The organism is Nonomuraea sp. B19D2 (assembly GCF_040137845.1).
GTDB lineage: Bacteria > Actinomycetota > Actinomycetes > Streptosporangiales > Streptosporangiaceae > Nonomuraea.
The window spans coordinates 112,426-226,798 of the sequence record NZ_JBEFAK010000010.1 but is presented as its reverse complement, the minus strand read 5'-3'; the positions used below and the strand labels follow the sequence as shown (position 1 = coordinate 226,798).

General features: G+C 69.8%; 102 protein-coding genes and 3 pseudogenes (2 of these 105 running past the window's edge). 64 read left to right on the top strand and 41 right to left on the bottom strand.

Annotation, left to right across the window (positions count from 1 at the left end):
* Positions 1-777, bottom strand: the 5' portion of a protein-coding gene (locus ABN273_RS20825) for an MFS transporter (RefSeq protein WP_349450592.1). It extends 420 nt beyond the left edge of the window; only the first 777 of its 1,197 coding nucleotides appear in the window; it begins with the start codon at positions 775-777; its stop codon lies off the left edge, out of view.
* A 99-nt stretch (positions 778-876) separates the two neighbouring features.
* Here ABN273_RS20825 and ABN273_RS20820 point away from each other — a divergent pair, with 99 nt between their 5' ends.
* The 3 genes from ABN273_RS20820 to ABN273_RS20810 all read left to right on the top strand — a co-directional run bounded on the left by ABN273_RS20820 (position 877) and on the right by ABN273_RS20810 (position 2,233).
* A complete protein-coding gene (locus tag ABN273_RS20820) occupies positions 877-1,638 on the top strand; it encodes an SDR family NAD(P)-dependent oxidoreductase (protein WP_349450591.1) in 762 nt (253 codons plus the stop codon).
* 28 nt (positions 1,639-1,666) lie between these two features.
* On the top strand, positions 1,667-1,912 hold the full coding sequence (locus ABN273_RS20815) for a type B 50S ribosomal protein L31 (protein WP_349450590.1): 246 nt from the start codon (positions 1,667-1,669) through the stop codon (positions 1,910-1,912).
* Positions 1,913-1,993: 81 nt separating this feature from the next.
* A complete protein-coding gene (locus tag ABN273_RS20810) occupies positions 1,994-2,233 on the top strand; it encodes a DUF3040 domain-containing protein (RefSeq protein WP_349450589.1) in 240 nt (79 codons plus the stop codon).
* Here the strand turns inward: ABN273_RS20810 and ABN273_RS20805 are convergent.
* From ABN273_RS20805 to ABN273_RS20790, 4 genes are all read right to left on the bottom strand, one after another.
* The gene (locus tag ABN273_RS20805) at positions 2,207-2,467 is read right to left on the bottom strand and encodes a DUF6343 family protein (protein WP_349450588.1); all 261 of its coding nucleotides are present in this window, start codon (positions 2,465-2,467) and stop codon (positions 2,207-2,209) included. The genes ABN273_RS20810 and ABN273_RS20805 overlap by 27 nt on opposite strands.
* A gap of 22 nt (positions 2,468-2,489) precedes the next feature.
* Positions 2,490-3,194: a maleylpyruvate isomerase family mycothiol-dependent enzyme gene (locus ABN273_RS20800; protein WP_349450587.1), complete on the bottom strand. Its 705-nt coding sequence runs from the start codon at positions 3,192-3,194 to the stop codon at positions 2,490-2,492.
* 16 nt (positions 3,195-3,210) lie between these two features.
* A complete protein-coding gene (locus ABN273_RS20795; RefSeq protein ID WP_349450586.1) occupies positions 3,211-3,915 on the bottom strand; it encodes a DUF4344 domain-containing metallopeptidase in 705 nt (234 codons plus the stop codon).
* Between the two features lie 144 nt (positions 3,916-4,059).
* Positions 4,060-4,794: a hypothetical protein gene (locus tag ABN273_RS20790; RefSeq protein ID WP_349450585.1), complete on the bottom strand. Its 735-nt coding sequence runs from the start codon at positions 4,792-4,794 to the stop codon at positions 4,060-4,062.
* Positions 4,795-4,981: 187 nt separating this feature from the next.
* Here ABN273_RS20790 and ABN273_RS20785 point away from each other — a divergent pair, with 187 nt between their 5' ends.
* Positions 4,982-5,854 (top strand): sugar kinase, encoded by an 873-nt coding sequence (locus tag ABN273_RS20785; protein WP_349450584.1) that lies wholly within the window; start codon positions 4,982-4,984, stop codon positions 5,852-5,854.
* Here the strand turns inward: ABN273_RS20785 and ABN273_RS20780 are convergent.
* Positions 5,851-9,105: a discoidin domain-containing protein gene (locus tag ABN273_RS20780; RefSeq protein WP_349450583.1), complete on the bottom strand. Its 3,255-nt coding sequence runs from the start codon at positions 9,103-9,105 to the stop codon at positions 5,851-5,853. The two genes, ABN273_RS20785 and ABN273_RS20780, sit on opposite strands and share 4 nt — an antisense overlap.
* Positions 9,106-9,316: 211 nt before the next feature.
* Between ABN273_RS20780 and ABN273_RS20775 the strand changes: the two genes are divergently transcribed.
* The 5 genes from ABN273_RS20775 (at position 9,317) to ABN273_RS20755 (ending at position 15,086) form a co-directional block, all read left to right on the top strand.
* Positions 9,317-10,333 (top strand): LacI family DNA-binding transcriptional regulator, encoded by a 1,017-nt coding sequence (locus tag ABN273_RS20775; protein ID WP_349450582.1) that lies wholly within the window; start codon positions 9,317-9,319, stop codon positions 10,331-10,333.
* A gap of 93 nt (positions 10,334-10,426) precedes the next feature.
* Positions 10,427-11,776 (top strand): ABC transporter substrate-binding protein, encoded by a 1,350-nt coding sequence (locus ABN273_RS20770; protein WP_349450581.1) that lies wholly within the window; start codon positions 10,427-10,429, stop codon positions 11,774-11,776.
* 4 nt (positions 11,777-11,780) lie between these two features.
* Positions 11,781-12,647, top strand: a complete 867-nt coding sequence (locus ABN273_RS20765) for a carbohydrate ABC transporter permease (RefSeq protein ID WP_349450580.1) — start codon at positions 11,781-11,783, stop codon at positions 12,645-12,647.
* Positions 12,644-13,567: a carbohydrate ABC transporter permease gene (locus tag ABN273_RS20760; RefSeq protein WP_349450579.1), complete on the top strand. Its 924-nt coding sequence runs from the start codon at positions 12,644-12,646 to the stop codon at positions 13,565-13,567. Before ABN273_RS20765 ends, ABN273_RS20760 begins: the two co-directional genes overlap by 4 nt.
* Before the next feature lie 4 nt (positions 13,568-13,571).
* Entirely contained in the window at positions 13,572-15,086 is a 1,515-nt protein-coding gene (locus ABN273_RS20755; protein WP_349450578.1) for a glycoside hydrolase family 13 protein, read from the top strand.
* Here ABN273_RS20755 and ABN273_RS20750 read toward each other — a convergent pair.
* Both ABN273_RS20750 and ABN273_RS20745 read right to left on the bottom strand, forming a co-directional pair.
* Positions 14,997-16,472, bottom strand: a complete 1,476-nt coding sequence (locus tag ABN273_RS20750; RefSeq protein WP_349450577.1) for a nitrilase-related carbon-nitrogen hydrolase — start codon at positions 16,470-16,472, stop codon at positions 14,997-14,999. The genes ABN273_RS20755 and ABN273_RS20750 overlap by 90 nt on opposite strands.
* A gap of 45 nt (positions 16,473-16,517) precedes the next feature.
* On the bottom strand, positions 16,518-17,390 hold the full coding sequence (locus ABN273_RS20745) for a LysR family transcriptional regulator (RefSeq protein ID WP_349450576.1): 873 nt from the start codon (positions 17,388-17,390) through the stop codon (positions 16,518-16,520).
* Between the two features lie 62 nt (positions 17,391-17,452).
* Between ABN273_RS20745 and ABN273_RS20740 the strand changes: the two genes are divergently transcribed.
* Positions 17,453-18,211, top strand: coding sequence for an SDR family NAD(P)-dependent oxidoreductase (locus ABN273_RS20740; protein WP_349450575.1), 759 nt, complete (start codon positions 17,453-17,455; stop codon positions 18,209-18,211).
* A 9-nt stretch (positions 18,212-18,220) separates the two neighbouring features.
* On the opposite strand, the gene ABN273_RS20735 is transcribed toward ABN273_RS20740, so the two are convergent.
* The 3 genes from ABN273_RS20735 to ABN273_RS20725 all read right to left on the bottom strand — a co-directional run bounded on the left by ABN273_RS20735 (position 18,221) and on the right by ABN273_RS20725 (position 22,131).
* Positions 18,221-19,216 carry a LacI family DNA-binding transcriptional regulator gene (locus tag ABN273_RS20735; protein WP_349450574.1) on the bottom strand — a complete coding sequence of 332 codons (996 nt, stop codon included), beginning with the start codon at positions 19,214-19,216 and terminating at the stop codon, positions 18,221-18,223.
* Positions 19,217-19,271: 55 nt separating this feature from the next.
* Complete coding sequence (locus ABN273_RS20730; protein ID WP_349450573.1) at positions 19,272-20,162, bottom strand: serine/threonine-protein kinase; 891 nt, start codon at positions 20,160-20,162, stop codon at positions 19,272-19,274.
* 73 nt (positions 20,163-20,235) lie between these two features.
* A complete protein-coding gene (locus ABN273_RS20725) occupies positions 20,236-22,131 on the bottom strand; it encodes an HsdM family class I SAM-dependent methyltransferase (RefSeq protein WP_349450572.1) in 1,896 nt (631 codons plus the stop codon).
* 76 nt (positions 22,132-22,207) lie between these two features.
* On the opposite strand from ABN273_RS20725, the gene ABN273_RS20720 reads away from it, so the two are divergent.
* Together ABN273_RS20720 and ABN273_RS20715 are read left to right on the top strand one after the other, a co-directional pair.
* The gene (locus ABN273_RS20720) at positions 22,208-22,978 is read left to right on the top strand and encodes a PP2C family protein-serine/threonine phosphatase (protein ID WP_349450571.1); all 771 of its coding nucleotides are present in this window, start codon (positions 22,208-22,210) and stop codon (positions 22,976-22,978) included.
* A gap of 181 nt (positions 22,979-23,159) precedes the next feature.
* Positions 23,160-24,044: a CHAP domain-containing protein gene (locus ABN273_RS20715; protein WP_349450570.1), complete on the top strand. Its 885-nt coding sequence runs from the start codon at positions 23,160-23,162 to the stop codon at positions 24,042-24,044.
* Between the two features lie 35 nt (positions 24,045-24,079).
* Here the strand turns inward: ABN273_RS20715 and ABN273_RS20710 are convergent, their stop codons facing one another.
* Entirely contained in the window at positions 24,080-25,129 is a 1,050-nt protein-coding gene (locus ABN273_RS20710; protein WP_349450569.1) for a glucose 1-dehydrogenase, read from the bottom strand.
* Between the two features lie 125 nt (positions 25,130-25,254).
* On the opposite strand from ABN273_RS20710, the gene icmF reads away from it, so the two are divergent.
* Both icmF and tpx read left to right on the top strand, forming a co-directional pair.
* Positions 25,255-28,446 (top strand): fused isobutyryl-CoA mutase/GTPase IcmF, encoded by a 3,192-nt coding sequence (gene icmF / locus ABN273_RS20705; RefSeq protein ID WP_349450568.1) that lies wholly within the window; start codon positions 25,255-25,257, stop codon positions 28,444-28,446.
* Positions 28,447-28,551: 105 nt separating this feature from the next.
* The gene (tpx, locus tag ABN273_RS20700; protein ID WP_349450567.1) at positions 28,552-29,052 is read left to right on the top strand and encodes a thiol peroxidase; all 501 of its coding nucleotides are present in this window, start codon (positions 28,552-28,554) and stop codon (positions 29,050-29,052) included.
* A gap of 1 nt (position 29,053) precedes the next feature.
* Here tpx and ABN273_RS20695 read toward each other — a convergent pair whose 3' ends face one another.
* Both ABN273_RS20695 and ABN273_RS20690 read right to left on the bottom strand, forming a co-directional pair.
* Complete coding sequence (locus ABN273_RS20695) at positions 29,054-29,950, bottom strand: TIGR03619 family F420-dependent LLM class oxidoreductase (RefSeq protein WP_349450566.1); 897 nt, start codon at positions 29,948-29,950, stop codon at positions 29,054-29,056.
* Between the two features lie 4 nt (positions 29,951-29,954).
* A complete protein-coding gene (locus ABN273_RS20690) occupies positions 29,955-30,758 on the bottom strand; it encodes an SAM-dependent methyltransferase (protein ID WP_349450565.1) in 804 nt (267 codons plus the stop codon).
* Between the two features lie 101 nt (positions 30,759-30,859).
* Here ABN273_RS20690 and ABN273_RS20685 point away from each other — a divergent pair, with 101 nt between their 5' ends.
* Complete coding sequence (locus ABN273_RS20685; protein ID WP_349450564.1) at positions 30,860-31,585, top strand: helical backbone metal receptor; 726 nt, start codon at positions 30,860-30,862, stop codon at positions 31,583-31,585.
* A gap of 4 nt (positions 31,586-31,589) precedes the next feature.
* On the opposite strand, the gene ABN273_RS20680 is transcribed toward ABN273_RS20685, so the two are convergent.
* Genes ABN273_RS20680 through ABN273_RS20665 form a run of 4 tightly spaced genes read right to left on the bottom strand, consistent with a single transcriptional unit; the run spans position 31,590 to position 35,858 of the window.
* Entirely contained in the window at positions 31,590-32,747 is a 1,158-nt protein-coding gene (locus ABN273_RS20680) for an ROK family transcriptional regulator (protein ID WP_349450563.1), read from the bottom strand.
* Positions 32,748-32,750: 3 nt separating this feature from the next.
* Positions 32,751-33,596, bottom strand: coding sequence for a carbohydrate ABC transporter permease (locus tag ABN273_RS20675; protein ID WP_349450562.1), 846 nt, complete (start codon positions 33,594-33,596; stop codon positions 32,751-32,753).
* On the bottom strand, positions 33,583-34,491 hold the full coding sequence (locus ABN273_RS20670; RefSeq protein ID WP_349450561.1) for a carbohydrate ABC transporter permease: 909 nt from the start codon (positions 34,489-34,491) through the stop codon (positions 33,583-33,585). The genes ABN273_RS20675 and ABN273_RS20670 overlap by 14 nt, the downstream gene beginning before the upstream one ends.
* Entirely contained in the window at positions 34,488-35,858 is a 1,371-nt protein-coding gene (locus ABN273_RS20665; RefSeq protein WP_349450560.1) for an ABC transporter substrate-binding protein, read from the bottom strand. The genes ABN273_RS20670 and ABN273_RS20665 overlap by 4 nt, the downstream gene beginning before the upstream one ends.
* 379 nt (positions 35,859-36,237) lie before the next feature.
* On the opposite strand from ABN273_RS20665, the gene ABN273_RS20660 reads away from it, so the two are divergent.
* The 3 genes and pseudogenes from ABN273_RS20660 to ABN273_RS59515 all read left to right on the top strand — a co-directional run.
* Positions 36,238-37,266: a zinc-dependent alcohol dehydrogenase gene (locus ABN273_RS20660; protein WP_349450559.1), complete on the top strand. Its 1,029-nt coding sequence runs from the start codon at positions 36,238-36,240 to the stop codon at positions 37,264-37,266.
* Positions 37,263-38,054, top strand: a complete 792-nt coding sequence (locus ABN273_RS20655) for a sugar phosphate isomerase/epimerase family protein (RefSeq protein WP_349450558.1) — start codon at positions 37,263-37,265, stop codon at positions 38,052-38,054. Before ABN273_RS20660 ends, ABN273_RS20655 begins: the two co-directional genes overlap by 4 nt.
* Positions 38,051-39,229: pseudogene (locus ABN273_RS59515) on the top strand (MGH1-like glycoside hydrolase domain-containing protein); the annotation flags it as partial. The gene ABN273_RS20655 and the pseudogene ABN273_RS59515, both read left to right, overlap by 4 nt.
* Positions 39,230-39,238: 9 nt before the next feature.
* Here the strand turns inward: ABN273_RS59515 and ABN273_RS20650 are convergent.
* Positions 39,239-40,342 (bottom strand): zinc-binding dehydrogenase, encoded by a 1,104-nt coding sequence (locus ABN273_RS20650; RefSeq protein ID WP_349450557.1) that lies wholly within the window; start codon positions 40,340-40,342, stop codon positions 39,239-39,241.
* Positions 40,335-41,276, bottom strand: a complete 942-nt coding sequence (locus tag ABN273_RS59510; RefSeq protein WP_502911088.1) for a Gfo/Idh/MocA family protein — start codon at positions 41,274-41,276, stop codon at positions 40,335-40,337. Before ABN273_RS59510 ends, ABN273_RS20650 begins: the two co-directional genes overlap by 8 nt.
* A 107-nt stretch (positions 41,277-41,383) precedes the next feature.
* Here ABN273_RS59510 and ABN273_RS20640 point away from each other — a divergent pair, with 107 nt between their 5' ends.
* Both ABN273_RS20640 and ABN273_RS20635 read left to right on the top strand, forming a co-directional pair.
* Positions 41,384-42,355 carry a glucosyl-3-phosphoglycerate synthase gene (locus ABN273_RS20640; RefSeq protein ID WP_349450555.1) on the top strand — a complete coding sequence of 324 codons (972 nt, stop codon included), beginning with the start codon at positions 41,384-41,386 and terminating at the stop codon, positions 42,353-42,355.
* Positions 42,352-43,467, top strand: a complete 1,116-nt coding sequence (locus ABN273_RS20635) for a glycosyltransferase (protein WP_349450554.1) — start codon at positions 42,352-42,354, stop codon at positions 43,465-43,467. The genes ABN273_RS20640 and ABN273_RS20635 overlap by 4 nt, the downstream gene beginning before the upstream one ends.
* A gap of 15 nt (positions 43,468-43,482) precedes the next feature.
* On the opposite strand, the gene ABN273_RS20630 is transcribed toward ABN273_RS20635, so the two are convergent.
* Entirely contained in the window at positions 43,483-44,277 is a 795-nt protein-coding gene (locus ABN273_RS20630) for a universal stress protein (RefSeq protein WP_349450553.1), read from the bottom strand.
* A gap of 78 nt (positions 44,278-44,355) precedes the next feature.
* Between ABN273_RS20630 and ABN273_RS20625 the strand changes: the two genes are divergently transcribed.
* Together ABN273_RS20625 and ABN273_RS20620 are read left to right on the top strand one after the other, a co-directional pair.
* Entirely contained in the window at positions 44,356-44,661 is a 306-nt protein-coding gene (locus ABN273_RS20625; RefSeq protein ID WP_349450552.1) for a hypothetical protein, read from the top strand.
* Between the two features lie 93 nt (positions 44,662-44,754).
* On the top strand, positions 44,755-45,303 hold the full coding sequence (locus tag ABN273_RS20620) for a phosphatase PAP2 family protein (RefSeq protein ID WP_349450551.1): 549 nt from the start codon (positions 44,755-44,757) through the stop codon (positions 45,301-45,303).
* Here the strand turns inward: ABN273_RS20620 and pip are convergent.
* Positions 45,257-46,228: a prolyl aminopeptidase gene (gene pip, locus ABN273_RS20615; protein ID WP_349450550.1), complete on the bottom strand. Its 972-nt coding sequence runs from the start codon at positions 46,226-46,228 to the stop codon at positions 45,257-45,259. The two genes, ABN273_RS20620 and pip, sit on opposite strands and share 47 nt — an antisense overlap.
* A gap of 43 nt (positions 46,229-46,271) precedes the next feature.
* Here pip and ABN273_RS20610 point away from each other — a divergent pair, with 43 nt between their 5' ends.
* Entirely contained in the window at positions 46,272-47,183 is a 912-nt protein-coding gene (locus tag ABN273_RS20610; protein WP_349450549.1) for a threonine ammonia-lyase, read from the top strand.
* On the opposite strand, the gene ABN273_RS20605 is transcribed toward ABN273_RS20610, so the two are convergent.
* Both ABN273_RS20605 and ABN273_RS20600 read right to left on the bottom strand, forming a co-directional pair.
* Positions 47,180-47,752, bottom strand: coding sequence for a hypothetical protein (locus tag ABN273_RS20605; protein WP_349450548.1), 573 nt, complete (start codon positions 47,750-47,752; stop codon positions 47,180-47,182). The two genes, ABN273_RS20610 and ABN273_RS20605, sit on opposite strands and share 4 nt — an antisense overlap.
* 88 nt (positions 47,753-47,840) lie before the next feature.
* Positions 47,841-48,044 carry a hypothetical protein gene (locus ABN273_RS20600; protein ID WP_349450547.1) on the bottom strand — a complete coding sequence of 68 codons (204 nt, stop codon included), beginning with the start codon at positions 48,042-48,044 and terminating at the stop codon, positions 47,841-47,843.
* A 184-nt stretch (positions 48,045-48,228) separates the two neighbouring features.
* Here ABN273_RS20600 and glgX point away from each other — a divergent pair, with 184 nt between their 5' ends.
* From glgX to ABN273_RS20575, 5 genes are all read left to right on the top strand, one after another.
* Complete coding sequence (gene glgX / locus ABN273_RS20595; RefSeq protein ID WP_349450546.1) at positions 48,229-50,322, top strand: glycogen debranching protein GlgX; 2,094 nt, start codon at positions 48,229-48,231, stop codon at positions 50,320-50,322.
* Positions 50,315-52,453: a malto-oligosyltrehalose synthase gene (treY, locus tag ABN273_RS20590; RefSeq protein WP_349450545.1), complete on the top strand. Its 2,139-nt coding sequence runs from the start codon at positions 50,315-50,317 to the stop codon at positions 52,451-52,453. The genes glgX and treY overlap by 8 nt, the downstream gene beginning before the upstream one ends.
* Complete coding sequence (gene treZ, locus ABN273_RS20585; protein ID WP_349450544.1) at positions 52,443-54,158, top strand: malto-oligosyltrehalose trehalohydrolase; 1,716 nt, start codon at positions 52,443-52,445, stop codon at positions 54,156-54,158. Before treY ends, treZ begins: the two co-directional genes overlap by 11 nt.
* Before the next feature lie 152 nt (positions 54,159-54,310).
* Complete coding sequence (locus ABN273_RS20580) at positions 54,311-55,297, top strand: hypothetical protein (protein ID WP_349450543.1); 987 nt, start codon at positions 54,311-54,313, stop codon at positions 55,295-55,297.
* Between the two features lie 334 nt (positions 55,298-55,631).
* Entirely contained in the window at positions 55,632-56,216 is a 585-nt protein-coding gene (locus ABN273_RS20575; protein WP_349450542.1) for a hypothetical protein, read from the top strand.
* 145 nt (positions 56,217-56,361) lie between these two features.
* On the opposite strand, the gene ABN273_RS20570 is transcribed toward ABN273_RS20575, so the two are convergent.
* From ABN273_RS20570 to ABN273_RS20530, 9 genes are all read right to left on the bottom strand, one after another.
* Positions 56,362-57,954: an FAD-dependent monooxygenase gene (locus ABN273_RS20570; RefSeq protein WP_349450541.1), complete on the bottom strand. Its 1,593-nt coding sequence runs from the start codon at positions 57,952-57,954 to the stop codon at positions 56,362-56,364.
* 335 nt (positions 57,955-58,289) lie between these two features.
* Positions 58,290-58,583 carry an MTH1187 family thiamine-binding protein gene (locus tag ABN273_RS20565; RefSeq protein WP_349450540.1) on the bottom strand — a complete coding sequence of 98 codons (294 nt, stop codon included), beginning with the start codon at positions 58,581-58,583 and terminating at the stop codon, positions 58,290-58,292.
* A gap of 166 nt (positions 58,584-58,749) precedes the next feature.
* The gene (locus ABN273_RS20560; RefSeq protein WP_349450539.1) at positions 58,750-59,070 is read right to left on the bottom strand and encodes a hypothetical protein; all 321 of its coding nucleotides are present in this window, start codon (positions 59,068-59,070) and stop codon (positions 58,750-58,752) included.
* Between the two features lie 10 nt (positions 59,071-59,080).
* Positions 59,081-59,758, bottom strand: a complete 678-nt coding sequence (locus tag ABN273_RS20555; protein WP_349450538.1) for a uracil-DNA glycosylase — start codon at positions 59,756-59,758, stop codon at positions 59,081-59,083.
* Positions 59,759-59,827: 69 nt separating this feature from the next.
* Positions 59,828-61,195 (bottom strand): M1 family metallopeptidase, encoded by a 1,368-nt coding sequence (locus tag ABN273_RS20550; RefSeq protein WP_349450537.1) that lies wholly within the window; start codon positions 61,193-61,195, stop codon positions 59,828-59,830.
* Positions 61,196-61,267: 72 nt separating this feature from the next.
* Positions 61,268-62,164 (bottom strand): carbohydrate ABC transporter permease, encoded by an 897-nt coding sequence (locus tag ABN273_RS20545; protein WP_349450536.1) that lies wholly within the window; start codon positions 62,162-62,164, stop codon positions 61,268-61,270.
* Positions 62,165-62,228: 64 nt separating this feature from the next.
* Positions 62,229-63,608 (bottom strand): ABC transporter permease, encoded by a 1,380-nt coding sequence (locus tag ABN273_RS20540; RefSeq protein WP_502911082.1) that lies wholly within the window; start codon positions 63,606-63,608, stop codon positions 62,229-62,231.
* Between the two features lie 12 nt (positions 63,609-63,620).
* Positions 63,621-64,946: an ABC transporter substrate-binding protein gene (locus ABN273_RS20535; protein ID WP_349450535.1), complete on the bottom strand. Its 1,326-nt coding sequence runs from the start codon at positions 64,944-64,946 to the stop codon at positions 63,621-63,623.
* A 7-nt stretch (positions 64,947-64,953) separates the two neighbouring features.
* The gene (locus ABN273_RS20530) at positions 64,954-66,216 is read right to left on the bottom strand and encodes an ABC transporter substrate-binding protein (protein ID WP_349450534.1); all 1,263 of its coding nucleotides are present in this window, start codon (positions 66,214-66,216) and stop codon (positions 64,954-64,956) included.
* Between the two features lie 115 nt (positions 66,217-66,331).
* On the opposite strand from ABN273_RS20530, the gene ABN273_RS20525 reads away from it, so the two are divergent.
* The 3 genes from ABN273_RS20525 to ABN273_RS20515 are packed head-to-tail and all read left to right on the top strand — an operon-like array spanning position 66,332 to position 69,836.
* Entirely contained in the window at positions 66,332-66,838 is a 507-nt protein-coding gene (locus tag ABN273_RS20525) for a PadR family transcriptional regulator (RefSeq protein ID WP_349450533.1), read from the top strand.
* Entirely contained in the window at positions 66,835-67,563 is a 729-nt protein-coding gene (locus ABN273_RS20520) for an ABC transporter ATP-binding protein (RefSeq protein WP_349450532.1), read from the top strand. The genes ABN273_RS20525 and ABN273_RS20520 overlap by 4 nt, the downstream gene beginning before the upstream one ends.
* Positions 67,560-69,836, top strand: a complete 2,277-nt coding sequence (locus ABN273_RS20515) for an FtsX-like permease family protein (RefSeq protein WP_349450531.1) — start codon at positions 67,560-67,562, stop codon at positions 69,834-69,836. Before ABN273_RS20520 ends, ABN273_RS20515 begins: the two co-directional genes overlap by 4 nt.
* Here ABN273_RS20515 and treS read toward each other — a convergent pair.
* Both treS and ABN273_RS20505 read right to left on the bottom strand, forming a co-directional pair.
* A complete protein-coding gene (gene treS / locus ABN273_RS20510) occupies positions 69,823-71,514 on the bottom strand; it encodes a maltose alpha-D-glucosyltransferase (protein ID WP_349450530.1) in 1,692 nt (563 codons plus the stop codon). The two genes, ABN273_RS20515 and treS, sit on opposite strands and share 14 nt — an antisense overlap.
* A 278-nt stretch (positions 71,515-71,792) precedes the next feature.
* Entirely contained in the window at positions 71,793-73,427 is a 1,635-nt protein-coding gene (locus tag ABN273_RS20505; protein WP_349450529.1) for an asparagine synthetase B family protein, read from the bottom strand.
* Between the two features lie 71 nt (positions 73,428-73,498).
* On the opposite strand from ABN273_RS20505, the gene ABN273_RS20500 reads away from it, so the two are divergent.
* The 4 genes from ABN273_RS20500 to ABN273_RS20485 all read left to right on the top strand — a co-directional run bounded on the left by ABN273_RS20500 (position 73,499) and on the right by ABN273_RS20485 (position 78,765).
* Positions 73,499-75,343, top strand: a complete 1,845-nt coding sequence (locus ABN273_RS20500) for a hypothetical protein (protein WP_349450528.1) — start codon at positions 73,499-73,501, stop codon at positions 75,341-75,343.
* 9 nt (positions 75,344-75,352) lie between these two features.
* Positions 75,353-75,976 carry an anticodon-binding protein gene (locus ABN273_RS20495; RefSeq protein WP_349450527.1) on the top strand — a complete coding sequence of 208 codons (624 nt, stop codon included), beginning with the start codon at positions 75,353-75,355 and terminating at the stop codon, positions 75,974-75,976.
* Positions 75,977-76,096: 120 nt separating this feature from the next.
* Positions 76,097-77,479 (top strand): diaminopimelate decarboxylase, encoded by a 1,383-nt coding sequence (gene lysA, locus ABN273_RS20490; RefSeq protein WP_349450526.1) that lies wholly within the window; start codon positions 76,097-76,099, stop codon positions 77,477-77,479.
* Positions 77,476-78,765: a homoserine dehydrogenase gene (locus ABN273_RS20485; RefSeq protein ID WP_349450525.1), complete on the top strand. Its 1,290-nt coding sequence runs from the start codon at positions 77,476-77,478 to the stop codon at positions 78,763-78,765. The genes lysA and ABN273_RS20485 overlap by 4 nt, the downstream gene beginning before the upstream one ends.
* Here ABN273_RS20485 and ABN273_RS20480 read toward each other — a convergent pair.
* Genes ABN273_RS20480 through ABN273_RS20465 form a run of 4 tightly spaced genes read right to left on the bottom strand, consistent with a single transcriptional unit; the run spans position 78,762 to position 84,338 of the window.
* Entirely contained in the window at positions 78,762-80,435 is a 1,674-nt protein-coding gene (locus ABN273_RS20480; protein WP_349450524.1) for a glycosyltransferase, read from the bottom strand. The two genes, ABN273_RS20485 and ABN273_RS20480, sit on opposite strands and share 4 nt — an antisense overlap.
* Positions 80,432-82,408, bottom strand: coding sequence for a glycosyltransferase (locus ABN273_RS20475; protein WP_349450523.1), 1,977 nt, complete (start codon positions 82,406-82,408; stop codon positions 80,432-80,434). Before ABN273_RS20475 ends, ABN273_RS20480 begins: the two co-directional genes overlap by 4 nt.
* The gene (locus tag ABN273_RS20470) at positions 82,405-83,904 is read right to left on the bottom strand and encodes a glycosyltransferase family 2 protein (RefSeq protein ID WP_349450522.1); all 1,500 of its coding nucleotides are present in this window, start codon (positions 83,902-83,904) and stop codon (positions 82,405-82,407) included. Before ABN273_RS20470 ends, ABN273_RS20475 begins: the two co-directional genes overlap by 4 nt.
* Positions 83,901-84,338: a hypothetical protein gene (locus ABN273_RS20465; RefSeq protein WP_349450521.1), complete on the bottom strand. Its 438-nt coding sequence runs from the start codon at positions 84,336-84,338 to the stop codon at positions 83,901-83,903. The genes ABN273_RS20470 and ABN273_RS20465 overlap by 4 nt, the downstream gene beginning before the upstream one ends.
* A 236-nt stretch (positions 84,339-84,574) precedes the next feature.
* Here ABN273_RS20465 and ABN273_RS20460 point away from each other — a divergent pair, with 236 nt between their 5' ends.
* Entirely contained in the window at positions 84,575-85,648 is a 1,074-nt protein-coding gene (locus tag ABN273_RS20460) for a glycosyltransferase family 2 protein (RefSeq protein ID WP_349450520.1), read from the top strand.
* Positions 85,645-87,291 (top strand): glycosyltransferase family 2 protein, encoded by a 1,647-nt coding sequence (locus ABN273_RS20455; RefSeq protein ID WP_349450519.1) that lies wholly within the window; start codon positions 85,645-85,647, stop codon positions 87,289-87,291. Before ABN273_RS20460 ends, ABN273_RS20455 begins: the two co-directional genes overlap by 4 nt.
* 229 nt (positions 87,292-87,520) lie before the next feature.
* Here ABN273_RS20455 and ABN273_RS20450 read toward each other — a convergent pair whose 3' ends face one another.
* On the bottom strand, positions 87,521-89,047 hold the full coding sequence (locus ABN273_RS20450; protein ID WP_349450518.1) for a glycosyltransferase family 2 protein: 1,527 nt from the start codon (positions 89,045-89,047) through the stop codon (positions 87,521-87,523).
* Positions 89,048-89,204: 157 nt separating this feature from the next.
* Between ABN273_RS20450 and thrC the strand changes: the two genes are divergently transcribed.
* From thrC to ABN273_RS20320, 25 genes and pseudogenes are all read left to right on the top strand, one after another.
* Complete coding sequence (gene thrC / locus ABN273_RS20445; RefSeq protein WP_349450517.1) at positions 89,205-90,263, top strand: threonine synthase; 1,059 nt, start codon at positions 89,205-89,207, stop codon at positions 90,261-90,263.
* Between the two features lie 21 nt (positions 90,264-90,284).
* Positions 90,285-91,193, top strand: a complete 909-nt coding sequence (thrB, locus tag ABN273_RS20440; protein WP_349450516.1) for a homoserine kinase — start codon at positions 90,285-90,287, stop codon at positions 91,191-91,193.
* Between the two features lie 457 nt (positions 91,194-91,650).
* Positions 91,651-93,648 carry a transcription termination factor Rho gene (gene rho / locus ABN273_RS20435; RefSeq protein WP_349450515.1) on the top strand — a complete coding sequence of 666 codons (1,998 nt, stop codon included), beginning with the start codon at positions 91,651-91,653 and terminating at the stop codon, positions 93,646-93,648.
* 162 nt (positions 93,649-93,810) lie between these two features.
* Positions 93,811-94,164, top strand: a pseudogene (locus ABN273_RS20430) (sensor domain-containing protein); the annotation flags it as partial.
* Positions 94,165-94,289: 125 nt separating this feature from the next.
* The gene (locus tag ABN273_RS20425; protein WP_349450514.1) at positions 94,290-94,808 is read left to right on the top strand and encodes a sensor histidine kinase; all 519 of its coding nucleotides are present in this window, start codon (positions 94,290-94,292) and stop codon (positions 94,806-94,808) included.
* Between the two features lie 10 nt (positions 94,809-94,818).
* Positions 94,819-95,441 (top strand): annotated as a pseudogene (locus ABN273_RS59505) (response regulator transcription factor).
* Positions 95,442-95,562: 121 nt separating this feature from the next.
* Positions 95,563-95,781: a 50S ribosomal protein L31 gene (gene rpmE / locus ABN273_RS20410; protein WP_225272110.1), complete on the top strand. Its 219-nt coding sequence runs from the start codon at positions 95,563-95,565 to the stop codon at positions 95,779-95,781.
* A gap of 87 nt (positions 95,782-95,868) precedes the next feature.
* Positions 95,869-96,921, top strand: coding sequence for a peptide chain release factor 1 (gene prfA, locus ABN273_RS20405; protein ID WP_349450513.1), 1,053 nt, complete (start codon positions 95,869-95,871; stop codon positions 96,919-96,921).
* A complete protein-coding gene (gene prmC, locus ABN273_RS20400) occupies positions 96,918-97,772 on the top strand; it encodes a peptide chain release factor N(5)-glutamine methyltransferase (RefSeq protein WP_349450512.1) in 855 nt (284 codons plus the stop codon). Before prfA ends, prmC begins: the two co-directional genes overlap by 4 nt.
* 28 nt (positions 97,773-97,800) lie before the next feature.
* Positions 97,801-98,448 (top strand): L-threonylcarbamoyladenylate synthase, encoded by a 648-nt coding sequence (locus ABN273_RS20395; RefSeq protein ID WP_349450511.1) that lies wholly within the window; start codon positions 97,801-97,803, stop codon positions 98,446-98,448.
* An 89-nt stretch (positions 98,449-98,537) separates the two neighbouring features.
* Complete coding sequence (locus tag ABN273_RS20390) at positions 98,538-100,319, top strand: hypothetical protein (protein WP_349450510.1); 1,782 nt, start codon at positions 98,538-98,540, stop codon at positions 100,317-100,319.
* Positions 100,319-100,693, top strand: coding sequence for a hypothetical protein (locus ABN273_RS20385; protein WP_349450509.1), 375 nt, complete (start codon positions 100,319-100,321; stop codon positions 100,691-100,693). Before ABN273_RS20390 ends, ABN273_RS20385 begins: the two co-directional genes overlap by 1 nt.
* Before the next feature lie 49 nt (positions 100,694-100,742).
* A complete protein-coding gene (gene glyA / locus ABN273_RS20380; RefSeq protein WP_349450508.1) occupies positions 100,743-102,008 on the top strand; it encodes a serine hydroxymethyltransferase in 1,266 nt (421 codons plus the stop codon).
* A gap of 57 nt (positions 102,009-102,065) precedes the next feature.
* The gene (locus ABN273_RS20375) at positions 102,066-103,355 is read left to right on the top strand and encodes a glycosyltransferase family 4 protein (RefSeq protein ID WP_349450507.1); all 1,290 of its coding nucleotides are present in this window, start codon (positions 102,066-102,068) and stop codon (positions 103,353-103,355) included.
* 130 nt (positions 103,356-103,485) lie between these two features.
* Positions 103,486-103,908 carry a Cg1360 family ATP-synthase-associated protein gene (locus tag ABN273_RS20370; RefSeq protein WP_349450506.1) on the top strand — a complete coding sequence of 141 codons (423 nt, stop codon included), beginning with the start codon at positions 103,486-103,488 and terminating at the stop codon, positions 103,906-103,908.
* A 67-nt stretch (positions 103,909-103,975) separates the two neighbouring features.
* Positions 103,976-104,191 (top strand): AtpZ/AtpI family protein, encoded by a 216-nt coding sequence (locus ABN273_RS20365; protein WP_349450505.1) that lies wholly within the window; start codon positions 103,976-103,978, stop codon positions 104,189-104,191.
* A 67-nt stretch (positions 104,192-104,258) separates the two neighbouring features.
* Positions 104,259-105,056, top strand: coding sequence for a F0F1 ATP synthase subunit A (gene atpB / locus ABN273_RS20360; RefSeq protein WP_349450504.1), 798 nt, complete (start codon positions 104,259-104,261; stop codon positions 105,054-105,056).
* A gap of 73 nt (positions 105,057-105,129) precedes the next feature.
* Complete coding sequence (gene atpE, locus ABN273_RS20355) at positions 105,130-105,363, top strand: ATP synthase F0 subunit C (RefSeq protein WP_036327412.1); 234 nt, start codon at positions 105,130-105,132, stop codon at positions 105,361-105,363.
* A 28-nt stretch (positions 105,364-105,391) separates the two neighbouring features.
* Entirely contained in the window at positions 105,392-105,943 is a 552-nt protein-coding gene (locus tag ABN273_RS20350; protein ID WP_349450503.1) for a F0F1 ATP synthase subunit B, read from the top strand.
* Positions 105,943-106,752: a F0F1 ATP synthase subunit delta gene (locus ABN273_RS20345; RefSeq protein ID WP_349450502.1), complete on the top strand. Its 810-nt coding sequence runs from the start codon at positions 105,943-105,945 to the stop codon at positions 106,750-106,752. Before ABN273_RS20350 ends, ABN273_RS20345 begins: the two co-directional genes overlap by 1 nt.
* A 23-nt stretch (positions 106,753-106,775) precedes the next feature.
* A complete protein-coding gene (gene atpA / locus ABN273_RS20340) occupies positions 106,776-108,425 on the top strand; it encodes a F0F1 ATP synthase subunit alpha (RefSeq protein WP_349450501.1) in 1,650 nt (549 codons plus the stop codon).
* Positions 108,426-108,428: 3 nt separating this feature from the next.
* A complete protein-coding gene (locus ABN273_RS20335; RefSeq protein WP_349450500.1) occupies positions 108,429-109,331 on the top strand; it encodes a F0F1 ATP synthase subunit gamma in 903 nt (300 codons plus the stop codon).
* A gap of 1 nt (position 109,332) precedes the next feature.
* Positions 109,333-110,781: a F0F1 ATP synthase subunit beta gene (gene atpD / locus ABN273_RS20330; RefSeq protein WP_349450499.1), complete on the top strand. Its 1,449-nt coding sequence runs from the start codon at positions 109,333-109,335 to the stop codon at positions 110,779-110,781.
* Between the two features lie 66 nt (positions 110,782-110,847).
* Positions 110,848-111,249, top strand: coding sequence for a F0F1 ATP synthase subunit epsilon (locus tag ABN273_RS20325; protein WP_043616272.1), 402 nt, complete (start codon positions 110,848-110,850; stop codon positions 111,247-111,249).
* A 108-nt stretch (positions 111,250-111,357) separates the two neighbouring features.
* Positions 111,358-111,735, top strand: a complete 378-nt coding sequence (locus tag ABN273_RS20320) for a DUF2550 domain-containing protein (protein ID WP_349450498.1) — start codon at positions 111,358-111,360, stop codon at positions 111,733-111,735.
* Positions 111,736-111,784: 49 nt separating this feature from the next.
* On the opposite strand, the gene ABN273_RS20315 is transcribed toward ABN273_RS20320, so the two are convergent.
* On the bottom strand, positions 111,785-112,375 hold the full coding sequence (locus tag ABN273_RS20315) for a cob(I)yrinic acid a,c-diamide adenosyltransferase (RefSeq protein ID WP_349450497.1): 591 nt from the start codon (positions 112,373-112,375) through the stop codon (positions 111,785-111,787).
* Positions 112,376-112,502: 127 nt separating this feature from the next.
* On the opposite strand from ABN273_RS20315, the gene ABN273_RS20310 reads away from it, so the two are divergent.
* Together ABN273_RS20310 and ABN273_RS20305 are read left to right on the top strand one after the other, a co-directional pair.
* Positions 112,503-113,399, top strand: coding sequence for an ABC transporter ATP-binding protein (locus ABN273_RS20310; protein ID WP_349450496.1), 897 nt, complete (start codon positions 112,503-112,505; stop codon positions 113,397-113,399).
* Positions 113,396-114,373 carry the 5' portion of an ABC transporter permease gene (locus tag ABN273_RS20305; protein WP_349450495.1) on the top strand. 132 nt of this gene lie beyond the right edge of the window, so the window shows 978 of its 1,110 coding nt (coding positions 1-978); its start codon is at positions 113,396-113,398; its stop codon lies off the right edge, out of view. Before ABN273_RS20310 ends, ABN273_RS20305 begins: the two co-directional genes overlap by 4 nt.

Sequence of the window (114,373 nt, the reverse complement as noted above, 5' to 3'; positions counted from 1 at the left end):
CAGCACCCCGAGCAGCCCCGCCACACTGGCCGCGAACACGGGTGGATGTCCGAGGGCGATCAGGTACGTGACCAGTAGCACCCCCATGACCGACACCGCGCCCGTCTGGGTCAGGAAGGCCGCCGCCAGCAACCAGAAGGGCCGCTCGCGCAGCGCCGCCCCGACGATCTCGCGCCGATCGGCGCGCGGCGGCGCACCCCGGCTCCGCACGGCCAGCGCGTGCAGCGGCACGGAGGTCAGCGCGTATCCGACGGCCAGGATGACCAGCGCCTGCCGCCACCCGTACAGATCGACGAGAAGGCCCGTCAGCGGCAGGAAGATGGTGGACGCGAACCCCGCCACGACGGTCACCGCCAGTAACGCTCGCGCCCGCCTGGTCGCGTCGAACCAGGCCACGATCACCGCGAACGCCGCCTCGTACAGCACCATCGCCGACGCCACGCCCAGCACCCCGCACACCAGGTACAACTGCGCCACTGACCGCACCTGAGACCAGGCCAGCACCGCCAGCCCGCCCAGCACCGAGCCCACCGTCATCAGCCCGCGCCCGCCGTGCCGGTCCAGCCAGCGCCCGATGACCGGAGCCACCACCCCCGAAACCAGAACGGCCAGCGTGATCGCCCCGGTGAGCTGTGCGACCCCGGCGTGCAGCTCCCGGGACATCGGCGGGATGAACACAGAGAACGCGTAATAAAGCACACCGTAACCGGCGGTCTGCGTGATGGAGAGCGCGCCGATCATCCATACCTGGGACTTCGATCCGGCGGCGTCGATCACGCCGAGAATAGTTCCCGTTCATCGAGGGGAAATACGGTGATAAAAGTCACTTCGCTCGGCAGAGAACGACAGAACGTGAAATAGGAATAACGTCGAGTCATGAGCTTTTCCTACGTGGTTACCGGCGGCGGACGTGGAATTGGAAAGGCCGTGGTAGAGCGGCTGCTCGGCGAGAAGGACACCGTGGTGGCCGTCGAACGCGACCCCGACGCGCTCTCCTGGGCCGGCCCCAGGGTCGTCCCCGTGATCGGCGACGCGGCCGACGAGGAGGTCGCCGCCTGGGCCGCCGACCTGGCCCAGGAGTCGGGCACCCTGCGCGGCTGGGTCAACAACGCGGCCGTGTTCCGGGACGCCTCCGTGCACTCCTCCCCGATCTCCGAGGTCAGGGCCCTGATCGCGGCGAACCTCGACCTCGCCGTCGTGGGCTGCGCCACCGCCGTGCGCCACTTCCTCGCGGGCGGTACGCCCGGCGCCATCGTCAACATCACCTCGCACCAGGCCACCAGGCCGGTGCCCGGCAGCCTCCCGTACACGACCGCCAAGGCCGCCACCGAGGGTCTGACGAGGTCGCTGGCCGTGGAGTACGGCAGGCATGGCATCAGGGTCAACGCCGTGGCCCCTGGTTCGGTGGCCACGGAGCGGTACGAGGCGTTCCTGGCCTCCCGGACCCCCGAAGGGCGGCAGGCCGTCGAGGAGCAGCTGGCCAGGCTGCACCCCCTGGGCCGGGTCGCGGCCCCTGCTGAGGTGGCCTCGGTCGTGGCGCACCTCCTCTCGGACGAGGCCGCGTTCGTCAACGGCGCCACCGTGCCTGTGGACGGCGGGCGTACGGTGCTCGGGCTCGACCCGGAAGCGCGGGAATGAAAACCGTTGTCATGCGGTTGGGCGGGGCATGAAGAAGAACCTGCACCCCGCGTACCGTCCCGTCGTCTTCCGCGACCCCAGCGTCGGGTTCGCCTTCCTCACCCGCTCGACACTGACCGGCAACCAGACCGTCGAGTGGGCGGACGGCCGGACGTACCCCGTCGTCGACGTGGACGTGTCGTCCGCCAGCCACCCCTTCTACACCGGGCGTGGCCGCATCCTCGACTCCGCGGGCCGCGTCGAGCGTTTCAACCAGCGGTATGGGAGGAAGTGAAGTCTGCCTGGAAGAGGCGGGCATGCCTGCGCTACTGGTGGGTAAAAGGGGGTCACCGGCGTCGGAGCAGTGGTGATGGCGATGAGTCTCTCTGGAAAGGAACGCCGCATTCTCGCTGAGATCGAGCAGGCCCTTGAGCGAGAGGACCCCGAGCTGGCCAAGCGCGTCGCGGCAATCAACAAGATCGAGTCCGACGGGAACATCTTCCCTCAGGCGTACGGTGATCGCCTGCGCATGTGGGCGTTGGCGCACGTCTGGATGATCTTCACGGTGGGCGCACTGCTGATCGTGCTGCTACTGCTGGCCGTGCTGACCACCTGAGCCGCGTTGCCGTCGTCGTAGCACCGCCAGGTCGATGGCGGCGACGACGGCCACCGCGGCGGCGATCGCGGCCTCCCAGCGCCAGACCTCCGCCCCCGTGCTCTGGGCGCGCAGGGCGAAGAACACCGCCGCCGCGACGCCCAGCACGAGCGCCACCAGCGACAGGATGCGCCGGGCGCCGATCGGGCTGCGCGCGGTCAGTGGCTCCGTGCCCGCCCGGTTACGCAGCCACATGGTCGATCTCCTCTCCGGGCCCTTACGCCAGGCATCTCAGGGCCGAGACGATGCGCGGGTCGATCCCGTGCGAGGCGGGCAGGCGCCCCACCGCGGCCGCCACGAATTCTGGGTACGACAGCGAGGCGGTGACCCCGTCCACGGCCGCCCAGATCTCGTCGGCCGTCTGCTCCACCTGCACCTTGGCCTCCTGCTCCCGCAGGACGAACCGCCCGACGGCCACCCGCCACAACGTCCTGTCGTCGGCCTCGGAGTCGGAGACGGGCGCGCCGACGTCGTCGGCGTGGGTGGCGTACTCGGAGTCGTAGTGGAAGGCCTGCCAGCCGCACGGATAAGGCCCGGCCATCGTGTCGAGCAGCGCGTCGGGGCCGAGCTCCCGCATGCGCCGCCGCGTCTCGCCGTTCTTGCTCCGCCACTCCTCCAGCACGTCCGCCACGGGCATGCCGCGCCGCTGCCGCACCGACCACTCGTTGAAGTCGTTGAACCCGGACACGCCGGCCTTGGAGAGCCGGGTCAGCAGGTCCTGCACGGTCCCGTCGAGGCAGGCGTGGTTGTAGAGCTCCTCGCCCGCCAGGTGCCCCAGCACATCACGTACCGACCAGCCCGCGCACCGGGACGGCCGCTGCCAGCCGGCCTCGTCGAGCCCGCTGAAGAACCGGTCGAGCCGCGCCGCCTCCGCGTCGAAGATGTCGAACGGGTTGAAGTCTTTGAGCAGGTCCTCGGCCATACCCGGACGCTACCCGCTATGTGTCTGCTTTCACGGCCATGGAGCCGATGGCGGACCTGACCCGGTTGTACTCGTCCGCGCACGAAGGCACCCGCTCGGGCGGAACCCAGCCGCCCTGGGCGATGCGGTGATACTTGCCGGGGTCGGCGCCGTACAGCAGGCAGGAGAACGTGGCGGACTCGGCCGGCCCGGACAGCCCGTCGATGCCGGTGTGGCCGGCGAGCAGATGGCGGGCCTCGGCAGCGGCCACCACACGCTTGGAGGCGTCCGCGGGAAGCGTCAGCGCCGCGAACTGGTCGGCCTGCCCGTCGCTGTCGGGCAGGCCGTTGAGCGTGCTCAGGGCGTGGCCGAGCTGCTGGTGGAAGAGCACGGACAGCGCGGCGTCCATGCGGGCGGACCTGGTGCCGGCGTCGGTCTCCTCGGTCTCGGAGATGCCGTCCAGCACTTGCCGCGCCTTGTCGACCAGCTGGTAGCAGATGGTGATCCGGCGCTCGTCGTGGTCCCAGGTGGCCTCCGCCGAGTCGCAGTCACGCGCGACCACCTTGATCGGCGCGGGCAGCCGGATCCCGGTCTCCAGCGCGCCGCTGTCCTTGAGGAGCTTCCTGGCCTGCTCGGCGCGGGGCGAGTCCGGCTGCTCATAGCGTACGGACAGCTCTGATGAGGGGGCCGCTCCCAGCGTGCTCGTCATGCTGAGGACGAGGGCGATGAGGGGATGCGGCATGCGAGGCTCCTTCGGGGGTCGGTCAACGCAATGCGACTGTCCATGCGCGGGATGGGAGATCGCTAAACCTGCGCGCCGGTAAAGGAGCCGGAAAAGCCGGAGGCCCGGCCCCCGTGAGAGGGCCGGGCCTGCGGTGCCATGGAACTAGCGACGCCACCAGGGGCCGTAGACCCGCACGTAGTCCGTGCGGCTCTTGGCGCCCTCGAGCTCGTCGGTGCCGTTGAACACGGCCCTGAACGTGCCGCTCTTGTAGGCGCGCGTCTCGGCGTAGAACTTGCCGCCCCACCGGGTCTTGGCGGAGGCGACCCACTTCCAGCCGTTGGAGCCGTTCGCGCGGTAGTAGATGTTCACCTTCTCGCCGCGGACGCCCTCCCAGCCCTCGTCATCCACCTGGAGACGGCCGGAGAACTCGATCGTCCTGCCCTTGCGGACCTTGTACGGGTCGGCGCTGAAGCGCGAGATGCGCGTCTCGGCCTTGCCCTCCTCGAGCTCGACCGAGAAGAACGCCGTGTCCTTGGCGATCTCCTTGCCGGCGCTGTCGAAGGCCACCGCGGTGGCGCTCCACTTGCCGGTGGCGTCGCCCTCGGAGAAGCCGACGGCGAAGCGCCAGCCCTCGAGGTCCTTGACGTCCTTGGCGCGCAGCGTGCGGACGCTCTCGGGCGCGACGCTGAGCTCGACCTTCTTGACGTCGGAGCTGGCCCCGATGTCGAAGTAGGCGGTCGTCTCGGCCCCGGCCTTGACCACGACCGGGTTCGGCGAGATGTCGCGGATCTTGAGCTGGGTGTCGGTCTTGGTGGCCGCCGAGGCAGCGCCCGCGCCCGACACCAACATGGCCCCGCCCACAAGAGCGGAGACGATACCAAGTGCGATCTTTCTCATGAGGGTGCTGATTCCTCTCCCCGTATTGACTCGGAGCCGGCTCGGGGCGGCCGACCCCTTTACTACTTTGAGCCATGAGATGGGGGAAAAGTTGGCTAAAGTTGGAGAAAAAATTTGATCAAGGCTTTATCCAGGGGCTATGCGTGAAAAATCGCTCAGATCTACGTGACCAAGTACAGTCTGGCGCATGACCGACGTCTACACGCTCGGCGAGCCCCTGGGCGTCGTCTCCAGCGGAAGGGTCCGCCACGAGAGCGAGGCCCGGATGGACGTGTGCGGACCGGAGTTCACGCTGGCCATCGCGCTGGCCAGACTCGGGCACCGGTGCGCGTACCTGGGCAAGGTGGGCGACGACGAGCTGGGCGCGAGAGTGCTCACCGCGCTCAAGGGCGAGGACGTGGACGTCGCGGACATGCGCGTCTCCGAAGGGCTGCGTACCGGGCTGATCCTCAGGGAGATCCGCGTCGGCCGTGAACAGAGAGTGACGCAGTACCGCACCGGCTCGGCGGGCTCGCGGCTCACGCCGGGCAACGTGCCCATCGACCGGATCGCCGCCTCGAAGATGCTGCATGTCACCGGCCTCACGGCCGGCCTCGGCAGGGACGCGCTCGAGGCGGTGCGCACCGCCGTGAGCGCCGCGCGGAACGCCGAGGTGATGATCTCCTTCTCCGTCGAGTACGTCCCCGAGCTGTGGCCGTCGGTACGCGAGGCCGAGGAGGTGCTCGGCGAACTGGCCTGCGCCGCGCACCTGCTCTTCCTCCGCCAGGACGAGCTCGACCTGGTCAAGCCCGCGCTCACGCCGGAGCGCGAGGTCGTGGTGGACCGCGGCGCGAAGGGCGCGAGCGTGCGCGCCGACAGGATGCGGTACGACGTGCCGGGCTGGCAGGTCCCCATCGTGGACACGGCGGGCGCGGGGGAGGCGTTCGCGGCCGGCTACATCAGCGCCGCCCTCGACGGCCTCACCCCCCAGGAACGCCTGCACCGCGGGGCGCAGTTGAGCGCCGCCGCGGTGACCAGCGTCAGTGACTGGCAGGGGTTGCCCACCAGGTCAGATCTCTAGCCGGTGGTCAGGGTGAAGGTCGAGGTCGTGTTCTTGATGTTCTGGTAGTTGTCGCTGAACCTCAGGTTGTTGATCGTGGCCGCCCCGACGGCCGGGCCCTGCCCCGGCTCGGGCATCTCGTTCACCCAGATGCCGAACCCGGACTTGGCGTCGAAGGCGTCGCCGCTCTTCTGCGCCCCGCTGATCGACACGTTCGTCAGGACCGTGTCCTTGACCGGGTTCAGTGGCGCGCCGCCGGAGTAGCCGGTCTGGAACATGATCCCGCTGTACGTCGGGTCCACGATGTCCAGGTTGCTGACGCGGATGCCCTGGAACACCTTGGACGAGGAGAACAGCCACATCGCCGGGAACGTCTGCTGTCCCCAGAAGTGCCCGCCGGCCCGGACCAGCGAGATGTTGTCGAAGGTGGTGGGCGGGCTCGCGCCGAACCCGTGCATCGGGTACCCGAAGTCCAGCGAGCTGATCGTGACGCCCGAGTAGGTCAGCGTGTCCGCGACGTAGATGTTCCTGAAGGTGTTGTCGTAGCCGCCGTATACGGCCACGCCCGCGGCCCGCCAGGTGAGCAGCGAGGTCAGGTTCTCGTAGACGTTGCCGGTCTGCTCGCCCGGGTTGTTGTCGGTGGCCGAGAACAGCGCGAAGCTGTCGTCGCCGGTGGATCTGGCCTCGACGTTGGTGACGTGGTTGCCGGTGCTGCCGTTGGTCATGTTCAGGCCGTCGGCGAACAGGTCACGGATCCGCGAGTTCTTGATCGTGATGTTGTCCGTGTTGGAGCCCCAGTACAGGCACATCTGGTGCTCGACCCAGATGTTGTCGATCGTCATGTTCGCCACGTTCGAGAAGTCGAACACCTTGCCGGGGCCGTCGATGCGCGAGGTGTAGTTGCCGAAGTAGGCGAAGTTCGCGAACGTCGAGCCGTTGGCCGAGGCCTCCGTGCGGAAGCCCACGTCGGTGTTCTCCTGCCCGCTGGGGGAGTGGAACCTGGTGAACCAGGGGCCGGCACCGACGATCTTGACGGACCTGCCGTACACCTGGAACTTGCCGGACGTCTGGTAGTCGCCCTGGGGCAGGTAGACGCCGGCCAGGCCGGCGTCCATCCGGGCCTTGTCGAGCGCGTTCTGCACGTCCTGGTGGGTGAAACCGGTCGGTACGGCGTACTTCGCCGGGTCCGGGTTGGGGACCGGGGCCACTTGCTCGAAGTCCACGAAGTCGATCGCGTACGTCTGGCCGTTGGCCGCGTCCTTCTGCAGCCTGATCTTGCTCCCCTTCGGCACGGTGGCGCCGAGCAGCAGGCTCGCCTCGTCGTAGATGTGCCTGGGCGGGCCCGAGCCGGGCGAGTTGTTCGGGCTGGCCTCGGCGCCGTAGAGCCAGGCGTAGCGGGAGGTCAGGTTGATCGCCTTGAGGAAGGCGCCGTCGACGTAGACGTTGAGCGTCGAGTCGAGGCCGCCGCCGCCCGGGGCGTCGGGCATCGAGAAGCGGGTGACCAGGGTGTTCGTGTCCGCCCTGGTGGTGAACTCGACGTACGCGCCGGTCTGGTTGAGCGTCACCGCGCGCCGCCCCGAGGCCTCGCCGGCGAGCGTGCCGATCTCCCTGCTCGGGCCGACGCGGGCCGCGCCGCCGCCGATCACGGCGTCCTCGGCCTCGTACGTGTCGTACGGCATGTTCGCGCCGCGGCCGACGAAGAGCGGCAACTCGCTGGTGTTGTTGGCGCGCTTGACCGGCAGCTCGTCGGGGTCGTCGGCGAGCACGGTCTTGACCGTGTACCTGCCGTTCGCGGCCGTCCAGGTGCCGAGACCGACCGGGCTCGTGGTGGCGCCCGGCGCGATGGCGCCGCCGGTCGAGCCGGTCAGGGTCTTGACGACGGTGCCAGAGTCGTTCGTGACGGTGAGCGTGATGCCGTGGGAGCCGCCGCTGGAGGCCACTGTGCCCTGGTTCTTGATCGCCACGGAGAACGTCACCGGGTTGCCCGCGGCGGGGTTGCCGGGCGTCCAGGCGACGGGGGAGGCGACGAGGTCGGCCGTGTCGACCGGCTTCACGGTCAGCGTGCCGGTGGCGGTGTTGTTGGCCTCGTTCAGCTCGATGACCTTGTTGTCCTCATCCACCTTGGCGGAGACCTGGTACGTCCCGGCATCCCTGGTCCCGATATTTGCGGACACGGTGGTCGACGCCCCTGCGGCCAGCGCGCCCACGCCGGCGCTGCCGACCTTGGTCGTGCCCGCGTAGAAGTTCACGGAAGTGGCGGCCGAGCTCGCGGTCCCGGCGTTCTTGACCGTGGCGGAGAGGGTGACCGCGTCGGTCTCGACCGGCGCGGCCGGGCTCGACGTGAGATTGCTCGCGGTCAGGTCGGGGTTGGCGGACGGGGTGCCGAAGATCTGGAACTCGGCCACCTGCCCGCCCGGCGCGCCGGAGTTGGTGGTGATCTGCAGCCGGACGTCGGCGACCTTGGCGGTCACCGGGATGGTCACCGAGTTCCCGGTGGCCGGGTCGAAGGTGTACGTGGCGGACGAGACGAGGTTGGTGAAGCCCGTGGCGCTCTGCTCGCGGCCGAGGACCTGGATGGCCTGGGTGCGCTTGGCCCAGGCGGGGTCGGGGTTGAGCCTGAGCGTGATCGAGGTCAGGTCGGCGTTGCCGCCGAGCTGCACGGTGAGGGTGTCGGGGTAGGCGGCGCCTTCCCAGTAGGTCTGTAGGTTGTCGTCGTTGGCGTTGGCGGCCACGTACGTGTGGGTGTGCGAGGACTCGGTGATCGGCTTGCCGAGGGCCAGGTTGGCGCCCGGATTCCCGGTCGTGCCGCCCCAGACCTCGAACTCGGAGATCTGGCCCGCCGGCCAGCCGGTGTTCGCGGTGATCTGCAGCCGGACGTAACGGGCGGTCGTGGCGGCGAAGGTGATCGTCGCGGTCGGGTTGAACGTGTAGGGCGCCGAGGCGGCGATCGTGCTGAAGCCGGAGCCGTTCGTGCTGCCCTGGACGGTCAGCGTCTGGGTGCGGCCGGGCCAGCCGGAGGGGAGCTTGAGCACGAGCTTGTTGACGCTCGCGGCTGCGCCGAGATCGACCTGGACCCATTGCGGGAGGGCGTTGTTGGCCGACTCCCAGTAGGTGGCCTGGTTGCCGTCGGTGACGTTGGCGGCGGTGTAGACGTCGGTGAAGCTGCTCGCGGTGGCGGGCTTGCCGGCCGCGAGGTTGGTGTCGGCCGCCGCGTACGCGGGTGCGGCCAGGAGTCCGATGAGTAACGCAAGGGCGGCTAATAGTGCTCTCATGGGGGTGGCCCTTCGGGTAAGGCGGATGGCCGAACCATAGGATGATGAGCAGATGGCCGCAATATTTCGACGATATTTCGCAAGCATTTGACTGATCGAGGATTGCAGAGCGCAGCATCTCTCCGCTGGTCAGGAAGCGGCTGTGGGCAGGAAGACCGCCGTGAAGACGCTGCAAGGCCTGACGTCCTGTCCCGTAAGCCGTTGCAAGCGTTTGCGTCAAAGGTCGTATAGTTTGCGCATGACGCGACGACTCGCAGAGGTGGCCAAGAAGGTCGGGGTGAGCGAGGCGACCGTGAGCCGCGTGCTCAACGGCAAGCCCGGGGTGTCCGACGCGACCCGCGAGGCCGTGCTGACCGCCCTCGACGTGCTCGGCTACGAACGCCCGACCCAGCTGCGCGGCGACCGGGCCCGGCTGGTCGGCCTCGTGCTCCCGGAGCTGCAGAATCCGATCTTCCCCGCCTTCGCGGAAGTGGTCGGCGGGGCGCTGGCCCAGCAGGGGTTCACCTCGGTGCTGTGCACCCGCACGGTCGGCGGCGTCTCCGAGGCGGACTACGTGGACCTGCTGCTCCAGCAGCAGGTCAGCGGCGTGGTCTTCGCCGGCGGCCTCTACGCCCAGGCCGACGCCTCGCACGGGCACTACGAGCTGCTGCACGAGCGCAAGCTGCCCACCGTGCTGGTGAACGCGGCCGTCCGGCACCTCGACTTCCCGCAGGTCTCGTGCGACGACGCGGTGGCCGCCGAGATCGCCCTGGCCCACCTGCGCGCGCTCGGCCACGAGCGGGTCGGCATGGTGCTCGGGCCTAAGGACCACATGCCGTCGCGGCGCAAGCTGGAGACGTTCCAGGCGGAGGGCGGAGATCCCACGCTGGTCGAGCACACGATGTTCTCGCTGGAGGGCGGGCACGCGGCCGCGGCGCGGCTGGTCAGGCGCGGCGTGACCGGCGTGATCTGCGCCAGTGACCTGCTCGCGCTCGGCACCGTGCGGGCGGCCCGCCGCGCGGGGCTCGCCGTGCCCGGGGACATCTCGGTCATCGGCTTCGACGACTCGGCCCTGATGAACTGCACCGAGCCCCCGCTGACCACCGTCCGCCAGCCCATCGACGCCATGGGCCGCGCCGCCGTGGACCTGCTGGTCGCGCAGATCGACAAGGCTGTGGTGCCGGCCGACGAGCTCCTGTTCGAGCCGGAACTCGTGGTCCGCGCCTCCACCGCCCGCGCGCGGACGTGATCCAGTCGTTATCTTGCAATAGCTAGTCAAAATATTGCGCGCTTTGGTCCGCGATCCTATGGTGTGGGCACCTCGCATCAGAAGGGTCAGACCATGCGGAGATCCACCGGACTCTTGCTCGTATCCGCGCTCGGCATCTCGGCCACAGCCTGTGGCTCCGGCGAGCCCGCCACCTCGTCGGCGGGTGGCGCCAAGGCCGTGACGATCACGGTGGCGTGCCAGCCCGCCAAGTCCGCGCCGAAGGAGCGGCAGGCCTGGGACGACGACGTGGCCACGTTCATGAAGGCGCACCCCGGCGTGACGGTCAAGAGCACGGACCAGCAGCCGTGCTTCGACCCCAAGACGTTCGGCCCCAAGCTGGCCGGCGGCCAGATGGAGACCGTCTTCGTGGTGCCCGTGACCAACTACGGCGACGTCATCGGCCAGGGCCAGGCGCTCGACGTCACGCAGTACACCGGCGCCGTCAAGAACTGGAACGACCTGCGCTCCGACGTCCGCGAGCTGGTCACCAGGGACGGCAAGGTGTACGGCGTGCCGAACGTCCACTACAGCGTCGGCCTGGTCTACAACCGCGCCCTGTTCACCAAGGCCGGCCTCGACCCGAACACGCCGCCCAAGACGTGGGCCGAGGTCCGCGAGGCGGCCAAGAAGATCGCCGCGCTCGGCCCCGGCTACGTCGGCTACGGCGAGTACTCCGGCGGCAACACCGGCGGCTGGCACTTCACCCAGGCCATCTACGGCCGCGGCGGCGCCATCCTGACCCCCGACAACAAGAAGGCCGCGTTCAATTCGCCCGAGGGCAAGGCCGTGCTGCAGAACCTGCACGACATGCGCTGGATGGACAACAGCATGGGCAGCAAGCTCCTGGTCGGCTGGGAGTCGCTGATGATGGCGATGGGCAGCGGCAAGGTCGGCATGATGCTGGGCGCGCCCGACGTGGTCACCGACGTGGTCAACAAGTTCAAGGGCAACGTCGCCGACTACGGCATCACCGGCTTCCCCGAGGCCAGGGCGTCGTTGAGCGGCGGCGAGGCGTTCATGATCAACCCCAAGGCCACTCCTGAGGAGGCCAGGGCGGGGCTGGAGTGGGTCGACTTCCGCTTCAACACCGTCGGCAAGGGCCGCTTCGACTTCGCCCGCGGCAAGGCCGACGGCAACCCGGTCGGCGTGCCCGACAACGACGTCTACGGCGACTCCGCCACCGGCAAGGCCATCCAGGCCGACCGCGTGCAGAACGCCTCGTTGCCGGTCCAGAACTACGAGCCGTACGTCCAGGCCGCCGCGGCCATCCCGCCGAAGGCCGAGCCGGTCCACGCGCAGGAGCTGTACGCCATCCTCGACGTGGTCATGTCGGGCGTGCTGAGCCGCAAGGACGCGAGCATCGACCAGCTCCTGGCCGACGCCGAGACCAAGGCCAACTCCATGCTGGCGGCCAAGGGCTGACCTTATGGGGATCTTGAGGCGCAATCTGACGGCCTACGGGTTCCTCTGCGCGGCGCTGTTCTGCTTCACGGTGTTCGCCTGGTATCCGATGGTCAGGGAGTTCATTCTGAGCTTCCAGAAGACCGACCTGATCAACCCGCCCACCTGGGTGGGGCTGGACAACTTCAAGGCGGCCGTCCAGGATCCGGCCTTCGGCGAGGCCTGGCTGAACACCGTGGAGTTCACGCTGCTCGCGCTGCTGTGCGGCTATGCCGTGCCGTTCGTCGTCGCGCTCGTGCTCAACGAGCTGCGTCACGCCCGGGCCTACCTGCGGTTCGTGGTCTACCTGCCGGTCATGCTGCCGCCGATCGTCGCGGTGCTGCTGTTCAGGTGGTTCTACGACCCGGGGCCAGGGCTGTTCAACCAGGTCCTGGACTTCCTCCACCTGCCGCCGCTGGCCTGGCTGGACTCGTCGTCGACTGCCCTGGTCTCCCTGGTCCTCGTCTCGACCTGGATGAACATGGGCAGCGCGACGCTCATCTACCTGGCGGCGCTGCAGAACATCCCGCCCGAGCTGTACGAGGCCGCCGAGCTCGACGGGGCCGGGATCCTCAAGCGGATCAGGCACGTCACGATCCCGCAGACCAGGCTGATCCTGCTGCTCATGCTGATGCTGCAGATCGTGGCGACCATGCAGGTGTTCATCGAGCCGTACATGCTGACCGGCGGCGGCCCGGAGAACGCCACGGTCTCTGTGGCGTACCTGATGTACCAGTTCGCCTTCTCGCAGATGAACTACGGCCAGGCGGGCGCGCTCGGCATGCTGCTCATGCTCACGCTCCTCGTCTTCGCGGCCTTCCAGCTCAGGACGACCCGTGAGGACAAGGCATGATCGCCCGCGCCGCCGCTGGGCGGCGGCCGGAGCGGAAGCGATCGCCGAAACCGATCCAGGTGCAGTTCCGTACGATCGTCTCGCCGCACCAGCTCAACAGCAGATGGGGCAGGCGGATCTACTGGCTCGTGCTCGTCGCGGTCATCGTGACCTTCACCCTGGCCTTCGTCTTCCCGCTCTACTGGATGGTCACCGGCGCCATGAAGACGCCGGACGAGATCGCCCAGATGCCGCCGACCCTCGTCCCGGCCGATCCCACGCTGGAGGCGTTCTTCGAGGCGTGGGACCTGTTCGACATCGGCACGCTGCTGGCGAACACCGCGTACTACGCGCTGGGCGCCTGGTTGTTCTCCATGGCGGTGGACGTCACGGCGGCGTACGCGCTGTCGAAGCTGCGCCCGATGTTCGGCAACGTGATCCTCGGCGCGATGCTGGCCACGCTGATGATCCCGCCGATGGTCATCCTCATCCCGCTCTACGTCACGATCGTGGACCTGGGGCTGCTCAACAACGCCTGGGGCCTGTGGTTCCCCGCGGCGGCGAACGGCTTCAACATCTTCCTGCTCAAGCGGTTCTTCGACTCCATACCGCGGGAGCTGATCGAGGCGGCGCAGATCGACGGCGCGGGCCCGCTGAGGGTGCTGTGGTCGGTCGTGCTGCCGGTCTCCAGGCCGATCCTGGGCGTGGTCTCCATCTTCACGATCGTCACCGCGTTCAAGGACTTCGTCCTGCCGCTGCTGGTCATGACCGACAGCGACAAGATGACGATCAGCGTGGGCCTGTCGCAGACGGCGGGAGCGGTGACCCAGAACCAGGTCATGGGCGGCCTGGTCATCGCCGGCATCCCCATGATCATCGTCTTCTTCATCTTCCAACGTCACATCATGGCGGGGCTCACCGCCGGGAGCATCAAGGGATAAGCGCATGTCGCAAACGTGGTGGCGGGGGGCCGCGATCTACCAGGTCTACCTGCGTAGCTTCGCCGACGGGAACGGTGACGGGGTGGGCGACCTCGCCGGCCTGCGCTCCCGCCTGCCGTACCTGAAGGATCTCGGGATCGACGCCGTCTGGCTGAACCCGTGGTATCCGTCGCCGATGGCCGACGGCGGCTACGACGTGGCCGACTACCGCGGCATCGAGCCGGTCTTCGGCACGCTCTCCGAGGCGGAGCGGTTCATTGAGGAGGCGCACGGGCTCGGCATCAGGGTCATCATCGACGTGGTGCCGAACCACAGCTCCACGCAGAGCGCCTGGTTCAAGGAGGCCCTGGCGAATCCCGCCGCCAGGGACCGCTTCTGGTTCGCCGACGAGCCGCTCAACGACTGGCAGTCGATCTTCGGCGGCCCCGCCTGGACCCAGGTGCCCGACGGGCAGTGGTACCTGCACCTGTTCGCTCCGGAGCAGCCGGATTTCAACTGGGGCAATCCGGAGGTGCACCAGGAGTTCGAGGACGTGCTGCGCTTCTGGTTCGACCGGGGCGTGGACGGCGTACGGGTCGACTCCGCGGCCCTGCTGATCAAGTCGGACACGAAGTACGAAGACCTCGACGAGGTCCACGACGTCTACCGCCGGTGGCGCGAGGTGGCCGACGAGTACGGCGAGCGCGTCCTGATCGGGGAGGTCTGGCTCCCCGACCAGGAGCGTTTCGCGCGTTACCTCCGCCCCGACGAGCTCCACACGGCCTTCAACTTCGACTTCCTGTCCTGCCCGTGGGACCCGGCCGAGCTGCGCAGGGTCATCGACCTGACCCTCGCCACCCACACCCCCATCGGCGCCCCGCCGACGTGGGTCCTGTCGAACCACGACGTGACGCGCCCGGTCACCCGGTACGGCCGCGCCGACACGACGTTCGCGCACGGAGGCCGCCTCCACGGCACGCCGTCCGACCTGGAGCTCGGCCACCGCCGGGCCAGGGCGGCGGCCCTGCTCGCCATGGCGCTCCCCGGCTCGGTGTACGTCTACCAGGGCGAGGAACTGGGCCTCCCCGAGGTGGAGGACCTCCCGGACGAGCTCCGCCAGGACCCGATGCACGCCAGATCGGGCGGCACGAACCCGGGCCGCGACGGCTGCCGCATCCCGCTGCCGTGGTCGGGCGACGAGCCCCCGTTCGGCTTCGGCGCCGGCACGCCGTGGCTGCCGCAGCCGGCGAGCTGGCGCAAGCTGACGGCCGACGCGCAGCGCACGGACCTGGGCTCGATGCTCAACCTCTACCGCGACGCTCTGGGCCTGCGCCGGGACCTGCTGGGGGACGGCACCCTGACCTGGCTCCCGCTGGGGGACGAGGTCCTGGCCTTCACCCGCGACTCGGGCCTGATCTGCGTCACCAACCTGAGTCCTGATCCGGTGCCGCTACCCGCGGGACGGCTCCTCCTGGCCAGCGGCCCGCTGGCGGACGGCACCCTCCCCGCCGACACCACGGCCTGGCTCACGCGGGGCTGACCGCAGCGCCACCAGCCCGGCGGCGGCCAGCGCGAGGCAGAGCCAGGCGAACCAGTCGCCGAAACGGGCGTAGAAGGTGGGTCCGGGACCCGAGGGCACGTCGGCGAAGGCCGCGACGAACGGCTGCCGCGCGCTCTCGGTGTCCCGCTCCGCGAGCACGCGGCCCCACGGATCCGAGATCATCGGCGTGCCCCACTGCGCCGCCCAGGCCACCGAGAGGCCGGTCTCCACCCCGCGCAGCAGCCCCATCCGGCTGTGCTGCCAGCCGTTGCCGAACTCGTCCGCGGCCGGCACGGCCATCAGGCTGGACCCGGCCCTGGCGTAGTCGCGGATCGGCGTAGGGAAGTTGAGGTCCATGCAGTTGGCCAGGCCGACGCGGTCGCGTGCGAAGACCAGCTTGTCGCCGCGCCGGAACGGCTCCCCGGGCGCGAAGTGCCACTTCGTGTAGTAGAGCGGCGCGGAAGCGTCGGCCGGGAGGTCCACCGAGTAGTTGTACTTGATCTCCGGGGTCCTGTGGACGACCCCGATCACCACGTCGACGCCCCGATCGCGGGCGACCTCGCGCAGCGGCGCGAGCGCCCGCTCCAGGCTCGCCTCGTCGGTGCCCAGCGTGCCCTCGGGCAGCACCACCGTGTCGATCCCGGCGGGCAGCCCGGCGATCTCCTTCACGTACTCCCGGACCAGCGCCTGCGTGTCCGGCTTCGCCGCGTCGGGCGCCCACTGGTAACGGCTGGCCGATATCACCGCCACTCCCCGCCAGCCGGTCGAGTCCGCGCCGGCCAGCCGCACGGCCCCGAAGGCGAGTGCGAGCAGGCACACGGCCGCCCCCGCCACGCCGGCACGCAGCCGCGCCCCCACGGCCGCCCCCGGCCACAGCACCGCCGCCAGCGCGGTCGGAGCCAGCAGCACCATGAACTCGACTCCCCAGGCGCCCGTCACCGAGGCGACCTGGGTGACGGCCGGCACGTCGGCCACCGATGTGGCGAGCGGCCAGATGATGCCGGTCGGGTTGGTCAGCACGGTCACGTACATGAGCGACACCCACAGCGCGGGGGGAGCGCAGGCGGCGAGGAGGAGCAGCCCGCGCCGGCCGAGCGCCCGGAAGAGCCAGACCACCAGCCCGAACAGCAGCGAGGAGCCGATGATGATGCCGATTCCGATCGGCAACGGGACCGAGGGGGTGCGCAGGAAGAAGTTCACCTGGTTCGTCAGCCCCAGCAGGTACGCCAGGAAGGCGACGGTGAAGGTCGCCTTCCCGCTCACCCGCGGCGCCAGCAGCAGCACCGGCAGCGGAGCCAACCAGGTCAACGCCGGAACCGGCGCGAAACCCGTACCGAAATAGAAGAGCACCGCCGATAAAACCAGCGCCCCCAGTTTGATCGCCATGTATACACCGTAAACAGTGAGGTATACGGTGTCAACATAGGCCGCTCAGGTGGCGCACATGCACTTGACGAACGCCTCCACCAGCGTCCGCACGGCCTGCCGCCGGTCGCTCCGCCGCCAGACGATGGCGAGCCTGCTCGGCGGCAACCCCGCGACCGGCCTGCTGACCACGTCGTCGCGCCGGTAGAGCTCGGCGTTCCCGGCCGAGACCAGCACCACGGCCCGCCCGGCCGCGACCAGCTCGAACGCCTCCTCGGCCGTCTCCGCCTCCGCCCCCACGACCGCCGGCTCCGACCGCTGGTCGCCGGCCAGCCAGAAGTCCCGCATGGGCCCGGCCGAGGCCGGCATCGCCACGAACGGCTCCTCGGCCAGGTCGGCGAGCGTGATCTCGGGGCGCGCGGCCAGCGGATGGCCCGCGGGCAGCGCCACCCAGCGCGCCTCCGTGCTCACCACCGTCCACTCGTACTCGCCGTGGCCGGGCATGGGCAGCCACGCGACGGACACGTCGACCTGCCCGTCACCCAGCCCGACGGTGGGATCGCTCCACGCCACCTGACGGAAGCGCAGATCCCAGCCGGGCAGCGCACGCGAGATGGACGGCACGAGCCCGCGCCCGATGCGCGTCTGGAACCCGACCACCAGCGTCCGGTCCTCGCGTGCCGCCGCCACCGCCCGCTGCGCGCCCTCCCACTGCTCGATGATGCGCCGCGCCTCCGGCAGCAGCGCCGCCCCCGCCGCCGTCAACGTCACGGTACGGCGGTCGCGCTCGAACAGCCTGGTCCGCATGGACACCTCCAGCTGCCTGATCTGCCTGCTCAGCGATGGCTGCGAGATGAACAGCCGCTCCGCCGCCCGGGTGAAGCTCAGTTCCTCGGCGACCGCCACGAAATACCTGAGATCCCGAATATGGGCATCCATAGCAAAAAGCTATAACAACCGGTCTTGGACGGGCGGGAGAGCCGGGATCCAGGATGAAACGCATGAGAGATTTGTCAGGCAAGACCGCATTGGTAACCGGAGCCTCGCGCGGCATCGGACGCGCCGTCGCCGAGCGGCTGGCCGCCGACGGCGCCCGGGTGATCGTCCACTACGCCAGCAACGACGACCTGGCCAAGGAGACGGTAGCCGCGATCGAGGGCGCGGGCGGGCAGGCGTACGCGGTCAAGGCCGCGTTCGAGGACGGCGTGGACGCGTTGTTCGAGGGCATCCAGGGGGAGCGGCTGGACATCCTGGTCAACAACGCCGCCATCCTGGGCGGGGTGCTGGGCACGGTGACCGAGGAGCAGTTCGACCGGGTCTTCGCGGTGAACGTGCGGGCGCCGTACTTCATCATCGAGCGCGCCCTTCCGCAGCTGAACGACGGCGGCCGGATCATCAACATCTCCTCCGCCGTCGTCCGCATCGCCCTCCCCGACCTCGTCTACTCGATGACCAAGGGGGCGCTCGACACGCTGAGTTTCAGCCTGGCGCCCATCCTCGGCGACCGGAACATCACCGTGAACACCGTCTCCCCGGGCGTCACGGAGACGGACATGAACGCCTGGCTCCGCGAGGACGACGGCACCGGCGAGCGCTCGGTCACCGAGGTCACCGCGCTCGGCCGCATCGGCCGCCCCCAGGACATCGCGGACGCCGTGGCACTGATCGCGCGCGAGGAGTCCCGGTGGATCACCGGTCACGTCCTGGACGTCACCGGCGGCTACTTCCTCGGCCCGCGCGGCGGCGTGGTCCCGGTCTGACGACCACCGTCAGGCCGACTCCCGGAGCACGAGCTCCGTCGGCATGATCACCGGATCCGCCGGCCCGCCCTCGAACAGGCTGAGCAGGAGCCGGACCATGGCCGCCGCCTGCTCGGCCACCGGGTGCCGGAGCGTCGTCAGCGGCGGCTCGGTGTATTTCGCCGCCTCGATGTTGTCGAAGCCCACCACGGCCACGTCGTCGGGCACCCGGCGCCCGGCCTGGCGGAGCGACTGCAGGGCACCGACCGCCATCAGGTCGTTGGCCACGAAGACGGCGTCCAGGCCGGGATCGTCGCGGAGGAGCTGCCGCATCGCGACCGCGCCCGACTCCCTCGTGAAGTCGCCGACCGCGACGCTCGAGCGGAGGTCGGAGTCGCGCAGCACGTTGCGGTAGCCGGCCAGCCGGTCCTGGCCGCCGATCATGTCCTGCGGGCCCGCGATCGTGGCGATCCTCCGGCGTCCCGACTCCACCAGGTGCCGGACCCCGGTCTCCGCCCCGCCCACGTTGTCGTTGTCGACGTACGGGATGTCCACCGGGACGGCCGGCCGGCCGTACGAGACCACGGGGACGCGCAGGCGCGAGAGCGCGGACGGCAGGGGGTCGGCGCCGTGCATGGAGATCAGCATGACCCCGTCGACGTGGCCGCCCGCGATGTAGCGCTCCACGCGGGCGTGGCTGTCGGCGGAGGAGGCCAGCATCAGCACGACCTGCTTGTTCACCGTTTCGAGCTCCATCGACGCCGACCTGATCGCCGTGGAGAACATCGGGTCCTCGGAGAAGACCCGGGTGCCCGGCTCGCTGACGACCAGGGCGATCGAGTCGGTGCGCTGGGTGACCAGGCTGCGCGCGGCCGAGTTGGGCACGTAGCCCAGTTCGTCGATCGCGCGCTGCACGGCGTCGCGAATGTGGGGCGCCACCGTCGTCTGGCCGTTGACGACCCGGGATGCGGTGGCCCGCGAGACACCCGCCCGGGCGGCGACCGCCTCGAGGGTCGGGCGCCTCATGACATCACCAAGGGGGAGAGCACGGCAAAAATCTACCGGGGTTCCCGAAGAAACCTCAGGCGTTGAGCGCGCGGCCCGCCATGCGGGCGTACATGCGGCCAGGGCTCGGGGCCTCGGTGAGGAAACCGGGCAGCACGGGCAGCTCCACCGCGAGCGGGTCGAGCCGCTCGTACAGCTCGTTCGCGTCGGCGGGTCGGTCGTCCGGCAGCTTCTCCAGCAACTGCGACAGCAGCGCGCTCAGCTCGTTCGGCAGCCCCGGGATGGCCGGCGGGCGCTCCTTGACCTGCTTCTCGAAGACCACGTAGTCGGTGGGGCCGGTGAACAGCTGGCGGCCGGTCAGCATCTCGTGCAGGACGCAGCCCAGCGAGTAGAGGTCGCTGCGCGGCTCGGCGACGCCGTGCTGGATCTGCTCCGGAGCCATGTACGCGGGAGTGCCCAGGATCTGCCCGATCCTGGTGAACGTGGTGACGTCCGCGTCACGCAGCATGGCCAGCCCGAAGTCGAGCACCTTCACGCTGCCGTCCGGGCAGAGCATGAGGTTCGTCGGCTTGAGGTCGCGGTGACAGATCGCCAGCGTGTGGGCCGCCGACAGCACGGCACACGCTTGGGCGGCGATCGCGGCGGCCCACGACACGGGCAGCGGGCCGTGCTCGCTGACGACGTCGGCCACCGTGACGCCCTCGATGAACTGCATCACCTGGTAGAGCCGCTGCTCGTGCGTGCCGAAGTCGTAGAGGACCGGGGCGCCCGGATGCTCCAGCCTGGCCAGGATGCGGGCCTCGCGGATGAACCTGCGCTCCAGCTCGTGATCCGGCCCGCTCGGCAGCCTGAGCAGCTTCACCGCGACCCGGCGGTCGAGGTGGCGGTCGTGGCCCGCGTAGACGGCGCCCATGCCACCTTGCCCGAGGGGGAGGTCGTCGAGCTCATAGCGGTCGCCGATGACCATTCCGCCCCTCCCAGCAGCCTTCGGGAAAAAACTACACCGTCAGGCGAGGGAGTGCCGTCGCCTGCTCATGGCCTCATGGAGCAAGGCCATGAGCAGGCGGGTGCAGGTGGCCGTCGGCGAGGCCGTCGAGGCCCAGCCGGATCAGCGTCTGCCCCAGCGTCGAGGTCTCGCGGATGGCGTCCTCCAGGACGGCGAGCTGCCGGAAGGCCTCGCCGTACGCCTTCTGCTCCGTCAGCGACAGGCGCGGCAGCCGGGTGCGGCGCACGTCGAACCTGCTGGAGCCGGTGGTCACCCGGCCGCCCGCGGCCCGCAGGAAGCCGGCCAGGAAGTCGGGATCCAGCCTGCGCGCGTCCACCCGGTAGAGGGTCAGGTGGGGGCCGAGCATCGCGCCCCCGTCGGCCATCACCCGCACGCTGGAGTAGGAGGCCACCACGTCGCCAGGGTGGATCGCGATCAGGCCCTGCTGCATGGTGGTGAAGCCGGACGGCGGGGTGCCGTTGAGCACGTCGTCGGAGGTGAGCACCGGCACGTCGCCGCCGTCGGCGGCCATCTTGGGCGGGGCCTGCGACGTGGTCACCAGGCCCTCCTTGATGAGGTCGCCCAGCGTGGTGGCGGGCTGGTCGAGCGGCTGCTCCAGGACCTTCAGGTCGGGCGGCGCCGCCGCGGCGGCCAGGAAGCGGTCGCGGGCCTCGGCGTACGCCTTGCCGACGTCGTCGCGCCGCTGGTGGCGGGCCGGGGTCATGTCGACCTCGTCTGCCAGCAGGTCGATGATGCGTACGGTCTGGTCGGAACGGTCCTCCAGGTATGCCTGCCAGGCCGGCTCGACGCTCCCGAGGTCGTCGGTGGCGTCGAGGATGAGCACGTCGGACGGCGGCCGCTCGCCGGCCGCCGGGCGGCGCAGCAGCCAGAGGTCCGACCCCGGCAGCGCGATGACGGCACGCAGGGCGCCCGCGCGCAGGAGGTTGGCGCGGATGCGGCGGCCCGCCTTGCGGCTGGCCGCGGCCGGCGGCATGAGGATGGCGACCAGGCCGCGCGGCTTGACGTGGGTGAGGCAGTGCTGGACCCAGGCCAGCTCCGGCTCGCCGCGCGGCGGCAGGCCGTACTCCCAGCGCGGGTCGCCGGTCAGCTCCTCGTAGCCCCAGGCCCGCTCGTTGAACGGCGGGTCGCACACCACGCCGTCGGCCTTCTCGCCGGCGAAGGCGTCATGGCGCATCGAGTCGCCGGCCACGACCGTGGCCTCGACGCCGCGGAGCCGGAGCCTGGAGGCGGTGATGGCCGCCGAGGTCTCGCTGAGCTCCTGCCCGAGCACCTTGACCGTGCCCGGCTCCGCCTGGGCGGGAGCGAGGAGCAGCGTGCCGACGCCGCAGGCCGGGTCGAGGATCGTGGCGGAGCCCGGGCGTACGAGCTTGACCATGAGCCCGGCCACGTCCTCACGGGTCACGGAGAGTTGCCGGGAGTGCGCCTCGAGGTAACGCTCGCACAGGAACTCGTACGCGGTCAGCGCGCCATGCTGCTCGGCCAGCTCCAGCACGAGCTCCGCCAACTCCGGATCGAGGTCCTGCCCGGCCGCCTGCGCGCCTTCGCCCGGCTCACCCTCGCCAACGGACCGCGCCACGCCCGGGGTGCCTCCGTCGCCCATCCGCGCATCGGCGCGGATCGGCCCGCTGTTCAGAGCGTCAGCCTGGCTGGTCAGCAGGGCGCCTGCCCGGGCCACCAGCTCGCCCAGGCGCAAATCGCCCGCGGCTTTCATGCGTTGCCACACCCGATCTCCCAGGGAGACCTGGTAGGACTTCCCATAGCGGCGCAGCCAGGACTCGACCTGTCGCAGCGAGAAGAGCGGCTGGTTGGCCGTGCCGCCGATGGGGTCGGGAAAGTCGTCGTGGCGACGGCGCCAGTTGCTCACCGCGGCACGCCCGACGCCTGCGAGCCGGGCGATGTCCCCGGCGTTGACGGTCGGGTCGTGGCTCATGGAGCCCACAGTAGTTCACAGGAGTCTTCAGCGCATCTGCTTGTGAAGTCTTTCAACCAATGATTTACTGCAAGGTATGAAGCACAACATCCGCTATGCCGCCGGATCAGACGTGGGCCGCCGCAGGGAGCAGAACGAGGATTCCGGCTATGCGAGTGGCCGGTTGCTCGTGGTGGCTGACGGGATGGGCGGACACGCCGCCGGCGAGCTGGCGAGCTCGGCGGCGATCGCCGTCATGCGAGAGCTGGATGCCACGCTTCCCGAGACGGGCGCGGACCTCGAGGCGGCGCTGGAGGGCGCCGTGCACGAGGCGGCGCGTCGGCTGGTCGAGCTGGCCGACATCGACCCCGCGCGCAGGGGGATGGGGACCACGGTGACCGCCATGTTGTGGGACGGCTACCGGTTCGCCCTGGCTCATCTGGGTGACTCCCGCGGATATTTGCTTCGCGATGGCGCTCTCTACCAGATGACCAAGGATCACACACTTGTGCAGTCGATGGTGGACGAAGGCCGGATAACGGAGGATCAAGCCGCCGTGCACCCCCGGCGTTCGATGGTGCTGCGTGTGCTGGGCAGCGAGGGCAGGGCCGAGCCTGACATGGCGCTGCGCGAAGCCGAGCCTGACGATCGCTATCTCCTCTGCTCCGACGGCCTCACGACCGTGCTCGGTCCCGAAGTTCTGCATGAGGTGCTGACCACGGTTGCAGACCCGGGCGCGGCCGTCCAGCGGTTGATCGATCTGGCCAACGAGGGCGGCTCGCCGGACAACGTGACCGTGATCGTTGCCGACGTCGTCGCGCCGGGCGCAGGTGAGGCGGCCGTCTACAGGGTGGGCGCCGGCTCCTAACAAGCTTAGTAGTCAGTCCCGCCAGTCTCACCAGTCACAAACCCGAAATTTCAGCTCATACCACGACACTTTCTGGGTGATTCGCGCAATCCCGCGATGGCACTACTACAGTCCATCGTGATTCGTCGGTTATCTGGGAGGAGTCACCCTGGACCCGATCGCGGACGAGCTGCTGAAGACGGTGCGGCAGGAACTCGGCTACAAGGAGAAGAGCGGCCAGTTCACCAAGTTCGGCCAGTGGTACGCGGATCGCGTCCAAGACACCCAGTACCGCGACGCGCCGTGGTGCGACATGTTCATCGCCTGGGCCGCGGACAAGGCCGGCATCAGCCAGTACGTGGGCGAGTTCGCCTGGACGCCCTCCCATGCCGCCTGGTTCATCCAGCAGGGGGCGTGGACCCAGAAACCCGAGCCGGGAGCGCTGGTCTTCTTCGACTGGCGGGGCGGCAAGAGCTACAAGGGCATCGACCACGTCGGGATCGTGGAGCGCGTCAGCGGCTCGAAGATCCACACGATCGAGGCGAACGTGGACCGGATCCATCTCAAGCGCAAGACCAGGGAGACCGACAAGGTCGTGGGGTACGGCATCCCGCGCCTGGTCAAGGCCGAGGCTGACAGGCCGGACGAGATCCGCTCGACCGAATGGCCCTTCGTGCCGGCGCCGCGCTCGGAGCCGGGGCACGGGTCGCCGCTGGACTTCTTGGGCACGCCGCCCGCGCTGCTGACCGCGATGGTGCTCATGACCGTCGTCCTCTCCTTCCGCATCTCCGGCCGCCGCCGCGGCACCCACCGCCGCCTTTCCTGGCTGCCCTGGAACGCGCCAACCCGCCCGCGAACGCCCTCCGGCAACGACCGGGCAGCCGCCCGCGGCAGGCCGTCGCCCTCCGCGAACACGCGGGCCAAACCGCGCGCCACCCCGCCGCCCTCCGTGAACGCGCAGGCCAAGTCGCCTGCCACCCCGCCGCCCTCGGCCCGCCCTGCCAGAACACGCGTGCCGGCGGGCTCGGCCACCGCGGCGACCAGGCGTCCGACCCCGACGAGACGCAAGCCCTACGAGCCCGGCTGACGCGGGACAACTCAACGCTCCCGCGGCGAAGGCGGTCAGCTCGTGAGGTCGATGACCACCTTGACGTCGTCGCCGGGCTCGAAGGCCTCAGGGGCGCGGGACAGCGGGACCCGCCGGGTGATGAGCCGCTCCAGCCACCCGGAATCGGCCTTGGCCAGGGCGACGGCGGCGTCCCGGTAGTGCCGCAGGTTCGCGTTCACGGTGCCGAAGACCACGTCGTTCTCCAGCACGATGTCCCGGTTGATCACCCCCGCGTCCACCCGGTGCGTACGCCCGCCGGGTGCGAGGCCGGCCAGGCAGACGATGCCCGCGGCGGTCGTGCCGATCATGGCGTCGATGACGAGCGCACCGGCCCCCGTGCACTCGATGATGATGTCCGGCTTGTCGGAGCCGAACGCCTTCAGCGACGTCGCGGAGTGGTAGGTCCCCCCAAGGTCCTCCACCAGCTGGGACTTGAGCCCTTCCGGGGCGCGGTCGATCACGTGCACCTCCAGTCCCCGCTGCCGCCCCATCAGCGCCGCCAGCAGCCCGACCGGCCCCGCGCCGGTGACCAGCAGCGTCCGGGGCTCGAACCAGGTCCGCGACCCGATCCGCTCGATCTGCTCCCACGCCTTGGCGACCACGGAGGCGGGCTCGACCAGCATGCCGACGCTCTCCAGCGCACGATCCAGCCGCACGGCGTACCCGGCCTCGACGGTCCAGCGCTGGGAGGCGTACCCGTCGAGCTGCTTGATGCCCCGCTCGGTGTAGCGGCCGTTGCGGCACATGTCGAACTCGCCCCGCAAGCACGCCCCGCACGGCACGGGGTCGGGCCGTCGCACCACGCCCACGACCAGGTCGCCCGGTGAGAACGCGGACCCCTCCGGCACCTCCAGCACCCGGCCGAGCGACTCGTGCCCGATGACCATCCGCTCCCTGCCGGGCGGCGGCCAGCCGTACTCGGCCGTCGCCAGCTCCCTGTCGGTCCCGCAGACGCCCAGGGCGAGCCCCTGGACGAGCAGCTGGCCCTTGCCCGGCACAGGGTCGGGCACCTCCTCGACGGCGAGCGTCCCTTTCCTGCCCGGCGCGAACGTCAGCGCACGCATTCGGCCTCACCCCCTGGAGCTCCCTACCCCAGACGGACACGGCAAATAGTAGGACGTCATACTATCGAAATAGTTGGACGTCCTAGTATCTTCGAGGGAGAGCCCTCACGAAGGAGTGAAAAGGCGTGCACGTCCCGGAACACCCAGTGCGCTTCGTGACCGCCGCGGCCCTGTTCGACGGCCACGACGCGGCGATCAACATCATGCGGCGCATCCTCCAGTCGCAGGGCGCCGAGGTCATCCATCTCGGGCACAACCGCTCGGTCGACGAGATCGTCACCGCCGCCATCCAGGAGGACGTCCAGGGCGTGGCGATCAGCTCCTACCAGGGCGGGCACGTGGAGTTCTTCACGTATCTGGTGGAGCTGCTGCGCGAGCGCGGGGCCGGGCACGTCAAGGTGTACGGCGGCGGCGGGGGAGTGATCGTCCCCGAGGAGATCGAGCTGCTGCACTCTCGCGGCGTCACCCGCATCTTCTCGCCCGAGGACGGCCAGAAGTACGGGCTCCCCGGCATGATCAACCAGCTGATCGAGGACTGCGACATCGAGCTGGACGGCCCGCCGTCGGTCGAGGCCGTGGTCTCGGGTGACCAGACGGCGCTGGCCCGGGCGATCACCCTCATCGAGTCGGGCCGCGCGCCCGCCGAGCTGGTCGAGGGCCTCAGAGCCGCCGCCACCGAGAAGCGCGCCCCCGTGCTCGGCGTCACGGGCACCGGCGGCTCGGGCAAGTCCTCGCTGACCGACGAGCTCGTACGCAGGTTCCGCGTCGACAACGACGACAAGCTGCGCATCGCGATCATCGCGATCGACCCCACCCGCAGGCGCGGCGGCGGCGCGCTGCTCGGCGACCGCATCAGGATGAACAGCCTGGGCCCCCAGACCTACTTCCGCTCCCTGGCCACCAGGGGCGCCGCCAGCGAGGTGCCCGCCTGCCTCGACGACGTGATCATCGCCTGCCGGGCCGCGGGCCACGACCTGCTGATCGTCGAGACGCCCGGCATCGGCCAGGGCGACGCCGGGATCGTCCCCCACGTGGACGTGCCGGTATACGTGATGACGCCCGAGTTCGGCGCGGCCTCGCAGCTCGAGAAGATCGACATGCTCGACTTCGCCGAGGCCGTGGTGATCAACAAGTACGAGCGGCGCGGCGCGGAGGACGCCCTGCGTGACGTGCGCCGCCAGCTCGTACGCAACCGCGAGGCCTTCGGCGCCAGGCCGGAGGACATGCCGGTCTTCGGCACCATCGCCGCCCGCTACAACGACGCCGGGGTCACCGCCCTCTACCAGCACATCAAGCCCCTCCTGCTGGCCGACTCGGGGCCCGGCCTGCTGCCCAAGGTGTCCGGGCGCACCTCGCAGGCCTCGGCCGCCATCGTCCCGCCGGCCAGGGTCCGCTACCTGGCCGACATCGCCGAGACCGTGCGCGCGTATCACGCGGAGACGCTCGCCCAGGCCGAGATCGCCCGCCGCCGCCAGCAGCTCGCCGCCGTGCGCGCCCTCCTGGACGACGCACGGCTGGAGGAGCTGGAGTCACAGGCGGACCGGGAGCTCACCGACGAGAGCCGGGCCCTGCTCGACACCTGGCCGGCCGTCAAGGAGCGCTACACCGCCGACGAACTGGTGGTGAAGGTCCGCGACCGCGAGATCCACACCCCGCTCTGGCGCGAGACCCTGTCGGGGAACCGCATCCCGCGCGTGGCCCTGCCCCGCTACAGCGACCACGGCGACCTGCTGCGGTTCCTGCGCGGTGAGAACCTCCCGGGCACGTTCCCGTTCACCGCCGGGGTGTTCCCGTTCAAGCGTGAGGACGAGGACCCGACCAGGATGTTCGCGGGGGAGGGCGACCCGTTCCGCACCAACAGGCGCTTCAAGCTGCTGTCCGAGGGCCAGCCGGCGACCAGGCTGTCCACGGCGTTCGACTCGGTGACGCTGTACGGCCACGACCCGGACCTCCGGCCCGACATTTACGGAAAGGTCGGCACCTCAGGGGTCTCCATCGCGACGCTCGACGACATGAAGGTGCTCTATGACGGGTTCGACCTGTCGGCGCCCAACACGTCCGTGTCCATGACCATCAACGGCCCCGCGCCCACGATCCTGGCCTACTACCTCAACACCGCCGTCGACCAGGCCCTCGACCGCTTCCAGGCGGAGCAGGGGCGCGCGCCGTCGGCCGGGGAGGCCGCCGAGCTGCGCGCGAGGACGCTGGCCACGGTCAGGGGCACCGTCCAGGCCGACATCCTCAAGGAGGACCAGGGCCAGAACACCTGCATCTTCTCCACCGAGTTCTCGCTCAGGATGATGGCCGACATCCAGGAGTGGTTCATCAAGAACGGCGTGCGCAACTTCTACTCGGTCTCGATCTCCGGCTACCACATCGCCGAGGCGGGGGCCAACCCGATCAGCCAGCTCGCCTTCACCCTGGCCAACGGCTTCACGTACGTGGAGGCGTACCTGGCCAGGGGCATGAAGATCGACGACTTCGCCCCGAACCTGTCGTTCTTCTTCTCCAACGGCATGGACCCCGAGTACAGCGTGCTCGGGCGGGTGGCCCGCCGCATCTGGGCGGTGGCCATGAGGGAGCGGTACGGCGCCGGCGAGCGCTCGCAGAAGCTGAAGTACCACATCCAGACCTCGGGCAGGTCCCTGCACGCCCAGGAGATGAACTTCAACGACATCCGCACCACCCTCCAGGCCCTGATCGCCATCTACGACAACTGCAACAGCCTGCACACCAACGCCTTCGACGAGGCCGTGACCACTCCGTCGGCCGAGTCGGTGCGCAGGGCGATGGCGATCCAGCTCATCATCAACCGGGAATGGGGCCTGGCGAAGAACGAGAACCCGCTGCAGGGCTCGTTCATCGTCGAGGAGCTGACGGACCTGGTGGAGGAGGCGGTGCTCGGCGAGTTCGAACGGCTGTCGGACCGGGGCGGCGTGCTGGGCGCGATGGAGACCGGCTACCAGCGCGGCAAGATCCAGGACGAGTCCATGCTGTACGAGATGCGCAAGCACGACGGCTCGCTGCCCATCATCGGGGTCAACTCGTTCCGCAACGGGGACGAGCAGCAACCCGAGCGCAAGCTGGAGCTGGCCAGGGGCACCGAGGAGGAGAAGCGCTCCCAGCTGGACCGCCTGCAGGCCTTCCACGAGCGCAACCGCTCCGAGGCCCCCGCCCAGCTCGCCCGGCTGCGCGAGGTGGCGATGTCGGACGGGAACGCGTTCGAGGTGCTGATGGAGGCGGCCCGCCACTGCTCGCTCGGCCAGATCACCGAGGCGCTGTTCGAGGCGGGCGGCCAGTACCGCCGTAACGTCTGACGAGTCCCCCGCCAGGGCGTGCCGGGACACGCGGGCGGGCCGTGGGGTGGACGGGCGGCGCGGATAGGATCACGGGGCGGGAACATCGCTAACCAGGAGGCTTTCATGTCCGACGTCACTTTCAAGGGCAACCCCATCACCGTAGGCGGCACCTTCCCGAAGGCCGGCGACAGCGCGCCCGCGTTCAAGCTGGTGGGCGGCGACCTCGCCGAGCGGTCGCTGGCGGACTTCGGCCAGCAGACCAAGGTGCTCAACATCTTCCCGAGCGTCGACACCGGCGTCTGCGCCGCCTCCGTGCGCCGCTTCAACCAGGTGGCCGCCGAGCACCCCGACGTGGCCGTGCTCTGCGTCTCCGCCGACCTGCCGTTCGCGCAGAAGCGGTTCTGCGGCGCCGAGGGGCTCGACAACGTGACCATGCTCTCGCTCATGCGGGGCCGCGAGTTCCTGGCCGACTACGGTGTGGCGCAGGAGTCGGGGCCGCTGGCGGGGCTGGCCGCGCGTGCCGTGGTCGTGCTCGACGGTGACAACAACGTGGTCTACTCCGAGCTGGTGCCGGAGATCACGCAGGAGCCCGACTACGAGGCCGCGCTGGCCGCGCTCAAGTAGGTCACGGCGCGGCGCTCAAGCGAGTCTTGAAGTCGCCGGCCAGGTCCAGCAGGTGCTGGTCGCTCATGGCGGTGTGCTGGAGGTCCAGGATGATCTCGTGGACCCCGGCCTCCGCCGCGGCGGCGAGGTACGCGCTGATCTGGGCGACCGTGCCGCTCCTCGGCGGAGACCCCTGATCGGTGATGACCGGGTTGGCACGCAGCACCATGCGCAACCCGGCGGGATCGCGCCCGGCCTCCTCGGCGCTCCGGCAGACCGTCCGCCACATCGAGGTGAGCAGGGATAGCGGGAGCGTCGCCGTAAGCCAGCCGTCGGCCCGGCGGCCGATGCGGCGCAGCGCGGGCTCGGTGAACCCGGCCAGATAGAGCGGCGGCCGGCGGGCGGGCTTGGGCTCGATGTGGCTGGGCGCGATCGTCCACAACTCGTGCTCGAACGACACAGGGTCGGTGCCCCAGATCGCCTCCAGCGCGTCCAGGGTGGCGTCATAGCGTGCCCCCCGACCCCGCCACGGCACTCCTGCGGCGGCGTACTCGTCGGACGACCAGCCCAGCCCGAGGCCGGCGACGAGCCGCCCGCCGCTGAGGTGGTCGATCGTGCTGAGCGAGCGGGCCAGGACCACGGGGGGATACCAGCAGGCGTTCAGCGCGCTCGTGCCCAGCCGTACGGACGAGGTCGCCGAGGCGGCCACCGACAACACCGCGAACGGATCCAGGAACACCCGGTACGCCTCCGGGAATTCGCCCCCCGGATAACGGTCCTTCGGCCGCAGCGGCGTCATCAGCCGGTCGCCCGCCCACAGACCGGCGAACCCCATGGAGTCGGCCTCCCGCGCCACCCGCAACACGCTCGGCAGCGCGGCGAACCTGCCGAACTGGGGGACGGCCAGCCCGATGTCCATGAGCTCAGCCCTTCCTGCCGACGCCGCAGAAGATCAGCGACGACTCGGGGCCGTCCACGAAGTCGATCGTGTCGGCCTGGTCAGGACGCCATTCGGGCAGCCAGACGAGGCCCGGATCGACCAGCTCGAACCCTTCGAGCAGCCCCGCGATCCGCTCGCGGCTCCGGAACGTGAGCGGGATGTTGGTGCTCTCGTAGACCTCGGCGATCGTCTCCATCGCCTGGGCGCGGGCGTCGCTGGTGGCGTGGGACATGATGAGGTGGCTGCCGGGGGCCAGGGCGTCGCGCAGGCTCGCGACGATCTCGTGGGGCCGGTCGGAGTCGCTGACGTAATGCATGACCGCCGTCAGCAGCACGCCCACGGGGCGGTCGAAGTCGATCGCCTCCGTCACGTCATGATTTTTCAGGATCCTGTCGGGCTCGCGGAGATCGCCGTCCACCGCCGCCGTGCCGGACCGCCCGGCCAGCAGCGCCCTGGCGTGCACGAGCACCACGGGATCACGATCGACGTAGACCACCCTGGCCTCGGGGGCGATCTTCCTGGCCACCGCGTGCACGTTGTCCTGGGTCGGCAGCCCCGTGCCGATGTCGAGGAACTGCGTGATGCCGGACTCGGCGAGGAAACGCACCGCCCGCCGCACGAACGCCCGGTTGGCCCTGACCGCCGCTCGTAACTCGGGAGCCACCTCGAGGATCTTCGCCCCCACCGCCCGGTCGGCCGGGAAGTGGTTCTTGCCGCCCAGGAAGTAGTCGTAGAGCCGGGCAACGTTCGGCGTGCGCGGATCGAAGGCTGGTGACTCGCTCTCCAACCGTCATTCCCCCGATCAAGAGTTAACGATCTTCGACCTGGATTCTACGGATACCGGCCGACATTCGGTTGAATCTAGCTGTGGACGATACCGGTGTGCCTGTGAAGATTCCCGATACCGTGCGGCGGATCGTGTCTCTGGTGCCCTCGCTGACCGAGTCGGTGGCGGCGACCGTGCCGGAGGCGCTGGTGGGAGCGACCGACTGGTGCTCGCACCCCGCCGGACTCGACGTGGCCAGGGTCAAGGGCACCAAGAACCCGGACCTGGCCGCGATCAGGCGGCTCAGGCCCGACGTGGTCCTGGCCAACGCCGAGGAGAACCGGGCGCCCGACATCGAGGCCCTGCGCGAGTCGGGCATCGCGGTCTGGGTGACGAGGATCGAGACCCTCGAGGAGGCGTTCGCCTCGCTGGATCGCATGTTCCGGCTGGCGTGCCGTACCGGACGTCCTGGGTGGCTGGACGCGGCGGAGCAGGCGTGGCGCGCGCCTGTGGAAGGGCCGAGGAGGACGGCGATCGTCCCGATCTGGCGGCGGCCGTGGATGGTGGTGGGGCGCGACACGTTCACCGGCGACGTGCTCAGGAACCTCGGCGTGGACAACCTCTACGCCGGCCACGGGGAGCGCTACCCCAAGATCCCGCTGCCCGAGCTGGTCGAGCGGCGGCCCGACCTGGTGGTGCTGCCCGACGAGCCCTACGCGTTCTCGGAGACCGACGGCCCTGAGTGCTTCCCCGGGCTCGCCTGCGCGCTGGTCAGCGGGCGCCTGCTCACCTGGTACGGCCCCTCGCTCGTGCAGGCGCCGGAGATCCTGCGACGCGCACTCGGCTGACCGGTCAGCTCGCCGCGTCCGTACGGGCGGCCAGGGCGGCGTCCACGGAGGCGGGGGAGAGCACGTGCTCCATGACGATCACCGCCATCCCCACGATCCCCGCCCGGTCCCCCAGCGAGGTGGTGACGATCTCCAGATTCCTGGTCGTGTACGGCAGGCTGCGGCGGTAGACGATCTCCCTGATGCCCGTCAGGTAGTGCTCCCTGGTCTCCGCCATGTCCCCGGCCAGCACCAGCACGCCGGGGTTGAGCAGGCTGACCGCGGTGGCCAGCACGATGCCCAGCGTGCGGCCCGCTTCCTGGGTGCGCGCGATGGCCTCGGGGTCGCCCGCCTGCACGAGGCGCACCAGGTCGCGGCTGGACTCCTGGCCCAGGTCGACGGCGAGGGCGTGGCCGCTGGCCAGCGAGGCCACGCAACCGCGGGAACCGCACGTGCACACCCGGTCGTCGGTCTCGCGCAGCCGCACGTGCCCGATGTTTCCGGCGGCGTCCTCCACTCCCCGATAAATCTGCCCGTCGAGAACGATGCCGGTGCCGATGCCGGTCGACACCTTGATGAGGATCAGCGAGTCCGTGTCCCGCCACGACGACCACCACTCGCCCAGCGCCATCGCGTTGGCGTCGTTCTCGACCAGGATGGGCACGTCGTACGTCTCTCCGATCGCCCCGCCCAGCGGATAGTCGTCCCACCCCGGCATGAGGAACGACCTGATCACCCGCCCGGTGGCGTGGTCCACCGAGCCGGGCACGTCGAGCCCGATGCCGCACACCTCGCTCGCCGGCCGCCCGGTCCTGTCGAGCATCCGCTGGAACGCCTGCCGCACCCACGACAGGACGGCCTCGGGCCCGAGCTCGATGCGCATCTCGGTGCTCTCCTCGGCGATGGGCCGGGCGGCGAGGTCGGTGAGCGCGACCCTGGCGTGGGTGGCGCCCAGGTCGGCCACCAGCATCAGGCGCCTGGTGGCGTCCACGTCGAGCACCGAGGGCGGTCGCCCGCCCCCGGAGGTGCCGACGCCGGACTCGTGGATGTATCCGGCGTCGATGAGCCGGTCGACCCGATCGGTGATCGTCGATCGGGACAGCCCGGTGTACTCGATGAGCTCCTTGCGGGTACGGCAGGTGCCATTGCGGATGAGCTGGAGGATCTGCCCTGCCGTCAGCATGATCTATCCCTTCTCTGCTCCTGCCGTGAGGCCCTCCGTCAGCAGTCGCTCGCTGGCGAAGAACACGATCACGATGGGCAGCGTCAGCACCACCGATCCTGCCATCAGGACCGTTGTGGGGATCTCTATGCTGCCCGCCAGCTGAGAGAGCCCCAGGGAAACCGTCCAGCTCTCCCGCCTCTCCACGAGGAAGAGCAGGGCGAACAGGAACTCGTTCCACGCGATCATGAAGGCGTACAGACCGGTGGCCATCAGCGCGGGCTTGGACAGCGGCAGCACCACGCGCCAGATGGTCGACAGCCTCGTGCACCCGTCGATCGCGGCCGCTTCTTCCACGCTCTGCGGCACGGTCTCGAAGTAGTTGCGGAGCATGTATACCGTGACTGGCACGGTTTGCGCGATATACACGGCGATCAGCCCGAAAAGCGACCCTCGCAGTCCCAGCATCGTGAACAACACGAACAGCGGGATGGCCAGCACGATCGCCGGGAACAGGTACACCGCCAGGAATAGGAAGTGCACCTGCCGCCGCCCGAAGAACCGCAGCCGGGCGACCGCGTACGCGCCCGGGATCGAGATCAGCAGCGTGACCGCCACCGAGCCGACCGCCACGATCGCGCTGTTCCTGAGGAAGGTCAGGAAGCCCTGCCTGGTCAGCACGTCCACGTACGTGTCCAGGGTGAAGCTGCGCGGCCAGAGCGAGCCGGGGTCCAGGATGAGCTCCTGGATGTCGCGTACGGACAGCATCACCATGTAGCAGAAGGGGAACGCGGTCAGCAGGAAGAGCACCACGATGACCAGCGGCTTCAGCACCCGGAACAAGCCGCGCTCGAACCTATCTCTGCTCACCTTCACCCCCGCCGAAGAACCGCAGGTAGATGGCCAGGAACACGACCAGGAAGACCGCCAGCACGATCGCCTGCGCGGCCGAGGCGCCGATGTCGTCGCGCGCGGTGAGGAAGTTGTAGACCCGCACGCTGACCACCTCGGTGCCGGCCCCGCCGCCGGTCAGCAGGTAGACGTCGTCGAATTTGGTGAACGTGAACACGAACCGCAGCACCGACAGCAGCGCGATGATCCGCCAGAGCTGCGGCATGATCACGTACCGGAACCGCTGGGTCGGCGTGGCCCCGTCCACCACCGCCGCCTCGTCCAGCTCGGCGGGCAGCGCCTGCAGCCTGGCCAGGATGAACAGGAACGCGAACGGGAAATACCGCCACGCCTCGAACGCGATCACCGTGAACAGCGCGACCGGCACCTGCACGCCGAGGAGCTCGCCCTTCGCCTGGGTGAGGAACGCGATCGGCTCGCTGAGCCAGGTGTTGACGATGCCGTACTGGGGGTTGAGCATCGTCTCCCACAGGAACGCCACGGCCACGACCGGCGCCACGTACGGGATCAGGATCGAGGCCCTGACCAGGGTCCGCCCCTTGAACCTGTCCCGGAGGGCCAGCGCCGCCACCAGCCCGATCGCGATCGACAACGCGGTCCCCGCGACGGTGTAGACGAGCGTGTTGACCAGGGACGACCAGAAGCCCGGCTCGGAGACGACGTACGAGAAGTTCTCCAGCGTGTAGTGCCCGAAGATGCCCGCCCGCCTGATGTTGATCAGCCGCACGTCCTGGAACGCCAGAATGATCGCCCACAGCAGCGGCAGCACCACCACGACCAGCGTGATGACGAGCGTGGGCGAGATGAGCGCCAGCCCGGCCCGCCCCTCCTGCTGCCGAAGGGTGGGGGTCACTGGCGGATCCCGCGCTTGATCGTCTCGACGTCGGTCTTGGCCTGCGTGGCGGCGGCCTGCGGGGTCTGCGAGCCGTCCACGACCGCGCTCAGCGCCTTGGGCACGGGCAGCTCGCCCATGATGGCGCCGACCAGCTTGCCCTGGCCCTGCGGGATGCCCCAGCGGGCGAACGTGTCGGGGCTCTTGCGCAGGGCGTCGAGCACGTCGGCGGGGTAGATGTCGGCCAGCGGCTTCTTGGAGTCGACCCCGGCGGGCAGCTTGTTCCATTTGTCCTCGAAGCCCTTGCGGGTCGGGAACTTGCCCTCCGGCGCCATGCCGATCCAGCGCTCGTAACCCTCGTTCATCATGAAGGCCACGAACTTGGCCGCGGAGTCCTTGGCGGCGTCACGGGTGACCGCCCACGAGACGATCTCGCCGTACTGCGCGGGCGCGCTCCCGTCGGGCCCCTTCAGCGCCGTGACCACCCCGGTGTGCTCGGCCAGCCACTGCGGATCGGCGCGGCACTCCTGGCAGCTCGGCAGCGCGTCCTTACGCAGGCCGGCCATCTCGTCCAGGATGAACGACGACCAGATCGTCATGGCCGCCTTGCCGGAGAAGTAGGTGGCCCTGGTGGAGTCGACGTCCTGCTTGCCCTTGACGGAGTAGTCCTTCGCCAGCTTCGCGTAGAACTCGAACGCCCTCACGCACTGCGGGGAGTCGAGGGTGACATTTCCGGAATTGTCGACCAGCTGGCAGCCGTTCGCCAGCGCGACGTGCTCGAAGCTCTGCGCGGTGAACGAGTCCTTGGGGGCGATGGCCAGCGTGATGCCCGCGATCCCGCCCGTGTTGAGCTTGGCGGCCGCCGCCTCCAGCCGCACGTACGTGTCGGGCGGCTGCAGCCCGGCCTTCTCGAACAGGTCCTTGCGGTAGAGGATGAGCTGCGCCCACCCGTCACTGGGCACTGCGAGCAGCTTGCCCCCCGAGCTGTCGAGTTCCAGGGCCCGCGGCGAGAACGAGTCCCTGCCGAGCTGATCGACGACCTTGCCCGGCGTCTCGGTGTCGAGCAGGTCGTTGGCCTCCAGCTCGCGCACGGCCGACAGCGGCAGCGCGCCGATCACGTCCGGCAGGTCCCCGGCCGCGGCGGCGGCCGTCACGGTCTGGCTGAACTGGTCCTCGGCCACGCCGACCAGCTTGACCTTGATCCCGGTCTTCCTGGTGAACTCGGCGACGATCTGGTTCTGCACGGCCATCCGGTCATTGAGGTTCTCCTCGGTCCAGACGGTGATCTGGTTGCTCGCGGACGACTCGCGACCGCCGTCGCCGCACGCCGCCAGCGAAGCGGCTACCAGCAGTGCGACAGAGAGGACGGCGGTTACCTTCTTCGGCATGGCACGCTCCTCCGGTAGGGGATATGCCGCCCTTACCCTCGCCGAGATCCCGGCAACGTGCGGTAGTCGATAACGAGACCGGTCTGTACCCAGTCCGTGCCTACGCTCACAGATCAGGATCTTCTACTGCAAAAAGATCTACTTCGTGTGATTTCGGTCATCCGAAGGTCGCCTCACGCCCTAGAAAGCCCAGGTGTACGGCTAAGTCCGCTTTGCCGATAAGGTCGCTTTCCGGAAGACACGCTGGCAGAAACCCCAATTGCAGCAGCGCTTACCGGCTGAAGTCGTAGACTTATGAGTGTTACGAGCGCAACTATCGTATGCAAACAGGTACTAAAGCTTTGACTTTTGTTTGATCAATAAGCGTAAGTGTTGGGGAATGCGCGTCATCACCTTTGAAGAGCCAGGCCGTGTCCGCGTCAGCCTGGAGTCGCCCGCCGACCTGGTGCCGGGCACCGTACGAGTCCGTACGATCTATTCCGGCGTCTCGGCAGGCACCGAGCTCACCGCCTATCGCGGCACAAATCCATATCTCAACCGGCACTGGGACACCGAGCGCCGGCTCTTCGTCGACGGCCAGACGCACGCCTATCCGCTGACCGGCTGGGGCTACCAGGAGGTCGGCGAGGTGGTCGAGGCCGCGCCCGACGTCGCGGATCCCCCTGTCGGCAGCATCGTGTGGGGCATCTGGGGCCACCGCGCCGAGGCCGTCGTCCCGGCGGAGAAGCTCGTCGGCCACGTGATGCCGCCCGGCGCCGACCCGCTGACCGGGGTGTTCGCCCGTGTGGGCGCCATCGCGCTCAACGCCGTACACGCCGCCGACGTGCATCTGGGCGACCAGATCGCGATCTTCGGCCAGGGCGTCATCGGGCTGCTGGCCACCCGCCTGGCCGTGCTGAGCGGCGCCAGGGTGCTCGCGGCCGACGCCATTCCCGACCGGCTGGAGCTGGCCAGGAAGTTCGGCGCGGCCGAGGTGATCGACGTGCGCTCGGGCTCCGTGGCCGAGTACACGCGCAAGCGCATCGAGGGCGCCGACACCGTCATCGAGCTGAGCGGCACCCACCAGGGCCTGCACGAGGCCATCAGGACCGTGCGCAAGGGCGGCCGGGTCGTCGCCGCCGGGTTCTACCAGGGCGACGGCGTCGGGCTGCGGCTGGGCGAGGAGTTCCACCACAACCAGGTCCAGCTCGTCTCCTCCCAGATCGGCGGCGTGGCCTCGTGGCTGGCGCACCGGTGGGACGTCGAGCGCCTGCAGCGCACGTTCATGGCTCTCGTGCACGAGGGCCAGGTCGAGGTCGGCGAGCTGATCAGCCACGTCGTCCCCGTCGAGAGGGCCGCGGAGGCCTTCGACCTGATCGACAAGCACCAGTCCGAGGTGCTCCAGCTCGTCTTCACCTTCGAGGAGTGACAGTGAAGCTCGCCGTACAGGAGCAGCTTCTGCCCGGCCGCACGTTGCAGGAGAAGTTCGCGTTCGCGGTCGATGCCGGGTTCGACGCGATCGAGCTGCGCGGCAAGGGCGATTTCCACTTCGCGGGCCGCCTGACCGAGCTCAAGCGGGCCAAGGCCGACGGCGTCGTCATGCCGACGGTCTGCGTGGACATGCCGCACTTCATCGGCGACTTCGACCCGGCCAAGCGCAAGGACGCCATCCAGCAGCTCAGGTCGCAGCTCTCGGTGATCGGTGAGCTGGGCGGCATCGGCGTCATGACGCCCGCCTCCTGGGGGCAGTTCTCGCGCCGGCTGCCGCCGTTCGAGCCGCCGCGCAGCCCCGAGGAGGACCGCGAGGTGCTGACCGAGGCGCTGGGCGTGCTCGGCGAGCACGCGCAGCGCAACGGCGTGCTGATCATGCTGGAGCCGCTCAACCGGTACGAGAACCACATGGTCAACACGCTGGCCGAGGCCGTCTCGTACTGCTCCATGGACTCGATCAGGGTCGTCGGCGACACGTACCACATGAACATCGAGGAGGACGACCCCTGCCGCTCCCTGGCCGAGGCCGCCCCTTACCTCGCCCACATGCAGATCAGCGAGTCCAACAGGAACCAGCCCGGCACCGGCCACCTCGACTGGGGCGCGCAGCTGGCCACGCTGGACGCCGTCGGCTACGACGGCTACCTCGCCCTGGAGTGCCGTCTGCGGGGCGAGCCCGAGATCGTCCTTCCCCAGACCGCAGCCTTCGTCAGGAAATACCTATGATCCTTCGCGACGCCGTGCGTGTCCTGGTGGCGAACTGGGACGGCAGCTACACGGTTCCCTCCCGTCGGCTGTACCCGCATCAGTGGAGCTGGGACTCGGCCTTCATCGCGATCGGAAACGCGCAGTGGTCGCCGCGAAGGGCCAGGGTGGAGCTGCTCTCCCTGTTCGGCGCGCAGTGGCGCGACGGCAGGGTGCCGCACATCGTGTTCAACCCGGAGGTGCCGGAGGGCGCCTACTTCCCCGGGCCGGAGTTCTGGGAGTCACGTGCTCCCTCCGGCTGCGCGACCTCCGGCATCATCCAGCCGCCGGTCCACGCGCTGGCCGCGTGGAAGACGCACCTGGCCGAGCCGGACACCGCGTTCCTGCGCCGGATCTACCCGAGGCTCGTGGCGCAGCAGGAGTTCCTGCGCGCGGCCAGGCGTTCGCCTGAGGGGCTGATCTCGATCGTGCACCCCTGGGAGTCGGGCATGGACAACAGCCCGGCCTGGGACCTGCCGCTGCAGGCCGTGCGGCGCGCCACCACGGGCTTCGTCCGCAGGGACCTCGCCACCGTCAGCGCCGACGAGCGGCCCACCGACCGCGACTACGAGCGCTACGTCTCGCTCGCCCGCGCCTACCGCGACTCCGGCTACCGCAGTCCTGGGGAGTTCCAGGTCGAGTGCCCGCTGTTCAACACGGCGTACGGGGTGGCGGAGGCGACGCTGGCCAAGATCGCGGACGTGCTCGGCCTCGACCCCGAGCCGCACGAGCGCGAGGCGGCCGCGATGACCGCCGCCATGGTCGAGCACCTCTTCGACGGCGCCCTCTTCCAGGCCCGCGACGTGCGCACCGGCGAGCTGATCCGCTCGAGCAGCACTGCCGGGCTGACCCCGCTCATGCTCCCCGGCCTGCCCGGCGAGGTCGCCGACGCGCTGATCGCGACCGCGCTCGACCGGTTCGCGCTCAAGGACGGGGCGCTGCCCAGCTACTCGCCGGCGGCGCCCGAGTTCAACTCCGCCCGCTACTGGCGGGGCCCGAGCTGGATCAACCTCACCTGGCTCGTCTGGCAGGGGCTGAAGGAGCGCCGCCCCGACCTGGCCGGCCTGGTCGGCGACGGGATGATCAACGCGGTCTCGCACGCCGGTTTCCGGGAGTACTTCGACCCGTTCGCGCTGGACGGCCATGGTTGCCGCGACTTCAGCTGGTCAGCCGCCCTCATCCTCGACGTGGTCGCAGAGCACGGCCTGAACGGTCTGGCGGCGTCCGGAGGCGAGCTCGGAAAGGAACTGGGGGGCCTCGGCGAAGCCGACGAGGTCAGTGATCACGTGCTCGCGTAGCCGCGGGCCGTGCCGCCTGAGCAGGGCGATCGTCTCGTGCGAGAGCCGCTCCCTGTCCCAGGCGTGGGACAGGCCGCGCGGCACCCGGCCGATCTGGGCGCAGCGCACCGTCAGCCCGTTGTGGTGGAACTCCTCGCCCAGGCGCACCTCATCCGCGCCCTGCGTGTAGAAGGCGAGGTCCACAAGGGTGCCCTGGGGCCGGAGCAGCCTGAGCCCGAGCGCCAGCGCTCGGGGCTGGCCGCGGCACTGGAACACCAGGTCGGCGCCCCGGTCGTCGCGGCCGTGGCGCCAGCGGCGCTTCAGGTCCACCGCCGGATCGTGGTCGGCGGTCAGGACGTTCGCGCCGAGCGCCTCGGCGACCGCCAGCCTGGCCGGGGTCTCGTCCACGACCACGACCTCGGCCGCGTCGCAGGACATGGCGAAGCAGGCCGTCAGCAGTCCGACCACGCCGGCGCCCACGACCGCGACCCGCCGCCCGCGCACGCCGTCGCCCAGCTGCTGCACGGCCGGGCCGTGCAGGTCGTGGGCGGCGTGCAGGAGGCCGTTGGCGCAGATCGGGCCCATGTGCGCGACGTAGACGCCGAGTATCGGGTCGAGGTCGTCCGGCAGCGCCACGAACCTGTCGTTCATCGGGTCCGCCACGTACGCCGTGCGGTGCCCGTAGCACATGGCGACCAGCGCGCCCTCGCTCACCGCCCGCGTACGCGTCTCCACCACCAGGCCGACCTGCATGTAGCCGATGCCGCGCACGGGATAGCTCACCGACGGCGCGCCCTCCGTGAACAGCCCGAGCGCCGGGTCCCAGCTCGAGGACAGGTACGGGTTGGTGCCCTTCACATAGGTCAGTTCGGTGCCGGCCGATACCCCGCTGTGGGTGGTCGCCACCATGAACCCGCCCTCGGGGATCTCGGGCAGCTTCTCCTGCACCAGGCAGACTTCACCGGGCGCTTCGATACTTAGGACGTCAGTCACCGAGCACCACCGGCCTCCGTTCCGCCGCGGACCGGGCGAGCGCCAGCGCCAGGCGGTGCGTCCGCAGAGCCTCACCGTACGGCACGCGCACGTCGGCGTCTTTACCCTGCACGGCGTTGATGAACTCCCGGTCCACCCGCGTCTTCGCCAGGCCGTCGTCCTCGATCACCCGTTCGCCGTCCACGAGCAGCCGGGTTTCGCTGAGCTCCAGCGCGAGGCCCTCGGCGCACACCTCCAGCCCCACCCGGTGCTTCTGGGAGAGCAGACAGGAGGTGGCCAGCAGACCGGCTGCCCCGTCGGCGAAGCGCAGGACCGCCGCCGTCGCCCGGTCCACCTCGCCGTCGCTCTTGTTGTCGGCCGGTACGGCGTGCACCATCGTCACCTCGCCCACCAGGACCCGTGCCAGGTCCAGTACGTGGACCGCCTGCTCCACGATCTGGCCGCCGGACATGGCCGGGTCCAGCCACCAGGCGACCGGGGGCACCTTGTCCAGCCAGTGGCCCAGGGCGAGCCGTACCGGGCGCTCGGCGAGCAGATCGCGGGCCTGCTGGACGATGTCCAGATAGCGCCAGTGATGGCCGACCGCGGAGGGCAAACATCTCCGCTCGATTTCGGACGCGATGATTTCTGCGGTTTGGAGGTCGAGAGAAAGGGGTTTTTCCACAAAAATCGGCAGATTGCACGACAGAACATCGTGTTCCGGGTTACCGTGCGCAAAAGGAGGCACACACACGTAGACGGCGTCAAGACCGCCGGCACTGAGCAGGTCGGCATGGCCGCCATAGGCGGTTGCGCCATGCCTTGAGGCCAGAGCCTCGGCCCTGTGGGGATCTGTGTCGGCGATCCCAGCGATCGTGACATCGGGGAAGTCGGACAGTACATCGGCGTGGCGAGCGGCGACATTTCCGGCACCTATGATGCCGACGCGAGTCATTGGGGACACAATCCGGCATATGCCACGTCTACTCGCGGCCAAACAAAGAGGTTCGAAGGCGTATAGATCGGGCAGAAGTCGTGACCTCATGAGATCGGGGCTGATGCATGGAGACAGATCTGCGAGCCTTGGCCAGGGTCCAGGAATGGTACGGCCCGCACTCGAGCAGAGCAGCCGAGTGGCCGGTCGAAGCCTTAATTCTGGCCAAGGGATCCACGACGGTAAGCGTCGTACTCCCCGCGCGTGACGAGGAGCGTACCGTGGGCGACATCGTCCGCGTGATCCGTCGCGAACTCGTCGAGCGCCTGCCGCTCGTCGACGAGATCCTGGTCGTCGACTCCAACTCCACCGACGCCACCGCCGAGCGGGCCCGCGAGGCGGGCGCCCGCGTGGTGGCACAGAACCAGGTGCTCTCACATCTGCCGCCACTGACCGGCAAGGGCGAGGCGCTGTGGAAGGGGCTGGCCGCCTCCAGCGGCGACATCGTCGTGTTCGTGGACGCGGACCTGCGCGACTTCCCCGCGCACTTCGTGTCCGGCCTGGTGGGGCCGCTGCTGGTGAACGGCGACACCCACTTCGTCAAGGCGGCGTACGAGCGGCCGTTCACGGGCGACGACGGGGTCGTGCGCCGCGGCGCGGGCGGGCGCGTGACGGAGCTGGTGGCCAGGCCGCTGCTCAACATGTTCTGGCCGGAGCTGGCCGGGTTCGCCCAGCCGCTCGGCGGCGAGTACGCCGCCCGGCGCGAGGTGCTGGAACAGGTCCCGTTCGTCACCGAGTACGGCGTGGAGTTCGGGCTCCTCGTCGACCTGCTCCAGCTCGTCGGGCTGGACGGGATGGCCCAGGTGGACCTGGGCACGCGTACGCACACGCACCAGTCGATGGCCGCCCTCGGCCGGATGGCTGGGCAGATCATGCTCACCGCCTGGTCCCGCCTGGAGCGGCAGGGCCGGGTGCAGCCGGACGACCCTCCCGCGCAGACGATGCTGCAGTTCGGGCTCGACGGGGTCGACCTGGTGGACATGGCCGTGGCGGAGCGACCTCCGCTCGCCTCTCTCGTACTTGAGGAGGATGTGGCATGAAAGTCCTGGTGAACGCGGGGCCGTGGCTCTCGGTCCCGCCCCCTGGCTATGGGGGGATCGAGAACGTGGTGGCCACGCTGGTGCCCGCGCTGCGCGAGCGCGGCGTGCGCGTCGTCCTGGCCTCCGTCGGGTCCAGCACGCTCGAAGTGGACGAGCTGATCAGCGTCTTCGACGACGGCCAGTTCACGGAGCTGCAGAAGCCGTACAACCAGGTCATGGGGATCGCGCACGCGCACCAGGCCAGGGTGGTGGCCGAGCTGCGCGCCCGCGACGACATCGACCTCGTGCACGACCACGTGGAGGTCGTCGGGCCGGCGGTGTTGTCCGCGCTCGGCGGGCCGCCCGTCCTGCACACCCTTCACTGGGACCTGCACAAGCATCCGGCCTTCTACGGCGCGTTCCCGCCGGGGATCGCGGTGAACGGCGTCTCGGAGTCGCAGGTCGCCCGCGCCCCCGACGCCCTGCGCGCGGCCTCGCTCGGCGCCGTCTACCTGGCCAGCCCGCTCGCCGACCGTGACCTGCGGGTCGACCGGGGCGAGCACCTGGTGGTCATGGGCCGGATCTGCACGCTCAAGGGCCAGCACGTGGCGGCCAGGATCTGCCAGAAGCTCGGCCTGCCGCTGGTGCTCGCGGGGCCGGTCAGCGGCCGGAACACCCCCGCCGAGCTGGACGTCGTCGTCCAGAACCCGTACCACCCGCTGCACAGCCACCCGGACGTCCGCTACCACCTCGACCAGGTGTCCCGCTACCTCGACGGGAAGCTGGTCAGGTGGGTCGGCGCGGTGGGCGGCCAGGACAGGGACCAGCTCTACGCCTCGGCCAGGGCCGCGCTCTTCCCGATCCAGTGGGACGAGCCCGGCGGCACGGCCGTCGTCGAGGCGCTCGCGCTCGGAGTGCCTCCGGTCGGCCTGCGCCGCGGCTGCCTGCCCGAGATCATCGATCACGGCCGCACCGGGTTCCTGGCCGACTCCGAGGAGGAGCTGGCGGAGTGGGTGTTGCGGGTGGACGAGCTGGACCCCGAGGAGTGCCGCAGGGAGGCCCGCCGCCGCTTCTCGCCAGCCGTCATGGCGGAGCGCTACCTGGAGCTGTACGAGCTCGTCGCGGCCCGCTGACGGCGCACCGAGGGGTCAGGCGAAGCCGCGGGGAAGCACGATGACCGGGCAGGGCGAGGCCCGTAGTGCCTTCATGGCCAGCTCGCCCAGGAACACCCGGTGTGGTTGCGCGTCCTCGCTCGCCGCGCAGACCAGCAGCTCACCCGGGAGCCACTCGACGTCGGCCAGCGCGGTGGCCACGTCGTGCCCCTCCGCCACCTCCGACTCCGCCTCGATCCCCGTGGTCTCCCACGCCAGCCGCACGGCCAGGGCGAGGTCGTCCCGCAGCTTGCCCTGGTCCTCCGTGCGCAGGTCGAGAGTGATCAGCCGGAGCGGGATCCCGAGCCGCAGTGCCGCCTGCGCGACGCGTTCGACCGCCTCGTCGCACTGCGGCCGGTGCACGTAGGCCAGGGTGAAGCGCCCCGGCCCGTCGACGGGGACGTACTGGGCGGGCACCAGCATGACCGCCTCCGACGACAGGTGGAGCAGGTGGTCGGCGGTGGCGCCGATCGCGATGCGGCCGTGCTGGCCGCCTTCCTCCGAGCCGACCACGATCAGGTCCGCCCTGATCCGGCTGGCCAGCACCGACAGCCCGCGCCCCGTGCCCCTGCTCTCGTACGAGAGGTACTCGGCGGGGACCGTCCCCAGCTCCTCGGCCGCGTGCGCCAGGTTGGCCTGCGCCTCCACCGCGAGCCCCGGGCTGCCCGGCGGGTAGATCGTGGCCACCGTGAGCTCGCCGCCCGTGACACGCGTGATCGCCGCGCCGAGGGCCAGCGCGTCCCGCCCGCCCTGGTCGGTGGTGTAGCCGACGATCACGTGCTCTCCGATCACGAATGCCCTCCTACCCGCTCTGAGCTGGGAATACGCGGCCTTGATCGGAACGTTGTAAACCTGTGGAGGCGTAAAGAAGTGAAGATCACCCTTGACACCCGCTTCAACTTCAACGGGTCCCATGTGGTCACGCTCCGTGAGGCGGTTCAGCAGCTCAGAGAGCGCGATCTGGCCTGCACGGTGGCCGCGGAAACCGTGGAGCGGAAGGTCGTCGTCTTCTCCGACTGCGTGGAGCGCGGGTTCACGCCGCTCCGCAGCGAGATCATGGCCGCCTACTACGCCGCCTCCCGCGAGGCCACCGCCGAGGCGTTCGAGCAGGGCCTCATCACCAGAGGCGAGCTGGAGGCCCAGCAGGCAGCGCTCGCCCGGCAGTTCCTTTCCTAGACTTATCCCCGATATTTCGGCCTAATGGTCGAGGCATCTGACGGCGGGAGTCCGTAAGGTCGTGTCCACTCCTCATTAACGGATTGGACATACGTGTACCGCGACATCGTCGACTTCGCCATGACCACGCCCGAGTGGCTGCACACGCTCGCAGAAGTCGGGACGGACGCCGGATTATTCCTGTTCGTGGCGCTGTTCGCGGTCGCCGCCTTCCGGGCGTGGCGGGGTCCGGCACGCGATCTGGCGCTGGTGATCGCGGGTCCGGCCGGCGTGGTGTTCGCGTACGTCGTGAGCGAGGTCCTCAAGACCATCGTCAGGGAGGACCGGCCGTGCCGGGGCGGGATCACGACGCTCGCCACCTGCCCGCCCACCGACGACTGGTCCTTCCCCAGCAACCACTCGGTGATCGCGGCCGGCGCCGCGGCCACGCTCGTGCTGGTCTGGCGCGCCCTCGCCTGGGTGGTGCTGCCGCTGGCCGCGGTCATGGCGTTCTCGCGGGTCTTCGTGGGCGTGCACTATCCGCACGACGTGGCCGCGGGCTTCCTCATCGGGCTGACGCTGGCGCCGTTGTTCGCGCTGCTGGTGGTGGGGGCCGTCACACCTGCCGTACGGCTCGCGAGAACCCGTCTGTCGCCTCGATGAGCCGGTCCGTGATGCCCGGCTCGGTGAAGGCGTGCCCGGCGTCGTCGACGACCTTGAAGTCCGCCTCCGGCCACGCCTTGTGCAGGTCCCAGGCGGTGGCCATGGGCGTGCAGGCGTCGTAGCGGCCCTGGACGATCACGGCGGGGATGTGCCGGATCTTGTGTACGTCCCTGAGGAGCTGGTCGGGCTCGAACCAGCCGTTGTGGTGGAAGTAGTGGTTCTCGATGCGGGCGAAGCAGACGGCGTGTCTGTCCTCGCCGTACTCCTCGACCCGGTCCGGGTCGGGCAGCAGCGAGATCGTGCCCCCCTCCCACTGCGTCCACGCCTTGGCCGCGGCCAGCCTGGCGCCTTCGTCCCGCCCCTCGAGCCGCCTGCGGAAGGCGGCCATGAGATCGCCGCGCTCTTCGGCCGGAATGGGCGCCACATAGGACTCCCACAGGTCGGGGAACAGGTAGGAGGCGCCCTCCTGGTAGAACCAGCGCAGCTCATGGGGCCGCAGCATGAAGATCCCCCGCAGGACCAGCTCGGTCGTGCGGTCGGGATGCGTCTGGGCGTACGCGAGCGCCAGCGCGCTTCCCCACGAGCCGCCGAACACCTGCCACCGGTCGATGCCGAGGTGCTCGCGCAGCTTCTCCATGTCGGCCACCAGGTGCCAGGTGGTGTTGGCGGTGAGGTCGGTGGCCGGGTCGCTGGCGTGGGGCCGGCTGCGGCCGCAGTTTCGCTGGTCGAACAGGACGATCCGGTACCGCTCCGGGTCCCACTGGCGCCGGTGCTTGGCCGTGCACCCGCCGCCGGGGCCGCCGTGCAGCATCACGGCGGGCTTGCCGGCGGGATTGCCGCAGACCTCCCAGTAGATCTGGTTGCCGTCGCCCACATCCAGCAGGCCCGACTCGTACGGTTCGATGGGCGGGTACAGCGTTCTCATGGTCCCCGATCCTGCCTCATTTGCCGGTCCGTAGGATGCTCGCATGAAGCTCGTGACCATTGACGACATCCGCGCCGCGGCCGACCGAATCAAGGGAGTGGCGGTGCGGACGCCGCTCGTGCGGATGGGCGAGTCATGGGTGAAGCCGGAGAGCCTGCAACCCATCGGGGCCTTCAAGATCCGGGGCGCCTACAACGCCGTGGCGTCGTTGCGGCCCGACGGCGTGGTCACCCACTCCTCCGGCAACCACGGGCAGGCCCTGGCCTACGCGGCCAAGGAGTTCGGGGTGCCCTGTGTGGTGGTCGTGCCCGAGGGGGCGCCCAAGGTGAAGCTGGCGGCCATCGAAGGATGGGGCGCCGAGACGATGATCGTGCCGCCGGAGGAGCGGGAGATCGTCGCCGGCAAGCTGGCGCGGGAGCGGGGGCTGACGCTGGTGCCGCCCTACGACCATCCGATGGTGATCGCGGGGCAGGGGACCGTCGGGCTGGAGATCGTCGAGGACCTGCCCGACGTCGAGGTGGTGCTCGTGCCGGTGGGCGGGGGCGGGCTGGCCTCCGGGGTCGGCACGGCGATCAAGGCGCTGCGGCCCGAGGCCAAGGTGATCGGGGTCGAGCCGGAGCTGGCCGCCGACGCCGCGGAGAGCCTGGCCGCCGGGCACCCGGTGGAGTGGGGGTCGGCCCGGACGTTCAGGACGATCGCCGACGGGCTGCGGACAGGGCTGTCCGAGCTGACCTACGCGCACCTCAGCCGGCGGCTCGACGGGATCGTCACCGTGTCGGAGGACGAGATCAAGGCCGCCATGGGCCACCTGGCGCGGTCGGCGCGGCTCGTGGCCGAGCCCAGCGGGGCGGTCACCACGGCGGCGCTCCTGTCCGGCCGGGTGCCGGCCGGGCGCACGGTGGTCGTGCTGTCCGGGGGGAACGTCGATCCCGAGCTGCTCAGGCAGGTGATCTAGCTCCACTCGTGGCGGCTCAGGAACGAGCGGTCGCCCGTGGCGTACTCGTTGAAGGCCGCCTGCACCTCCTCCAGCTCGGGCACCATGGTCCTGATCAGGGTGCCCTCCTTGTACTCCAGCTCGTAGCCGGGGGAGACCTGCAGGAAGTGGCGTCCGAAGTTCACCAGGGCCACGAAGGGGTTCTGCGCCGACAACGTGACCAGCACGTCGTGGACGAGGCCGAGGTCCGGGTCGTTGACGACCATGCCGTCGCCCGTGTGGAGCTGCATGCCCTCGTACACGCCGAGCGGCGCCACGTTGTGCACCAGGTCGCGCTGCGGGTCGTAGCAGACCAGCCCGTGCGCCCGCGCGACCGTGAAGACCTGGGCGGACGTCTCGTCCATCGTGTCCAGGTCCATCGACACGAGCACGTGGCCCGGATAGAGCGTGACCTCCCCGGGCAGCTCCTTGGCGACGTCGGGAACGTCCCCGTCCACGGGGGACGTGCGCTTCACCGCCAGATAGGTGGCGCGGGCCTGGTCCCGGCTGATCGGCACCGGCTCGTCCCACACCATCAACTCAACGCTCATCGGTCCATCTTGTCGGACCGGCACCCCGCCCGCGCACCACTGCGCCCAAGTGCCGGAAACCGGCATCGCATCATCTTGGCAAACCTATCTACCTGGGCTTCTCCGAATCCGGCACCAGCTCGGCCGTGCAGGCGGCGCACCGCCGGGCTTCTGCGGGGATGTCGGTGAGGCATTCGGGGCACTGCTTGGTCACGGCCTTGTTGTCCAGGTGGTTGAGGAAGTCGCCGCCACGGCGAGCTCGACGATGTTGCCGCGTAATAAGAAGCTTTTGAAGCCGCTCATGGCCCAGCACGTAGCCAGGATCGGCGGCGGCAAACCATGCTGGGGAGCGTGGGCCGCCTCCGACACCGCGCCGTCCGGGGCGGCTCACCCTGTTCAGCTGGAGTAACGACGTGGCGACGGTGGAAGGAACAAAGCGGCTTGTCGGGTCGAGCGGGGGAACGGAACATGGGGAGAGACACCGCAAGGGAGCCTCGATGATCGAGATCTGGCCGGGTGACCCCTATCCCCTCGGGGCGACCTATGACGGCGCGGGCACGAACTTCTCGCTTTACACCGAGGTCGCGGACGCGGTCGAGCTGTGCCTGTTCGACGAGGACAACGTCGAGTCGAGGGTGCCGCTCACGGAGGTCGACGGGTTCATCTGGCACGGCTACCTGCCGGGGATCGGGCCGGGCCAGCGGTACGGCTACCGGATCCACGGGCCCTACGACCCGGCCGGCGGCCTGCGGTGCAACGCGAGCAAGCTGCTGCTCGACCCGTACGCCATGGCCATCGAGGGCGGCGTGACCTGGAACGAGGCGGTCTACGGCTACCGGTTCGGCCAGCCCGACACGCGCAACGACATGGACTCGGCCCCGTACGTGCCGCGCTCCATCGTGATCAACCCGTTCTTCGGCTGGGGGCACGACCGGCCGCCCGCGACGCCGTACCACGACACCGTGATCTATGAGGCCCACGTGCGGGGCCTGACGATCAGCCATCCCAAGATCCCCAAGCACCTGCGCGGCACGTACGCGGCGCTCGGCCACCCCGAGATCCTCGACCACCTCACCAAGCTCGGGGTGACGGCGCTGGAGCTCATGCCGGTGCACCAGTTCGTCACCGACCACATCCTGGAGCAGCGCGGGCTGTCCAACTACTGGGGCTACAACTCGATCGGGTTCTTCGCGCCGCACAACCGCTACTCCAGCCAGGGGCAGCGCGGCGGGCAGGTGCTCGAGTTCAAGGCCATGGTCAGGGCGCTGCACGAGGCCGGCATCGAGGTGATCCTCGACGTGGTCTACAACCACACCGCCGAGGGCAACCACCTCGGGCCGACGCTGGGGTTCAGGGGGATCGACAACCTCAACTACTACCGGCTGCTCGAGAACGACAAGCGGTACTACGTGGACACCACGGGCACCGGCAACAGCCTGCTCATGCGCTCGCCGCACGTCCTGCAGATGATCATGGACTCGCTCCGCTACTGGGTCATCGAGATGCACGTCGACGGGTTCCGCTTCGACCTGGCCTCGACCCTGGCCAGGGAGCTGCACGAGGTCGACCGGCTGAGCTCGTTCTTCGACCTGGTGCAGCAGGACCCCGTGCTGTCGCAGGTCAAGCTGATCGCCGAGCCGTGGGACGTGGGGCCGGGCGGATACCAGGTCGGGAACTTCCCGTCCCGGTGGACGGAGTGGAACGGGCGCTACCGCGACACGATCCGCGACCTGTGGCGCGGGCAGGCGGCCACGCTGCCGGAGTTCGGCTCCAGGTTCACCGGGTCGAGCGACCTCTACCAGGACGACAGCCGCCGCCCCGCCGCCTCGATCAACTTCGTCACCTGCCACGACGGCTTCACCCTGCAGGACCTCGTGTCGTACAACGTCAAGCACAACGAGGCGAACAAAGAGGGCAACCGCGACGGCACCGACGACAACAGGTCCTGGAACTGCGGCGAGGAGGGCCCGGCGGGCGACGCGGTGGAGTCGCTGCGCGAGCAGCAGAAACGCAACTTCCTCACCACGCTCTTCCTGTCGCAGGGCGTGCCGATGCTCTCGCACGGCGACGAGCTGGGCCGCACGCAGAAGGGCAACAACAACGGCTACTGCCAGGACAACGAGCTGACCTGGGTCGACTGGTCCGACGTCCGGGAGAACTGGCTGCTGCTGGAGTTCACCCAGAGCCTGGCCGCGCTGCGCAAGAAACATCCGGTCTTCCGCCGCAGGCGCTTCTTCTACGGCAAGCCGGTACGCGGCCTGAACGACATCGCGTGGCTCACCCCGTCCGGGGAGGAGATGACCGACAGCGACTGGACCGTCGGATACGCCAAGTCGCTGGCCGTGTTCCTCAACGGCGACGCCATCACCGAGCCGGACCGCCGCGGCCGCCCGATCAGGGACGACTCGTTCCTGCTGCTGTTCAACGCCCACTACGACACCATCAAGTTCACGATCCCCAAGGATTACGGCGAGATGTGGCAGACCGAGATCGACACCGCCATGCCGATCAAACTCGACGCGCGGACGTGCCGCGGCGGCGAGGCCATCGCGGTGCCCGGGCGGAGCGTGCAGGTGCTGCGCCGTGTCTAGGCCCTCCTCCACCTACCGGGTCCAGCTGACCCCCGACTTCGGCTTCGCCCAGGTGGCCGAGATCGCCGGCTACCTGCGCGACCTCGGCGCCAGCCACGTCTACCTGTCGCCGATCCTGCAGTCCACGCCCGAGTCGCGGCACGGCTACGACGTCACCGACCACTTCAGGATCAGGGAGGAGTTCGGCGGGGCGACGGGGTTCAGGGAGATGGCGCAGCAACTCGCCGCGCACGACCTCGGCATCGTGGTGGACATCGTGCCGAACCACATGAACACGGTCAACGCGCAGTTCTGGTCGGTCCTCAAGGACGGGGCCGCCTCGCCGTACGCGAACTGGTTCGACATCGACTGGGCCGAGGGGAAGGTGGCCCTGCCCGTGCTCTGGGACGACACGGAGCCGTACGTGGACGGCGACGTGCTGCGTTACCACGAGCACGCCTACCCCTATCCCGGCCACTACCGGCTGGCCGACTGGCGCGAGGGGCCCGGTTACCGGCGCTTCTTCGACGTGTCGTCGTTAATCGGGCTGCGGGTCGAGGATCCGTCCGTGCTGTTCGCCACGCACGAGGTGATCTTCTGGCTGCTCGACGAGGGGTTGGTGGACGGCCTGCGCGTCGATCACCCCGACGGGCTGGCCGACCCACGGGGCTACCTCGAACGGCTGCGGGCCAGGGCGGGCGAGACCTGGACCGTGGTCGAGAAGATCCTCATCGGGCCTGAGCGGTTGCCGGGTGACTGGGCCTGCGACGGCACCACCGGCTACGACGTGCTCAACCGCGTCAACGGCCTCTTCGTGGATCCGGCCGGGAAGCCTCCCCTTGTCCAGCTTTTTGCGGACATGACCGGGCAACCTTCCGAGTACCGGCCCGTGATGGCGCAGGCCAAGCGGGAGGTGCTCGACCTGTTCTTCGGCGCCGAGGTCGCGCGCCTCGCCGACGCCGCCTGCCAGGACCCCGCCGCCGTGCGCGAGTTGCTCGCCGCGATGCCGGTCTATCGCGCGTACGTGGTGCCGGGCGAGCCGCCGCCGCCCGAGTCCGTCGAGATCGTCGAGCTGGCCGCCGAGGCCTGCTCGCCCGCCGTGCTGCCGCTCGCCCGCGAGGTCCTGTACGGCTCCGCCGAGGCGATCGTGCGTTTCCAGCAGGCGTGCGGCCCGGTCATGGCCAAGGGCGTGGAGGACACGGCGCTCTACCGGTGGTATCCGCTGGCGTGCCTCAACGAGGTGGGCGGGGAGCCGGACGCGTTCGGGGTGTCGGTGGAGGAGTTCCACGACTTCTGCGCGGAGATGCGGCCGTACACGATGACCACGCTGTCCACGCACGACACGAAGCGTTCGGAGGACGTGCGCGCCCGGCTGTCGGTGTTGCCGGAGATGCCCGAGGAGTGGGCCGCCGCGGTGTCGTCGTGGTCGTCCTCGGTGCGCTTCGATCCCCATCTCGACTACCTGGCCTGGCAGAACCTCATGGCGGCCTGGCCGATCTCGGTCGAGCGGTTCACCGACTACCTGCTCAAGGCGGCACGGGAGGCCAAGACCGCCATTTCCTGGATAAATCCGGATCCGTCCTATGAGCGAGGCCTGCGGGAGTTCGCGGAGGCGGCCGTGCGGCTGCCGGTGGGTGAGTTCGCCGCGCGTATCGAGCCCTTCGCGATGTCGAACTCGCTCGGAGCCAAGCTCGTGCAGCTCATGATGCCCGGAGTGCCCGATGTGTACCAAGGCAATGAGACCACCGACTTCTCGCTGGTCGATCCCGACAACCGGCGGCCCGTGACGTACCCCCGTAAACCGGAGAGCTCGTGGGACGCCGCCAAACTGCTGGTGACGACGCAGGCGCTGCGGCTGCGGCGGCGCCTCGCAGGCGCGGCGCCGTACCTGCCGCTGTGGGCGGACGGGCCCTCCGCGGAACACGCGATCGCCTTCGCCCGGGGCGACCGGCTCGACCGGCCGCAGGCCGTCGCGGTCGCCACCCGGCTCCCGGTGCGCCTTGCCCGGTCGGGATGGGGCTCCACGTCTCTGACGCTTCCCGCCGGGACCTGGCGTGACCTGCTCACCGGCGGCCTCCACACGGGGCGGATCCCGCTCGCGCACCTGCTCGGTCAGTATCCGGTCGCACTCCTGGAGAGACATGATCTTTGAGGTCTGGGCACCGAAGGCCACAGTCGTCGAACTGTCCGCCGGGGACGTCCGCCACGCGATGTCGCCGGGGGCGGGGGGCTGGTGGTCGGTCGAGGTGGCGGGGGCCTCGCACGGCACGCGGTACGCGTACCTGGTGGACGGCGACGGGCCGTACCCGGATCCCCGGTCACGGCGGCAGCCGGAGGGGATCTTCGGGCCCAGCGCGGTGTACGACCACGCTCGCTTCACCTGGTCCGACTACGACTGGAAGGGCTGTGACCTGCGGGGGGCCGTGATCTACGAGCTGCACGTGGGGACGTTCACGCCGGAAGGGACGTTCTCGGCGGCCATCGAGAAGCTGCCGCACCTCGTGGAGCTCGGTGTCGACTTCGTGGAGGTCATGCCGGTCGCGCCCGTGCCCGGGGGGCGTAACTGGGGGTACGACGGCGTGGATCTGTACGCGGTGAACGAGACGTACGGGGGGCCTGACGGGCTCAAGTCGTTCGTGGACGCGTGCCATCGGGCCGGGATCGGGGTCATCCTGGACGTCGTCTACAACCATCTCGGGCCGTCGGGGAACTTCCTGCATCCATTCGGCCCCTATTTTTCCGGATTTAAGGGCAGTTATTGGGGCGATGCGGTCAATCTGGACGGGCCGGACTCCGACGAGGTGCGGCGGTACTTCGTCGGCAACGCCGTTCAGTGGCTGCGCGACTACCACATCGACGGTCTGCGACTGGACGCCGTGCACGCGCTGCACGACCGCCGCGCCGGGCACCTGCTGGCGGAGCTGTCGGCGGAGATCGACGCGCTGGCCTGCTCGGTCGGCCGCCCCCTGTCGCTGATCGCCGAGTCCGACCTGAACGACCCGCGCATGGTGCGCTCCCTCGACGCCGGTGGCCTGGGCATGACCGCTCAGTGGGACGACGACGTACACCATGCCCTGCACTGCGCGGTGAGCGAAGAGTCGCACGGCTACTACTCGGACTTCGCCTCGCTGCCGGCGCTGGCCAAGGTGCTGACCTCGGGCGTGTTGCACGACGGGAGCTATTCGACCTTCCGCGGCCGCAGCCACGGCCGCTCGTTCGCGGGCGTGCCCGGGCACCGGCTGGTGGCCTGCGTCCAGAACCACGACCAGATCGGCAACCGGCCCAAGGGCGATCGGCTGTCTGTCACCGCGCTCAAGCTGGGGGCGGGCCTGCTGCTGAGCTCGCCGTTCACGCCGATGCTCTTCATGGGGGAGGAGTGGGGGGCGCGTACGCCGTTCCTGTTCTTCTCCGATCACGTGGAGCCCGCGCTCCGCGACAGCGAGGGCGCGCGGAGGGAGCGCGAGTTCGAGGGGTTCGGGTACGCGTGGGACGCGCCCGACCCCTCGGACGAGGAGACGTTCCTGCGGTCGAAACTGGACTGGAGCGAGGCCAAGGAGGAGGCGCACTGGTCGCTGCTGTGCTGGTACCGCGACCTGATCGCGCTGCGCAAGGCGCTGCCCGAGCTGTCGGATCCGCGGCTGGACCGGGTCCGGGTGGAGGTGGATCCGCTGGAGAAGTGGCTGCTGATGTGGCGGGGCTCGGTGGCCGTGGCCGTGAACTTCGCGCAGGAGTCGGTCACGGTGCCGGTGTCGCCGGGGACGGTGCTGCTGGCGTCGGACGACCCGGTGGTGGCGGACGGTGCGAAGCTGCGCCTCCCGGCCCAGTCCATGGCCATCTTGCACCCTGCCCTCCCCTGAGGGGCCATTGGAGAGCCGTTGTCCACAGGCAGGATCGCACCTCGGGGCACCGTCCACAGAACCCCGCTCCACTCCACCCCAGCGATGCCCGATCTCCGATGATCCTGAGTGCCTCACCGACTTCTCTTCGGCGCATGGAGTTGCACTCAGCTATGAAGATCATCCTCCCTTTGCCCGGCACGCTCACGTCCCTCTTCATCGTGGCCATGGAGCAGTTGCTGTTCGATGTGGAGTCGTTCGTGCCCTGGCGCGTCAGCGGCCCGTACAGGAGAGCCGCGATCAGCGCCATGGGCAGCGGAGCCCTGGCGGTGACCCATCACCGGACCCCGTGGAAACCGACCGCGGTCAACCTCACAGACGACCAAAGACGACGCCTACGACGCACCGGACAACACGTGGTGGTCTCCACGACCGCGCCCCCGCACAAGCTCCCTGCCGGCGTCCAGGCCGCGAGGGCGGCCGCCCGCGCCCTGGCCCGCGAATGCGACGGCCTGCTGCTCGACCCTCTGACGGGCGCCACCATCCTCACGTGCGGCAGATGTGCGGGCGAGCCCACGGACTTCCGCCTCAACGACGACTGGCTGTCCTGGGACGTCCAGGTTCACGACGCCGCGACCTGCCCACCCTGGGACCCGGCGGACACGGGCGTGTGTGACTGCCTCCGCGTCACGTCCCGGGGCCTGCGCCGCTTCGCCCTCCCGGAGATCACCCTCGACGGCGCCGCCTGCGCCCACAACCTCTGCGCGACCAACCTCCTGCGCGCAGTGGCCCATCGCCTGGTCACAGACCACCTGGCCTATCTCGCCGCCCACCCGGAGGCCACCGAACGCGAGATCGACGACTTCCTCCGCATCCACCCCTCGGACCAGCCGGACGGCGGCCTGCCGTTCGGCGTTCAGCTGACGCCGTACGACGCGGATCTGGGCGAACTCGGCCGCACGGGCACCATCCGGCGCCTGAGGATCGGCCCGCCTCCGGGCACAGGTCAGATCACCTGCCTCAAGGTCGGCCCGCCTTCGGGTTTCCCCGGCTCCCTGAACGACTGGCTGTGCGCCACCCAGACAACCGTCCACCCCCCTCTCACGCTGATCGGCTGCCACCCCGCAACCCCGCCACGGACCCCTGCTGTCGCAGCCTGACGCCGACGTAGGGAAAGTGTCCTTTCGAGGGCTTGCCCGCACTGGGGCGGTGTCTCATCGGACGCCCCTCCGCGCCGCACGCATGCCGGCTCAGCCGTGGCCATTGCTTGAGCGGCCGTTGGGCGTCGGCGAGCCGGCGTGGGTGCTGGTGGCTGCGGCGTACCGCCGGTGTTGGGCGGGTCGCTGGTCGTCGACGTCGTCTCGTTCGGGCGGAAGGTGCTGCAACGGATGGGGCAGGTGAGACAGCTATGTCGTGATTTGTTGAGAAAAATGCCTGATTGTCCTGAACCAAAATGGGGCGTTTGTCCGTCCAAGTGACGTGATCCCGTTTGAGATGATCGACGAAGATCTGCATACGGCCCGCCAGCGGGCCCACAGGTGGGAGCTGCTGCACGAGCGTCGCGCGGTCACGGCCAGTCTGATGCGCGAGGCCCAGCAGGAGCTCGATGCGGCCGAGGTGTGGGGTCAGGAGCAGGTGGCCCTCGGGGAGGCGAGGCTGGGGGCGTACCGGATCGTGCTCGAGGAGGTGGATCAGGAGCTGGCCGAAGTGGGGCCGGCACGGGATCTCTACCAGGAGCTGCTGGCACGTGAGGAGCGGCGGCTGGCCCTGTCGGCCGATCCCCGGGGTGCTGAGCTGCTGGAGATCGGGCGGTTACTGGCCGAGCTGGACGTTGAGCTGCCTGCCTGGGAGTGTGCCAGGGCGGCCGGGTTCGCGGTCCTGCGCGGTGAGGGGGCGATGAGCGAGTTCGTCCGGAAGGTGGCGGCGCTCGGCATCGGGATGGAGGCCGGCGTGGAGGGGATGAGCGCCGTCCATGACCTGGTCGAACGGCTGGGGGAGCGTTGCCGCGAGCTGGAGCGGCTACGTGACCAGCTGCGGGCTCGCCGCGAGGAAGTGCTTCTCGGCTGTGCCGGGCGCTGAGTCTGGGGGTCAGGTCACGTTCGTATCCGGTTGCGGCCGGGTGGAGATGCTGTGGCGAGCCCGGAACCGGAGGCCGGCGGGCGAGCCGGAGCGAGCCCGGCACCGGAGGCGGAAGCGGTGCCGGGCCGTTCCCGTGGTGGGGTCGTCAACGGCTGAGGACCTGCCTCAGGACGTGCTCCAGGGTCGCTGCCGGGTCCGCGACGGGGCCGGCGGAGCGCCAGGCCACATAGCCGTCCGGCCGGACCAGTACGGCGCCGCCCCCGCTGACTCCGTACCGCTCCCGGAAGCGCTTCTCCACGTCCATCAGCTCCTCATCCACCACCACCCGCGTGAGCTGGATCCCCAGCCGTTCCTTGATCCCGCGCCCGGCGTCCATCCAGAACTGGCCCCCCTCCCTGTCGGCCAGCAGCACGAAACCGGAGCCGAACAGGTCGATGGTCGAGATGCGCTGTCCCTCCCAGTCGAGGGCCACGTGCGGGGCGCGGCTGCCGGGGCGTCCATTCGGTAAGCGGGGGTCCTCCAGGATCGAGCCGTCGTCGCCGGGTTCGTCCAGGATCGCCGTCGAGTGATAGCGGAATCCGATGATGGCGCCCAGAGGGTCCTCGAGGGGTTCCGGGTAACCGGCGCGGGCCGCGGGAGGCATGCGCACGCCGAGGTTGGCGAGCTGGGCGTCGGCTGTCAGGGTGCTGATCGGGCGGCGTTCGGCGTCGTACGTGTCGAGGAAGGCGGGCCCAGCCTGGCCCGTGACGACCAGCCAGAGACGCCAGGCGAGGTCGCAGCCGTCCTGGAGTGCCGTGCTGCCGCCCTGCCCGCCGGTGGGCGGCATGGTGTGGGCTGCGTCCCCGGCGAAGAAGACCCGGCCCACGCGGTATGTGTCGGCCAGCACATGCGCCATGGCGAACGACGTCTTGTCCAGCACCCGGACGTTCAGATCCGGCCGGCCGGTCGCGATCCGTACCAGGTCTGTGCAGCGTTCCTCGGTGAAGTCCGCCTCGCTCTCGCCCTCGGAGCAGTTGACGCCCAGCACGTGCGCTCCCACCCCGGTGCCGGTCACGATCACGCCGGTGAAGACGTCGTTCTGCAGGTACCAGAGCGTGACCTCGCGCTCGCGCACCAGCCCGGTCAGGTCGGCGTCGAACATGATCGAGCACATTTGGCCCAGCTCGCCCTTGCCTGAAACGGGCACGTTGAGGCGGCCGCGAAGCGGGCTCCGGTACCCGTCGGCGGCCACCACGTAGTCGGCCCGCACGAGGTGGTCCCCGCTCTCGTCGCGGATGACCGCCGTCACGCCGTCGTCCTGCTCCAGCGAGACCAGCTCGGTTGAGAACCGCAGGTCGGCGCCCAGTTCCTCGGCCTTGAACCGCAGCAGCCGCTCGATCTCGGCCTGCGGCGCCCCCACCTGCGCGACGGGCGTGATGTCGGCCAGGAAGGCCAGGTCCGCACGCTCGTCATTCATGATCATGTGGGGATTCGGGTCGGCGAGGCTCTTGGCGATGGCGATGCGCATGCTCTCGCCGATGCCCGCCCAGATTTCGCTGAGCTCCTGCTCTACGCCGGGTACCGGACGCAGCAGCTCGACGGCTCGCGGGCCGACGCCGAACGCCTTCGGCTGGACCGAGGTGCTCGGATGCTTCTCCACCAGCATGACGGGTACGTCGCGCCATGCCAGGAGCATCGCCGTGCTCAGACCCGCGTACCCACCGCCCACCACGAGGACGGGGACCCGCTCTTGTTCCATGCTTCTCCACCTCCAGGAACGCGTAGTATCGCGTTTGCGGCCGAGCGACACGATATGTCGCGTCTGGAGGTCCGGTCAAGACATATCTCGATTTGGGGTAGGGGATGGGGATGCGAACCGGTTCGGAGGGTGTGGCGCGGGCTGGGCTGAGCTGGGCTGGTGTCCGACGGACGGCTCATCGTGGGTGCCCAGGGCGGCGCATCGTGGGTGCCCAAGTGGTGACGATCGCACACCGAAGCGGCACCTCGGGGCCGGAAAGGGAGGTGCGGTCCGCGTCTATGGGCGGATGAACGGCTCCTGGACGACGATCAACCCCGGAGCCAGGGGCGTGGAGGTCAGGAGGAGAGGTGGCGTTCCAGGGACTCGAGCTTGCTGGTCATCCCGTCTGTGACCCCTTCACGGACGTCGGCCTTGAGCACCAGGCTCACCCGGGGTGCGACCTCCGCCACCGCGTCCACCGCCCGCTTGACGACGTCCATGACCTCGTCCCACTCGCCCTCGATCGTGGTGAACATCGCGTCCGTCCGGTTGGGCAGCCCGCTGTCGCGGACCACCTTGACGGCGCGGGCGACGGGCTCGGCGACCCCTTCGCCGACGCCCAGCGGGGTGATGGAGAATGCGACGATCACTGCTGCCCCCTTGCGGTCTGCCGGAGGGTATCGATCTTAGCGAGGTCCCGAGTCGGCGCGGCACGCGGAACGACCCCGACGCGCCGGCGAAAGGCCCCGTGCACCCGCCGTGACGAAGCCTCGCGAAAGCCACGACGTTTTCGAACGCCGTGGCCGCCGCGGTACATCACGCGTGGTCGTGCTCGTCTTCCTCTTCCTCGCTCGGCCCCTCCGACGGCTCCACCCCGAGCACGGCCTCGCGCGGCTCGATCTCGGTGATGTGGTCGACGAGCTGCAGCACGTGGTCGGGCTCGATCAGCCACTGCAGCGCCGAGGCGCCGGTCTCGTCGGAGGCGACCAGCTCGGCCTGCTCGGTGCGCTCCTCTTCGGTGAGATCGGCGTCGGGGTGCCTGATCTCGGCCAGCGCCGCCGCCTGCAGCGCGTCAACGTCGAGCACCTCGACGGTCAGCTCGACCGTGAGGCGCAGGAACTTCGGTTCATCACTCATGGCGACGACTTTAGGGCAGCTTCCACTCGACAGGGGTGGCGCCCTGCTGAATGAGCAGCTCATTGGCCCGGCTGAACGGGCGCGAGCCGAAGAAGCCGCTGCGGGCCGAGAGCGGAGAGGGGTGGGCGGACTCGATGCGGGGGACGTCGCCCAGCATGGGCGCCAGGTTGCGTGCGTCGCGGCCCCAGAGGATGGCGACCATCGGCTTGTTGCGGGCCACGAGCGCGTGGATGGCCTGCTCGGTGACCTGCTCCCAGCCCTTCCCCCGGTGCGAGGCGGGCTTGCCGGGCATCACGGTGAGGACCCTGTTGAGCAGCAGGACGCCCTGCTCGGCCCATGGCGTCAGGTCGCCGTTGGCGGGGCGGGGGAGGCCGAGGTCGGTCTCCATCTCCTTGTAGATGTTGACCAGGCTGCCCGGCAGCGGCCGCACCTCGGGGGCCACCGAGAACGACAGGCCGACCGGGTGACCGGGTGTGGGGTAGGGGTCCTGGCCCACGATCAGCACCTTGACCTCGTCGAAGGGCTGGTTGAAAGCGCGCAGCACGTGCGCGCCCGCGGGCAGGTACTGCCTGCCTTCGGCGATTTCCTTACGCAGGAACTCGCCCATCTGGGAGATCTGCTCGCCGACAGGCTCAAGGGCGTGGGCCCATCCGGCTTCGACGACTTCGTTCAAGGGACGACCGGCCATGGCCGTTGAGCTTATCTAGGTCTGGTACGGCTTGCTGCCGAAACATCGGCTCAAGCCGTACCAGAATGATCACAGCGAGGGCTTGCCCGGTTTGAAGAGCCAGGCGTCGAAGAGGGCGTCGAGCTGCTTGCCGGACACCCGCTCCGACAGGGCGATGAAGGCGGCCGTGTCGGCATTGCCGTACTTGTGGTCAGCGGCCCACGTGCGCAGGATCGTGAAGAAGGCGTCGTCTCCCACCGTGCGGCGCAGGACGTGCAGCGTCATCGCGCCGCGGTCGTAGACCGGGTCGTGGAAGAGGTTGGCCGGGCCGCCCGGGTCGGCAGGGGGCGTCTGCCAGAACTCGTCGTCGGCCGCCCGCGCGTAGGCCGTGTCGAACGAGCTCTGCAGGGGGCGGGTGCCCTGCTTGTCCGCCCAGAGCCACTGCGCGTACGTGGCGAAGCCCTCGTTGAGCCAGATGTCGCGCCAGCGCGTCGGCGTCACAGAGTCGCCGAACCACTGGTGCGCCAGCTCGTGGGCGAGCAACGACTCGCTCGGCACGCGGGGGTAGACGGGGCGCGTCTGGGTCTCCAGGGCGTAGCCGACCTCCGGCGCGTGGTCGGCGATCCCGCCGGTGGAAGAGAACGGGTACGGGCCGAAGAGCGAGCTGAAGTAGTCGAGCACGGGAGCGTGCCGTTCGGCGAAGCCCTGGGCGCCGTCGGCGAGCTTGGGGTCCACGGCGGTGATCACACGGTAGCGGCCGACCCGGGTGTCGGAGAGCTGGAATTTCCCGATCGACACCGTGGCCAGGTAACTCGCCATCGGCTCGCGGGAGTCCCAGATGTAGGTGGTGCGCTCGCCCTTCGACTCCTTCGCCACCAGATCGCCATTGGCGACGGCCACCCGGGTGCTGGGCACGGTCACGGCGAACCGGTAGGTGGCCTTGTCTGTCATGTGGTGGTTGCCGGGGTACCAGGTCATCGCGCCCTGAGGCTCGTTGGCGTTGAACACGCCGTCACTCGTCCGGATCCATCCGTCCCGGGAACCGTCCGGGTCGACGACGTGCGCGGGCCTGCCGTCGTACCGGACTTCGACGGAGAAATCCCGTCCGGAGGACATCGCGGCGGTGATCACCAGCTCCGAGCCGCTCTGGGAGAACGTGGCGGCCCGGCCGTCAACCGTCACGGAGCGCACCGAGAGCGTGCTGACGAGGTCCAGGTCGAAACGGCTCAGCGCCTGCGTGGCGCGCGCCGAGATCCGCGCCACCCCGGCCAGGCGGTTGGAGCTCGGGTCGTAGTCGAGCGTGAGGTCGTAGTGTCCGGCGTCGTAGCCGCCGTTCCCCTGCTCGGGGAAATAGGGGTCCCCCGCGCCCGGTGCGCCGGGCTGGGCGTCGTGCGCGAGGGCCGGCGCGAGGGGGAGGGTGATGAAGGCTGCTGCGGCGAGGGCGAGAAGACGCTTCATGAAGGACCATCTAAACCGCGCCAGCCGGCGTTACGGGTGCCCGCCACGCCGACGGGCGGGCACCCGCAACAGTTACTTGACGGATCCGGCCATCATGCCCTGGACGAAGTACCGCTGGAACGCGAAGAACAGGACCAGCGGAATGATCAGCGACAGGAACGCACCGGACGAGAGGATGTCGACGTTCGACCCGAACTGCCGCATCTGCGACTGCAGGGCCTTGGTCATCGGCTGGTTGTCGGTGTTGGCGAAGACCAGCGCGATGAGCATGTCGTTCCACACCCACAGGAACTGGAAGATGCCCAGCGAGGCGATGGCGGGCTTGCCCAGCGGGAACACCACCGACACGAAGATCTTCCACTCCGGCGCCCCGTCCATCCGGGCCGCCTCCAGCAACGAGGAGGGGATGCCGACGAAGAAGTTGCGGAGCAGGAAGATCGCGAACGGCAGGCCGAACGCGGTGTGGAACAGCACCACGCCCGGGATCGAGCCGAAGATCCCGATACCTCCGTAGAAGGACGCGACGGGGATCAGCGCGATCTGGATGGGCACGATCAGCAGCCCGACCACGACGAGGAACGCGGCGTCACGCCCGGGGAACTCCATCCACGCGAACGCGTAGGCGGCCATGGCCGCGATGCCGATCACCAGGATCGTGGTCGGCACCGTGATCGCCACGGTGTTCCAGAAGGACGCGGTGAAGCCGCTGGCCAGCAGGTCCTTGTAGCTGGCGAGGGTCAGCTCGGCCGGCTTGGTGAAGACCGTCCACCAGCCCTCGGCGTTGTTGACATCCGTCGTGCGCATCGAGACGACCAGCAGGCCGAGCGTGGGCACCAGCCAGAACAGGCCGAGCACCACCATGACCACCTGCACGGCGCCGCCGCCGATCCGGTCCACGATCTTGCTCAGCACGCCCCTGCGCGGCGCCCCCGTCTCGAGCCCGGTCGGCACGGTAGCGGTGGCGGTCATGAGCCCTCCTTCGCCGGTCTCATGACCAAGGTGACGTGCTGATTGGATCGCTCACTACGTTCGCTCATGATTCGTCCCTCCTGAACCGGCGGATGTTCATGATCATGAAGGGGAGGACCAGAATGAGCAGGAAGACCGCCAGCGCGCTGCCCAGTCCCTGGTTGTTCCCGCCGCCGAACGACACGCGCCACATCTCCAGCGCGATCACGTTCGCCTGCGGCTGGACCGAGGCCGGCGCGATGATGAAGACCAGGTCGAACACCTTCAGCGTATTGATGATCATCGTCACGAAGACGACGAGCAGCACCGGCGACAGCAGCGGCACAGTGATCTTGCGGAACACCTGCCACTCCGTGGCGCCGTCGATGCGGGCCGCCTCCAGCGCGTCACGCGGGATCGCCGCGAGGCCGGCCGCGATCAGCACCATGGCGAACCCGGCCCACACCCAGACGAACGCGCCGATGATCGCCGGAGTGATGAGCGTCGGGCCGAGCCAGCTCAGGCCGCCGTAGGCAGCCTGGAAGTTCGACTGCGGGAGCTGTACGACATAGGAGCCGGCGGGCAGGCCCTCGAAGCGGAACGAGCCGTCCTCGGCCGTCGTGGCGGTCCCGGCGACCTTGCCGTTCTGCACCGCTTCGACGGTCATGCCCGGCAGGCCCTTCTCCGAGCCGTCCACCGCCCCGTTCTTGCCGCCGCCTCCCGGGGTGAAGTCGAACCACACGGTCCCCGAGAGGCCGCCGCCGGCCGCGGGGGCCTTGGCGGCCTGGGCGTTGGCCGGCATGATGTCCGGCTTGACGCCCACGATGGGGATCAGCACCGGCTGGCCGGCCTGGACGGGCTGCTTGGTGACGACCGCGCCGCCGTCGGCGGCGACGGGCGACTGGTCGCCCTCGCGCGGGCGCGCCTCCGGGTAGCCCTGGGCGGAGGAGAACGTGTCATGCACGGTGGTGAGCACGGCGTTGGCCAGGCCCTTGTCGGGGTCCTGCTCGTAGACCAGGCGGAAGATCACGCCGGCCGCCATCAGGGAGACCGCCATGGGCATGAACACGATCAGCTTGAACGCCGTCGCCCATCTGATCCGCTCGGTCAGCACCGCGAAGATCAGGCCCAGCGTGGTGACCACGATCGGCGCGACGACGACCCAGATGAGGTTGTTGCGGATCGTGGTAAGCGTGCCCGAGTCGCTGAAGATGGTGCCGTAGTTGCCCAGCCCCACGAATCCGGTGCCCGCCGAGTCGAACAGGCTCCGGAAGATGGAGTAGACGATCGGATAGACCACCCAGATGCCCAGCAGCAGCGCCGCCGGGAGGAGGAAGGCGATGGCGACCGCCGGCGAGGGGCCGAGGCGTCTGTTTGTACGGGGGGTTTCAGCCGGTCCGGTGGCGGGCCCGCCCGCGGTATCCACGGGCGGGACCTGCTGCGGGCCGTCCAACCGTTCGGTCACGGCCTTACCTCTTTACTTCTTCCAGGCCTTCTTGGCCTCGGCTTCGAGTGTGGTCTGTGCGCCCTTGATGTCGGTCGGGTTGCGGAGGAAGTCCTGCAGCGCCTTCCACTCGCCCTTGCCGTCGGTGCCGCCGAACGCGCTCGGCGCCAGGTCCGACATGTCGTAGCGGACGGTGTCGCCGGCCGAGACGATCGTCTGGCCGAGCTGCTTGGTCAGCTCGTCGGGGTAGTTGTCGGGGGAGACGTTCTTGTTGGGCGACAGGTAGCCGGGCAGCTTGGCCCAGATCTCGCCGCCCTCCTTGGAGGCCAGGAACTGCAGCAGCGCCATCGCGCCGGGGGAGTCCTTCATCGCGACCGCGACGTCGCCGCCCAGGACGACGGGCGCCGTGTCACCGGCCTTGGGGAACGGGAAGTACTTGGCGTCCTCGCCCACCTTGGCCTTCGACTGCGTGGCGGGGACGGCCACGAAGTCGGCCTCGATCACCATGGCCGCCTTCTTGGTGCCGAAGACCTTGGTCGCGCAGGTGGGGAAGTCGGTCTGCAGCGCGCCGGAGTTGCCGTCGACCAGGAACTCCTTCTTGCCGATGATCTGCTGGATCTTCTCCAGCGCGGTGGTCACGGTCGGGTCCGTCCACGGGATCTCGTGCTTGGAGAGCTTGTCGTAGTTCTCGGGCCCGGCCGTGGACAGGTAGATGTTCTCGAAGAGGTCGGTCAGCGTCCAGCCGGACGCGCCGCAGAACGAGAACGGCGCGGTGCCGGAGTCGGCGATGGTCTGCGCGTTCTTGATCAGCTCGTCCCAGGTGGTCGCCGGCTGCACGCCCGCGTCGTCGTACGCCTGCGCGCGGTACCAGACCAGCGACTTGTGCGCCGCCTTGATCAGCACGCCGTACACCTTGCTGTTGTAGGAGCCGAGCTCCTTCCAGTACGGGGTGTAGTTGGTGTCGAGCTCCTTGATGATGTCGTCGGTCAGCGGCTTGAGCGCGTTCTGCTCGGCGTACTGCTGCACCAGACCCGGCTGCGGGAGGATGGCCACGTCCGGCGGGTTCTTGCCCTGGATGCGCGGGCCGAGGTAGGCGCCGGTGTCCTCACCGGTGGAGGCGTAGGTGACCTCGGCGCCGGTCTTGTCGGTGAAGGCCTTGAGCACCTGCTGGAAGTTCTTCTGCTCGTCGCCGGTCCACTTGGCGGCGACCTCGAGCTTCACGCCCTGGAGCGGCTTGGCGCCGCCGGCGGGGGCCGACGCGGAGCCCGATTCGGTGGGGGTGGTCGTGGGGGCGTTGCCGCAGGCGGCGACGGCTACCGCGAGCCCGGCCAGGATGACTGCTGCTCTGGCTTTTCGCATTGCTGCCTCACTGGGTTCTGATGATCTCTTCGAGTTCTGACTTCATGGAGGCCGCGACGTCGTCAGCGGACTCGGTGGAGGGGTCGCCGAGCGCCTTGGCGACCGAACTGGCGATCACCAGGCTCAGCTGGTTGTAGTTGGCGCTCACCGGCCGTGTCTTGGCCGCGAGAATGCTCTCCTTGAGCACGGGCAGGTACGGGAAGCGCCTGATCAGGGCGGGATCGTCGTAGAGCTCGGTCCACACGGGCGGGAACGAGCCCTCGGTGAGCACGCGGCGCTCGTTCTCCAGGCTCGTGAAGTAGCGGATGAACTCCTGCGCCGTGTGCTGATGCTTGGAGTACGCGCTGATCGCCAGGTTGGCGCCGCCCAGCGTGCTGGACCCGGGGCCGTTGAGCCCGGGCAGCCGGGTCACGCCCAGCTTCTTGCCCAGCTTCGCCCTGGCGGGGCCGTACGCGTGCGGCCAGTTGCGGGCGAAGGCCAGCCGGCCCTCCTGGAAGGCCAGGCGCGACTCCTCTTCCTTGTAGTTCAACGATTCCTTGGGGATCCAGCCCTCGCGCAGCCCCTGGAGCAGGAAGTCGAGCGCGATCTGAGCCTTGGCCGGATCGAGGGTCACCTCCGTGCCGTCCCGGCTGACGATCTGCCCGCCGGCGGACTGCAGGGCCTCGGAGAAGTTGACGGTGAGCCCTTCGTACGCCAGAAACTGCCCGGCATAGCCTCCAATATCGTGCTTTTTCGTGATCTGTCGTGCCTGGTCGCGAAGCTCCGCCCACGTCCGCGGCGGCTTCTTGACCAGGTCGGTCCGGTAGTAGAGCAGCCCCGCGTTGCTCGTGTACGGGACGGCCCAGAGCTTGTTCTTGTAGACCGCCGTTTCCACGACGGGCGGCAGGAACCTGTCGAGCGGGAACAACCCGCGCTCCAGGGGGATGATCCAGCCGTTCTCCGCGAATTCGGCGGTCCAGACCACGTCGAGCCCCAGTACGTCGTACCGGCTGCTCTTGGCCTGGAGGTTGGCCACCATCTGAGCGCGCTGCTCGTCGGCGGCCTCGGGCAGTTCCAGCAGCGTCACCTTCTCCGCAGGGTGGGCTTGGTTCCAGCGGTCCAGCAGCGGTTGCAGGTATGCCGTGGTGTCGCGTCCGGTGGCGAACGTGATGGGGCCTGTGCCGCCCGTACCCGTGTCGCCGCCGTCCTCGTCGCTCGCAGAGGCGCATCCGGCCGCGACGAGGAGCACGGCCAGGGCGAGCGTCAGCGAGCGCACCTCTGTTTCCTCCATGGTCAGAGGGGTTACATACGTGTTAGGTAGATGCATTCATGTTATGCACAGCGGTAATCTGTAGGTCAACGGATACCTACGTAACGCATTCGTAACACGGCGGGGAGGTGCGGCAGTGCGGCTTCACCTGCTGGCGCTCCTGGCCAAGGAGCCGGCTCACGGCTACGAGCTCAAGCAGGCGCTGGAGCAGACGTTCGGCAGCGCCTACCCCTCTCCCAACATCGGCCAGATCTACGTCACGCTCGGCAGGCTGGAGAAGGACGGCCTGATCAGGGCGGTGGACGTCGAGCAGTCCAACCGGCCCAACAAGAAGGTCTACTACCTCACGGCCAAGGGCCGCGACGTGCTCACCACCTGGGTGGACGAGCCCACGGAAGGCCCCAGGGTGCGCGACGAGTTCTTCATGAAGCTCGTGCTCGCCCCACTCACCGGCATCGCCGACCGGATGGCGCTGATCAGCCGGCAGCGCCGCCACTACCTGTCGCTCATGAGCGATCTCAATGACCTCCTCGCCCGCACACCGCCGACCGACCGGGTGGCGACGCTCCTCATCGAGGGCGCCATGCTGCACCTGCAGGCGGATCTTGACTGGCTGGAGCGTTGTCAGGAGGATCTGGCATGAGCGCGGTTGTGAAAACGGTCAATCTGGTCAAAATCTACCAGGATGGCGCGGTGCCCGTGCCTGCCGTGCGCGGTGTGGACCTGCAGGTCGAGCCGGGTGAGTTCGTGGCCGTCATGGGTCCTTCCGGCTCGGGGAAGTCCACGCTCGTCCACATGCTGGGCGGGCTCGACACCAGGACCAGCGGCGAGATCTGGCTCGACGGCAAGCGGGTCGACACGCTCTCCGAGAGCGCGTGGGCGCTGCTGCGGCGCAAGAAGGTCGGGTTCGTCTTCCAGTTCTTCAACCTCGTCGCCAACATGACCGTCGGCGACAACGTCGAGCTGCCCGCGCTGCTGGCCGGGGCCTCGCCCAAGGTGGCCCGCGAGCGCAGGGAGAGCCTGCTCGGCGCGCTCAACCTCACCGACCGCGCCGACGCCTCGCCCGCCCAGCTGTCCGGCGGCGAGCAGCAGCGGGTCGCGCTGGCCAGGGCCCTGGCCAACCAGCCCAGCGTGCTGCTGGCCGACGAGCCGACCGGCAACCTCGACAGCCGCAACACCCGTGACGTGCTCCGCCTGCTCGGCGACGTCCACAAGGAGGGGCAGACGATCGTCATGGTCACCCACGACGCCCGCGTGGCCAGCCTGGCCGACCGGCTGGTGTCCCTGTTCGACGGGGAGATCGTGGACGACGGCCGCATCTCGCGCAGGCGCACGGGGACGGCCGGCGAGGTGATCGATCTTCGATGACTGCCACTCTGGCGGGGAGCCGGTGGATCAGGGCCGACCTGCGGGCCAGGAAGGCCCAGGCGGTGCTGACCGTGCTGACCGTGGCCGGGATCGTGGCCGCGCTGATCACCGCGGCGACCCTGCTCGAGGACGGCACGAACCCGTGGCGGAGCCTGTTCGCCCAGACCGACGGCGCCCACGTCTGGCTCTACACCGACGACAGCCCCCAGGTGGCCCTGGGCGGCATCGACGGCGTGACGCAGGTCGCGGGCCCGTACCGGTCGGCGCCCGTGACCGTGGCGCAGGAGGGCAAGAAGGATCCCGCGGCGCTGCGCGCGATGCCCGCCACGCCGCCGCAGGTGGCGCACCCGGTGGTGGCCGAGGGCAGGTGGCTGGACCCCGCGCAGCCCGACGGGGTGGTCGTAGAGCGCTCTTTCGCCACCTCGCTGCGGCTCAGGATCGGCGCCCCCTTCACGATCATCGCGCTTAGCGGCGAGCGCCACACCCTGTACGTACGCGGCATCGCCGACTCCGCCGAGCAGGGCTTCTACCCCCAGTGGACACCCGGCCTGGCCTACGTGCTGCCCGCCATGCTCGACCGCATCGAGCCCATGCTGGGCCGCAGCGAATGGGTGACGGGGCTGCGCCTGGCCGACCCCGACGCCACGCAGGTGGTCTCGCAGCGGGTGGTCGTCATGCTGGAGGACAAGCTCCAGCGCGTCTACACCTGGCGCGAGGTCAGGGCGGCCATGGAGCTGGACAACCGGCTGCTGGGCACGCTGCTGGCGCTGTTCGGGGTGGTCGGGCTCGTGGCCGCGGCGCTGGCGGTGGCCAACGCCGCCGGCGGCCGGGTGCTGGGCCAGCTCCGCGACCTGGCCACGCTCAAGTCGATGGGCTTCACCAGGGGCCAGATCGCGCTGCTGCTCCTGGTCGAGCACGGCGCGCTGGGGCTGCTCGGCGTCGCGCTCGGCGCCGTGGCGGGCTGGGGCGTGACGGCGGTGGTGCTCGGCGCGACGTCCGTGGCGCCCATCCCCGTGCTGGCCATCGTCGCGGGCACGGCACTGGTGGTGCTGGCCGCGGTGGGGGTGCCCGCGTGGCGCGGCGGCCGCACGCCGCCGATCCCCGCCGCGCCCGCCCTGCCGCCGCGCGGCCACCTGTCCAGGCTGGCCCGGCTGGCCCTGCTGGTACGCCTGCCACCGGCGCTCGTCCTCGGCACCAGGGACGCCTTCACCCGGCGGGTGCCCGCGTTCCTGACGGCGTTCGGGGTGGCCGTGCCGATGATGATGATCACGATCGGGCTCGGCGTATGGGCCACGCTGGACAACTTCGCCGACCACCCCGAGCAGGTCGGCCAGCACGCCAGCCTGTACGTCAGGCCCGGCAGGCTGGCGCAGCTGGAGCCGGCCGAGGCCAAGCGCATCGCCGAGCAGGACAGGGACGTGGCCCAGGTCTACCCGGGCGCCGACGTGAACGCCCTGGCCCCGGGCGAGGCCCGCTCGGTCCGCGTGCGGGCCATCGGCAGCTCGACGGAGCCCTACCCGTTCCCCGTGGTCGAGGGCCGCATGTACGACCGCCAGGGCGAGGCCGTGGCCGGTCAGGGCCTGCTCGACCTGCTCGGCGTCAAGATCGGCGACCGGGTGCGGCTGACCGTGGGCGGCACGCCGCTGATCGTCAGGATCGTCGGCAGGACCGTCGAGCCCGACCTGGACGGCGAAGTGATCTCGGTGGGGCTCGACAGCCTGGCGGCCAAGGACTCGGTGCCGCCCGAGTTCTACGCGCTGGCCCTGAAACCGGGCGTGGATCAGGCCGAGGTGCGCGGGCGGCTGCTGGCCGAGTCGGGCGAGAGCCTGGACATCCAGAGCGCGGTCAACCCGGCGGACCGGCTGTCGATCATCCGGGTGGTGATCGTGGCGCTGATCGCCGTGCTCCTGCTGATCAGCCTGGCCAACCTGCTCACCGCCAGCGCGCTCGGCCTGCGTGACCACGCCTTCGACCTGGCCGTGCTGAAGGCCATGGGACTGACGCCGCGCCAGGTCATGGCCACGCTCGTGACGGGCACGGGGCTGCTGGTCGTGCTCGGGGTCGGCGCGGGCGCCGCGGCGGGCATGTCCGTCGTGACCGGGCTGATCGACCTGCAGGGCCACACGAGCGGCGTCGGCGCGGGCATCGGGCGGGCGCCCTCGGCCCTGACATTGGCCGTCGCCGTCGTGGTCGCCGTGGGCACGGCCCTCGCGGTGGCGCTCATTCCCGCCCGCCGCGCGGCCCGTGCCCAGGTGCCGGTCACTTCCCGCTGACAGCCGCCTCGCTCTTCAGCGCGAACCAGTAGAAGCCGTGTCCCGGCAGGGTGAGCAGGTACGGCAGCTCGCCGATCGGCGGGAACTGCACCCCGCCCCGCGCCTCGACCGGGATCATCCCCTCGAACCTGCGCAGGTCCAGCTCGACCGGCTGCGGGAACTTCGACAGGTTGTTCACGCACAGCATGATGTCGTCGCGGTCCTCGCGGACGTAGGTGAGCACGGCGGGGTTCGAGGACCACATTTCCGTGTACGCCCCCACGCCGAACACCGGGTGCTTGCGCCGGATCTCCAGCATCTTGCGGGTGAAGTGGAGCAGCGAGCCCTCGTGGCGCTGCTGCGCCTCCACGTTGACCGCCTGGTAGCCGTAGATCGGGTCCATGACCGCGGGCAGGTAGAGCCGCCCCGGGTCGGCCGAGGAGAAGCCGGCGTTGCGGTCGGGGCTCCACTGCATCGGCGTGCGGACCGCGTCGCGGTCCTCCAGCCAGATGTTGTCGCCCATGCCGATCTCGTCGCCGTAGTACATGATCGGCGAGCCCGGCAGGCTCAGCAGCAGCGCCGTGAACAGCTCGATCCGGTCGCGGTCGTTGTCGAGCAGCGGGGCGAGCCGCCGGCGGATGCCCAGGTAGGCCCGCATGCGCGGGTCCTTGGCGTACTCGTTGTGCATGTAGTCGCGCTCTTCCTCGGTCACCGTCTCGAGCGTGAGCTCGTCGTGGTTACGCAGGAAGATGCCCCACTGCGCCTTCTCCGGCAGCTTGGGGGTGCGCGACATGATCTCGGAGATCGGCTCGCGGGTCTCCTTCTTGACCGCCATGTAGATGCGCGGCATGAGCGGGAAGTGGAAGGCCATGTGGCATTCGTCGCCCCCCGTGGTGGGGTCGCCGAAGTACTCCACCACGTCCTCGGGCCAGCCGTTGGCCTCGGCCAGCAGCACCCGGTCTGGATAGAGCCGGTCCACCTCGGTCCTGATCTTCTTCAGGTACGCGTGCGTCTCAGGCAGCCCGGCGCACGCCGTGCCCTCGCGCTCGAACAGGTAGGGCACCGCGTCCAGCCGGAACCCGTCGATGCCCAGGTCCAGCCAGAACCGCAGGACCTCCAGCATGGCCTCCTGCACAGCCGGGTTGTCATAGTTCAGGTCCGGCTGGTGGTGGAAGAAGCGGTGCCAGTAGTACTGCTTGCGCACCGGGTCGTAGGTCCAGTTGGACTCCTCGGCGCCAATGAAGATCACCGGCGCGTCGGGGTAGGCCGCGGGATGGTCGGCCCACACGTAGAAGTCGCCGTACGGACCCTCGGGGTCGTGCCGGGACGCCTGGAACCAGGGGTGGCGATCGCTGGTGTGGTTCATCACCAGGTCGGTGACGATCCGCAGGCCACGCTCGTGAGCCTTCTCGATCAGCTGCACGAAATCCCCCAGGTCACCGAAGTCAGGGAGAATCTTCATGTAGTCCGAGATGTCGTAACCGCCGTCGCGCAGCGGCGACTCGTACAGCGGCAACAGCCACAGGCAGTCCACGCCGAGCCACTCGAGGTAGCCCAGCTTCTCGATGAGACCGCGCAGGTCACCGGTGCCGTCGCCGTTGGAGTCCTTGAACCCCCGGACGAGAACCTCGTAGAACACCGCCCGCTTGTACCAGGCTGGATCCTCCGAGACGAACGCCTCGGAGATCGGCTCCGGCATTGGGGATGCGTTGATCATATGTCGCTCACAGGAAGAGATGTGGGCAGGACGAAGTCACCGGTTGCCCCGGCGTTTATCTGGTGACCGCGCCGCGTGGAGTCGTCATCCCTGCGAACCCCACTGCCCTTGACGAGACCTGATTTGTGATCTGGTGCCCGTTTGTGCGGCGCTTACGGGCCGAACACTATCAGCCCGGTGGCTTTCCGGAACCCGCTTCTGCTGTGCCGGGGTTAGTACCCAGGAGATCCGTATGTAATCACCCCGTTACCTAGAGTTCACTAAAAAGGTGGCGCGACGTCCGAGAGGTCGTTCTCGAAGTCGCTCAGCCACAGCCCGAAAAGCACCAATCCCCGCACCCAGAAGCGATCGTTCCAGCCGTTGAACCTGGTCAGAGCGTCGGGCCCGCCGGCGATCACCTCGTGCAGCTCGTCCGACAGCAGCCCCGGCACCCGTCTCACCACAGTCTCCAGCATGCGGTGCGAATAATTTCGGGCGGGAGCGGCCGTGGACCGCAGCGGCACCCTCTGGAGGGGCTGCTTGACCACATTGGTCGAGGGCAGTGCGGCCACCCGTGGGTTGGCCGCGTGGAGCACCTCGCGGTAGAACCGGCCCTTGTCCTTGCGGGCCACGCCGACCGAGAGGGCGGCGTCGAAGAACCGCGGGTCGATGAACGGCGCCGCGAACGACGCCTCCGGCCCCACCAGGTTGACCGCCGAGCGCGCGATGCCCCGCACGGTCCTGGTGTGCAGCACCGAGAGCGGCAGCTCGGCCCGGTGTCCGTGGAGCATGGAGGTGGCGGCCGCGAACTGCTCGCGTACGGTCTCCGCCATCCACTCGGCGGCGGCCGCGGACAGGAACGGCTGCGAGGGCGCTCCCAGCGACAGTGAGCCGAGGACGGCGGCGGAGCGCTCCGCCTGCGTCCTGGCCTCCAGTGCGGCCCCGCTGACCATGAAGTTCTTCAGCAGCGGCCCGCCCGCCAGGCCGTCGATGAGGATCCGGCCCGCGCCGTGCACCTCCTTGGCGAAGGGCGCGTACCAGGCGTGATGAGGCGTGAGGTACTCGAGCCTGCGGGCCACCTCGACCGCGTCATCGGGGTAGTCGGCGGCGTCCTGGGTGATCACCCGGTGCGGGATGCCCAGCTCCCTGGTGATCGATCTGGCGAACGCGATGTCGGTGTCGGTGCCGTCGTCGGGGCTGGTCGTCCACGACTCGACGTCCATCCCGCGGGCCTTGGCCACGCTGGCCAGCAGCCGCGAGTCGTAGCCGCCGCTGACCGGGACCAGCAGCTTGCGGCCGTCGTAGTCCTCGTAGACCTCGTGCAGCAGGTCCACGATCTCGCGAGGGCTGACCCACGACTCGTACGGCTCCGTGCGCAGCCAGCGGGGCAGCCTGCGCTCGGTCGCGAGCAGGCCGTGCCGCCACACCAGCGCGCTCGACCCCGGCAGCCGCTTGACGTCGGCGTACGGCGTCGCCTCGCCCAGCGGGAAGGTCACCTGGATGATCGAGGCCCACGCCGACCAGTCGATCTCGATCGGCACGAGGCTGAGCAGCGGCTGGATCAGGGACGAGAAGTAGACCGCGTCGCCGTGGCGCACGTAGTAGACGTCCACGAGCCCCAGGGCGCCCGTGTGCAGCGTGACACGCTCGCCGTCGCCGATCAGCCCGGGCGTCTCGTACGTCTCCGCCACCGCCATCCAGTCGTCGGCGACGGCCGGCTTGCGCTCCCCCCAGGCGAACGCGAACGTGTTTCCCGCGCGCTGGTAGGGCGGCAGCGGCGTGGAGCTGAACAGCGCCGCCTCGGGCGACTGGAGCGCCGGGAGGACCCGCGGGCCGGCGGCGGTCAGCTTGCCGAGCATGGCGGTGTCGATCCGGCCCAGGGCGCCGCAGACGTAGGGCCGCACATTGAACTGCACCGGATCTCATCCCTTCGAGACGCTTGCGGCAAAAGAGTATCCTTTGCCGGGCTGAGGGAGCGGAGGCCCATTTGACTACTGAGCTAGAGAGCACGCGTAAAGCCCTGCGGGATGCCGTCGCGCAGGCCGAGCGCGCGGCCGAGCTGGCCAGGCTGCTGGACGCCGCCCAGGCCAAGCTGGCCGCCGCCGAGCAGAGCGTCGAGGAGGCCAAGGCGCTGGCCGAGCGGCTGAGCGAGGCCGAGGAGCAGCTCGCGGCCGAGGAGGCCACCGCGGAGAAGCTGCGCAAGGACCTGGCCGAGCAGCGCTTCCAGGCCGAGGTCGCCAACTGGAAGCTGTCCTCGATCAAGGTCGCCCGCTGGAACCGCCTCGGCGACGCTCTCAAGAGCGGCAAGAGCAACCCGGTGCGGCTGGCCAAGGGCCTCAGAGGCGCCGCCAAGCCCGTCAAGCGGCCCACCGCGCCCAAGCGCAAGCCACCCGCGGCCGTCAAGCCCAAGGACGAGCGCCCAGGGGCCGCGTTCCAGGCCACCAGCACGACCAGGACGCTCGGGGGCGCCTCGTTCAGGCTCAAGCCCTTCCGGGTGCCGACGGGGCCCAACACCCGGCCGCACCTGACGGCCGCGGTGATCGCCGACCCGCACGTCGAGGCGCTGCTGCGCTACGAGTGGCGGCAGACGACCGGCTTCACGCCCCGTGACTTCGCCAGGGTGCTCCCGCTGGAGGTGCCCCACCTGCTGGTGGTCGAGTCCGTCATGCAGGGGCCGTGGGCCGAGGAGATCACCGGCGAGCCGGGCGAGGGGCTCAAGGCGCTGCTCGCCTGGTGCGCCGAGCGCGGCATCCGCACCGTCTTCTGGCACACGCAGGGCGACGTGGCCGCGTACGCCGCGGCGGCCGAGCTGTTCGAGCACCGGTTCACGACCGATCTCACGGTGGCCTGGCCGCGGCTGCAGTTCGGGGTGCAGCCCAGGGTGCACAACCCGCTGCCGCTGTCCGGCGGGCGCATCGACCGGGTGCTCACGCTCGACCAGCTCCTGCCAGACCACCTGATGTACCCCGACGTGCTGACCTCCTACCGGTGGCCGGCCGGCGTGGAGTGCCCGCCGGGGACTCCCCAGTGGCGGCTGGCCGAGCTCGCCGCCTGCGGCACGCCCATCGGTTCCGAGCCCGACACCCGGCGGGCGCACGTGGCGCTGCGGCGGGCGTACCAGATGGGCACGATGACCGAGCGCATCGACGAGCTGCTCGACGCGATCGGCCTGCCCAGCGCCCGCGCCACCCTCAACACCTCGGTCCTGCTGCCGATCGTGGACCCGTACCTGATGGAGCACGCGCTGGCGCAGGTCGCCAAGCAGTCGGGGATCGACCAGCTCATCGTCATCGGGCCGCCGGAGTCGGAGCAGCGGGCCCGCGACGTGCTGCCGGACGTGGAGATCGTCCATCGTCGCACGCAGCCGGCGATGACCGTGGGCGCGATGCTCGGCGCCGGCATCGACCTGTGCGAGGCCGACCTGGTGGCGGTCATGGACCCGCGCGACGTGTACGGCGCGCACTACCTGTCGGACCTGCGGCGGGCCTTCCTCTTCAGCACCGCCGACATCGTGGGCAAGGCCGCCTTCTACGCCCACCTGCGCAAGCCCCAGGCCACGCTGATCAAGCAGCCCGACGCCGAGTACACGTACGTCCCCGAGATCGTCGGCGCGACCCTCCTGGCCCGCAGGAACGCGCTGCGCGAGCTCGGCTTCGCCGACCTCGCCGACGGGTGGGACGAGGTGCTCATGCGGCAGTGCCGCACGGACGGGATCAAGGTGTTCTCGGCCGACCGGTTCGGCTACGTGCGGGTGCGTGACGAGGACAGCCGGCTGCTGGGTGCGGCCCAGCTGGTCGAGTACGGCTCCGCCGAGCCCCACGCGCTCATCTAGAGTCATCGTGTGAGCGCACGGGAGCTGGCCGGCGTGCTGGGGGAGCCGCCCGCGCCCGAGGGTTCGTGGGCGCGGGAGGCGGTGTACGTCTCCGCGGCGGCCCTGCGGCGGCGGCTGCCCGCGCACGTGCTCGCCGACCGGGTGCGGGCCGTGCCCGGGGTGGCCGGCGTGGAGGTGCGGGGCGACGGCTTCCTGCGGATCACCGTGGCGGTGCCCGGCGCGCTGCTGGAGTCCATGGAGCCGGCCGGCATCCCGGAGCCGGCCTGGCCGGACTTTCCCCGCACGTGGGACAACCCTGGGTTCGTGGTGCGCTACGGGCATGCGCGGGCCTGCTTCGTGCGGCGCTGGGCCCGGGAGCTCGGGGTGCCGGCGACCGGGTTCCGGCCGGAGCTGCTCGACGACCCCGTCGATCGGGCGGTGCTGCGGCTGCTGGCCGAGATTCCGGGGCGGATGGTCAGCAGGGAGCCCGGGTGGGAGACGTACCTCGTGCGGCTGGCGATGGCCTATCACGACGCGCACGAGCGCGCGCCCGCCGTGCCGGTCGGCGACGAGGCGCCGGGGCCGGTGCACACGGCGCGGGTGCGGCTGGCGGAGGCCGTACGAGGCGTGCTGCCGGGACCCGAGCGAATGTGAGCAAAAAATATCCGGCCCAATGGCGAAAAATCGTAAAAATATCCCTTGTGCAGCTTGATCGCGTCTCGATACGTGGGCAGTGGGTCATGGCTCACTTGCTGTTCCGATAGCCTCGATCGGGTGAGCCGATTCGTCCATCCCGCCGGGGACCGGCATGCCGAGATGCTGCCCCACGAGCGCCCGCCGGTGGCGCCCGCCGACCTCAACCGGATCAACCCCGCGATCTGGCCGCGAACGTCGACCCGGACCGATGGCGCGCTCACTGTCGGCGGTGTGGACGTGCGCGATCTGGCCCGCGAGCACGGAACGCCGCTCTACGTCCTCGACGAGGCCGACGTGCGCTCGCGCATGCGCGACTACGCCACGGCCTTCGCCGGCTCCGAGGTCCACTACGCCGGCAAGGCGTTCCTGTGCAAGGAGATCGTGCGCTGGCTCCACGACGAGGGCCTCGGGCTCGACGTGGCCAGCAGCGGCGAGCTGGCGGTCGCGCTCAGCGTCGGGTTCCCCGCCGAGCGCATCACGATGCACGGCAACAACAAGTCCGCCGCCGAGCTGACCAGGGCGCTCGAGGCCGGGGTCGGGCACATCGTGGCCGACTCGTACGAGGAGATCGCCAGGCTCGGCTACCTCGCCGAGCAGCTGGGCAAGCGGCCCAAGGTGATGATCCGGGTGACCACCGGGGTCGAGGCGCACACGCACGAGTTCATCGCGACGGCGCACGACGACCAGAAGTTCGGGCTGTCGCTCAACACCGGGGCCGCCGCCGAGGCCGTGCGCCGCGTCCTCGCCCTCCCGCAGCTCGAGCTGGTCGGGCTGCACTCGCACATCGGGTCCCAGATCGTCGACACGGCCGGGTTCGAGGTGGCGGCCAGGCGCCTGACCGCGCTGCTCGTGCAGATCAAGCAGGAGCACGGCGTCGTGCTGCCCGAGCTCGACCTCGGCGGCGGCTACGGCATCGCCTACGTCGAGGGCGACGAGGCGCCCGACATCAAGGAGCTGGCCGACAGCCTGCGCGAGATCGTCACCAAGGTCTGCAAGGACGCCGGCCTGCCCGTGCCCAGATTGACCGTGGAGCCGGGGCGCACCGTCGTCGGTCCCGGGGGCATCACCCTGTACGAGGTCGGCACCGTCAAGGACGTCGAGGGCCTGCGCACGTACGTGAGCATCGACGGCGGCATGAGCGACAACGTGCGCACCGCGCTCTACGGCGCCGAATACACCGCCGTGCTGGCCAGCCGCGAGAGCACCGCCGAGCCCATGCTCAGCCGCCTGGTCGGCAAGCACTGCGAGAGCGGCGACATCATCGTGCGCGACTTCCACCTGCCGGCGGACCTCGCGCCCGGCGACCTGATCGCGGTGGCCGCGACGGGCGCCTACTGCCGCTCGCTGGCCAGCAACTACAACTACCTGCCCAGGCCCGCCGTGGTCGCCGTCTCCGGCGGCGAGTCACGGGTGATCGTGCGGGGCGAGACCGAGGACGACCTGTTGAGGGGGCAGCTGTGAAACCGCTGAAGGTGGCTCTCCTGGGCTGTGGCGTCGTCGGCACGCAGGTCATCAGGCTCATGCACGAGCAGGCCGGCGACCTCGCCGCGCGCATCGGCGCCCCGCTGGAGCTGGCCGGGGTCGCGGTGCGCCGGCTCGGCCGCAAGCGCGACGTGGACGTGGATCCCGCGCTGTTCACCACCGACGCCGAGGCGCTGGTCACCCGCGACGACGTCGACATCGTCATCGAGGTCATCGGCGGCATCGAGCCCGCCCGCACGCTGATCGTCTCGGCCCTGTCCAGGGGCAAGTCGGTGGTCACGGCCAACAAGGCGCTGCTGGCCGAGGACGGCGCCACCCTGCACGAGGCCGCCAGGAAGGGCAACGGCGACCTCTACTTCGAGGCCAGCGTGGCCGGGGCCATCCCGCTGCTGCGCCCCCTGCGCGAGTCGCTGGCCGGTGACCACGTCAAGCGGGTGCTCGGCATCGTGAACGGCACCACCAACTACATCCTCGACAAGATGGACACGACCGGGGCGTCCTTCACCGACGCCCTGGAGGAGGCCCAGACCCTGGGCTACGCGGAGGCAGACCCGACGGCCGACGTCGAGGGCTTCGACGCCGCCGCCAAGGCCGCCATCCTGGCCGGGCTCGCCTTCCACAGCCGCGTCACGGCCGCCGAGGTGCACCGCGAGGGCATCACCGAGATCACCGCCACCGACGTCGCCTCGGCCAAGGACATGGGCTACGTCATCAAGCTGCTGGCCATCTGCGCCCGCTCCGACGACGGCCGTTCGTTCGGGGTGCGGGTGCACCCGGCGATGATCCCGCGGACGCATCCGCTGGCCGGGGTGCGGGAGGCGTACAACGCGGTCTTCGTGGAGGCGGAGTCGGCGGGGCAGCTCATGTTCTACGGCAAGGGGGCGGGCGGCGCGCCCACCGCGTCGGCTGTCCTGGGCGACCTGGTGGCCGTCGCCAGAAACCGCCTGGCGGGCACGCGCGGGCCTGAGGAGTCGACCTACGCGGACCTGACGGCCCATCCCATGGGCGACACGGTCACGCGCTGCCACGTGGCTCTCGACGTGGCCGACAAGCCGGGCGTGCTGGCGCGGGTGGCCGAGCTGTTCGCCAAGCACGACGTGTCGATCCAGACCGTGCGCCAGGAGGGGCACGGGGACGACGCCCAGCTCGTCATCGTCACCCACCGCGCCACCGACGCGGCGCTGTCGGCGACCATGGAGGAGCTGCGGGAGCTGGACATCGTACGCGCCGTGGCCAGCGTGATGCGCGTCGAGGGCGACGACTAGCCTTCTGGGAAGGCCAGGCTGCGGACCTTGCGGACGGCTCTCTTGAGCACCGTGCGGTTCTGGGCGCGGGCGAGGCGGACCGCCTCCCTGCGCCAGGCCTCGGCCTTCTCGCGCCAGCGGGCCGCGTCCCTGCTGTTCTTGCCTGCCTCGCGCCGCAGCTGCGCCATCTCCGCCCGGAGCGCGGCCACGCGCTTGCGGTAACGGGCGATCTCCTTGTCGTGCTCGGCCGTGAGCCGCGCGACCTCCGAGACCGGCTTCTTGCGCGGCGGATAGACCGCGGGGCGGCGCCTGAACCCCCAGCTCTCCCCGTCCAGCCACTCCAGGCCGAAGAGGGCGTCGATGAGGTCGTCCCAGTCGTCGTCCGGTGCCGCCACCAGCGCGGCCCGGGACTGGGCCGCCGTACGGTCCAGGCGGGCGAGCGTGACGCCCTCCGCGGTCTCTTCCAGGGCCACGCAGACGGCGCCCAGGTCGTGCTCCTCCATGTGGGCCACCAGGCGTGCCACCGTGTCCTTCGCGGGGACCCAGCCGGGCGGGACCGAGAGCCGGAACGGGGGCGTCCCCTCGAGCGGCCCGGTCAGGTGGACGCGGGGGTCGTGGGCGAAGTTCGCGTGGATGAGGCGGAGGTCGAGGTACGGGTCGCCGAGCGGGGAGCGGCGGCCGGCGGTCAAGGCGTCCCACCGGCCGGGGACGGTGACCCTGATGTCCGGGATCGAGCTCGCCAGGAGGCCGTCGACCGTCGCCCGGACGTCCTCGTACGAGCCGGCCTGCACCGTGGCGTCCACGTACGGCACCAGCCACTGGCGGCCGGCGCCGGTGCGGAGGTAGCGGCGGTAGGGGACCCGGTCGGCGACGTACGGGTCGTTGTACCGCTTCAGCGCCGCGAAGTCGCGCATCGCCGTCGGGAGCCCGATGTGCCACGCACGGGACTGCGGGTCCGGGACGAACACCGCGCCCGCCTGGGTGAGGCGGTAGCCCAGCTCCGTGTCCTCGGCCAGGACCAGGGACGTGTCCATGCCGCCGATCGAGCGCAGGAGCGCGGCCGGGTACGACACCGTGGCGCCCACGTGGACGCGGGTGGCCAGGGAACTGGGGGCGGTGCGCAGGCCGTCGTGGTCGTGGATGATCCGCTCGGCCCAGTCGTGGCGGTGCGGCGCGAGAGGGAAGAGCTCGCCTTCCGCGCCCGTCTCCAGCGCCTGGCGTACCTGCTCCTGGGTCGGGAGGTCGGTGGCGGCGGTGAAGTCGATCCAGCCCAGCGCCACCACGTACGGGGCCAGGTGGTGCCAGCGGAGCTGGGCCTCCACGTGCTGCCTGTGCGGGACCATGTCGGCGTCCAGGACGAACACGACCTCACCGGTCGCGGCGTCCAGGCCCGCCTGCACGGCCCAGGCCCGGCCCCAGCCGCCCGGCGGGCTGGAGATCAGCTTGGTCCGCGCCGGGGCGAGCTCGGGGAGGCGGAGTGGGGTGGCGCTGCCGTCGTCCACGGCGATGACGTCGATGAGGCGCTCGGGGTAGCTCTGGGCGGCGAGGGCGGCCAGGGCGAGGTCCAGCGTGTCCTGGCGGTCGTGGGCCGGGATGACGACCGTGACCGTGAGCGTGGGCTCCCATTCGCCCAGGGCGGGCGGGGTGAGAACGCCGAAGTCGTTGCGCCGGATGCGCGGAATGCCTGTCATGGGGTCCCGTCTATGGCCATGAGGGCGTTCGGGCGGAAGCCGCGCCACTGCTGCCTGTTGCGCTGCAGGAACGTCCCGATCGGCTCCCGCCACGTGTGGTTGGCCGCCGGGCCCCTGCGCAGGATGTAGCCGAGCCCGTGCGTACGGTAGATCTGCCCGCCCGCCGCCTGCAGGGCCTCCTGGAACTGGGTGTCCACCGAGCGCCGCAGCGGCCGGAACCCGCCCACCGCCTGGAACGCCGAACGCTCCACCAGGATCGTCCCCCCGGCGATGAAGCTGGTGATCTGCTCGGTGACCTGCTTGCGGTGCACGGTGACGTCGATGGACGACAGGTACACGAACTCCGGCACCGTGCCGACCACCTGGGCGCCCGAGTACGAATGCGCCAGCAGCAGGTCGGACAGGAAGTCGGGGCCGTACCAGTCGTCGTCGTCCATCTTCAGCAGGAACGACCCCGAGGCCCGCGCGGCCGCGTCGTTCAGCACCTCGCCGAACACGGCCTGGGGATCGGCCTCGAACACCGTCAGCGGGCCCTCGAACGCCGCGATCGCCTTGGCCACGTCCGGGTCGTCCTGGGAGACGCCGTGCAGGGCGAGGATCACCTCGAGCTGCGCGCCGCGCTGGCGGGCGACCTGGTCGAGCGCGAACGACACCATGTCGGTGCGGCGGGTCGCCAGCAGCACCGAGGTGAGCGGGGGAGCGGGGGCCGGAGCGCCGAGCTGCTCCCATCGTGCGGCGACACCGTGGGTACGGAGTGCGGCGCGGCGCAGGCGGATGCTGTGCTCCTCGCGCCGCAAATCATCTGAAATATCCGGACAATGCTCGATTAGCCCGATTATTTCGTCACTGAGTGCGCCCGCCCATCGCGGCACCGCCTCCGCGCGCAGCGGCACCCCGGCGGCGGCCAGCCCGGCCAGCACCCGCACGGCGGCCAGCGGACCGCTGTGCGCGTGCCGCCAGTCCACCTCGACGCCGCGGATCTGCCGCAATCTGGCCACGTCTGCGTCGGTTACCCCGCCGGACTCGGCGAACGACGTCACGACCTTCCCGTCCAGCACCACCGACCACCGGCCGTCCCGCTCGGCCAGCGACGCCATGCCGCGCGAGGGGGTGGTGACGAAGCCCTGGGGGTTCACGAGGCGTTCGTCCACGGGCGGAATCATGGAGGGCTCGCCCAGCACGTCGGGGTCGGCCAGCGGCGAGCCGGCCATCCCCGGTCGCCCGAGGCGCTCCCAGCTCGCGGCCCGCAGCGTCGGACGCTCGATGGGCGTCTCGTCCCCGGCCCACTCGACGACCTCCGCGGCCACGACGTGGCCGGTCTCCGCCGCGCCGTTCTGCCGCGCCGCTTCGCCGGTCCGCGCGAGCGTGCGGAGCACCACGTCGCTGCCCGGCGCGCCCACCCGCTCGGGCACCGGCCCCGTCACCTCGGCGGGTGTCGCGTTCGGGTCGCCGGGGCGCCAGTCCGCGGCCCCGACGCCCGCGATCGCCGCCGCGGGGGCCGCGATGACGTCGAGGCGGTGCCCCGCGAACGCCCGCGCCGTCGCCGTCACGGTACGGCCCGCGGGCGTGGGCGCGGAGAACCGGGCATCGACCACCCAGACCCGGTTCCTGGGCTGGTACACCCGCAAATCCGTCAAAGACCGCCACCGGTGCGCGGGCGTCGGCGTGGGCACCGGCGCGGGATGGGCGGCGGGCGTGTCCAGCACGGCCACCACCACCCGCTCGGCCTGGGGCAACAGCTTGTGCAGCGTCGCGATCCTGCGCAGGTCGGCCGGCGTCCTGGCCAGCACGAGGACCTCGGCCGCCTGCTCGGGTTCTGCGGGCGGCTCCAGCAGGTCCCGGTCGAGGTCCGCGACCTCCCGCGTACCGTCGGCGGATTGGCGGCCGACAGCGGCGTAGATCGGGGCGACGTCGTCGATTCCGGCGAAGAAGACGCGCGCCCCGCGTAGCTCCGCCACCAACTCCCGGATCATCCGGCGCTCCGCAGATGCCTGATCAGCGAGCTCAACCCGCCACGGCCCGCCCGGTCGTCGGCAGGCGGCTCGGCGGACAGCCGCTCGACCTCGGCCGCGAGCCGCTCCACCTCCGCGCGCAGCTTCTTGACCTCCTTCTGCCGCTCCCCGGCCAGGGCCCGCCACTTCGCGGGATCCCCAGCCAGCGGCTCGGCCTCCTCCGCCGTCGCGAAGCCGTACTCGCCGCCGCTGACCCACTCGGACCCGAACATCTCGTCCACCAGGTCATCGGCCCCGCCGTCGAACAGGGAGGCGCGGCCGAACGCCGCCGTGCGCTCCAGGCGGGCGGCCACGACCCCTGACGTGCCCTCCGACAGCGCGACGCTGACCAGGCCGAGCAGGTCGCGGTCCGCATGACGGACGAGCCTGGAGAGGGTGTCGGCGCCCAGCACCCACCCGGTGGGCACGCTGAGCAGGAAGGGGGCGGGCGCGGCGGAGACGGGTACGCTCTCCGCGAACGACACGCGGGGCTCGTGCGCGTAGAGATTGTCCAGCAGGCGCAGGTCGAGGAAGGGGTCGTCGAGGTTGGAGCGGCGTTCGCCGGTCAGCTTGCCCCAAGGGCCGACGATCGTCACGGCCGCGTCGGTGAGCGTGCCCGCGAGAGCCGAGTCCACGGTGGCCCGCGTCTCCTCGTAGGTGGTCGCGGCCACGACCACCTGCACGTACGGCACCCGCCAGTGACGCCTGGGATGGCTGCGCAGCCAGCGCAGGACGGGGATGAAGTCGCCGAGGTAGGACCAGTTGTGCCGGTGCACCTCCTTCTCCCGCAACATCACGGTGGAGGGCCCGACATGCCACGCCCTGGCCTCAGCGTCGGGGATGAACACCGCTCCCGCCTGCGCCAGCCGGTAGCCGAGCTCGGTGTCCTCGGCCATGTTCAGGGACGTGTCCACGCCGCCCGCCGCGCGGAGCAGATCGGCCCGTACGGACGTGGACGCGCCCGTGTGCAGGAGGTACGCGCTCGCGCCCGCGTCCTTGAGCCGCCTGGAGGACTCCAGGGTCTTCCTCGTGTACTCGGACTGGACGCCCTCCTCGCCCGGCTTCTCCACGAACCGCGTGTCCCCGATCACCACCGCGTAGTCGATCAGGTGGTGCCAGCGCATGTGCGCCTCGATGTGGTCGTCCGCGAGGAGCATGTCGGAGTCGAGCCAGTGGATCACGTCCCCGGTGGCCGCGAGCTGCCCCGCCTGCCTGGCCGCGCCGCGCCCCCACCCGCCGGCCACCCGTACGACCCGGGCGCCCGGCACGTCGAGCGCTGGCTCGCTCCCGTCGTCCGCGACCACCACTTCCATCAGCTCAGCGGGATACGTCTGCCGCGCGAGCGCCGGAACCGTGCGCTCCAGCGCCTCCCCGCTGTTGTAGGCCGGGATGACCACCGAGACCCGCAGCGCGGGCTCCCACGCGCCCACCGCAGGCGGGCGCAGCACCCCGTAGTCGTTGTGCCTGACCCGCGTCATACGGAGTCCTTGGCCAGCGCGCGGACTTCCTCGCGCAGCTCCTCCACCTCTCGCGCCCGCGCCATGGCGTTCACCCGGTCCTCCCCGAGCGAGGCCAGGATCGCGCCGAGATCGTCGGCCCGCCGCGCGGCCGAGTCCTCGACCGCCTGCACCAGCAGGTCCAGCCTGGTCTCGATCTTCTTGAGCGCGGTGGTGGTCCGCGCCAGCTCCGCCTCGTACTTCTTGATCCGCAGGTCGATCCGGTGCGCCTTGCCGTCGACTCGGCGCACGGTGAGCACGAGGAACGCGAGGGCCGCCAGCGTGACCAGGAAGGCCACCGCGGTCGCGGCCGCGCCGAGGGTGATCAGGTCGGCGAGCACGAGGAGCGCGAGCACTCCGACGGCCAGAGCTGCAAGGATTGCGGCGGTCGCCGCCAGCCGGCGGGGCGAAAGCATCCGCGCATACCTTTCGTAGTTCAACGCTTGTCGGGACATCACCGGGCGTCAGGGACATCACGGGATTATTGACACCTTAATAAACAACCGTCCCTACGGTGCCACAGGTTCCTGGAGGAAAACTGAGAATCATGTCCGATTCGCCTGCGGCATAGGGCCTGCCGAATGTGGCGGCCGGGTCTACCAGTCAGTAAAACCGGCGTAAGGTAGGCGCCGACCGAGTCTCAAGGAGGCCCATGTCCATCACCCCTTGTGGCTTCGCGCGTACGCCGGAGAAGGGGCTGGCCCGCCTGCACTGGGCAGACGGCGGCTGGGCGGTCGAGGGTCAGGCGCCCGACGTGCCCGCGCTGCGCCCGCTGCGCGGCCTGGAGATTGAGTGGCCCGCCGCCGAGGTGCCCCTGGAAGGTCTGCTGCGCCTGGCCGCCGCCGGGATCCCGCTGACCGCCGAGCGGGCGGCGCCCTGGGTGCCCGGCGACCTGGCGGCGGTGCTCACCGACCGCGACTGGCTCGGCCACGCGGCCGATTGCGGCGCGCGTTCGCTGGCCGACCTGCGCAGGGAGGAGCACAGCGTGCGCCTGCGCCGCCTGGCGCACCCCGTCGCCAAGCCCAAGATCAGCATCATCATGTCAAGCAGGCGGTCAGGGATGGTCGGGGCGGCGCTGGCCCAGATGGAGGCGCAGCGGGACGTCGAGGTCGAGGTGCTGCTCGGGCTGCATGGGGTGGGGTTCGAGGAGGTACGCGAGCCGGTCGAGTCCTGTTCGCTGCCCGTGAAATGGATCGAGGCGCCGGAGTCCGTGCCGTTCGGCGAGGTGCTCAACCGGTTGGCGTCGCTCGCGAGCGGCGACTATCTGGCGAAATGGGATGACGACGACTGGTACGGGCCTCGCCACCTGGGAGATCTGTTCATGGCTCTGTCGTACTCGGGGGCCGATGTGGTGGGCACGACGGCGGAGTTCTTCTACTTGGAGCCGTTACGGGCCACGGTGCGGCGCACGACGTTCGCCAGCGGGGCGGCGTATCCGAGCGAGGTGTGGGCCGATCATGTGGCCGGCGGGACGATCTTGGCATCTCGGGAGAAATTTTGGGAAATTGGTGGATTTCCCTGGTTACCGCGGGCCGTTGATCTGGAATTCCTGAAACTGGCGCAAAAGGCCGGTGCGCGCGTCTACCGTACTCACGGGCTGGGCTACGTCCTGCGCAGAGGGCTCAGCGACGAGCACACCTGGCAGCTGCCGCTGGCCCACTTCCTCAAGGTGGCCGTCAACCAGTGGCGCGGCTTCCGCCCCAGCCTGCTGATGGAAGCCGCATGAAGACGAGTGCCGCCGGCTCGGTCAGGGTGCGAGGCAACGATTACCGGGTCATCGAGCCCCTCGCCGGTGACTTCACCCCGGAGCTCAAAGTCAGCGTCGTCATCCCGGCCTACGGCCGGCAGGACGCGCTCGACCTGGTGCTGGCCGGGCTGGCCAGGCAGACGTACCCGGCGGAGCTGACCGAGGTCATCGTCGTCGACAACGGCAGCACACCCCCGCTGCGCCTGCCCGCCGTCCGCCCAGAGGACACGCGCCTGATCGTCTGCGCGGAGCCGGGGCGCGCCGCCGCCCGCAACGCCGGCCTGGCCCAGGCGACGGGCGACGTGATCCACTGGCTCGACTCCGACGTGGTGCTCACCCCGGGCGCGATCGAGGCCCACATGCGCTGGCACCACGCCGCCCCCTACCTCGTCGTGACCGGCTACATCCGCTTCACCGACGCGGAGCTGCCCGCCGAGCTCCCCGCCGACCTGGACGAGCACTTCGAACCCGCCGAGCCGCACGCCTGGATCGTCGACCTGGTCGAGCGCACCGACGGCCTCACCGACAACCCCCAGCGCCCGTTCAGCCTGCACATTGGGGGCGCGACCTCGGTCAACGCCCGGCTCGTCGAGGCGGCGGGCCCGATGGACGACGAGCTGATCCTGGGCCAGGACACCGAGCTGGGCTACCGGCTCAGCCAGGCGGGCGCGGTCTTCGTGCCGGAGCCCGCGGCGCGCGCGTACCACCTCGGGCCCACGATGCGGATGCGCGACAAGCAGCCGATCGACCGGGTGAGCCACGCGTTCGTGGCCGACCGGATCCCGTCCTACCGCTGGCTGCGCGGGCATTCCGGGCGGCAGTGGAAGGTCCCGTACGTCACCGTGGTGGTGGACGGCACGGCGGGCTACGACGCGGTGCGCGACACCGTGGACGCGCTGCTCGCCGGCACCGTTCCCGACATCTCCGTGCTCCTCCTCGGCCCGTGGAACTCCCTCGAGCGCGACCGCCGCGCGCCGCTGAAGGACCCCGACCTCGAACTGGTGCTGGTCCACGGCCACTACCGGCACGAGGGACGGGTACGCCTGTACCCCACGGAGTCCGTCGACCCGGCCGTGCCCTTCGTGCTGCGCCTGCCGACCGGCTGGATCCCCGGCGAGGACTCGCTCGCCCGCCTGCTCGACCTGGCCCGCGACGAGGGCCTGGGCCTGGTGAACGTGCTGCTCCACGAGTCGTCCCAGGGCGTCGTCGCGGCCCGCCTGGAACGCACGTCCGCCTTCGCCAGGGCCCACCTCGTGGCGGCTCCGGAGGAAGACCTCGACGACGTGGTGGACGCGGTGTCGGGCGTCTCCTGGGTGGAGGGCGAGACGTACGGGTTCACCACCGAGGCCGCGCCTCTGCTCGGGCGGCGGGGGTCGTACCGGGCCAGGGTGGAGGCCCAGGCCGAGGCGGCCCGGCTGGCCAAGGAGGCGGAGCGGCTGCGGGCGCAGGTGGCCAAGTGGAAGGAGGAGGCGGGGCGCTGGCGCAAGTCGGCGGTGGAGCTTCGGCGCGAGGTCGGCACGCTGCGCCGCCAGCTGGCCGCCGCCAGCCGCGCCCAGCAGAGCCTGCGGGCCGCGGTGTCGACGACGATGAAACGCGCCTTACGCAGACGGCTACGCGGCTGACCTGCCCCGTTTGCGCCGCCCGCCGGGTTACGCGCGCGTCCGGTGGCGCGCCCTTGTGCGGCGGCGCGATCCTCGTGGTGGTGCGCGCTTTGTGTGGCCGCGTGCTCCTTGTGATGATGCGCGCTTTGTGCGGCGGCGCGCACCTCATGTGGGATGCGCGCCTTGTGTGGTGAGGTGTCGCTGAGCGGCGTGGCGGTGCTGGTCTGAGCAGCCGACTGTGCCGGAAGCGTCAGTTGGGCCGGAGGGCGGACTTCAGGCGGCGCAGCAGCGTCTTCTCCGTCGGCGTCACCGAGACCGTCACCGGCGCCAGGGCCGGGGCCGGGGCCGGGGCAGGGGTGGCGGCGGGAGCCGGGATGGTCACCGGGTCGGGCTGCTTGGGGGCGGGCCAGAAGCGGTTCGGAGCCTCGTGGCGTACCCCGTGGGTGGTGGCGATGACGTCGTCCACGTCGGCTGCGGGGTCGGCTCCGGGGTCGGCGAGGAGGGCGGCGCGGCCGAGGGCCGAGGTGCGCTCCAGGCGGGCCGTGCGCCCGTCGGGCAGGTCGACGATCAGCACTCCCGTGAGATCCTTCTGCACCGACTCGATCATGCGCTCCAGCGTCACCCGATGCAGTGGCACGTCCACAGGCCCCCGGTAGCGGAACGGCGTGGGCGCGGGCGTCGGGGCGGCCTCGTCGATCAGGCGGATGCGTTCGTCGTGCGCGAACAGGTCACGCATCAGCCGCATCTCGAAGCACGGGTCCGACAGGACGGAACGGCGCGAGGAGTTCAGCCGCGACCACGGGGCCACCAGCGTCACCACCACGTCCTGCAGCTTGCCGTCCAGCGCCGCCGCCACGGCCTGCCGCACCACCGACTCAGAGGTGTCCGTGACGTCGAGCACGATCTCCACGTACGGCACCAGCCACCGCCGCCCCTGGTCCTTGCGCAGGTCCCGGCGGAGCGGGATCCGGTGCGCCAGGTACGGCTCCACGGCCCGCACGGCGCGTTCCCTGTCGCGGTGCTGCGCGGGCAGCCCGAGGTGTACGGCCTGCGCCTCCATGTCCGGGATGAACACCACGCCGTGCATGGCCAGCCGGTAGGAGAACTCGGTGTCCTCCCCGCGCACCACGGTCGGGTCGAGACCGCCCACGGCGTGGAAGACCTCCCTGGGAAGGGCGAAGGTCGGCCCTGTGCACACGTGATAGGGGTTGCGGCTCTTGCGCAGGCCGTCTGTCTTGGCGATCGTCGCCTCGGTGGAGCTCGACACGGCCCCGGCCAGGTCGAACACCTCTCCCAGGTGTCCCGCCTGGTAGACCTGGCGCGGCGTGACCGGCGGCGCGTCCACGAACTTCTTCATCCCGATCGTGACCAGGTAGTCCGTCACGTGGTGCCATCGGGCCAGCGCCTCGATGTGCTCGCGGCAGGCCACCATGTCGGCGTCGAGCCGCTGGATGATCTCGCCGTCGGCGGCCTTGGCGCCGGTGTTGACGGCGTTGGAGATGCCCCAGCCGTCGCGCACCCGCACGATGCGGCTGTTGACCGGGCGGATCTCGGGCAGCCGGATGGGCGGCTCGCTGCCGTCGTCGACGACCAGGACCTCCACGAGATGGCCCGGGTACGTCTGCGCGGCCAGCGCCGCCAGCGACAGGTCGAGTTTCTCCTGCCCGCCGTGAGCCGGTATCACCACGCTCACGGAAAGGGCGGGTGACCAGGCGCCGAGCTCCGGCGCCGCGATCGGTGAATAGTCGTTCTGCCTCAAAGCAGGACGCGCGTTCATGGTGGTGACCCCCTGCCGAGACCTTATCGGGAGATGCTGAGAATTTCCTGAATAGTGCCCCTGTCCAATGGATCTGTCCGGCCGGGGGACGCGGGCTCCGCGCCGGTCCGCCGCACCCCGTACACTCTGTGCCGAACACCGCAGGTAGGGAGCCATCATGAGCAGGTCGTGGCGTGGCCTCATCGAGGAATACCGCGAGCGCCTTCCCGTCAGTCCGAAGACGCCCGTCATCACGCTGCTCGAAGGCGGCACGCCGCTGGTGCCCGCGCACCGCGTGTCCGCCCTCACGGGTTGCGACGTCTACCTGAAGGTCGAGGGCGCCAACCCGACCGGCAGCTTCAAAGACCGCGGCATGACCATGGCCATCAGCAAGGCGGTCGAGGAGGGGGCCAAGGCGGTCATCTGCGCCTCCACGGGCAACACTTCCGCCTCGGCCGCGGCCTACGCCGTCCGCGCCGGGCTGACCTGCGCCGTGCTGGTGCCGCGGGGGAAGATCGCCATGGGCAAGCTCGCCCAGGCGCTCGTCCACGGGGCCACGCTGCTGCAGGTCGAGGGGTCGTTCGACGACTGCCTGGAGATGACCCGCAAGCTGTCGTCCAGCTACCCGATCGCGCTGGTCAACTCGGTCAACCCGTTCCGGCTTCAGGGACAGAAGACGGCCGCGTTCGAGATCGTCGACACGCTGGGTGACGCGCCGGACATCCACTGCATCCCGGTGGGCAACGCGGGCAACATCTCGGCCTACTGGATGGGCTACCAGGAATACGCCGCCGACGGGGTGTCGACCAAGCGGCCGCGCATGTTCGGCTTCCAGGCCAGCGGCGCGGCGCCCATCGTGCAGGGCGCGCCCGTCGCCCATCCGCACACGATCGCCACCGCCATCCGCATCGGCAATCCGGCCTCCTGGTCGCTGGCCACCGCGGCCCGCGACGAGTCGGGCGGCGTCATCCAGGCGGTGACCGACAGGCAGATCGCGGCGGCGTACAAACTGCTCGCGCAGGAAGAGGGCGTCTTCGTCGAGCTGGCCTCCGCGGCCAGCGTCGCGGGGCTCCTGCAGGCACACTCGCAGGGGCTCGTCGACCCGGGCCAGCGCATCGTCTGCACGGTCACGGGCAACGGGCTCAAGGACCCCGACTGGGCGATCTCGGGCGCGCCCGCGCCCGTCGTCATCCCCATCGACGTTCACGCCGCGGCGGCGGCGCTCAACCTCGCCTGACGGCGAGCACGTGGAGGCAAATTGAAGACCGTTCAGATTCGCGTGCCCGCAACCTCGGCGAATCTGGGGCCAGGTTTCGACGCGCTCGGGCTGGCGCTGAGCCTGTACGACGACGTCGAGGCCACGCTCACCGACGAGCCGGGGACCCGCGTGGTCGTGTCGGGCGAGGGCGCCGGGGAGGTCCCCCTCGGGGACGGGCACCTGGTCATCAGGGCGATGCGGGCGGCGTTCGACCGCATGGGGGTCGCCCAGCCCGACGGGATACGCCTGCGCTGCCACAACAGGATCCCGCACGCGCGCGGGCTGGGATCCTCCTCGGCGGCCATCTGCGCGGGCATCCTGGCCGCCCGCGCTTTGGCTGAGGGCGAACAACTTTCGGACGACGAGGTTTTCGCGCTGGCCACCGAGATGGAGGGCCATCCGGACAACGTCGCCCCCTGCCTGGCCGGCGGGCTGACCGTGGCCTGGTCCGACCATGCGGGGACGCCGCATATGGTGAAACTGGTTCCCGACGAGCGCATCCGCCCGGTCGTGGTCGTTCCGTCGACCCGGCTGGCCACGGAGACCGCACGGGGACTACTGCCGAAGGACGTGCCCCACAAGGACGCATCGTTCAACGCCGGCCGGGCCGCGCTGCTCATCGCCGCGCTGACCTGGCAGCCGGAGCCAGGGCTTCTGCTCGCGGCCACCGAAGACCGACTCCACCAGCACTATCGCGCGCCTGCGATGCAGGACACCGCGAATCTGGTAGAACGTCTCCGTGCTGTGGGCGTGCCCGCGGTCGTTTCGGGAGCGGGTCCCACGGTTCTTGCGTTTTCGACATCGGATACGCAGGATTTGATCGCGCCAGAAGTGGGTAATGACTGGCACATCCAGCAAATGGACGTCGACCCGGTTGGTGCGAACGTTCAGTTCCCCGAGACACGCTGATGCCTCTTTAGACCTTCAGGGAATAGCCGTGTGCGCTGGTGATGTTAGGCTGGTAGCCGCACCAGATGCCCCCTTGGTGGGTGCGTGCTTGTCAGCCACACATCGCTGCATCATGTTTCACGTCGCGAGGCGTGGGCAGCGCGGCTGTCTCCCCGGAATCCGTTGCCTCCGGTTGGCCCACACCCGGTTGGCTCGAAACGAGGCGACGACGACGGGGACCTGCGCGTTCGAGACACATCGACATCTGGTTGGCGACAGCAATCTGGGGGGTGTCAGCCACGCGCCACGGCCCTGTGGCGGCTTGGACGAGCCCCTCCCCAAGAGTGGCGGCCGTCCACAGCGACTGCCGAAGATCGCAGAGTGCACCCCGACCCGGTCTGTCCCGCCGGATCGCAAGCACCTCCGGGACGCCCGGCAGAACGAAACCGGCGCCCGACCCCTGGGAAGGACCTTTTAGTTGAGCGACACCACCGAACTCCTCTCCGACGCATCAGGCGCAGAGCCGGCGTCCGGCGACACCCCCACCCGCGCACCGGCCAAGACCACCCGTGCGCGTCGCTCCGGCACCGGCCTGTCCGCCAAGGTGCTGCCCGAGCTGCAGAAGATGGCAGCTGAGCTGGGCATAAGCGGGACCGGGCGCATGCGGAAGAGCCAGCTCATCGCGGCCATCCAGGAGAAGCAGGGTGGCGGTTCCGGCGAAGGCGCACCGGCCCCCGCCCCGGCGGCCGAGGCTCCTGCCGCGGCGGACGCGGCGCCTGCCGCCGAGCGCCCCACCCGTACGCGCAGGGAACGTTCCCGCGCCAAGACGGCCGAGGAGCCCGCCCCGCAGCCCGCCGCGCAGCCGGCGGAGCCCGTGGCCGCGGCCCCCGAGCCGGTCGCCGCTGCCGCGCCGGCAGAGCCGGTCGTGGAGCAGCAGGCCCAGGCCGTGGAGAGCGGGCAGAGCGAGACGCGCGCCGAGCGCGGCGAGAGCCGCCGCGAGCGTCGCAGCCGCGGCGAGCGCCGCGAGCGTGGCGACCGCTCGGGCAGCGACCGCGGTGAGGGCGGCCGTGCAGAGAGCGGCCGCGACGGCGGCCGCGCCGAGCAGCAGCGTGAGCGCGCCGCTGACTCCGGTGGCCGGGGTGACCAGCGGGGCGACCGGGGTGACCAGCGGGGTGACCAGCGGGGCGACCGGGGCGACCAGCGAGGCGACCGAGGCGACCAGCAGCGCGGCGGCGACGACGACGAGCGCGGGCGCGGCCGCAGGGGCCGTTTCAGGGAGCGCAACCGCGGCCGTGGCCGTGACCGCTTCGAGGGCAACGAGCCCGTCATCGGCGACGACGACGTGCTCATCCCGATCGCCGGCATCCTCGACATCCTCGACAACTACGCGTTCGTCAGGACCAGCGGCTACCTGCCGGGCAGCAACGACGTCTACGTCTCGCTCGCCCAGATCCGCCGCAACGGCCTGCGCAAGGGCGACGTCATCACCGGCGCCGTCCGGCAGCCCCGCGACGGCGAGCGGCGCGAGAAGTTCAACGCCCTGGTCCGCCTCGACACCGTCAACGGCATGGACCCGGAGCAGGCCCGCAACCGGCCCGACTTCAACAAGCTGACGCCGCTCTACCCGCAGGAGCGCCTGCGCCTCGAGACCGAGCCGAACATCCTGACCACCAGGATCATCGACCTCGTCTCGCCGATCGGCAAGGGCCAGCGCGGCCTCATCGTCTCGCCGCCCAAGGCCGGTAAGACGATGGTGCTGCAGGCCATCGCCAACGCGATCACCCGCAACAACCCCGAGTGCCACCTGATGGTCGTGCTCGTGGACGAGCGGCCGGAAGAGGTCACCGACATGCAGCGGTCGGTCAAGGGCGAGGTCATCCACTCGACCTTCGACCGTCCCGCCGAGGACCACACCACGGTCGCCGAGCTCGCCATCGAGCGGGCCAAGCGCCTGGTGGAGCTGGGCCACGACGTGGTCGTCCTGCTCGACTCGATCACCCGCCTCGGCCGCGCCTACAACCTGGCGGCCCCGGCATCCGGGCGCATCCTGTCGGGTGGTGTCGACTCCACGGCGCTCTACCCGCCCAAGCGCTTCTTCGGCGCCGCCCGCAACATCGAGAACGGCGGCTCGCTGACGATCCTCGCCACGGCCCTGGTCGAGACCGGGTCCAAGATGGACGAGGTCATCTTCGAGGAGTTCAAGGGCACCGGCAACGCCGAGCTCAAGCTCAACCGGTCCCTGGCCGACAAGCGGATCTTCCCCGCGGTGGACGTGGACGCGTCCGGCACGCGTAAGGAAGAGATCCTCATGGGCAAGGACGAGCTCCAGATCGTCTGGAAGCTGCGGCGGGTGCTGCACGCTCTGGACATGCAGCAGGCGCTCGAGCTGCTGCTGGAGAAGATGAAGGAGACCAAGTCCAACGCGGAGTTCCTCCTGCAGGTCCAGAAGACCACGGTGAGCAACGACCGCGACTAGCGGCTCCTGGTACTGAAGGGGCGGCCGGGGTTTCTCCCCTGCCGCCCCTTTTCTGTGTGGCGAGGCGGAGGTTCGTCGGAGTGCCGGGGCGGGGGTTAGCCCTACCTCGACGACGGAGCCTCCCGGATTCACCTCGGCCCTTCTCGCGTGCACTCTGGGGACATGCGATCAGCGGCGTTGAAGGACCGTGTCCCCTTAGGACCCAAGGGCCCCTTGGGCATCGTGGCCGACCCGATGACGTGGCGGGCGGCGCCGTACCTGGGGGTCACCGGGGCGCTCGGGCTCGGCTGGTTCGTCGTGCTGTCCGTGACCATCCCCGTCGCGCTCACGCTGACGGTCGTGTGGGTGGGCGTGCCGCTGATGATGGCCACGGTGCTGATGTGGCGCGGCGGGGCGATGCTGGAGCGGCGGCTGATGCACGCGGCGTTCGGCGTCAAGATCGCCGACCCGTACCACCCCAGGCCGGAACGCGGGCTCGGCGCGCATCTGCGCTGGCTGCTGGCGGACGCGGCCACCTGGCAGGACCTGGGCTACCTGCTGATGCTGCTCCCGCTCGGCCTGGTCGAGACGGCCGCGTCCAGGCGGAGCGGCGCAGGATCGAGCGCGACCTGCACGACGGCGCGCAGCAGCGGCTGCTGTCGGTGGCGGTGGACCTGGTGCGGGCGCAGTCGAAGTTCGACAACGAGCCCGAGGCGGCCAGGATGCTCATCGCCCAGGCCCACGCCGGCACGAAGGCGGCCATCGCCGAGCTGCGCAACCTGGCCAGGGGCATCCATCCGGCCATCCTGAGCGACCGCGGCCTGGACGCGGCCCTGTCGGGCCTGGCTGCGCGGGCGCCCATCCGCGTGGACGTCTCCGTCGAGCTGGGCGAGCGGCCACCCGCCGCGGTCGAAAGCATCGCGTACTTCATCGTGGCCGAGACGCTGACCAACATGGCCAAGCACTCCGGCGCCACCGAGGCGTCGGTCACGGTGGTCAGGGACCACCGCGGCGTGGTCGTCGACGTGTGGGACAACGGCATCGGCGGGGCGGTCGTCTGCCCGGGCGGCGGCCTGTCCGGGCTGGCCGACCGGGCCGCCACCATCGACGGCGTGCTCGTCCTGCACAGCCCCGTGGGCGGTCCCACGCTCTTGCGTGCGGAGCTCCCCTGCGAGTGGTAGTCATGTGGCCATGCGTGTGGTCATCGCCGAGGACTCCGTACTGCTGCGCGAGGGGCTGGCACGCCTGCTCGCCGACGGCGGCATCGAGACCGTCGCGGCCGTCTCGGACGGGTCCGCCCTGGTGTCCGCGGTGCTGGAGCACGGGCCCGACCTGGCGATCGTCGACGTACGCATGGCGCGGACCCAGAACGTCCGCTACCATCAACGTGCGGACAGTAATCAAGCCCGCACAGAACGAAATCACAAGGCGGCCGGGCCGGTCGTCTCAGGGCGTGGAGACCTCCAGGCGATGGTCGGGTCTGTGAAGCGCCAAGCACCCCGTTCCACAACTCGCGGTGTCCGCGCCGTGAGTTCCCGCCGAAGGCGGGGCGGGACTCCTCGCCGCTCATGGCGAGGTGCGGGTCGATGAGCCGCCAGCGCCGCGCTCCGCTCACCTCGCTCTCGCCGCGCGAGCGCGAGGTGCTCGCGCTGATGGCCGAGGGGCGCTCTAACACCGCCATCGCGACCAGGCTGGTCGTCACGGAAGGCGCCGTGGAGAAGCATATTTCCGGCATTTTTACCAAACTGGCACTCGGCCCGGCGCCGGAGGATCACCGCCGCGTGCTCGCCGTTCTGACGTACCTGGGCCGTTGACGGGAATGCGCGATGGCCTGGGATGGTTGGACGATCTGGCACACTGGTAGCTGACCATTTAGCGGTTCCGGTTCACGCCGTGCGTGAGGCGACCCGGCGGCCGCACCCCGAAAGGACAGCGATGAAGCGCGACATCCACCCTGAGTATCACGTGACGCAGGTGTCCTGCTCCTGCGGCAACACGTTCACCACCCGTAGCACCGCCAAGAACGGCGTCATCCACGCCGACGTGTGCTCTGCCTGCCACCCGTTCTACACCGGCAAGCAGAAGATCCTCGACACCGGCGGCCGGGTGGCTCGCTTCGAGAAGCGCTTCGGCAAGAAGGCCACGGGCAAGTAGCTTCACCGACGCCGGCCCGGACGCACTTCCGTGCGCCGGGTCGGCGTTGTTGGTGAAATGGCCGAACCCCAAAACTAAGGACCCACGGTGAACCTCGACGAGTTGCTCAAGGAGTATTCCGAGCTGGAGCTGCAGCTCGCCGACCCCGCCGTGCACGCCGACCAGGGCAAGGCCCGCGCGCTGGGCAGGCGCTACTCCCAGCTCACGCCCATCATCGGCACCTACCGCGAGCTCGACGCGGCCCGCGACGACCTGAGCGCCGCCAAGGAGCTGGCCGGCGAGGACGAGGCGTTCGCGGCCGAGGCCGCCGAGATCGAGGAGCGCATCCCCCAGCTGGAGGAGAAGCTCAAGCACCTGCTCATCCCGCGTGATCCCAACGATGACAAGGACATCATCATGGAGATCAAGGCGGGCGAGGGCGGTGAGGAGTCCGCGCTGTTCGCGGGCGACCTGCTGCGGATGTACCTGAGATACGCCGAGCGCCTCGGCTGGAAGACTGAGATCATCGACAGCCAGCCCTCCGACCTGGGCGGCTACAAAGACGTCACGGTCGGCATCAGGGCCAAGGGCGACGAGGGCGTGTGGTCCAGGCTCAAGTACGAGGGCGGCGTCCACCGCGTGCAGCGGGTGCCCGTCACCGAGTCCCAGGGCCGCATCCACACCAGCGCCGCGGGCGTGCTCGTCTACCCAGAGGCGGAGGAGGTCGACGTCCAGATCGACCCCAACGACCTGCGCATCGACGTCTACCGCTCCAGCGGCCCCGGCGGCCAGAGCGTCAACACCACCGACTCCGCGGTCCGCATCACCCACCTGCCCACCGGCGTGGTCGTCTCGTGCCAGAACGAGAAGAGCCAGCTCCAGAACAAGGAGTCGGCCCTGCGCATCCTGCGTGCCCGGCTGCTGGCCATCGCGCAGGAGGCGGCCGAGGCCGCCGCGCAGGCCGAGCGCAAGTCGCAGGTCCGCACGGTCGACCGCTCCGAGCGCGTACGCACCTACAACTTCCCGGAAAACCGCATCTCCGACCACCGGGTCGGCTTCAAGGCGTATAACCTCGACCAGGTTCTCGACGGCGAGCTCAACGCCGTCACCCAGTCCCTCATCGACGCCGAGATGGCGGAGAAGCTCGCACAACACTCATGACATTTCTGCTGGACGAGATCGCCCTAGCCACTGCCCGGCTGGCCGAGGCAGGTGTTCCCTCACCGCGCACCGACGCTGAGGAGATCGCGGCATTCGTCCACGGCGTGCGCAGGAGCGAGCTCCACACGGTCAAGGACGCCGACTTCGACGCGCTGTTCTGGGAGGGCGTGGCCAGGCGCGAGGCCCGCGAGCCGCTGCAGCACATCACCGGCCACGCCTACTTCCGCTACCTCGAGCTGGCGGTCGGGCCCGGCGTGTTCGTGCCGCGGCCCGAGACCGAGGTGGTGGCGGGCTGGGCCATCGAGACGCTGCGCGCGATGGACGTGACCGCCCCGCTCGTCGTCGATCTCGGCACCGGCTCCGGCGCGATCGCGCTGTCGATCGCCCAGGAGGTGGCCTTGGCCGAGGTCCACGCCGTGGAGGTCGATCCCGGGGCGTACACATGGGCCAAGCGCAACATCTCCGAGCTCGGCCAGGGCCGCACCCACCTGCACCCCGAGGATCTCGCGGAGGCGCTGCCCGAGCTCAACGGCAAGGTCGACCTGGTCATCTCCAACCCGCCCTACATCCCGCCGGGCGCGATCCCGCGCGACCCCGAGGTGCGCGACTACGACCCCTCCAGGGCGCTGTACGGCTCCGGTGACGACGGGCTGGGCGAGGTGCGCGCGGTCGAGCGCACGGCCCGCCGCCTGCTGCGGCCGGGCGGCTGGGTGGCCGTCGAGCACGCGGACGAGCAGGGCAGGGCGGTCTACCTGACGTTTCCCGAGGACAACGGCTGGCGTGACGTGCGCCTCCGCCAGGACCTCACCAGACGAGACCGCTTCGTCACGGCCCGGCTGGGCCAGGACTAGGATCCATGCGAGCGAGGTGATGAGGATCGTGGCAAGACGCTTTGACTGCTCCGATCTGGAACAGCGGACCGAAGGGCTGACAGAGGCCGCCGCCGTGGTGCGCCGTGGCGAGCTCGTGGTCCTGCCGACCGACACCGTCTACGGCATCGGCGCCGACGCGTTCACGCCGTCGGCGGTCACCGCGCTGCTCGACGCCAAGGGCCGGGGCCGCGAGATGCCGCCGCCCGTGCTCGTGGGCACCGTCAGAGCCGCCACAGCGCTCATAGACGACCTCGGGCCGTACGGGCAGGACTTGATAGACGCCTTCTGGCCTGGGCCGCTCACGCTCGTCTGCAAGGCCAACAGGGCCCTTTCCTGGGACCTGGGGGAGACCAAGGGCACGGTGGCCGTACGCATGCCGCTCCACCCGGTGGCGCTCGACCTGCTCAAGGAGACCGGCCCCATGGCCGTCTCCAGCGCCAACCGCTCCGGCGGCCCCGCCGCCACCACGGCGGAGGAGGCCGAGGAGCAGCTCGGCGACTCGGTCGCGGTCTACCTCGACGGCGGCAAGACCACCGACAACACGCCCTCCACCATCCTCGACCTCACCACGGCCGTGCCCAGGCTGCTGCGTCGCGGGGCGATCCCGGTGGAGAAGCTGCGCGGCATCATCGGGTACGTCGCCACCGACGACTGACGTATACCGTCTGCTTATCCCGGCTGCGATCGTGCTCCGGCCGACATTACGGTGAGCCCCGGAGCGGTGATTACGTCCGGGAGTGGCCCATGGGCAAGTTCGACGGCATGGATCCCAAGCTGGTCCGCGACCTGCTGACCGAGGTGAAACACGCGGCCACGCAGATGCGTGCGGTCGAGGACCGGGTCAGGCTCGCCATGAGCCGGGCCGGGGTGTCCACCGTGACCACCCACCGCCCCGCCCAGGTCGCGGATGCGGCCGACGCGATGGTCAAGGACGTCAACGTCCGGCTCGGGGTGCTGGAGAAGCGGGTCGACCAGCCGCGGGGCGACGTTCCGGGGACGGGGGCGGGGTCCACGCAGGACGACGAGCCCAAGGACGTACGCGGGGATCGGGACAAGTACGACAATCCACGGGCCGCCGAGACTCCCCCGAAGAACGACGACACCAGGACGGACGCGGACGGCAAGACCGGCGATGGGGCCAGGACCGACGCGGACGGCAAGACCGGCGATGGGGCCAGGACCGACGCGGACGGCAAGACCGGCGATGGGGCCAGGACCGACGCGGACGGCAAGACCGGCGATGGGGCCAGGACCGACGCCGATGGCAAGACCGGCGATGGGGCCAAGACGGACGCCGATGGCAAGACCGGTGATGAGGCCAGGACCGATGCCGACGGCAAGACGGACTCCGACGGCGACGGGAAGACGTGCGACGGCGCCAAGGATACGGGAACCGGCCAGGACACGGGGAACGGCCAGGACACCGGGACCGACGGCAGGACTGGTGATCAGCCCGTTGACCAGCCCAAGGACGATGACCTGGACAGCCGGCGCGACCGCGGCGCCGAGGCGGACGGCGGCACGACCGGCACCCCGGCCAAGGACCACCAGGATGTGAGCAAGCCGCAGATCGTGGAGGTCGACGGCGTAAAGGTCCTGCAGATACCCATCGACCCGCCCACGGCCGAGCAACTGGAAGACCTGCTCGAGAACGCCGACAAGGTGCAACCGGCGGACATGCCGAAGCTCCCCGCCGACACCGCGACCACCCACGCCGCCGACGTCAACGCCTGGGCCAACGACGGCAGCGATGTGGTCTCCGCCGACACCGCCCCGCCCGACCTGGACGCGCTGAAGACGGTGGTGGGCCACCACCGCGAGATCCCGCCGCTGGACATGCCGGGTCTGTCGGAGACGTCCGGCTACGACACCACGCCCGCGGACGGCACGGCCCCCACCGGGGGCACGAACGACGACGCCTGCGCCTCCAGCAAGGACACCACACCGGGCGGCACGGACACGACCCCGGGTGGCACGGACACCCGGCCCGGTGGCACCGACACAACCCCAGGCGGCAACGACACCCGGCCCGGTGGCACCGACACCAGGCCCGGTGGCGCCGACACCACGCCGGGTGGCACGGATGTCACGCCCGACAGGCCCTCGGGCGGCGAGGCAGGTCAAGGGGTGGGTGACGGCCAGGGGACGGGCGGCCGGGGAGCCGGTGATCAGGAGGCCGGAGGCACGGGTGACCAGCGGGCGGGAGGCCAAGGGGCACCCGTCACGATCCCGCCGACCAACCCATCGGTCCAGGTGCAGATCGCGTACGGACCGGAAGGCGGGGCATCGAACGTCAACGCCTGGGCGAGCGACGGCAGCGACGTCGTCTCCGTGGACGTCGCCCCGCCCGGCCTGGACGCGCTGAGGACGGTCGTGGAGCACCACCGCGACATCCAGCCTCTCGACATGCCCGCGGTCGAGGTCCCGCCGGGCGAGTACGGCAAGGGCGAGTGGGCGCCCAGGGACATCCGGCCGGACGGCCCGCAGGGCGAGATCGACCCCGGCACGCCGGAAAGGAGCGCGTGATGTACGTCGACCCCCCGGCGCCCAAGCCAAGGGACCCCAAGGAGACCCCGCCGGTCAGCGCCTCAGGAGCCCTGGACGACCCTCAGAGGGCCTGGGAGTTCAACCCCGACTACCAACGCCTGGTCGTGGCATGGAACACCGTCCTGCCCCAGCTGGAGGCCCTCAGAACGGCACTGGACAAGGCGTACGGCCTGGCCAAGAGCCCTCAGACATGGGACGCGCCGGTGGGCGAGCGCTACGTCCAGGACATCCGCGAGTGGCGCACCAGGCTCGCCGTCTATCGCCACAACGTGCTGACGGCGATCAGCGACGAGGCGGCCGACACTCCCAGGTGGATCCAGACGACGGCCAACGCGCCGCACGCGTTCCAGTAGAGGGACCCCGAGGCTGGGAGAAACGGACATCAGGTCGTACAGTGGGGAAATGGGTGAGGAACCCTACTACGGCCCCGACTTCGGGCTGCTGCGGAAGCAGGACCCGGAGCTCGCCCAGGTGCTGCTCGACGAGCTGGACCGGCAGCGGGGCGGTCTCCAGCTGGTCGCGAGCGAGAACTTCACCTCGCCCGCCGTCCTGGCCGCCATGGGCTCGACCCTCACCAACAAGTACGCCGAGGGTTACCCGGGCAGGCGCTACTACGGCGGCTGCGAGGTCGTGGACCGGGCCGAACGGCTGGCGGTGCAGCGGGCCCGCAAGCTGTTCGGGGCGGAGCACGCCAACGTCCAGCCGCACTCCGGCGCCTCGGCGAACCTGGCCGCCTACGCCGCGCTCCTGCAGCCCGGCGACACCATGCTGGCCATGGCCCTGCCGCACGGAGGCCATCTCACCCATGGCTCCAAGGTGAATTTTTCGGGAAGATGGTTCAACGTCGTGTCGTACGGCGTGCGACGCGACACCGAACTCATCGACTACGACGAAGTCAGGGACCTGGCACTGCGGCACCAGCCCAAGCTCATCGTGTGCGGCGCCACGGCGTACCCGAGACTGATCGACTTCACGGTCTTCCGCGGCATCGCGGACGAGGTGGGGGCGTGGCTGCTGGCCGACGTGGCGCACACGAGCGGGCTGATGGCGGGCGGTGTGATCCCGTCGGCGGTGCCGCACGCGGACGTCGTTACGTTCACCACCCACAAGGCGCTGCGCGGGCCGCGCGGCGGGGCCATCCTGTGCACGGAGGAACTGGCCGCGAAGATCGACCGGGCGGTTTACCCGTTCATCCAGGGCGGGCCGATGATGCACGTGGTGGCGGCCAAGGCAGTGGCGTTCGCGGAGGCGATGCGGCCGGAGTTCGCCGACTACGCCAGGCGCGTGATCGTGAACGCGCAGGCGCTGACGGAAGCGCTGGCGGGGGAGGGGATGCGGGCCGTTTCCGGCGGCACGGACACCCATCTGGCGCTGATCGACCTGCGCGACCTCGACGTGTCCGGCGCCGAGGCGGAGCGCAGGTGCGCGGCGGCGGGGATCACGCTCAACCGGAACGTGATCCCGTACGATCCTGAACCGGCGGCGATCACGTCCGGGATCCGCGTCGGCACGCCGTGCGTGACCACCCAGGGCATGGGGCCCCAGGAGTTGAAAGAGGTGGGGACTCTGGTGACCAGGGCAGTGCGCCAGCCGGGCCGGGCCAGGGAGATCGGGGCAAGAGTCTCGGCGCTTCTGGCCATCCATCAGCCATATCTCAGCGAATATTAAGCTGGTCTGTGTTGTTTTCCGGCCCCAGCAGGTCGGAGGATCCGGGAAACTAGGTCCGTGCGCGAATACCTGTTCATGGCGCTCATATCGGCAGCGGTCACGTACCTGCTGGTTCCGCTGGTGCGCCGCTTTGCCATCCGCATCGGCGCCATGCCGGAGATTCGCGATCGGGACGTGCACACCACGCCGACGCCCAGGCTGGGTGGCCTGGCCATGTACGGCGGGCTGGTCGTGGGGCTGTTGCTGGCCGACCAGCTCACCCACTCGAGCGAGGCGTTGGCGGGCACCGGTGCCAAGCCCGTGCCCGCCTTGATCATCGCGGGCGGGCTCATCACGTTCACCGGCTTCCTCGACGACTGGTGGGGCATGGACCCCTTCATCAAGCTCGCCGGGCAGATCGCGGCGGCCGGGGTGCTGGTCTTCTTCGGGATGCGGCTGACCTCCATCCCGCTGCCGGAGGCCTGGGGCGGCCCGACCAGCGTCGACCTCACGCTCAGCACGATCATCACCATCCTGGTCGTGGTCGTGACGATCAACGCGGTCAACTTCGTCGACGGGCTCGACGGGCTCGCGGCCGGGATCGTGTGCATCTCGGGCATGGCCACGTGGCTCTATTCGATCATCATCTCGCAGACGATCTCCGGAAGTAACATCACCGCCACGGCGGCCATCGCCGCCGTCCTCATCGGCACGTGCCTGGGCTTCCTCCCGCACAACTTCCACCCGGCGAAGATCTTCATGGGCGACACCGGGGCCATGCTGATCGGGCTGGTGCTCGCCTCCTCGATCGTCACCGTGACGCCGCTCGACACCACGGCCATCGTGGAAATGAACGAGTTCCCGGTGGTGGTCCCGATGCTGATCCCCGCGGCCGTGCTGGTGCTGCCGCTCGTCGACCTGATAACCGCGGTCGTACGGCGCACGGCGCAAGGCCTGTCGCCCTTCGCTCCCGACCGCGGTCACCTGCACCACCGGCTGATGGACATCGGCCACTCGCACCGGCGTTCGGTGCTGTTCATGTACGCGTGGACGTTCCTGTTCTCGTTCGGCATCGTGGGCCTGTCCTGGGTCGGCGTGCCCGTCCTGATCTTCCCCGCCGTCATCGTGCTCGCGCTCGCCGTGCTGATTCTCATGGCGATGCCGCGCTGGCGGGGCAGGGGCGGGGCGCACACCGCGACGCCCGACGACCCCGATGACGACGGCGGCCCGCCCACGGGGCCGATGCCGCCGATCCTTCCGGAAGATCCGCAGTTCAAGCGGCAGACGCCGCCCGCCGGCGGCTCCGCGCACGAGCGCGCGAGCGCCGAGGGAAATCCGGTCATTCCCGCCTTTCCGAGCCGTTCTTGATCGTGAACTAGAAACGGCAGGTAAAAGCGGTCTTCCGTGAGCTTGTGATATCTTTCACGAGCAGGGACTCCAGATGCACTGGCTCTGGAGGTAGCAAACGCTCGCTTGATAACATGATGATGGAGCATCGATGCAGGCCAACGACGTGCGCGTACTCAAGAGCGCCGCGATACCGACCTTGGCGGTCGGAGTGGTCGCCGTGGCCGTTTCGCTCCTGACGACTGGCGGTAAGGGAGCGCTGGGCGCCGCGATCGGCACTTTGCTCGTCGGGGTTTTCTTCAGCATCAGCGTGGTAGCGGTGTCCTATGCCGCACGGGTCTCCCCCCAGATGATGGCGATCGCAGCGATGGTCAGCTATCTCGTCAAAGTCGTCGCCATCATGGTCGTGCTGGCCTCGTTCCGCGACACCACGGTCTGGAACACCCAGGCGTTCGCCTGGACCGTCGTGGTCTGCACCCTCGTCTGGACCGGCTTCGAAGTACGCGCCTTCATGAAGACCAAGATGCTCTACGTCGACCCCGGAGCCGGGGTCCCCGGGAAGGGCGATTCATGACGGCAGGTAAGGCGGGCGGGGTCCGATATGACTAGTCCGCTGTTTGCCTGCTATCGTCAAGGCCGCGATGAGCGCACAGGAACGCCGACCGGAAGAAGACGGTCGCGACTTCGCCGACGCCATGTGGTCAGTCCCCAGCTATCTGCTCGCAGGGATGGCCATCTATGGCGGTCTCGGGTGGTTGCTGGACCGGTGGTTGGACATGTCCGCGTTCTTCCCTATAGGCATCGTCCTTGGGGTGGTGCTCGGTGGCTATCTGGTCTACCGGAAGTTCGGTCGCTAGCCCCGCACAGCGATCACTTCGCTGAGGAATCTCTTGTGATCCATTTCGACGTTGAAGGGAACGCCGCGTGAAGGCGCTGACGGTCCTCGCTCCTCCAAGCGATCAGTTCGGGGCACCGACTCCTGAGGAGCTGTTCAATCTGCCCCCGATCATCCCGGGGGTGGACTGGCTCACCAAGCCGGTTCTTCTCGCGATCCTGTCATCGATCGTCGTGATCGGCTTCTGCTGGGCGGCGTTCGCCAATCCCAAGGTCGTGCCCAGGGGTGTGCAGAACGTCGCCGAATACGGCTACATGTTCGTCCGCGACCAGGTCGCCCGGCCCTTCCTGGGCAAGGACGCCGACCGGTGGATGGGCCTGCTGGTGACGCTCTTCTTCATGGTCCTCATGTGGAACATCATGGGCGTCGTCCCAGTGCTCCAGTTCCCGGTGGCCTCGCACATCGCCTTCCCTGCCGTGCTCGCGCTCACGATCTACGTGATCAAGGTCTACCTGGGCATGAAGCACCAGGGGACGCTCGGCTACTTCAAGAACATGATGTTCCCGCCGGGGCTGCCGAAGCCGATCTACCTGCTGCTCGCGCCGATCGAGTTCCTGTCGAACCTGATCATCGCGCCCTTCACGCACGCCGTCCGACTCTTCGCCAACATGTTCGCCGGCCACATGCTGCTGGCCTTCTTCAGCATGGTCGGTTTCTGGTTCCTCTTCGAGAAGCTGACGCCGCTCGGCGCCGGGGTGGGCGTGATCGGCGTGGTCATGACCATCATCCTCACGGGCTTCGAGATGTTCATCCAGTTCCTGCAAGCGTTCCTGTTCGCGATGCTGGCCGCCATGTACATCGGCGGCTCGCTGCACCCAGAGCACTGAGAACCCACATACCGGAATATCCATGACCGGTGAGACTCCGCTTCACCGGCCGTCCAGTAAAGGAATAACAGCAATGAGCGTTCTCGCTGAGGTCTCCGGCAACGTCACCGCCATTGGTTACGGTCTCGCCGCCATCGGCCCCGGCATCGGCGTCGGCATCATCTTCGGTCAGGGCGTGCAGGCCATCGCCCGCCAGCCGGAGGCGTACGGCCTGATCCGCCAGAACATGCTCCTCGGCTTCGTCCTCACCGAGGCCCTCGCCCTGATCGGTCTGGTTGCGCCGTTCATTTTCCAGGGCATCAAGTAACGCGCCCTTCTGACGAAAGGCTGCACTCATGACGTACAAGGCAGCTACGCTCCTCGCCGAGGAGGGGGGCGCCAACCCTCTCATTCCGCACACCTACGAGCTGGTCGTCGGTATCTTCGCGTTCTTCGTCGTCCTCTTCGTCGTCGGCAAGATCCTCATGCCGCGCATCCAGAAGACGCTGGCTGAGCGGACCGACGCGATCGAGGGTGGCATCAAGAGGGCCGAGGAGGCCCAGGCCGAGGCGCAGGCCCTGCAGCAGCAGTACCGCGACCAGCTGGCCGAGGCCAGGCACGAGGCGGCCAGGCTGCGCGAGGAGGCTCGCGAGCAGGCCGCGCAGATCAAGGCCGAGCTCCGCGAGGAGGCGCAGGCCGAGGCCCGCCGCCTCGTCGAGGCGGCCCACGCGCAGATCGAGGCGGACCGCCAGGCGGCCTTCGCCCAGCTGCGCACCGAGATCGGTCGCCTGTCGACCGAGCTGGCCGGCCGCATCGTCGGCGAGTCGCTCGAGGACGAGGTCCGGCAGAGCCGCATCGTCGACCGGTTCCTCGACGAGCTTGAGTCCTCGCCGCAGGCGGTGCGCTGATGCGCGGTCTGAGCAGGACGTCGCTGGCCGACGTCGAGGAGCGGTTCAACGCGGTCGCCGGCAGTGCCGACCTCGGGACGCTCTCCGACGAGCTGTTCGCGGTCGCGGATCTGCTCGACCGCGAGCACGGCCTGCGCCGCGCCCTGTCCGACCCGGCCAAGCCGGGGGAGCAGAAGGCGGCCACCGTGCGCGCGCTGCTCGAGGGCAAGGTCACCGAGGCGGCTCTCGCCACCACGGAGGCCGCGGGCGCGGCCAAGTGGTCGCGCGCCGGTGACCTGGCCGACGTGCTCGAACGGCTCGGCGTCGTCGCCGCGGCCGCGGAGGCGGAGAGCCAGTCCAGGCTCGACGACGTGGAGGACGAGCTCTTCCGCTTCGGCCGCATCGTCGCCGCCAACCCCGACCTGCGTCGCGGGCTCGCCGACCCGGCCGCGCCCGCGGCAGGCAAGGAGCAGCTGCTGCGCGACCTGCTCGGCGACAAGGTCGCCCCGACCACCCTGCGCCTGATTACGCAGGTCGCGGTACACCCGCGGGGGCGTAGCCTGGAGGCAGGGCTGGAGGAGGTCGGCCACCTCGTGGCCGAGCAGCGCCAGCGCCTCGTGGCGGTGGTGCGCAGCGCGGTCGAGCTGACCGAGGGGCAGAAGCAGCGCCTGGCGGCGTGGCTGAGCGCCTCCTACGGCCGTGACGTGCACCTGAACGTCGAGGTGGACAAGCGAGTGCTCGGTGGGTTCTCGGTCCGCATCGGCGACGAGATCATCGACACCACCATTGTGGGACGAATCGAAGAAGTCCGCCGCCGGTTGGCCGGCTAGGCGAATAGGGAGACAGAGTAGAGATGGCGGAGCTTACGATCCGGCCGGACGAGATCCGGGACGCGCTTGAGCGCTTCGTCCAGGCGTACGAACCGGAAGGCGCCGCGCGCGAGGAGATCGGGACCGTCGTCGACGCCGGCGACGGCATCGCCCATGTCTCCGGCCTTCCCTCGGCGATGGCTAACGAGCTGCTCGAGTTCGAGGACGGCACGCGCGGACTGGCACTCAACCTCGACACCCGCGAGATCGGTGCCGTGATCCTGGGTGACTTCAGCGGCATCGAGGAGGGCCAGACGGTTCGCAGGACGGGTGAGGTCCTGTCCGTGCCCGTCGGCGACAACTTCCTCGGTCGCGTGGTCGACCCCCTGGGCAGCCCGCTCGACGGCAAGGGCGCCATCGAGGCCGAGGCAATTCGTGCCCTCGAGCTGCAGGCCCCCACCGTCGTCCAGCGGCAGCCCGTGAAGGAGTCGCTGGCCACCGGCATCAAGGCGATCGACGCCATGACCGCGATCGGCCGTGGTCAGCGCCAGCTGATCATCGGTGACCGCGGCACCGGCAAGACCGCGATCGCCGTCGACACGATCCTCAACCAGCGCGAGAACTGGGCCTCCGGCGACCCCGCCAAGCAGGTCCGCTGCGTCTACGTCGCGGTCGGCCAGAAGGGCTCGACCATCGCGCAGGTGCGCGCTCGCCTGGAGGAGGCCGGCGCGATGGAGTACACCACCATCGTCGCCGCCCCTGCCTCCGACCCCGCTGGTTACAAGTACATCGCGCCCTACGCCGGCTCGGCGATCGGTCAGCACTGGATGTACCAGGGCAAGCACGTCCTGATCGTCTTCGACGACCTGACCAAGCAGGCAGACGCCTACCGCGCCGTCTCCCTGCTGCTGCGCCGCCCGCCGGGCCGTGAGGCCTTCCCCGGCGACGTCTTCTACCTCCACTCCCGTCTGCTGGAGCGCTGCGCCAAGCTCTCCGACGACATGGGCGGTGGCTCGATGACCGGCCTGCCGGTCATCGAGACCAAGGGCAACGACGTCTCGGCGTTCATCCCGACCAACGTCATCTCCATCACCGACGGCCAGGTCTTCCTCGAGACCGACCTGTTCAACGCCGGTGTGCGGCCCGCCATCAACGTCGGCGTCTCGGTCTCCCGAGTCGGTGGCTCGGCGCAGGCCAAGGCCATGCGGAAGGTCGCGGGTACGCTGCGTCTGTCGCTGTCGCAGTACCGTGACCTGGAGGCCTTCGCGGCCTTCGCCTCCGACCTGGACGCCGCCTCCAAGGCTCAGCTGGAGCGCGGCCAGCGGCTGGTCGAGCTGCTCAAGCAGCCCCAGTACAGCCCGTTCTCGCTGGAGCGCGAGGTGGCCTCGATCTGGGCCGGCACCACAGGTGAGCTGGACGACGTGCCGATCGAGGATGTCCGCCGCTTCGAGGCGGAGTTCCTGGACTACATCCAGTCCTCGCACAAGGGCATCTTCGACACCATCCGCGAGACCAGGGAACTGTCGGACGACACGGTGACCGCTCTGAAGGACGCCATCACGGACTTCAAGAAGGGCTTCACCACGTCGTCGGGTGAGCTGCTGATCAAGGACGAGCCGGTGGCTCCGCTGGAGGCCGGCGAGGTCGGCCAGGAGAAGATCAAGAAGGTCGTCCGTCCGGCGACGGAGAAGTAGGACATGGGTGCCCAGCTAAGGCTGCTGCGGCGGCGGATCAGCTCGGTCAAGTCGACCGCGAAGATCACGCGCGCCCAGGAGCTCATCGCCTCTTCACGGATCGTGAAGGCGCAGCAGCGGATGCAGGCGGCGCTGCCGTACGAGCGTGAGATCACTCGCGCTGTCACCGGCGTCGTCAGCAACGCGGCGAGCGTCGACCATCCGCTGACCGTGGCGAAGGAGAACCCCACCAAGGCGGGCGTCCTCGTCGTCACCAGTGACAGCGGGTTCTGTGGCGGCTTCAACGCCAACGTGCTGCGCGAGGCCGAGGCCCTGCGCGGGCTGCTGGAGAGCCGCGGCCTGACCGCGATCCCGTTCGTCACCGGGCGCAAGGGTGTCACCTGGCACTCCTTCCGCGGCCGCGACATGGGCGGTCAGTGGGTCGGCTTCTCCAGGCAGCCGGCCTACGCCGACGCCAAGGAGATCGCGCAGACGCTGATCGACTCGTTCAAGGACGAGAACGGGATCGACGAGATCCACATCGTCTCGACCGAGTTCGTCTCGATGCTGACCCAGAACGTCGTGGTCAAGCGCATCCTGCCGCTGGAGGTCGAGGAGACCGAGGCGACGGAGGCCACCGCGATCCCGCCGTACTTCGAGTTCGAGCCGACCGCTGCCGACGTGCTGGAGTCGCTCCTGCCGCGTTACGTGGAGTCGCGCATCTTCACCGCGCTGCTGCAGTCCGCGGCCTCGGAGGAGGCCGCGCGGCGCCGCGCGATGAAGTCCGCGACCGACAACGCCAACGAGCTCATGCGGATGCTCACCCAGGAGATGAACCAGGCTCGCCAGGCGGAGATCACCCAGGAAATCAGCGAGATCGTCGGTGGCGCCAACGCGCTCGCTGACGCCGCAGCGGGGAAAGAGTGAAATGACTGCAGAGGCTGTTGAAAACGTAGAGGCCGCGGCGGCCGGCACGGGCCGCGTGGCACGTGTCACCGGCGCCGTCGTCGACGTGGAGTTCCCCGTCGAGGCGATGCCCGACATCTATAACGCGCTCACCGTCGAGGTGACCCTCGGCGGCGAGACCAAGACCCTGACCCTGGAGGTCGCCCAGCACCTGGGCGACAACCTGGTCAGGACCATCTCGATGCAGCCCACCGACGGCCTGGTCCGCGGCCAGGCGGTCGTGGACACCGGCGCCCCGATCTCGGTGCCGGTCGGCGACATCGTCAAGGGCCACGTGTGGAACGCGCTGGGCGAGACGCTCGACGTGCCCACCTCGTCGCTCAAGATCAACGAGCGGTGGGGCATCCACCGGCCGTCCCCGGCGTTCGACCAGCTCGAGTCGCGCACCGAGCTGCTCGTCACGGGCATCAAGGTCATCGACCTGCTCACCCCGTACGTGCAGGGTGGGAAGATCGGTCTGTTCGGTGGCGCGGGTGTGGGCAAGACCGTCCTCATCCAGGAGATGATCCGCCGCGTCGCCCGCAACTTCGGTGGCACCTCGTGCTTCGCCGGCGTGGGCGAGCGCACCCGTGAGGGCAACGACCTCTGGCTGGAGATGGAGGAGGCGGACGTCCTCAAGGACACCGCGCTCGTCTTCGGTCAGATGGACGAGCCGCCGGGCACCCGTCTGCGGGTCGCGCTGTCGGCGCTGACCATGGCGGAGTACTTCCGCGATGTGCAGAAGCAGGACGTGCTGCTGTTCATCGACAACATCTTCCGCTTCACGCAGGCCGGTTCCGAGGTCTCCACGCTGCTCGGCCGTATGCCGTCCGCCGTGGGTTACCAGCCCACGCTGGCCGACGAGATGGGTGTGCTCCAGGAGCGCATCACCTCGACGCGCGGTCACTCGATCACCTCCATGCAGGCGATCTACGTGCCCGCGGACGACATCACCGACCCGGCGCCGCACAACGCGTTCGCGCACCTCGACGCGCAGACCGTGCTTTCGCGGCCGATCTCGGAGAAGGGCATCTACCCGGCGGTGGACCCGCTCGACTCCTCCTCCCGGATCCTCGACCCGCAGATTGTGGGCGAGGAGCACTACCGGGTGGCCCAGGAGACCAAGCGGATCCTGCAGAAGTACCGCGAGCTCCAGGACATCATCGCGATCCTCGGTATCGACGAGCTGTCCGAGGAGGACAAGGTCACCGTCCAGCGGGCCCGCCGCATCGAGCGCTTCCTGTCGCACCCGATGTACGCCGCCGAGGCGTTCACCGGCCAGCCGGGCGAGACCGTCCCGCTGGACGAGACCATCGCCTCCTTCAAGGGCCTGTGCGCGGGTGAGTACGACCACCTGCCTGAGCAGGCGTTCTTCATGGTCGGTGGCATCGAGCAGGCCGTGGCCAAGGCCAAGGAACTCGAGCGCCGGTAAATCGCCCCAGGTGGTGGTGCGGTGTTCAATGCCGCACCACCACGGATCGGAAAGGAACCTACATAAGTGGCGAAGCTACGAGTAGGGGTTGTCTCACCCGAGCGTGAGATCTGGTCGGGCGAGGCCGACATGGTGATTGCCAAGACCGTGGACGGCGAGATCGGTATTATGCCGCAACACGCACCTGTGCTCGGCGTTCTCGTCGAGGGCGGCGTGCTGCGCGTGAAGCGGGAGGGCGAGGGCGACCTCGTGGCGGCCGTGCACGGTGGTTTCATCTCCGTGGCCGACGACGAGGTGTCCGTGCTTGCCGAGGTGGCCGAGCTCGGTTCCGAGGTCGACGTCGCGGCTGCCCGTGACGCTCTCGACCGGGCGCAGGCCTCGATCGAGGCCAACCAGGAAGACGCCGACGCGGCAATCGAGGCCAAGCGTGCCAGGGCCCGGCTGCGCGCGGCGGGCGAAGAGGTTTAATACCAGTAAGAAATCTGCTGGGCGGACTGCCGCTGCGGCCTTGACCAAGCGGGGTGGCAGGCCAACGAGCAGGTTTCTTGTTGGTTCCGGGAAACTTTGGGGGGCGGCATGGTAGCGACGGTTCTGATTCTCGTAGCTTTTGCCGCCCTCATAGTCCTGCGGGGCGTAACGCTGGCCCGCTCGCGCGGCAGCGTGCCCTGTCGCCTCCGGGTGGGCGACCGTGGCTGGCAGAGCGGGGTAGCCCGCTACGCCGATGGAGAGCTCCACTGGATTCCGCTTCTGGGCGTCCGACTGAGGCCGCGCCACGCGATCGCGAGGCGCGGCCTCGTCGTTTCCGCCCGCCGTGAGATCGACGGCGGGTTTTTTGCTGTCGACTGCGGCGGTACGACTCGCGGGATCTCCCTCGCGATGAGCGCCGACGCCTTGACCGGCTTCCTGGCGTGGCTGGAGTCCGCGCCGCCCAGCGCCTACCTGGACGTCGCCTGACCGCACGCCGGAGCTTGACCTCCGGTGCGGTGCTGTGCGCAGGACGCGCCTAGCGGGTGCCGCCAGGTTTCCAGAGGATCTCGTTGCCTGCGTGGGCGACCCGGCAGGCGATGAAGAGCAGGTCCGACAGGCGGTTGAGATATTTCGCCGTCAGCGCGTTCATGTCGTCGTGGGCCTGCAGTGCCGCCCACGTGGTGCGCTCGGCCCTGCGGACCGTCACCCTGGCCACGTGGAGCGCGGCCGTGGCGGGGTCGCCGCCGGGGAGCACGAAGCTGCGCAGGGGCTTGAGGTCGGCGTTGAAGCGGTCGCACTGCTCTTCCAGCCGGTCGATGTACGACTGCTCCACCCGCAGCGGCGGGAACTCCGGGTTCTCCACGACCGGTGTGGCCAGGTCGGCCCCCACGTCGAACAGCTCGTTCTGGATCCGGACGAGGACCGCCACGAGGTCCGCCGGCAGAGTGCCGTGCGAGAGCGCGAGGCCCAGGTGCGCGTTGGCCTCCTCCACGTCGGCGTAGGCGGCCAGCCGGGGATCGGTCTTGGACGCCCTGCTCATGTCGCTCAGCGCGGTGGTGCCGTCGTCGCCTGCGCGGGTGTAGATGCGGGAGAGGACGACCGGCTTGTCCTTGTCGGCGCGCGTCATGGCATCAGCGTAATGACAAATGTCATCAGAAAGGGACGCGGGATCCATACCGCGGCCGTGATTTCGGCGACTAGCAGGGCGAACGCCGTTGACGACACGATTGACCCATGACGAAGGAGATGACCTGATGCTCGAGATCAGCGAGCTGCGCAAGCGCTTCGGAGGCGGGCCCGGCGCCCCCGAAGGCAAGGTCGCCCTGGACGGGATCAGCTTTTCAGTAGGGCCCGGCGAGATGTTCGGGTTCGTGGGCGCGAACGGCGCCGGCAAGACGACGACCATGCGCATCGTCATGGGCGTGCTCCAGGCCGACTCCGGCTCGGTGAGCTGGCAGGGCAGGCCGCTCGGCTACGACGACCGGCGGCGCTTCGGCTACATGCCAGAGGAGCGAGGGCTCTATCAGAAGATGCGCGTCGCCGAGCAGATCGAATATTTCGGCCGCCTGCACGGGCTCGGCCCCGCCGCCGCGAAGAAGGCCACGGACGAGCTGCTGGAGCGGCTCGCGCTGACCGAGCGCCGGGGCGACGCCGTGCAGGCGCTCTCGCTGGGCAACCAGCAGCGCGTGCAGCTGGCCGTGGCGCTGGTGCACGATCCGGAGGTGCTGGTGCTGGACGAGCCGTTCTCCGGGCTCGACCCGATCGCGGTGGACGCGCTGGCCACGGCTCTGCAGGAGCGGTGCAGGGGCGGTGTGCCGGTGATCTTCTCCAGCCACCAGCTGGAGCTGGTCGAGCGGCTGTGCGACTCGGTGGGCATCGTTTCCGCGGGCCGGATGGTGGCCACGGGCACGGTGGCCGACCTGCGGGCGGCTGAGGGCAACACGCTGCGCGTCGTCGTACGCGATCCGGCTCCCGGCTGGGCGGACGGCCTGCCCGGCACCGTCACCGTGACCGGCGACCGGCACGTCCTGCGCACCGACGGCGGCGACGACCAGGAGATCCTGCGGCGCGCCGTGAAGGCGGGACATGTCGAGCACTTCGGGGTCGAGCGGCCGACCCTCACCGAGATCTTCAAGGAGACCGTGGCGTGAACGAGGTTATGCTGGTCGCCCGGCGGGAGATCACCACGCAGGTGCGGACCAAGGGGTTCGTGATCGGCCTGCTCATCACGGCATTCCTGGTCGCGGTGGTGTCCTTCGCGCCCAAGGTGATGGGCGGATCGGACTCGTACACGCTGGGCACCGTCAACTCCCAGCAGCTGCCGCTGCAGGCTGCCGCGCCGGAGGCGGAGTTCGAGTGGCGTAAATTCCCCGACGAGGCCGCCGCCAAGCAGGCCGTGCTCGACGGGGACGTGGACGCGGTGCTGGTCGACGGCACGAAGGTGCTGACGGACGGCGAGATCGACAGCCAGCTCGGCGTGCTGCTGCAGAGCGTCAACCGCGAGGTGCGGCTCGGCGCCGCCGGCGTGTCGATCCCGCCGCTGAAGATGCAGTCCGTGGGCGCCGACACGCGTTACGAGGCGACCCGCGCCGGGATCGCCGTGGTGCTCGTCCTGGTGCTCTTCATGCTTCTCATGGGCCAGGTCATGACGGTGGCCATGGGCGTGGTGGAGGAGAAGGGCAGCAGGATCGTGGAGATCCTGCTCTCCACGGTACGGCCCTGGCAGCTGCTCGCCGGCAAGATCATTGGGCTGGGCGTGGTCGGCCTGATCAACCTGGTCACGATCCTGATCGTCGGGTTCGGTGCGGCCACGGTCTCCGGGCTCGCCTCCGACTTCCCGCCCGGGATCCCGGGACTGCTGGCCATGGTGCTGGTGTGGTTCCTGCTCGGGTACGCGTTCTTCGCCACGCTGGCGGCCGCGTTCGCCTCGCTGGTCTCGCGCCAGGAGGAGGTGAGCACCGTGATGACGCCGCTGACCATGACCATCATGATCACGTACTTCGTGGCCTTCTACGCCACCACCGACCCGACGGGCACGCTGGCCACGGTCGTGTCGTACGTGCCGCCGTTCTCCTCCATGGTCATGCCGGTGCGGATGGCCGCGACCGAGCTGCCTCTGTGGCAG

What these genes read in the sequence shown, in the direction of transcription:
- ABN273_RS20680 (WP_349450563.1), bottom strand. Translation starts at nt 32,747, where the DNA reads ATGCTGACGGCAGGGCAGATCCTCCAGCTCATCCGCAATGGCACCTGC.
- ABN273_RS20530 (WP_349450534.1), bottom strand. Translation starts at nt 66,216, where the DNA reads ATGGAGGAAACAGAGGTGCGCTCGCTGACGCTCGCCCTGGCCGTGCTC.
- ABN273_RS20750 (WP_349450577.1), bottom strand. Translation starts at nt 16,472, where the DNA reads ATGGCGATCAAACTGGGGGCGCTGGTTTTATCGGCGGTGCTCTTCTAT.
- ABN273_RS20795 (WP_349450586.1), bottom strand. Translation starts at nt 3,915, where the DNA reads ATGCCGCATCCCCTCATCGCCCTCGTCCTCAGCATGACGAGCACGCTG.
- atpE (WP_036327412.1), top strand. Translation starts at nt 105,130, where the DNA reads ATGAGCGTTCTCGCTGAGGTCTCCGGCAACGTCACCGCCATTGGTTAC.
- ABN273_RS20365 (WP_349450505.1), top strand. Translation starts at nt 103,976, where the DNA reads ATGAGCGCACAGGAACGCCGACCGGAAGAAGACGGTCGCGACTTCGCC.
- rpmE (WP_225272110.1), top strand. Translation starts at nt 95,563, where the DNA reads ATGAAGCGCGACATCCACCCTGAGTATCACGTGACGCAGGTGTCCTGC.
- ABN273_RS20455 (WP_349450519.1), top strand. Translation starts at nt 85,645, where the DNA reads ATGAAGACGAGTGCCGCCGGCTCGGTCAGGGTGCGAGGCAACGATTAC.
- ABN273_RS20545 (WP_349450536.1), bottom strand. Translation starts at nt 62,164, where the DNA reads ATGACCGCCACCGCTACCGTGCCGACCGGGCTCGAGACGGGGGCGCCG.
- ABN273_RS20785 (WP_349450584.1), top strand. Translation starts at nt 4,982, where the DNA reads ATGACCGACGTCTACACGCTCGGCGAGCCCCTGGGCGTCGTCTCCAGC.
- ABN273_RS20320 (WP_349450498.1), top strand. Translation starts at nt 111,358, where the DNA reads ATGGTAGCGACGGTTCTGATTCTCGTAGCTTTTGCCGCCCTCATAGTC.
- pip (WP_349450550.1), bottom strand. Translation starts at nt 46,228, where the DNA reads ATGAGAACGCTGTACCCGCCCATCGAACCGTACGAGTCGGGCCTGCTG.
- ABN273_RS20780 (WP_349450583.1), bottom strand. Translation starts at nt 9,105, where the DNA reads ATGAGAGCACTATTAGCCGCCCTTGCGTTACTCATCGGACTCCTGGCC.
- tpx (WP_349450567.1), top strand. Translation starts at nt 28,552, where the DNA reads ATGTCCGACGTCACTTTCAAGGGCAACCCCATCACCGTAGGCGGCACC.
- prmC (WP_349450512.1), top strand. Translation starts at nt 96,918, where the DNA reads ATGACATTTCTGCTGGACGAGATCGCCCTAGCCACTGCCCGGCTGGCC.
- ABN273_RS20665 (WP_349450560.1), bottom strand. Translation starts at nt 35,858, where the DNA reads ATGCCGAAGAAGGTAACCGCCGTCCTCTCTGTCGCACTGCTGGTAGCC.
- ABN273_RS20820 (WP_349450591.1), top strand. Translation starts at nt 877, where the DNA reads ATGAGCTTTTCCTACGTGGTTACCGGCGGCGGACGTGGAATTGGAAAG.
- ABN273_RS20810 (WP_349450589.1), top strand. Translation starts at nt 1,994, where the DNA reads ATGAGTCTCTCTGGAAAGGAACGCCGCATTCTCGCTGAGATCGAGCAG.
- ABN273_RS20720 (WP_349450571.1), top strand. Translation starts at nt 22,208, where the DNA reads ATGAAGCACAACATCCGCTATGCCGCCGGATCAGACGTGGGCCGCCGC.
- ABN273_RS20535 (WP_349450535.1), bottom strand. Translation starts at nt 64,946, where the DNA reads ATGCGAAAAGCCAGAGCAGCAGTCATCCTGGCCGGGCTCGCGGTAGCC.
- ABN273_RS20790 (WP_349450585.1), bottom strand. Translation starts at nt 4,794, where the DNA reads ATGAGAAAGATCGCACTTGGTATCGTCTCCGCTCTTGTGGGCGGGGCC.
- ABN273_RS20550 (WP_349450537.1), bottom strand. Translation starts at nt 61,195, where the DNA reads ATGAAGCGTCTTCTCGCCCTCGCCGCAGCAGCCTTCATCACCCTCCCC.
- ABN273_RS20805 (WP_349450588.1), bottom strand. Translation starts at nt 2,467, where the DNA reads ATGTGGCTGCGTAACCGGGCGGGCACGGAGCCACTGACCGCGCGCAGC.
- thrC (WP_349450517.1), top strand. Translation starts at nt 89,205, where the DNA reads ATGAGCAGGTCGTGGCGTGGCCTCATCGAGGAATACCGCGAGCGCCTT.
- ABN273_RS20730 (WP_349450573.1), bottom strand. Translation starts at nt 20,162, where the DNA reads ATGGTCATCGGCGACCGCTATGAGCTCGACGACCTCCCCCTCGGGCAA.
- ABN273_RS20640 (WP_349450555.1), top strand. Translation starts at nt 41,384, where the DNA reads ATGGAGACAGATCTGCGAGCCTTGGCCAGGGTCCAGGAATGGTACGGC.
- ABN273_RS20770 (WP_349450581.1), top strand. Translation starts at nt 10,427, where the DNA reads ATGCGGAGATCCACCGGACTCTTGCTCGTATCCGCGCTCGGCATCTCG.
- ABN273_RS20335 (WP_349450500.1), top strand. Translation starts at nt 108,429, where the DNA reads ATGGGTGCCCAGCTAAGGCTGCTGCGGCGGCGGATCAGCTCGGTCAAG.
- glgX (WP_349450546.1), top strand. Translation starts at nt 48,229, where the DNA reads ATGATCGAGATCTGGCCGGGTGACCCCTATCCCCTCGGGGCGACCTAT.
- ABN273_RS20515 (WP_349450531.1), top strand. Translation starts at nt 67,560, where the DNA reads ATGACTGCCACTCTGGCGGGGAGCCGGTGGATCAGGGCCGACCTGCGG.
- ABN273_RS20815 (WP_349450590.1), top strand. Translation starts at nt 1,667, where the DNA reads ATGAAGAAGAACCTGCACCCCGCGTACCGTCCCGTCGTCTTCCGCGAC.
- ABN273_RS20385 (WP_349450509.1), top strand. Translation starts at nt 100,319, where the DNA reads ATGTACGTCGACCCCCCGGCGCCCAAGCCAAGGGACCCCAAGGAGACC.
- ABN273_RS20710 (WP_349450569.1), bottom strand. Translation starts at nt 25,129, where the DNA reads ATGCGTGCGCTGACGTTCGCGCCGGGCAGGAAAGGGACGCTCGCCGTC.
- ABN273_RS20560 (WP_349450539.1), bottom strand. Translation starts at nt 59,070, where the DNA reads ATGAGTGATGAACCGAAGTTCCTGCGCCTCACGGTCGAGCTGACCGTC.
- ABN273_RS20765 (WP_349450580.1), top strand. Translation starts at nt 11,781, where the DNA reads ATGGGGATCTTGAGGCGCAATCTGACGGCCTACGGGTTCCTCTGCGCG.
- ABN273_RS20345 (WP_349450502.1), top strand. Translation starts at nt 105,943, where the DNA reads ATGCGCGGTCTGAGCAGGACGTCGCTGGCCGACGTCGAGGAGCGGTTC.
- treZ (WP_349450544.1), top strand. Translation starts at nt 52,443, where the DNA reads ATGATCTTTGAGGTCTGGGCACCGAAGGCCACAGTCGTCGAACTGTCC.
- atpA (WP_349450501.1), top strand. Translation starts at nt 106,776, where the DNA reads ATGGCGGAGCTTACGATCCGGCCGGACGAGATCCGGGACGCGCTTGAG.
- ABN273_RS20745 (WP_349450576.1), bottom strand. Translation starts at nt 17,390, where the DNA reads ATGGATGCCCATATTCGGGATCTCAGGTATTTCGTGGCGGTCGCCGAG.
- ABN273_RS20800 (WP_349450587.1), bottom strand. Translation starts at nt 3,194, where the DNA reads ATGGCCGAGGACCTGCTCAAAGACTTCAACCCGTTCGACATCTTCGAC.
- ABN273_RS20390 (WP_349450510.1), top strand. Translation starts at nt 98,538, where the DNA reads ATGGGCAAGTTCGACGGCATGGATCCCAAGCTGGTCCGCGACCTGCTG.
- ABN273_RS20315 (WP_349450497.1), bottom strand. Translation starts at nt 112,375, where the DNA reads ATGACGCGCGCCGACAAGGACAAGCCGGTCGTCCTCTCCCGCATCTAC.
- ABN273_RS20755 (WP_349450578.1), top strand. Translation starts at nt 13,572, where the DNA reads ATGTCGCAAACGTGGTGGCGGGGGGCCGCGATCTACCAGGTCTACCTG.
- ABN273_RS20520 (WP_349450532.1), top strand. Translation starts at nt 66,835, where the DNA reads ATGAGCGCGGTTGTGAAAACGGTCAATCTGGTCAAAATCTACCAGGAT.
- ABN273_RS59510 (WP_502911088.1), bottom strand. Translation starts at nt 41,276, where the DNA reads ATGACTCGCGTCGGCATCATAGGTGCCGGAAATGTCGCCGCTCGCCAC.
- ABN273_RS20450 (WP_349450518.1), bottom strand. Translation starts at nt 89,047, where the DNA reads ATGAACGCGCGTCCTGCTTTGAGGCAGAACGACTATTCACCGATCGCG.
- ABN273_RS20470 (WP_349450522.1), bottom strand. Translation starts at nt 83,904, where the DNA reads ATGACGCGGGTCAGGCACAACGACTACGGGGTGCTGCGCCCGCCTGCG.
- ABN273_RS20575 (WP_349450542.1), top strand. Translation starts at nt 55,632, where the DNA reads ATGATCGACGAAGATCTGCATACGGCCCGCCAGCGGGCCCACAGGTGG.
- ABN273_RS20310 (WP_349450496.1), top strand. Translation starts at nt 112,503, where the DNA reads ATGCTCGAGATCAGCGAGCTGCGCAAGCGCTTCGGAGGCGGGCCCGGC.
- ABN273_RS20570 (WP_349450541.1), bottom strand. Translation starts at nt 57,954, where the DNA reads ATGGAACAAGAGCGGGTCCCCGTCCTCGTGGTGGGCGGTGGGTACGCG.
- ABN273_RS20555 (WP_349450538.1), bottom strand. Translation starts at nt 59,758, where the DNA reads ATGGCCGGTCGTCCCTTGAACGAAGTCGTCGAAGCCGGATGGGCCCAC.
- ABN273_RS20760 (WP_349450579.1), top strand. Translation starts at nt 12,644, where the DNA reads ATGATCGCCCGCGCCGCCGCTGGGCGGCGGCCGGAGCGGAAGCGATCG.
- ABN273_RS20610 (WP_349450549.1), top strand. Translation starts at nt 46,272, where the DNA reads ATGAAGCTCGTGACCATTGACGACATCCGCGCCGCGGCCGACCGAATC.
- ABN273_RS20580 (WP_349450543.1), top strand. Translation starts at nt 54,311, where the DNA reads ATGAAGATCATCCTCCCTTTGCCCGGCACGCTCACGTCCCTCTTCATC.
- ABN273_RS20735 (WP_349450574.1), bottom strand. Translation starts at nt 19,216, where the DNA reads ATGAGGCGCCCGACCCTCGAGGCGGTCGCCGCCCGGGCGGGTGTCTCG.
- ABN273_RS20605 (WP_349450548.1), bottom strand. Translation starts at nt 47,752, where the DNA reads ATGAGCGTTGAGTTGATGGTGTGGGACGAGCCGGTGCCGATCAGCCGG.
- ABN273_RS20480 (WP_349450524.1), bottom strand. Translation starts at nt 80,435, where the DNA reads ATGACAGGCATTCCGCGCATCCGGCGCAACGACTTCGGCGTTCTCACC.
- ABN273_RS20460 (WP_349450520.1), top strand. Translation starts at nt 84,575, where the DNA reads ATGTCCATCACCCCTTGTGGCTTCGCGCGTACGCCGGAGAAGGGGCTG.
- ABN273_RS20370 (WP_349450506.1), top strand. Translation starts at nt 103,486, where the DNA reads ATGCAGGCCAACGACGTGCGCGTACTCAAGAGCGCCGCGATACCGACC.
- ABN273_RS20350 (WP_349450503.1), top strand. Translation starts at nt 105,392, where the DNA reads ATGACGTACAAGGCAGCTACGCTCCTCGCCGAGGAGGGGGGCGCCAAC.
- ABN273_RS20635 (WP_349450554.1), top strand. Translation starts at nt 42,352, where the DNA reads ATGAAAGTCCTGGTGAACGCGGGGCCGTGGCTCTCGGTCCCGCCCCCT.
- ABN273_RS20725 (WP_349450572.1), bottom strand. Translation starts at nt 22,131, where the DNA reads ATGAGCCACGACCCGACCGTCAACGCCGGGGACATCGCCCGGCTCGCA.
- ABN273_RS20695 (WP_349450566.1), bottom strand. Translation starts at nt 29,950, where the DNA reads ATGGACATCGGGCTGGCCGTCCCCCAGTTCGGCAGGTTCGCCGCGCTG.
- glyA (WP_349450508.1), top strand. Translation starts at nt 100,743, where the DNA reads ATGGGTGAGGAACCCTACTACGGCCCCGACTTCGGGCTGCTGCGGAAG.
- ABN273_RS20475 (WP_349450523.1), bottom strand. Translation starts at nt 82,408, where the DNA reads ATGATCCGGGAGTTGGTGGCGGAGCTACGCGGGGCGCGCGTCTTCTTC.
- ABN273_RS20740 (WP_349450575.1), top strand. Translation starts at nt 17,453, where the DNA reads ATGAGAGATTTGTCAGGCAAGACCGCATTGGTAACCGGAGCCTCGCGC.
- atpD (WP_349450499.1), top strand. Translation starts at nt 109,333, where the DNA reads ATGACTGCAGAGGCTGTTGAAAACGTAGAGGCCGCGGCGGCCGGCACG.
- treS (WP_349450530.1), bottom strand. Translation starts at nt 71,514, where the DNA reads ATGCCGGAGCCGATCTCCGAGGCGTTCGTCTCGGAGGATCCAGCCTGG.
- ABN273_RS20660 (WP_349450559.1), top strand. Translation starts at nt 36,238, where the DNA reads ATGCGCGTCATCACCTTTGAAGAGCCAGGCCGTGTCCGCGTCAGCCTG.
- ABN273_RS20465 (WP_349450521.1), bottom strand. Translation starts at nt 84,338, where the DNA reads ATGCTTTCGCCCCGCCGGCTGGCGGCGACCGCCGCAATCCTTGCAGCT.